Origin of the sequence: Micromonospora sp. DT46 (assembly GCF_049841735.1) — a bacterium.
GTDB lineage: Bacteria > Actinomycetota > Actinomycetes > Mycobacteriales > Micromonosporaceae > Micromonospora > Micromonospora reichwaldensis.
This window is the reverse complement of record NZ_JBNCKW010000015.1, coordinates 1-103,011: the sequence shown is the minus strand read 5'-3', so window position 1 is coordinate 103,011 and position 103,011 is coordinate 1. Positions and strand designations below refer to the sequence as shown.

99 protein-coding genes, 1 pseudogene and 1 riboswitch are annotated in these 103,011 nt (G+C 73.4%); of the genes and pseudogenes, 31 read left to right on the top strand and 69 right to left on the bottom strand.

Annotation, left to right across the window (positions count from 1 at the left end; translation table 11 throughout):
- Positions 1–267: 267 nt before the first annotated feature.
- The 4 genes from dusB to ACLQ20_RS30465 all read right to left on the bottom strand — a co-directional run bounded on the left by dusB (position 268) and on the right by ACLQ20_RS30465 (position 3,936).
- The gene (gene dusB / locus ACLQ20_RS30480) at positions 268–1,440 is read right to left on the bottom strand and encodes a tRNA dihydrouridine synthase DusB (RefSeq protein ID WP_151456935.1); all 1,173 of its coding nucleotides are present in this window, start codon (positions 1,438–1,440) and stop codon (positions 268–270) included.
- A 60-nt stretch (positions 1,441–1,500) separates the two neighbouring features.
- Positions 1,501–2,880, bottom strand: a complete 1,380-nt coding sequence (locus ACLQ20_RS30475; protein WP_101412337.1) for a glycine--tRNA ligase — start codon at positions 2,878–2,880, stop codon at positions 1,501–1,503.
- 114 nt (positions 2,881–2,994) lie between these two features.
- Complete coding sequence (locus ACLQ20_RS30470) at positions 2,995–3,468, bottom strand: hypothetical protein (RefSeq protein ID WP_425858285.1); 474 nt, start codon at positions 3,466–3,468, stop codon at positions 2,995–2,997.
- 126 nt (positions 3,469–3,594) lie between these two features.
- On the bottom strand, positions 3,595–3,936 hold the full coding sequence (locus ACLQ20_RS30465; RefSeq protein WP_151456936.1) for an antibiotic biosynthesis monooxygenase family protein: 342 nt from the start codon (positions 3,934–3,936) through the stop codon (positions 3,595–3,597).
- Between the two features lie 27 nt (positions 3,937–3,963).
- Between ACLQ20_RS30465 and ACLQ20_RS30460 the strand changes: the two genes are divergently transcribed.
- The 7 genes from ACLQ20_RS30460 to ACLQ20_RS30430 all read left to right on the top strand — a co-directional run bounded on the left by ACLQ20_RS30460 (position 3,964) and on the right by ACLQ20_RS30430 (position 8,323).
- Positions 3,964–4,221, top strand: coding sequence for a hypothetical protein (locus ACLQ20_RS30460; RefSeq protein WP_151456937.1), 258 nt, complete (start codon positions 3,964–3,966; stop codon positions 4,219–4,221).
- A gap of 54 nt (positions 4,222–4,275) precedes the next feature.
- Positions 4,276–5,238: a metal ABC transporter substrate-binding protein gene (locus ACLQ20_RS30455; RefSeq protein WP_327029311.1), complete on the top strand. Its 963-nt coding sequence runs from the start codon at positions 4,276–4,278 to the stop codon at positions 5,236–5,238.
- Positions 5,235–5,996: a metal ABC transporter ATP-binding protein gene (locus ACLQ20_RS30450; protein WP_151456939.1), complete on the top strand. Its 762-nt coding sequence runs from the start codon at positions 5,235–5,237 to the stop codon at positions 5,994–5,996. Before ACLQ20_RS30455 ends, ACLQ20_RS30450 begins: the two co-directional genes overlap by 4 nt.
- A gap of 1 nt (position 5,997) precedes the next feature.
- Positions 5,998–6,864, top strand: coding sequence for a metal ABC transporter permease (locus tag ACLQ20_RS30445; protein ID WP_425858278.1), 867 nt, complete (start codon positions 5,998–6,000; stop codon positions 6,862–6,864).
- Positions 6,865–6,907: 43 nt separating this feature from the next.
- Positions 6,908–7,207 (top strand): ArsR/SmtB family transcription factor, encoded by a 300-nt coding sequence (locus tag ACLQ20_RS30440; protein ID WP_088998913.1) that lies wholly within the window; start codon positions 6,908–6,910, stop codon positions 7,205–7,207.
- A gap of 2 nt (positions 7,208–7,209) precedes the next feature.
- Positions 7,210–7,602: a Fur family transcriptional regulator gene (locus ACLQ20_RS30435; RefSeq protein ID WP_192581556.1), complete on the top strand. Its 393-nt coding sequence runs from the start codon at positions 7,210–7,212 to the stop codon at positions 7,600–7,602.
- A gap of 115 nt (positions 7,603–7,717) precedes the next feature.
- Positions 7,718–8,323 (top strand): hypothetical protein, encoded by a 606-nt coding sequence (locus tag ACLQ20_RS30430; protein WP_425858277.1) that lies wholly within the window; start codon positions 7,718–7,720, stop codon positions 8,321–8,323.
- 181 nt (positions 8,324–8,504) lie between these two features.
- On the opposite strand, the gene ACLQ20_RS30425 is transcribed toward ACLQ20_RS30430, so the two are convergent.
- The 6 genes from ACLQ20_RS30425 to ACLQ20_RS30400 form a co-directional block, all read right to left on the bottom strand.
- On the bottom strand, positions 8,505–10,439 hold the full coding sequence (locus tag ACLQ20_RS30425) for an acyl-CoA dehydrogenase family protein (protein ID WP_425858284.1): 1,935 nt from the start codon (positions 10,437–10,439) through the stop codon (positions 8,505–8,507).
- A gap of 280 nt (positions 10,440–10,719) precedes the next feature.
- On the bottom strand, positions 10,720–11,220 hold the full coding sequence (locus ACLQ20_RS30420; protein ID WP_311414937.1) for a DUF6328 family protein: 501 nt from the start codon (positions 11,218–11,220) through the stop codon (positions 10,720–10,722).
- A gap of 153 nt (positions 11,221–11,373) precedes the next feature.
- Entirely contained in the window at positions 11,374–12,138 is a 765-nt protein-coding gene (locus ACLQ20_RS30415) for a sugar isomerase domain-containing protein (RefSeq protein WP_151457136.1), read from the bottom strand.
- Between the two features lie 56 nt (positions 12,139–12,194).
- Positions 12,195–13,025 (bottom strand): alpha/beta fold hydrolase, encoded by an 831-nt coding sequence (locus ACLQ20_RS30410; RefSeq protein ID WP_151457137.1) that lies wholly within the window; start codon positions 13,023–13,025, stop codon positions 12,195–12,197.
- Between the two features lie 56 nt (positions 13,026–13,081).
- The gene (locus ACLQ20_RS30405; RefSeq protein WP_327029315.1) at positions 13,082–13,888 is read right to left on the bottom strand and encodes a TIGR03943 family putative permease subunit; all 807 of its coding nucleotides are present in this window, start codon (positions 13,886–13,888) and stop codon (positions 13,082–13,084) included.
- Positions 13,885–14,886 carry a permease gene (locus ACLQ20_RS30400; RefSeq protein WP_425858283.1) on the bottom strand — a complete coding sequence of 334 codons (1,002 nt, stop codon included), beginning with the start codon at positions 14,884–14,886 and terminating at the stop codon, positions 13,885–13,887. Before ACLQ20_RS30400 ends, ACLQ20_RS30405 begins: the two co-directional genes overlap by 4 nt.
- Before the next feature lie 200 nt (positions 14,887–15,086).
- Positions 15,087–15,192, top strand: a riboswitch (TPP riboswitch).
- A 73-nt stretch (positions 15,193–15,265) separates the two neighbouring features.
- On the opposite strand from ACLQ20_RS30400, the gene ACLQ20_RS30395 reads away from it, so the two are divergent.
- From ACLQ20_RS30395 to ACLQ20_RS30380, 4 genes are all read left to right on the top strand, one after another.
- Positions 15,266–15,859, top strand: coding sequence for an ECF transporter S component (locus tag ACLQ20_RS30395; RefSeq protein WP_132240395.1), 594 nt, complete (start codon positions 15,266–15,268; stop codon positions 15,857–15,859).
- A 153-nt stretch (positions 15,860–16,012) separates the two neighbouring features.
- A complete protein-coding gene (locus tag ACLQ20_RS30390) occupies positions 16,013–17,428 on the top strand; it encodes an ABC transporter ATP-binding protein (protein WP_327029316.1) in 1,416 nt (471 codons plus the stop codon).
- Complete coding sequence (locus ACLQ20_RS30385; RefSeq protein ID WP_255474683.1) at positions 17,425–17,556, top strand: hypothetical protein; 132 nt, start codon at positions 17,425–17,427, stop codon at positions 17,554–17,556. The genes ACLQ20_RS30390 and ACLQ20_RS30385 overlap by 4 nt, the downstream gene beginning before the upstream one ends.
- Positions 17,553–18,353 (top strand): energy-coupling factor transporter transmembrane component T family protein, encoded by an 801-nt coding sequence (locus ACLQ20_RS30380; RefSeq protein ID WP_151452832.1) that lies wholly within the window; start codon positions 17,553–17,555, stop codon positions 18,351–18,353. The genes ACLQ20_RS30385 and ACLQ20_RS30380 overlap by 4 nt, the downstream gene beginning before the upstream one ends.
- A gap of 164 nt (positions 18,354–18,517) precedes the next feature.
- Here ACLQ20_RS30380 and ACLQ20_RS30375 read toward each other — a convergent pair whose 3' ends face one another.
- The gene (locus ACLQ20_RS30375) at positions 18,518–18,754 is read right to left on the bottom strand and encodes a hypothetical protein (RefSeq protein WP_425858276.1); all 237 of its coding nucleotides are present in this window, start codon (positions 18,752–18,754) and stop codon (positions 18,518–18,520) included.
- Positions 18,755–19,219: 465 nt separating this feature from the next.
- Here ACLQ20_RS30375 and gndA point away from each other — a divergent pair, with 465 nt between their 5' ends.
- Positions 19,220–20,662 (top strand): NADP-dependent phosphogluconate dehydrogenase, encoded by a 1,443-nt coding sequence (gene gndA / locus ACLQ20_RS30370; RefSeq protein WP_425858275.1) that lies wholly within the window; start codon positions 19,220–19,222, stop codon positions 20,660–20,662.
- A 147-nt stretch (positions 20,663–20,809) separates the two neighbouring features.
- Here the strand turns inward: gndA and ACLQ20_RS30365 are convergent, their stop codons facing one another.
- The 3 genes from ACLQ20_RS30365 to recO all read right to left on the bottom strand — a co-directional run bounded on the left by ACLQ20_RS30365 (position 20,810) and on the right by recO (position 22,714).
- On the bottom strand, positions 20,810–20,995 hold the full coding sequence (locus ACLQ20_RS30365; protein ID WP_311413809.1) for a hypothetical protein: 186 nt from the start codon (positions 20,993–20,995) through the stop codon (positions 20,810–20,812).
- A gap of 64 nt (positions 20,996–21,059) precedes the next feature.
- Positions 21,060–21,863, bottom strand: coding sequence for an isoprenyl transferase (locus tag ACLQ20_RS30360; RefSeq protein WP_327031280.1), 804 nt, complete (start codon positions 21,861–21,863; stop codon positions 21,060–21,062).
- Between the two features lie 8 nt (positions 21,864–21,871).
- Positions 21,872–22,714: a DNA repair protein RecO gene (recO, locus tag ACLQ20_RS30355; protein WP_327029319.1), complete on the bottom strand. Its 843-nt coding sequence runs from the start codon at positions 22,712–22,714 to the stop codon at positions 21,872–21,874.
- 100 nt (positions 22,715–22,814) lie between these two features.
- On the opposite strand from recO, the gene ACLQ20_RS30350 reads away from it, so the two are divergent.
- Positions 22,815–23,645 (top strand): DUF4097 family beta strand repeat-containing protein, encoded by an 831-nt coding sequence (locus ACLQ20_RS30350; protein WP_151452827.1) that lies wholly within the window; start codon positions 22,815–22,817, stop codon positions 23,643–23,645.
- Here ACLQ20_RS30350 and ACLQ20_RS30345 read toward each other — a convergent pair.
- The 8 genes from ACLQ20_RS30345 to ACLQ20_RS30310 all read right to left on the bottom strand — a co-directional run bounded on the left by ACLQ20_RS30345 (position 23,632) and on the right by ACLQ20_RS30310 (position 31,118).
- A complete protein-coding gene (locus ACLQ20_RS30345) occupies positions 23,632–24,798 on the bottom strand; it encodes an acyltransferase family protein (RefSeq protein WP_425858273.1) in 1,167 nt (388 codons plus the stop codon). The two genes, ACLQ20_RS30350 and ACLQ20_RS30345, sit on opposite strands and share 14 nt — an antisense overlap.
- Before the next feature lie 175 nt (positions 24,799–24,973).
- A complete protein-coding gene (gene era, locus ACLQ20_RS30340; RefSeq protein WP_151452825.1) occupies positions 24,974–25,870 on the bottom strand; it encodes a GTPase Era in 897 nt (298 codons plus the stop codon).
- Complete coding sequence (locus tag ACLQ20_RS30335) at positions 25,867–26,253, bottom strand: cytidine deaminase (RefSeq protein ID WP_101412356.1); 387 nt, start codon at positions 26,251–26,253, stop codon at positions 25,867–25,869. The genes era and ACLQ20_RS30335 overlap by 4 nt, the downstream gene beginning before the upstream one ends.
- Positions 26,246–27,658, bottom strand: a complete 1,413-nt coding sequence (locus tag ACLQ20_RS30330) for a hemolysin family protein (protein ID WP_327031282.1) — start codon at positions 27,656–27,658, stop codon at positions 26,246–26,248. The genes ACLQ20_RS30335 and ACLQ20_RS30330 overlap by 8 nt, the downstream gene beginning before the upstream one ends.
- The gene (gene ybeY, locus ACLQ20_RS30325) at positions 27,634–28,107 is read right to left on the bottom strand and encodes an rRNA maturation RNase YbeY (protein WP_132240405.1); all 474 of its coding nucleotides are present in this window, start codon (positions 28,105–28,107) and stop codon (positions 27,634–27,636) included. The genes ACLQ20_RS30330 and ybeY overlap by 25 nt, the downstream gene beginning before the upstream one ends.
- Positions 28,108–28,122: 15 nt before the next feature.
- Positions 28,123–29,178, bottom strand: a complete 1,056-nt coding sequence (locus tag ACLQ20_RS30320; protein ID WP_151452823.1) for a PhoH family protein — start codon at positions 29,176–29,178, stop codon at positions 28,123–28,125.
- Between the two features lie 207 nt (positions 29,179–29,385).
- Positions 29,386–30,762: a serine hydrolase domain-containing protein gene (locus tag ACLQ20_RS30315; protein ID WP_151452822.1), complete on the bottom strand. Its 1,377-nt coding sequence runs from the start codon at positions 30,760–30,762 to the stop codon at positions 29,386–29,388.
- Positions 30,759–31,118, bottom strand: coding sequence for a histidine triad nucleotide-binding protein (locus ACLQ20_RS30310; RefSeq protein ID WP_151452821.1), 360 nt, complete (start codon positions 31,116–31,118; stop codon positions 30,759–30,761). Before ACLQ20_RS30310 ends, ACLQ20_RS30315 begins: the two co-directional genes overlap by 4 nt.
- Positions 31,119–31,211: 93 nt before the next feature.
- On the opposite strand from ACLQ20_RS30310, the gene ACLQ20_RS30305 reads away from it, so the two are divergent.
- Both ACLQ20_RS30305 and ppk2 read left to right on the top strand, forming a co-directional pair.
- Positions 31,212–31,973, top strand: coding sequence for an SDR family NAD(P)-dependent oxidoreductase (locus tag ACLQ20_RS30305; protein ID WP_327029321.1), 762 nt, complete (start codon positions 31,212–31,214; stop codon positions 31,971–31,973).
- A 74-nt stretch (positions 31,974–32,047) separates the two neighbouring features.
- Positions 32,048–32,956, top strand: coding sequence for a polyphosphate kinase 2 (gene ppk2, locus ACLQ20_RS30300; protein ID WP_151452819.1), 909 nt, complete (start codon positions 32,048–32,050; stop codon positions 32,954–32,956).
- Positions 32,957–33,149: 193 nt separating this feature from the next.
- Here the strand turns inward: ppk2 and ACLQ20_RS30295 are convergent, their stop codons facing one another.
- The 6 genes from ACLQ20_RS30295 to hrcA form a co-directional block, all read right to left on the bottom strand.
- Positions 33,150–34,115: a hypothetical protein gene (locus tag ACLQ20_RS30295; protein WP_327029323.1), complete on the bottom strand. Its 966-nt coding sequence runs from the start codon at positions 34,113–34,115 to the stop codon at positions 33,150–33,152.
- A 13-nt stretch (positions 34,116–34,128) separates the two neighbouring features.
- Complete coding sequence (locus ACLQ20_RS30290) at positions 34,129–35,073, bottom strand: ABC transporter ATP-binding protein (protein ID WP_425858282.1); 945 nt, start codon at positions 35,071–35,073, stop codon at positions 34,129–34,131.
- A gap of 29 nt (positions 35,074–35,102) precedes the next feature.
- A complete protein-coding gene (locus ACLQ20_RS30285) occupies positions 35,103–35,492 on the bottom strand; it encodes a GntR family transcriptional regulator (RefSeq protein WP_425858272.1) in 390 nt (129 codons plus the stop codon).
- Positions 35,493–35,759: 267 nt separating this feature from the next.
- Positions 35,760–36,494, bottom strand: coding sequence for a 16S rRNA (uracil(1498)-N(3))-methyltransferase (locus ACLQ20_RS30280; RefSeq protein WP_151452816.1), 735 nt, complete (start codon positions 36,492–36,494; stop codon positions 35,760–35,762).
- Positions 36,495–36,541: 47 nt separating this feature from the next.
- A complete protein-coding gene (gene dnaJ / locus ACLQ20_RS30275; RefSeq protein ID WP_192581261.1) occupies positions 36,542–37,687 on the bottom strand; it encodes a molecular chaperone DnaJ in 1,146 nt (381 codons plus the stop codon).
- Between the two features lie 73 nt (positions 37,688–37,760).
- The gene (gene hrcA / locus ACLQ20_RS30270) at positions 37,761–38,783 is read right to left on the bottom strand and encodes a heat-inducible transcriptional repressor HrcA (RefSeq protein ID WP_151452815.1); all 1,023 of its coding nucleotides are present in this window, start codon (positions 38,781–38,783) and stop codon (positions 37,761–37,763) included.
- A gap of 244 nt (positions 38,784–39,027) precedes the next feature.
- Between hrcA and ACLQ20_RS30265 the strand changes: the two genes are divergently transcribed.
- A complete protein-coding gene (locus ACLQ20_RS30265) occupies positions 39,028–39,726 on the top strand; it encodes a DUF4870 domain-containing protein (RefSeq protein WP_425858271.1) in 699 nt (232 codons plus the stop codon).
- Between the two features lie 40 nt (positions 39,727–39,766).
- Here the strand turns inward: ACLQ20_RS30265 and hemW are convergent, their stop codons facing one another.
- Positions 39,767–40,990, bottom strand: coding sequence for a radical SAM family heme chaperone HemW (gene hemW / locus ACLQ20_RS30260; protein ID WP_358121832.1), 1,224 nt, complete (start codon positions 40,988–40,990; stop codon positions 39,767–39,769).
- A gap of 19 nt (positions 40,991–41,009) precedes the next feature.
- On the opposite strand from hemW, the gene ACLQ20_RS30255 reads away from it, so the two are divergent.
- The 3 genes from ACLQ20_RS30255 (at position 41,010) to ACLQ20_RS30245 (ending at position 43,978) form a co-directional block, all read left to right on the top strand.
- Positions 41,010–41,813, top strand: coding sequence for an enoyl-CoA hydratase-related protein (locus tag ACLQ20_RS30255; RefSeq protein WP_358121801.1), 804 nt, complete (start codon positions 41,010–41,012; stop codon positions 41,811–41,813).
- Between the two features lie 179 nt (positions 41,814–41,992).
- Entirely contained in the window at positions 41,993–42,853 is an 861-nt protein-coding gene (locus ACLQ20_RS30250; RefSeq protein ID WP_192581257.1) for a hypothetical protein, read from the top strand.
- A gap of 189 nt (positions 42,854–43,042) precedes the next feature.
- A complete protein-coding gene (locus ACLQ20_RS30245; protein WP_151452836.1) occupies positions 43,043–43,978 on the top strand; it encodes a phytanoyl-CoA dioxygenase family protein in 936 nt (311 codons plus the stop codon).
- 86 nt (positions 43,979–44,064) lie between these two features.
- Here the strand turns inward: ACLQ20_RS30245 and ACLQ20_RS30240 are convergent, their stop codons facing one another.
- The 8 genes from ACLQ20_RS30240 to ACLQ20_RS30205 form a co-directional block, all read right to left on the bottom strand.
- Entirely contained in the window at positions 44,065–44,706 is a 642-nt protein-coding gene (locus tag ACLQ20_RS30240) for an MOSC domain-containing protein (protein ID WP_425858270.1), read from the bottom strand.
- A 124-nt stretch (positions 44,707–44,830) separates the two neighbouring features.
- Complete coding sequence (locus ACLQ20_RS30235; protein ID WP_151452809.1) at positions 44,831–45,688, bottom strand: carbohydrate ABC transporter permease; 858 nt, start codon at positions 45,686–45,688, stop codon at positions 44,831–44,833.
- On the bottom strand, positions 45,685–46,671 hold the full coding sequence (locus ACLQ20_RS30230) for a carbohydrate ABC transporter permease (protein WP_151452808.1): 987 nt from the start codon (positions 46,669–46,671) through the stop codon (positions 45,685–45,687). The genes ACLQ20_RS30235 and ACLQ20_RS30230 overlap by 4 nt, the downstream gene beginning before the upstream one ends.
- A complete protein-coding gene (locus tag ACLQ20_RS30225) occupies positions 46,668–47,957 on the bottom strand; it encodes a sugar ABC transporter substrate-binding protein (RefSeq protein WP_151452807.1) in 1,290 nt (429 codons plus the stop codon). Before ACLQ20_RS30225 ends, ACLQ20_RS30230 begins: the two co-directional genes overlap by 4 nt.
- 228 nt (positions 47,958–48,185) lie before the next feature.
- A complete protein-coding gene (locus ACLQ20_RS30220) occupies positions 48,186–48,473 on the bottom strand; it encodes a GlsB/YeaQ/YmgE family stress response membrane protein (protein ID WP_151452806.1) in 288 nt (95 codons plus the stop codon).
- 269 nt (positions 48,474–48,742) lie between these two features.
- Positions 48,743–49,030 (bottom strand): GlsB/YeaQ/YmgE family stress response membrane protein, encoded by a 288-nt coding sequence (locus tag ACLQ20_RS30215; RefSeq protein ID WP_151452805.1) that lies wholly within the window; start codon positions 49,028–49,030, stop codon positions 48,743–48,745.
- 334 nt (positions 49,031–49,364) lie between these two features.
- The gene (lepA, locus tag ACLQ20_RS30210) at positions 49,365–51,242 is read right to left on the bottom strand and encodes a translation elongation factor 4 (RefSeq protein WP_151452804.1); all 1,878 of its coding nucleotides are present in this window, start codon (positions 51,240–51,242) and stop codon (positions 49,365–49,367) included.
- Positions 51,243–51,466: 224 nt separating this feature from the next.
- Positions 51,467–52,003: a DUF4240 domain-containing protein gene (locus ACLQ20_RS30205; protein ID WP_151452803.1), complete on the bottom strand. Its 537-nt coding sequence runs from the start codon at positions 52,001–52,003 to the stop codon at positions 51,467–51,469.
- 118 nt (positions 52,004–52,121) lie between these two features.
- On the opposite strand from ACLQ20_RS30205, the gene ACLQ20_RS30200 reads away from it, so the two are divergent.
- Entirely contained in the window at positions 52,122–53,108 is a 987-nt protein-coding gene (locus ACLQ20_RS30200) for a phosphotransferase family protein (RefSeq protein ID WP_327029327.1), read from the top strand.
- A 156-nt stretch (positions 53,109–53,264) separates the two neighbouring features.
- Complete coding sequence (gene rpsT / locus ACLQ20_RS30195; RefSeq protein WP_132240425.1) at positions 53,265–53,531, top strand: 30S ribosomal protein S20; 267 nt, start codon at positions 53,265–53,267, stop codon at positions 53,529–53,531.
- A gap of 425 nt (positions 53,532–53,956) precedes the next feature.
- Here rpsT and ACLQ20_RS30190 read toward each other — a convergent pair whose 3' ends face one another.
- The 10 genes from ACLQ20_RS30190 to pepN all read right to left on the bottom strand — a co-directional run bounded on the left by ACLQ20_RS30190 (position 53,957) and on the right by pepN (position 65,113).
- Positions 53,957–54,478, bottom strand: coding sequence for a hypothetical protein (locus ACLQ20_RS30190; protein WP_327029328.1), 522 nt, complete (start codon positions 54,476–54,478; stop codon positions 53,957–53,959).
- Positions 54,475–55,455 carry a DNA polymerase III subunit delta gene (gene holA, locus ACLQ20_RS30185; protein WP_151452801.1) on the bottom strand — a complete coding sequence of 327 codons (981 nt, stop codon included), beginning with the start codon at positions 55,453–55,455 and terminating at the stop codon, positions 54,475–54,477. The genes ACLQ20_RS30190 and holA overlap by 4 nt, the downstream gene beginning before the upstream one ends.
- A gap of 123 nt (positions 55,456–55,578) precedes the next feature.
- Positions 55,579–58,050 carry a ComEC/Rec2 family competence protein gene (locus ACLQ20_RS30180; RefSeq protein WP_425858269.1) on the bottom strand — a complete coding sequence of 824 codons (2,472 nt, stop codon included), beginning with the start codon at positions 58,048–58,050 and terminating at the stop codon, positions 55,579–55,581.
- Positions 58,047–58,886: a helix-hairpin-helix domain-containing protein gene (locus tag ACLQ20_RS30175; protein ID WP_425858281.1), complete on the bottom strand. Its 840-nt coding sequence runs from the start codon at positions 58,884–58,886 to the stop codon at positions 58,047–58,049. The genes ACLQ20_RS30180 and ACLQ20_RS30175 overlap by 4 nt, the downstream gene beginning before the upstream one ends.
- Positions 58,887–59,205: 319 nt before the next feature.
- Positions 59,206–59,775 carry a DinB family protein gene (locus tag ACLQ20_RS30170; protein WP_425858268.1) on the bottom strand — a complete coding sequence of 190 codons (570 nt, stop codon included), beginning with the start codon at positions 59,773–59,775 and terminating at the stop codon, positions 59,206–59,208.
- A 75-nt stretch (positions 59,776–59,850) separates the two neighbouring features.
- A complete protein-coding gene (locus ACLQ20_RS30165) occupies positions 59,851–60,711 on the bottom strand; it encodes a DegV family protein (protein ID WP_151452799.1) in 861 nt (286 codons plus the stop codon).
- Positions 60,712–60,750: 39 nt separating this feature from the next.
- Positions 60,751–61,377, bottom strand: a complete 627-nt coding sequence (locus ACLQ20_RS30160; protein ID WP_151452798.1) for a histidine phosphatase family protein — start codon at positions 61,375–61,377, stop codon at positions 60,751–60,753.
- On the bottom strand, positions 61,374–61,784 hold the full coding sequence (gene rsfS, locus ACLQ20_RS30155; protein ID WP_132240430.1) for a ribosome silencing factor: 411 nt from the start codon (positions 61,782–61,784) through the stop codon (positions 61,374–61,376). The genes ACLQ20_RS30160 and rsfS overlap by 4 nt, the downstream gene beginning before the upstream one ends.
- A 110-nt stretch (positions 61,785–61,894) precedes the next feature.
- Positions 61,895–62,491 carry a nicotinate-nucleotide adenylyltransferase gene (gene nadD / locus ACLQ20_RS30150; protein ID WP_132240431.1) on the bottom strand — a complete coding sequence of 199 codons (597 nt, stop codon included), beginning with the start codon at positions 62,489–62,491 and terminating at the stop codon, positions 61,895–61,897.
- Positions 62,492–62,596: 105 nt separating this feature from the next.
- Positions 62,597–65,113, bottom strand: coding sequence for an aminopeptidase N (pepN, locus tag ACLQ20_RS30145; RefSeq protein WP_425858266.1), 2,517 nt, complete (start codon positions 65,111–65,113; stop codon positions 62,597–62,599).
- Between the two features lie 70 nt (positions 65,114–65,183).
- On the opposite strand from pepN, the gene ACLQ20_RS30140 reads away from it, so the two are divergent.
- Positions 65,184–65,402, top strand: coding sequence for a DUF397 domain-containing protein (locus ACLQ20_RS30140; RefSeq protein WP_151452795.1), 219 nt, complete (start codon positions 65,184–65,186; stop codon positions 65,400–65,402).
- A gap of 70 nt (positions 65,403–65,472) precedes the next feature.
- Here the strand turns inward: ACLQ20_RS30140 and ACLQ20_RS30135 are convergent, their stop codons facing one another.
- From ACLQ20_RS30135 to ACLQ20_RS30125, 3 genes are all read right to left on the bottom strand, one after another.
- A complete protein-coding gene (locus tag ACLQ20_RS30135; protein WP_425858264.1) occupies positions 65,473–66,843 on the bottom strand; it encodes a cellulase family glycosylhydrolase in 1,371 nt (456 codons plus the stop codon).
- 298 nt (positions 66,844–67,141) lie between these two features.
- The gene (locus ACLQ20_RS30130; RefSeq protein WP_425858263.1) at positions 67,142–69,040 is read right to left on the bottom strand and encodes a hypothetical protein; all 1,899 of its coding nucleotides are present in this window, start codon (positions 69,038–69,040) and stop codon (positions 67,142–67,144) included.
- Between the two features lie 418 nt (positions 69,041–69,458).
- Complete coding sequence (locus tag ACLQ20_RS30125) at positions 69,459–69,851, bottom strand: hypothetical protein (RefSeq protein ID WP_425858262.1); 393 nt, start codon at positions 69,849–69,851, stop codon at positions 69,459–69,461.
- A 310-nt stretch (positions 69,852–70,161) separates the two neighbouring features.
- On the opposite strand from ACLQ20_RS30125, the gene ACLQ20_RS30120 reads away from it, so the two are divergent.
- Positions 70,162–71,409 (top strand): cytochrome P450, encoded by a 1,248-nt coding sequence (locus tag ACLQ20_RS30120; RefSeq protein WP_425858260.1) that lies wholly within the window; start codon positions 70,162–70,164, stop codon positions 71,407–71,409.
- A gap of 57 nt (positions 71,410–71,466) precedes the next feature.
- Here the strand turns inward: ACLQ20_RS30120 and ACLQ20_RS30115 are convergent, their stop codons facing one another.
- Together ACLQ20_RS30115 and ACLQ20_RS30110 are read right to left on the bottom strand one after the other, a co-directional pair.
- Positions 71,467–72,639, bottom strand: a complete 1,173-nt coding sequence (locus ACLQ20_RS30115; protein ID WP_358121771.1) for a zinc-dependent alcohol dehydrogenase — start codon at positions 72,637–72,639, stop codon at positions 71,467–71,469.
- On the bottom strand, positions 72,636–73,271 hold the full coding sequence (locus ACLQ20_RS30110) for a cyclase (protein WP_132240437.1): 636 nt from the start codon (positions 73,269–73,271) through the stop codon (positions 72,636–72,638). Before ACLQ20_RS30110 ends, ACLQ20_RS30115 begins: the two co-directional genes overlap by 4 nt.
- A 144-nt stretch (positions 73,272–73,415) precedes the next feature.
- On the opposite strand from ACLQ20_RS30110, the gene ACLQ20_RS30105 reads away from it, so the two are divergent.
- On the top strand, positions 73,416–74,153 hold the full coding sequence (locus tag ACLQ20_RS30105) for a class I SAM-dependent DNA methyltransferase (protein ID WP_151456427.1): 738 nt from the start codon (positions 73,416–73,418) through the stop codon (positions 74,151–74,153).
- Complete coding sequence (locus tag ACLQ20_RS30100; protein ID WP_425858258.1) at positions 74,150–75,199, top strand: glycosyltransferase; 1,050 nt, start codon at positions 74,150–74,152, stop codon at positions 75,197–75,199. The genes ACLQ20_RS30105 and ACLQ20_RS30100 overlap by 4 nt, the downstream gene beginning before the upstream one ends.
- A 106-nt stretch (positions 75,200–75,305) precedes the next feature.
- Here ACLQ20_RS30100 and ACLQ20_RS30095 read toward each other — a convergent pair whose 3' ends face one another.
- From ACLQ20_RS30095 to ACLQ20_RS30085, 3 genes are read right to left on the bottom strand one after another with little or no spacing between them, the layout of a single operon-like run.
- Positions 75,306–75,989, bottom strand: coding sequence for a DUF3618 domain-containing protein (locus tag ACLQ20_RS30095; protein ID WP_151456425.1), 684 nt, complete (start codon positions 75,987–75,989; stop codon positions 75,306–75,308).
- Complete coding sequence (locus ACLQ20_RS30090; protein ID WP_151456424.1) at positions 75,986–76,438, bottom strand: phage holin family protein; 453 nt, start codon at positions 76,436–76,438, stop codon at positions 75,986–75,988. Before ACLQ20_RS30090 ends, ACLQ20_RS30095 begins: the two co-directional genes overlap by 4 nt.
- Positions 76,439–76,469: 31 nt before the next feature.
- Complete coding sequence (locus tag ACLQ20_RS30085; protein WP_425858257.1) at positions 76,470–77,249, bottom strand: hypothetical protein; 780 nt, start codon at positions 77,247–77,249, stop codon at positions 76,470–76,472.
- A 259-nt stretch (positions 77,250–77,508) separates the two neighbouring features.
- On the opposite strand from ACLQ20_RS30085, the gene ACLQ20_RS30080 reads away from it, so the two are divergent.
- Both ACLQ20_RS30080 and ACLQ20_RS30075 read left to right on the top strand, forming a co-directional pair.
- Entirely contained in the window at positions 77,509–77,988 is a 480-nt protein-coding gene (locus ACLQ20_RS30080) for a DUF4383 domain-containing protein (RefSeq protein ID WP_151456422.1), read from the top strand.
- Positions 77,989–78,065: 77 nt separating this feature from the next.
- The gene (locus ACLQ20_RS30075) at positions 78,066–78,725 is read left to right on the top strand and encodes a DUF6766 family protein (RefSeq protein ID WP_425858255.1); all 660 of its coding nucleotides are present in this window, start codon (positions 78,066–78,068) and stop codon (positions 78,723–78,725) included.
- Positions 78,726–78,738: 13 nt separating this feature from the next.
- Here the strand turns inward: ACLQ20_RS30075 and ACLQ20_RS30070 are convergent, their stop codons facing one another.
- The 8 genes and pseudogenes from ACLQ20_RS30070 to ACLQ20_RS30035 form a co-directional block, all read right to left on the bottom strand.
- Positions 78,739–79,188: a GNAT family N-acetyltransferase gene (locus ACLQ20_RS30070; RefSeq protein WP_132240444.1), complete on the bottom strand. Its 450-nt coding sequence runs from the start codon at positions 79,186–79,188 to the stop codon at positions 78,739–78,741.
- Positions 79,189–79,438: 250 nt separating this feature from the next.
- Positions 79,439–80,881: pseudogene (gene obgE / locus ACLQ20_RS30065) on the bottom strand (GTPase ObgE); the annotation flags it as partial.
- 91 nt (positions 80,882–80,972) lie between these two features.
- Entirely contained in the window at positions 80,973–81,227 is a 255-nt protein-coding gene (rpmA, locus tag ACLQ20_RS30060; protein WP_013288010.1) for a 50S ribosomal protein L27, read from the bottom strand.
- An 11-nt stretch (positions 81,228–81,238) separates the two neighbouring features.
- Positions 81,239–81,553, bottom strand: coding sequence for a 50S ribosomal protein L21 (gene rplU / locus ACLQ20_RS30055; RefSeq protein WP_088975625.1), 315 nt, complete (start codon positions 81,551–81,553; stop codon positions 81,239–81,241).
- A gap of 166 nt (positions 81,554–81,719) precedes the next feature.
- Entirely contained in the window at positions 81,720–82,223 is a 504-nt protein-coding gene (locus ACLQ20_RS30050; RefSeq protein ID WP_425858254.1) for a hypothetical protein, read from the bottom strand.
- A gap of 117 nt (positions 82,224–82,340) precedes the next feature.
- Positions 82,341–85,490: an Rne/Rng family ribonuclease gene (locus ACLQ20_RS30045; protein ID WP_425858253.1), complete on the bottom strand. Its 3,150-nt coding sequence runs from the start codon at positions 85,488–85,490 to the stop codon at positions 82,341–82,343.
- Between the two features lie 131 nt (positions 85,491–85,621).
- Positions 85,622–86,356, bottom strand: a complete 735-nt coding sequence (locus ACLQ20_RS30040; protein WP_425858252.1) for a TIGR03936 family radical SAM-associated protein — start codon at positions 86,354–86,356, stop codon at positions 85,622–85,624.
- Between the two features lie 163 nt (positions 86,357–86,519).
- On the bottom strand, positions 86,520–88,505 hold the full coding sequence (locus tag ACLQ20_RS30035; RefSeq protein WP_151457262.1) for a TIGR03960 family B12-binding radical SAM protein: 1,986 nt from the start codon (positions 88,503–88,505) through the stop codon (positions 86,520–86,522).
- A gap of 598 nt (positions 88,506–89,103) precedes the next feature.
- Between ACLQ20_RS30035 and ACLQ20_RS30030 the strand changes: the two genes are divergently transcribed.
- On the top strand, positions 89,104–90,282 hold the full coding sequence (locus ACLQ20_RS30030) for a hypothetical protein (RefSeq protein ID WP_425858280.1): 1,179 nt from the start codon (positions 89,104–89,106) through the stop codon (positions 90,280–90,282).
- Positions 90,283–90,396: 114 nt separating this feature from the next.
- Here the strand turns inward: ACLQ20_RS30030 and ACLQ20_RS30025 are convergent, their stop codons facing one another.
- Positions 90,397–91,092, bottom strand: coding sequence for a lysophospholipid acyltransferase family protein (locus tag ACLQ20_RS30025; protein WP_421453384.1), 696 nt, complete (start codon positions 91,090–91,092; stop codon positions 90,397–90,399).
- A gap of 162 nt (positions 91,093–91,254) precedes the next feature.
- Positions 91,255–94,446, bottom strand: coding sequence for an isoleucine--tRNA ligase (gene ileS, locus ACLQ20_RS30020; protein WP_425858251.1), 3,192 nt, complete (start codon positions 94,444–94,446; stop codon positions 91,255–91,257).
- Between the two features lie 410 nt (positions 94,447–94,856).
- Between ileS and ACLQ20_RS30015 the strand changes: the two genes are divergently transcribed.
- Positions 94,857–95,297: a carboxymuconolactone decarboxylase family protein gene (locus tag ACLQ20_RS30015; protein ID WP_151457162.1), complete on the top strand. Its 441-nt coding sequence runs from the start codon at positions 94,857–94,859 to the stop codon at positions 95,295–95,297.
- Positions 95,298–95,363: 66 nt separating this feature from the next.
- Here ACLQ20_RS30015 and ndk read toward each other — a convergent pair whose 3' ends face one another.
- On the bottom strand, positions 95,364–95,789 hold the full coding sequence (ndk, locus tag ACLQ20_RS30010) for a nucleoside-diphosphate kinase (RefSeq protein WP_151457163.1): 426 nt from the start codon (positions 95,787–95,789) through the stop codon (positions 95,364–95,366).
- A 143-nt stretch (positions 95,790–95,932) separates the two neighbouring features.
- Between ndk and ACLQ20_RS30005 the strand changes: the two genes are divergently transcribed.
- On the top strand, positions 95,933–97,339 hold the full coding sequence (locus ACLQ20_RS30005; RefSeq protein ID WP_425858250.1) for a VOC family protein: 1,407 nt from the start codon (positions 95,933–95,935) through the stop codon (positions 97,337–97,339).
- A 59-nt stretch (positions 97,340–97,398) separates the two neighbouring features.
- On the opposite strand, the gene ACLQ20_RS30000 is transcribed toward ACLQ20_RS30005, so the two are convergent.
- Genes ACLQ20_RS30000 through ACLQ20_RS29990 form a run of 3 tightly spaced genes read right to left on the bottom strand, consistent with a single transcriptional unit; the run spans position 97,399 to position 101,836 of the window.
- Entirely contained in the window at positions 97,399–97,890 is a 492-nt protein-coding gene (locus tag ACLQ20_RS30000; protein WP_225852503.1) for a DUF4233 domain-containing protein, read from the bottom strand.
- The gene (locus tag ACLQ20_RS29995; RefSeq protein WP_151457323.1) at positions 97,887–99,221 is read right to left on the bottom strand and encodes a bifunctional folylpolyglutamate synthase/dihydrofolate synthase; all 1,335 of its coding nucleotides are present in this window, start codon (positions 99,219–99,221) and stop codon (positions 97,887–97,889) included. The genes ACLQ20_RS30000 and ACLQ20_RS29995 overlap by 4 nt, the downstream gene beginning before the upstream one ends.
- Positions 99,218–101,836, bottom strand: coding sequence for a valine--tRNA ligase (locus ACLQ20_RS29990; RefSeq protein WP_151457322.1), 2,619 nt, complete (start codon positions 101,834–101,836; stop codon positions 99,218–99,220). The genes ACLQ20_RS29995 and ACLQ20_RS29990 overlap by 4 nt, the downstream gene beginning before the upstream one ends.
- Positions 101,837–101,905: 69 nt before the next feature.
- Between ACLQ20_RS29990 and ACLQ20_RS29985 the strand changes: the two genes are divergently transcribed.
- Positions 101,906–102,589 carry a hypothetical protein gene (locus ACLQ20_RS29985; protein WP_151457321.1) on the top strand — a complete coding sequence of 228 codons (684 nt, stop codon included), beginning with the start codon at positions 101,906–101,908 and terminating at the stop codon, positions 102,587–102,589.
- Positions 102,590–103,011 lie beyond the last annotated feature (422 nt).

The window sequence follows — 103,011 nt, the reverse complement described above, 5'->3', positions numbered from 1 at the left end:
TCCTACCGCATGAGCGTCGACAACCTCGCCGACTGGATCGCCACCCGCGGCTACACCGCCTGACCCCACAGCGACACACCAACACACCACCCAGCACCGCGCACCACCCAGCGACAGGCGCACCACACAGCGACAAGGGCCGACCCCCACAAGGGGCCGGCCCTTTCGTCGTCTTCACCTTCACCCAGCATCCGCAGCCGGGCAGGCCGGGGCCGAGCCGCAGCCGGGAGCGCCGAGGCAGCCGAGGCCCGGGTGGCGGCCGAGGGCTCAGCCGCCCGAGTCAGCCAGTTCGGCGCCCTCCGGGACGGTGTCGTCGTCGCGGCTGGCCAGCCAGCCGTCCGGCAGGAAGACCTTGCCGGGCGAGTTGGTGCGGCCGCGCGGCTGGCCCAAGGTGGCCACGGGAAAGGGCTCGGTCGGGTCCAGCTTGCCGAGCAGGTCGTCGAGCTGGGCCAGGCTCTCGATCATGGCCAGCTCGCGGCGCAGCTCACTGCCGACCGGGAAGCCCTTGAGGTACCAGGCGACGTGCTTGCGGAAGTCGGTGCAGCCGTCCCGCTCGCCCCGGGCGGGGGTACGGGAGCCGGCGGTGAACTGGTCGACCAGCAGTTCGGCGTGACGGCGCATCGTCCGCGCCACCTCGCCGAGGGTGGGCAGGCGGCGTTCCGGGCGGCCGTCGAACGCGGCCTCCAGGTCGGCGAAGAGCCACGGTCGACCCAGGCAGCCCCGGCCGATCACCACCCCGTCGACGCCCGTGTGCGCCACCATCCGCAGCGCGTCGTCGGCCTCCCAGATGTCGCCGTTGCCGAGCACCGGCACGTCGAGGGCCTGCTTGAGCGTCGCGATGGCGTCCCAGTCCGCCGTGCCGGAGTAGCGCTGCGCGGCCGTACGCCCGTGCAGGGCGACCGACGCCACGCCCGCGTCCTGGGCGGCGAGGCCCGCTTCGACGTACGTCAGGTGGTCGTCGTCGATGCCCTTGCGCATCTTGACCGTGACCGGCACCCCGGCGGGCGACGCGGCGTCCACCGCGGCCCTGACCAGCCGCGCGAAGAGCCGGCGGCGCCACGGCAGCGCCGAGCCGCCGCCCTTGCGGGTGACCTTGGGAACCGGGCAACCGAAGTTGAGGTCGATGTGGTCGGCGAGGTCCTTCTCCACCACGATCCGCACGGCGGCGGCGGTGATCTCGGGGTCGGTGCCGTAGAGCTGGAGGCTGCGGGGCCGCTCGTCGTCGCCGAACGCGATCATGCGCAGCGTCTTCGGATTCCGCTCGACCAGCGCGACGGTGGTGATCATCTCGCAGACGTAGATGCCGCCGCCCTGCTCCCGGCAGAGCTGCCGGAAGCCGACGTTGGTGATGCCGGCCATCGGCGCGAGCACCACCGGCGGCCACACCTCGTGCCGCCCGATGGTCAACGGGCGCAGTGCGGGAACGGTCGGCGCGGTCACCGGACAAGTGTACGGGCCCCAGCCGGCGCAACTTCCGCACCGGCCGGGGCCCGCCGCAGCTCAGCAGCCGGGGAGGCGCTCGATCAGGTAGCGCTCGACCTGGTCCAGCGCGATGCGCTCCTGGGCCATGGTGTCCCGGTTCCGGACGGTCACCGCGTTGTCGTCCAGGGTGTCGAAGTCGACAGTCACGCAGAACGGGGTGCCGATCTCGTCCTGGCGGCGGTAGCGGCGGCCGATCGCCTGCGAGTCGTCGAACTCCACCACCCAGCGCTTGCGCAGGTCGGCGGCGAGGCCCTTCGCCTTCGGCGAGAGCGCCTCGTTGCGCGACAGCGGCAGCACGGCCACCTTGACGGGGGCCAGCCGCGGGTCGAAGCGCATCACCGTGCGCTTGTCCACGCCGCCCTTGGTGTTCGGCGCCTCGTCCTCGTCGTACGCCTCGAGCAGGAACGCGAGCACCGCGCGGGTGAGGCCGGCGGCCGGCTCAATGACGTACGGCATCCAGCGCTCGCCCTTGGCCTGGTCGAAGTAGGACAGGTCGACGCCGGAGTGCTTGCTGTGCGTGGTGAGGTCGAAGTCGGTGCGGTTGGCGATGCCCTCCAGCTCCGCGAACTCGGTCCCGCCGAACTGGAAGCGGTACTCGATGTCGACGGTGCGCTTCGAGTAGTGGGAGAGCTTCTCCTTCGGGTGCTCGTAGAAGCGCAGGTTGCTCTCCGACAGGCCCAGGTCGAGGTACCAGTTCCAGCGCTCGGAGAGCCAGTACTCGTGCCACTGCTCGTCCGAGCCCGGCTCGACGAAGAACTCCATCTCCATCTGCTCGAACTCGCGGGTGCGGAAGATGAAGTTGCCCGGGGTGATCTCGTTGCGGAACGACTTGCCGGTCTGGGCGATGCCGAACGGCGGCTTCTTGCGGGCGACCGTCTCCACGTTCTTGTAGTTCACGAAGATGCCCTGGGCGGTCTCGGGCCGCAGGTAGTGCATGCCCTCCTCGCTCTCGACCGGGCCGAGGAAGGTCTTCATCAGGCCGTTGAACATCTTCGGCTCGGTGAAGGTGCCCTTGTTGCCGCAGTTCGGGCAGTTCAGCTCGGTCAGCGAGGCCGGCGGCTTGCCGTGCTTGGCCTCGTACGCCTCCTCGAGGTGGTCGGCCCGGAACCGCTTGTGGCACGACTGGCACTCGGTCAGCGGGTCGACGAAGGCGTCCAGGTGGCCGGAGGCGGCCCAGACGTCGCGGGCCAGGATGACGGCGGAGTCGAGGCCGACCACGTCGTCGCGCTGCTGGACCATCGTCTTCCACCACTGCCGGCGGACGTTCTCCTTGAGCTCCACGCCGAGCGGACCGTAGTCCCACGCCGACCGGGTGCCTCCGTAGATCTCGCTGGAGGGGAAGACGAAGCCTCGGCGCTTGGCGAGGCTGACGACGGCGTCGATACGGTCGGCTGGCATGTTTCCTCCTACGCCGACTGGCGGTCGGCGGGGACGCGGTAAGGACGGAAGGAACAGTTCGGGACAACGGTACGACCCGTGCCGTCCCGGGCCCAGCAGAATACCGGGGGCGGGTCAGCTCACCCCGCACACCTCCATGCCGCCGGTCTGCTGGTCCTGCCCGAGGGTGACCTCCTGCCGGTCCTGCCGGCCGCCCGTGTAGGTGACGTCGACGGGCACGGTGAGGGAGACGGCGTCCACGTCGCCCACCCGGAAGGTCGCGATCTGCGGCTCGGCGGCCACCCGGCGCTCGAACTCGCGGCGTGACTCGCGCCGCTGCGCGTCGTCGCAGAGCTGGTCGTACGCCGCGCCGTACTTCCGCTCCACCAGCGCGCGGTAGTAGTCGGTGGAGACGGTGCGTCCCTGCTCGCGCACGGCCTGCACCCCGGTCACGGCCAGGCCCACCACGGCCGCGCCGCCACCGCCGCAGCAGAGCAGCACGGCGAGCGCCCCGGCGCCCAGCCCGAGCCAGAGCCGGATGTTGCGCCCCTCGGTGGGGGGCGCCGCGAACGGCGGGGTGACCCCCGGCCCGGCCGGCGGGGCGGGCACGCCCGGGTCCGCCGGCGGGCCGGGCACGGCGGGCGGCTGCGCCCCCTGCTGGCCGGGCGACGGAGGGTACGCCGGCGGGGTCGCCGGTCCGGGAGCGGTCATGCAAGCAATGTAGTGCCCACGGGCTCAGCGGTAAGGACCAGCGGCCCGATCGCTGGCGGCCGCGACGACGTCCCCGCCCGGGGCGGCGGTGGCGAGCGCCTCGTACGCCGACGGTTCGTCGAGCGACTCGGCGAGCAGCGGCACAGCGGTGATCTTGACGTCGAAGCCGCCCAGGGCCCGCCGGTAGGTGCCGACCGACTCCCACTCGGTGACCAGGCACCAGTGCCGGGGGTCGTCCAGCGCCCGGACCAGTTGGCCGCGCAGGTAACCGGGGCGGGCCGCGAGGGCGGCGAGGGCGGCGTGCGCCCGCTCGGTGAACTCGTCGGCGACATCGACGTCCACCACGAACCGGTTCGTCACCAGCACGGGGTTCCTCCTCGTAGAGTCTGTGGGATGCAGCGTACGCAGAGCCGGATGCCGGCCCGGTTGGCCCGGGCGAACCCGACGACGGTGTTCCTGGTCACCCTCGTGCTGGTGCTTGTCGCGTTCTTCACCCCCGGCGTGGTCGGCGGGCTGTTGACCCTGCTGCTCGCCGCGGCCGTGGCCGCGCTGCTGGTCACCACCTGGTCGGTGCAGACGGCGCCGACCCGGGTGATCCGGCTGGTGGCGCTCACCCTGCTGGTCACCGCGGGCCTGGTGAAGCTGCTCTGACATGCAAGCATGCGTTTTTGACAATCATTATCGTTGTCGCGGAGAGTTCATGGCATGAACATCCGCTCCGCCCCGCGCACCCTGGCCGTCGCCGCCACCGCCCTGCTCGCCCTGGGTGGCGTCACGGCCTGTTCCGACGACGGCACGACCGGCGCCGATCCGCAGCGGGTCGACGTGGTGGCCGCCTTCTACCCGTTGCAGTTCCTCGCCGAGCGCATCGGCGGTGACGCGGTGAAGGTGAGCAACCTGGTCAAGCCCGGGGCGGAGCCGCACGACCTGGAGCTGAACCCGGGCCAGGTCGGCCAGGTCGCCGAGGCGGAGCTGGTCGTGCTCCTCAAGGGCTTCCAGCCGGCGCTGGACGAGGCCGTCGAGCAGAACGCCAAGGAGCGCGCGTTCGACGTGTCGACCGTGCAGCCGCTGCTTGACGCCGCCGCGGGCGGCCACGACCACGAGGGCGGGGAGCACGCCCACCCCGAGGAGCCCGGCCACGAGGAGGGCGGCGCCAAGGACCCGCACCTCTGGCTGGACCCGACCCGCCTCGCCACGGTCGGCGACAAGCTCGCCGAGCGGCTCGGCCGGGCCGACCCGGACCGCGCCGCCGACTACACGGCCCGCGCCAAGGCGCTGCGCGTCGAGCTGGAGAAGCTGGACGCCGAGTTCACGGCCGGGCTGAAGACCTGCCAGCGGCGGGAGATCGTGGTGAGCCACACCGCCTTCGGCTACCTGACCGGGCGCTACCAGCTGGAGCAGATCGGCATCACCGGGCTCAGCCCCGACAACGAGCCGTCCCCGCAGCGCCTGGCCCAGGTCGCCCAGGAGGCCCGGGAGCACAAGGCCACCACGATCTTCTTCGAGACGCTGGTCAGCCCGAAGGTGGCCGAGACCATCGCCGCCGAGGTCGGCGCGAAGACCGCGGTGCTGGACCCCCTGGAGGGGCTGTCCACCGGCGGCGGCGACTACCTTTCGGTCATGCGCACCAACCTTGCCACCCTGCGAACGGCGCTGAGCTGCTCATGACGGCTCCAGTCATCACCGTCGCGCACGGGGTGGTCGGCTACGACGGCCGCCCCGTGCTGCGCGACGTCTCACTGACCGTGACCGCCGGCGAGGTGGTCGCGGTGCTCGGCGCCAACGGCTCCGGCAAGTCCACCCTGATCCGCGCCGCGCTCGGCCTGGTGCCGCTCAGCTCCGGGTCGGTCACCCTCTTCGACCGTCCGTTGCGCCGCTTCCGGCAGTGGCACCGGATCGGGTACGTCCCGCAGCGCCTCGGCGCCGGCAGCGGCGTACCGGCCACCGTCCGCGAGGTGGTGGCCTCCGGCCGGCTCGCCCGGCGCGGGGTGCTGCGCCCGGCCGGCGCGGCGGACCGGGCGGCGGTGACCGCCGCGCTGGAGGCGGTCGGGCTCGCCGACCGGGCCCGCGATCCCGTGGCCACCCTCTCCGGCGGGCAGCAGCAGCGCACCCTGATCGCCCGGGCGCTGGCCGGGGAGCCGGAGCTGCTGGTCCTCGACGAGCCGACCGCCGGGGTCGACGCCGCCAGCCAGGAGGCGTTCGCCAATGCGCTGCACGCCTTCGTCGCCGGTGGCGGCACGGTGCTGCTGGTGGCCCACGAGCTCGGGCCGCTGCGGCCGCTGATCAGCCGGGCGGTCGTCGTACACCAGGGTGGGATCTGCCACGACGGCGCGGTGCCCGAGCCTGCCGGCCACCACGCGGAGCCCGACCACGACCACGTGCACCCGCACGGTCCCGACGAGCCCGCCGGGCTGTGGAGCAGCTGAGATGGAACTCTTCCAGTACCCCTACATGCAGCGGGCCCTGATCGGCGCGCTGATCATCGGCCTGGCCGCCCCGGCGCTCGGCATCTACCTGGTGCAGCGGAAGCTCGCCCTGATCGGCGACGGGGTCGGGCACGTGGCGCTCACCGGCGTCGGCGCGGGCCTGCTGCTCAACCGCTCCCCCGTGCTCGTCGCGGTGGCCGTGGCGACCGCCGGCGCGATCACCATCGAGCTGGTCCGCGCCCGCGGGCGCACCTCCGGCGACCTGGCTCTGGCCCTGCTCTTCTACGGCGGCATCGCCGGCGGCGTGACGCTGGTCGGGCTCTCCGACAGCACCAGCGCCAACCTCAACGCCTACCTGTTCGGGTCGCTGACCACGATCTCCCCGCAGGACCTGACCACCATCGCGGTGCTCGGCGTCGCGATCGGGGTGACCATGCTGGCGCTGCGCCCGGCCCTCTTCGCGGTCTGCCACGACGAGGAGTACGCCCGGGTCTCCGGCCTGCCGGTGCGCACGCTCAACCTGCTGCTCGCCGTGGCCACCGCCGTCACGGTGACGATCGCCATGCGGGCCGTCGGGGTGCTGCTGATCAGCGCGCTGATGGTGGTGCCGGTGGCCACCGCGCAGCAGGTGACCCGGGGGTTCCGCAGCACGATGGCGGCGGCGATGGCGCTCGGGCTCTTCGCCGCCGGCTCCGGGGTCTGGGTGGCCGCGAACGCCGACACCGCCCCCGGCGCCTCGGTGGTGCTGATGGCGATCGCCTCGTTCGGGGTGGTCGCGGTCCTCGGCGCGGCGTGGCGGATGCTGCGCCGGCGGCGTACCCCCGCCGCCGCGCCCACGCCGGAGCCGCACGAGGTCGTGCTCCACTGATCCTGGTCAGCGCCGTGTCAGTGGGATTGGTTACCGTTACAGGGTGACCGACGGATCAGGCTACGACGCCTTCGAGGGCGCGAGCGAGCTGCTGCGTGCCCTCTCGGCACCGATCCGGCTGGCCATCGTCAGCGAGCTCGCCGAGGGCGAGCGCTGCGTGCACGAGCTGGTCGACAAGCTCGGCGCCGCCCAGCCGCTGGTCTCCCAGCACCTGCGGGTGCTGCGGGGCGCCGGCGTGGTGCGCGGCTCCCGGCGGGGTCGCGAGATCGCGTACGCGCTAGTCGACGAGCACGTCGCACACATCGTGGCCGACGCGGTGAGCCACGCCGGGGAGGGATCATGATCATGGCGGGTTCCACGGTCCGCAACACCCGGCAGCGCTCGGCGGTGAGCGCGCTGCTCGGCGAGCTGGAGGGCTTCCACAGCGCGCAGGAGCTGCACGCGATGCTGCGCGAGCGCGGCGAGCGGGTCGGGCTGACCACCGTCTACCGCACGCTCCAGGGGCTCGCCGACACGGGCGAGATCGACGTGATGCGCCCGCCGGGCGGCGAGCACCTCTACCGCCGGTGCAGCGAGGGCCACCACCACCATCTGGTCTGCCGGACCTGCGGCCGCACCGTGGAGGTGGCGGGGCCGACGGTGGAGAGCTGGGCCGAGCGGGTGGCGGCGAAGCACGGCTACGCCGACGTCAGCCACACCCTGGAGATCTTCGGCACCTGCCCGGCCTGCGCGAGCTGACCCCGCCCGTAGCGCCGTCCGCCGGGCCCCGTTGCGTCGGCGCCCGCCGTCCGCCGGGCTGAGTGCCGTCGTTCGCGCCGTGCCAGGGGCCCACGCACATGGCACGCTGTCCGGCGTGAAGATCTACGCCGATCGTTTCCCGACCGCCGTCCGACAGTTGATCACCGACCTGCTCGTCGTCGCCTGGGTGTACGGCGCGATCCGTGGCGCGCTGTGGCTGCACGACCTGGTCCAGAAGCTCGCCGTACCCGGGCAGAAGCTGGAGGGGGCCGGCGGCGGCCTGGCCGACAACCTGGCCGACGCCGGCGGCAAGGTCGGCCGGGTGCCGCTGGTCGGCGACGAGCTGACCGCGCCGTTCGAGCGGGCCGCCACCGCCGCCCGCTCGCTGGCCGAGGCGGGGCGCGACCAGCAGGAGCTGGTCGACCAGCTCGCCCTCGCGCTGGCCGTCTCCGTGCTGGTCTTCCCGCTCGGCCTGGTGCTCTTCGGCTGGCTGCCGCTACGGGTGCGCTGGATGCGCCGGGCCGGCTCGGCCGCGAAGCTGGCCGCCGCGCCCGCCGGCCGGGACCTGCTCGCTCTGCGCGCGCTGGCCACCCAGCCGCTGGGGCGACTGACCCGGATCGCCCCCGACGTGGCCGAGTCGTGGCGGCGCGGCGACGACGCCACCGTCGACGCCCTCGCCGCCCTGGAACTACGCCACCTCGGCCTACGCCCCGGTCGCTGACCCCCTGCCTCACCTCACCCCACCCCGGCCCCGCCCGCCCGGCCCGGCCCGCCCGGCCTGGCCCGCCCGGCCTGGCGATCATGCAGTTATGGTGACCGGAACGGCCGCTTTAGCCACTTTTGTCAGGCACCACAACTGCATGATCGACGCCAGGGTGAGAGGGCGGGGCGGGGCGGGCTGGTCAGGAGGAGGGTGGGAGCGGGGGTGGGATGCGGCGGCGGGTGTCGGCGGCGGTGGACGGGCCGGGCGACCAGGGTGCCACCCAGGGCAGGTCGTCGGCGGGGGTGATCACGCCGTCCTCCAGGGCGGCGTAGCGCCCGGCCAGGATCCGCTTCGCGGCGGCCGTGTCGACGGAGTCGGTGTTGTCCCACAGGGCGGTGAAGAGCGCGTCGACGCGGACCCGGGCCTGCCGGCAGAACAGGTCGGCCAGCTCGACGTTCTCGGGGCGGGTGTCCCGCTCGGCGTAGGCGCGCACGCAGACCGCGGACATCGCGAACAGCTCCGCGCCGATGTCCACCACCCGGCCGAGGAACGCCTGCTTGCGCTCCATCTTGCCCTGCCAGCGGGACATCGCGTAGAACGTCGAGCGGGCCAGCTTGCGCGAGGCGCGCTCCACCTGCCGCAGGTGGCCGGCGAGCGGGCCGAACTCGGCGTACGCCGACGGGCGCTGTCCCCTGCCGACGGCGAGAGTCGGCAGCCACTTCGCGTAGAAGGCGCCGGCCCGCGCCCCGGCCTTCGCCTTGCGGCCGAGCCCGGCGTCCGGGTCGATGATGTCACCGGCGACGGACAGGTGCGCGTCGACCGCCTCCCGGGCGATGAGCAGGTGCATGATCTCGGTGGAGCCCTCGAAGATGCGGTTGATCCGCAGGTCGCGCAGCAGCTGCTCGACGGCGGCCGGTCGCTCGCCCCGCGCGGCGAGGGAGTCGGCCGTCTCGTAGCCGCGGCCGCCCCGGATCTGCACCAGTTCGTCGGCGATCTTCCAGGCCATCTCGCTGGCGTAGAGCTTGACCAGCGCCGCCTCGATCCGGATGTCGTTACGGTCGTCGTCGGCGAGCAGGCAGCAGAGGTCCAGCATGGTCTCCATGCCGTACGTCGTCGCGGCGATGAAGGACAGCTTCTGGGCCACCGCCTCGTGCTCGCCCACGGGCCGGCCCCACTGCACCCGGTCGACGGCCCACTCCCGGGCCACGTTCAGCGCCCACTTGCCGGCGCCGACACACATCGCCGGCAGCGACAGCCGCCCGGTGTTCAGGGTGGTCAGCGCGATCTTCAGGCCCTTGCCCTCGCCACCGATGACGTTCTCCTTCGGTACGAAGACGTCGTGGAAGCGGGTCAGGCTGTTCTCCAGGCCACGCAGGCCGATGAAGGCGTTGCGCCGTTCGACCGTGATGCCCTCGGTGTCGCCCTCGACGACGAAGGCGGTGATCCCGCCGCGCCGCCCCTCGGCGGCGGGCACCCGGGCCATCACCACGAGCAGGGAGGCGACGGTGCCGTTGGTGGCCCACAGCTTCACGCCGTTGAGGCGGTAGCCGGTGCCGTCGGGCGTGGGCTCGGCGGTGGTGGCCAGCCGGGCCGGGTCGGAGCCGACGTCCGGCTCGGTGAGCAGGAACGCGGAGACCTCACCGGCGGCGAGCCGGGGCAGGAAGCGCTGCTTCTGCTCGGCGGTGCCGAACATCTTCAGCGGCTGCGGCACCCCGATCGACTGGTGCGCCGAGAGCAGCGCGCCGATCGCCGGGCTGACCGAGCCGGCCAGCATGAGCGCCCGGCAGTAGTGCAGGTTGCTGAGCCCGAGCCCGCCGTACGACCGGTCGATCTTCATGCCGAACGCGCCGAGCCGGGCCATTCCTTGGAACACCTCGTCCGGGATGGACGCGTCCCGCTCGATCGCCGCACCGTCCACGTCGGAGGTGAGGAACTCGCGGAACCGGCCGAGGAACTCGTCGGCGCGGGCGACGTCCGCCGGGTCGGAGCGCGGCCAAGGGTTGATCAGGTCGAGCCGGAACCGGCCGAGGAAGAGTTCCTTGCCGAAGCTGGGACGATCCCAGGTGGACTCCCGGGCCGCCTCGGCGACCTGTCGTGCCTCCTTCTCGGAGACCTGACCGGCCTCGGTCGGCAGGGGCCCGGCCGCACCGGCCGCGGGCGGGGCGTCGGCGGCCGCAGGCGCGTTGCCGGCGGTCGCGGGCGGGGCGTCGGCGGCCGCAGGCGGGGCGTCGGCCGACGGCGGCGGCTGGTCGGCGCCTGATCCGTCGGGCGCGGGTCGGCTGTTGTGTGTCGCGGTCACGGCGGCCCCCTCGAACCTCGGTCCGGATGCGTCAACGTGCTCGACGAACAGCACGCTACCCCCGGGTGTTACCCAGGGGTAGCGATTGGTAAATATCGAGTTGTGTCGACCTTCGTCAGTCGCTGAGGGACCGTGGCTCGTTCTCGTCGTCGTCGGTGTCGTCGTCGCCCCAGTTGCGGCGGGAGAACGGCAGGAACGCCCAGAAGGTGAGGAACCAGAGGCCGGTGAGGCCGCTGAGCACCAGGGCGATGCTCCGGTCCAGCACGAAGTCGGTGATCAGCAGCACCGCGCTGACCATCGAGATCAGCATGAAGGCGAGCCCGCCGCTGGCCATCCGGTGGGCGAACCGGACCAGCTCCGGCTTGCGGCCCTGCCGGAACAGCGCGCGGTGGAACGCCACCGGAGAGATGATCATCGCGGTGGCCGCGGCCGCGGCCAGCAACGCGACGATGTAGACATCCTTCTGGAAGCCACTCGTACGGGTGAAGCCGTTGCTGAACGGCAGGGTGAGCAGGAACGCGAAGAGGATCTGCACGCCGGTCTGGGCGACCCGAAGCTCCTGGAGCAGGTCGGCGAAGTTGCGCTGCCAGCGCTGCTTCTCGGTTTCCTTGGACACGCGCTACCTCCGGTCAGACGGTACTGCCGGCGGGGGCGGCCGGCGGCAGCATCGCTGATGCCCCACCCGTCGACGCGCGAAACCGACTCACGTCACTGTCTGACGCGCCGATTCCGTATCCACCATGATGCGGCCGACCGTAGCCACAACCCGTCAGGAGCCGCGGCGGATCCGGCCCGCGTACCGGGCCTCGAGGGCGTTGTTGTGCTCGTCGCCCCCGGCGATGTTGGCCGACAGGTAGACCGGGGGCCGCTCCCCCGCCGCCAGCAGCCGCGCCACCACCTCGACCGTGATCTGCTGCGCCAGTAGCGCCGCGGTGATCGACGAGACCGCGCCGACCGCACCTCCGCCGGGCAGTGGCAGCGTCGCGTCGCCGTACGGGGCGCCGTTGTCGAGCACCACGTCGGCGAAGTCGGCGAGCTTGCGTCCCGACGGGTGGCGCGAGGTCATCTGCCCGGAGTGCTGCGCCGAGGTGATCGCGACCAGCCCGTGGCCCTTCTCCCTGACCAGCGACGCGAACTCCACCATGGCGCCGTTCACGCCGGAGTTGGAGGCGAGCACGAAGACGTCCCGGGGGCTGACGGGAGCCAACTCGTAGAGGCGGTGCGCCACCGACGGGTCGCGCTCCAGCAGCGGCCCGAGCACGTCGGCCGGGGCGCCGCCGCGCAGCACCAGGTCCCGCAGGGCGATGCGGTTCGTCGGGACCAGCCCGCCGGCCCGCCCGGCGATCTCCATGGCCAGCGCCTCGGAGTGGCCGGTGCCGAACGCGTGGACCACGCCGTCGGCGCGTACCGCCTCGGCGATCAGGTCGGCGGCCCGCCCCACCGCCTCGCGCTGGCTCTCGGCGACCCGGTGCATCGTGTCGGTCACCACGGCCAGGAAGTCCTCGGCCTTCACCGTCGTGTCTGCTCGGTCCATGTCGTACCTCCGTCAGGGGTGGGCCCGGCCTCCGCCGGCCGGTGTCGCGGGGAAGGTCAGACCGGGTCGTGCACCCGGGCCAGGATCGCCTCGGCCAGCGCGGCGGGCGCCTCGTCGGGAATCCAGTGGCTCACCCGGGGCAGCTCGACGAAGCGGTAGTCGGCGGTCACGTGCTCGGCGCACGCCTCGGCGGCGGTCCGGCCGATCGCGATGTCGCGACCGCTCCACACGTACGTGGTCGGCACCGCCACCGGCCCGGTGGCGGCCAGGTCCCGGCGGGACATCGCGCGGTACCAGTTCAGGGCGGCGGTCAGCGCGCCCGGCTCGCGCATCGGGTCCGCGTACGCGGCCACCCGCGCGTCGTCGCCGACCCCGTGCAGCATCCGGCGCAGCCCGGTCGCGCCCAGCACCAGCAGCGCCTTCTCCGCCGTGCCCGGCTTGCGGAACACCGTCATGTACGCCGAGCGCGCCTTCTGCCCCGCGTCCTCGGCCAGCGCCCACGCCATGGCGGCGGGGTGCGGCACGGAGACCGCGGTCAGCGTGCGGACCCGCTCGGGATGGTGGGCCGCGACGGCCCAGGCGACGACCGCGCCCCAGTCGTGCCCCACCAGGTGCGCCGCGTCGACGCCCAACGCGTCGAGTACGCCCACCGCGTCGGCGACCAGTTCCGGCAGCCGGTACGCCTCGACCGCCTCGGGCCGCGCGCCCGGCGAGTAGCCGCGCTGGTCCGGCGCGTACGTGCGCAGGCCCGCGGCGTGCAGCGCGGGCACCACGTCGTCGAACTCCCCGCCGTGCTGGGGGAAGCCGTGCAGCAGCAGGACGGGCGTGCCGCCCTCCGGTCCGCCGACACGGACGTCGAACGTGAACCCCCGGGCCTCGATCCGCATGATCGTGAGCCTACCCAGCGCCGCACCTGGCCGCCCGGGACTGCCGGGCCCACCTGTCACTCGTACTGTTGCCGGGGGACGGGCACCTGCCGCCAGGACTCCACGTCCAGGTAGGGAATCTCGGCGTCGTTGACCGGGTCGCGGGCGATGCGGTCGCTGTAGCGACCCGTCACCTCGATCCAGGTGTCGTCGGCGAGCCCGTCGGGGGCCGCGCCGGTCAGGCCCAGCTTGACCGGCCGCCCGTCGGCGGCGCAGCAGGAGAGCACCATCCGGGCCAGCAGCGGCCGGCCGTCGGGGCCGGTGGTGACGAAGCCGGTCAGCTGGACCCGGCGCTCGCCGATCGAGGTGCCCCGGTCGAACAGGGCCCGGGAGGCGTAGTCGAGCACGGTCACCCGCACCGGGTCGCCGGCGGGCAGCGGCGGATAGTCGGACGGCTGCTGCCGGGTGGTGACGGCGGTGCCGGCCTGCCCGGCCGCGTACGAGCCCAGGGCCGGCGGGGCGACCAGCAGCAGGCCCAGCACGGGCAGGATCAGCAGCCAGCCGACCCGCGGCTCGTGGTGGCCGTGCCCGTCGTCACCGCCGTGCCCGTCGTAGCCGTCGCCGTGAGCCTCGGGGCCGGGTGTGCGCCGGGGCCGCCACCCACCGGCCGGGCCGTCGTGGTGGCCGGCGGGCGTGCGCCGCAGGAGCGGGCGCAGCTCGTAGAAGAGGGTCATGACCGCGGCGGCCACCAGCAGCAGGCCGGCGGCGATCAGGAAGGGCCGCAGCCCCTCCTTGACGTAGCGCAGGTGCAGGTCGGTGAGGCTGGCCCGGACCACCGCGCCGCCGAGCAGCAGCAGGACGACGGCCTGCGCCTGCCGGTTCACAGCAGCACCGCCCCGGTCACGGCGGCCACCGCGACGGCCACCGCGAAGGTGGTCGGGGCGAACCGCAGCGCGAACCGCCGGCCGAAGACTCCGGCCTGCATCGAGATGAGCTTGAGGTCGACCATCGGCCCCACCACCAGGAAGACCAGTCGGGAGGTCAGCGAGAACTGCGACAGCGAGGCGGCGACGAAGGCGTCCGCCTCGGAGCAGAGGGAGAGCAGCACGGCGAGCGCGGCCAGCGCGAGCACCGACAGCACCGGCTCGTCGGCGAGGGTCTGCAACCAGCGCTCCGGCACCACGACGTTGATCGTGGCGGCAGCCGCCGCGCCGATCACCAGGAACCCGCCGGCGTGCGTGACGTCGTGCCGGACCGCCCCCCAGAACGCCCGCCCGCGCGGGCCGCCGTCCAGCTCCGGCCGGCGCGGCAGCCGGATCCAGTCGGCCCGGCCGAGGCGCAGCCACAGCCAGCCCATGACCATCGCCACGAGCAGGCTCGCGACGGCCCGGCCGAGGACCATCGCCGGGTCGTCGGGGAAGGCCACGGCGGTGGCGGTCAGCACGATCGGGTTGATCGCCGGGGCGGCGAGCAGGAACGCCAACGCGGCGGCCGGGGTGACCCCGCGCCGGATCAGCGACCCGGCGATCGGCACCGCCCCGCACTCGCAGCCGGGCAGCACCACGCCGGCCGCGCTGGCCACCGGCACCGCGAGCGCGGGGTGACGCGGCAGCGCCCGGGCCCAGAACGACCGGGGCACGAAGACGGCGATCACCGCGGAGAGCAGCACCCCGAAGACCAGGAACGGCACCGCCTGCACCATGACCGAGACGAAGACGGTGGTCCAGGTCTGCAACCGGGGCGCGGAGAGGGCCCGGGCGAGCGGCTCGCGGAAGACGACCAGCAGGATCAGCAGGCCGGCGAGGAGCTCCACCGACCCGACCCGCCGGTCCGGGCCGCGGGGCGCCGCCGGCTTCTCCTCGCGTACGCCAGGGGCGGCCACGCCCACCGCGCCCGGGTGCGACCCGTCCGGCGCGCGGCGGTCAGCCTCGGATGTCACGTACGTGTCCCTCTGCCGGATTCCCAGTGGCCGCCCGAGAGTACCGGGCCGGAATCGACGCCGTCGATCGACTGCGCTGGTGAGCTGCGGAGAGATCACTTTGCCCGATGATCTTCAAAGGTGTTAGCGTCGGGCCACAACTTCACATCCGACAGGGGAGCGCACAGCGCTGAGAGTGCGGGCACCGCCCGCAGACCCTCGAACCTGATCTGGGTAATGCCAGCGCAGGGAGTTCGGTCGACCTCCAGCCGCGTCGACGTCCGGCACGTTCCGGGCGCGGCGTGCGTCTTCTCCTGGTTCTCGTTAGGGACTGGGAGCAATCATGCGAGACAACAACACCGCCACCCGGTGGCGTACCGTCGATGTCGTCGTCGCGGCCGTGATCGCGGTGGCCTTCGGCGTCATCTTCTGGGCCTGGGGCCTGCTGTGGCGGGCCGTCGACCCGGCGTTCGCGTTCTTCCCCGCCAGCCAGGCGATCATGTACGGCGTGTGGCTGGTCCCGGCCGTCCTCGGCGGTCTGGTGATCCGCAAGCCCGGCGCGGCGCTCTTCTGCGAGGCGGTGGCGGCGACGGTCTCCGCGCTGCTCGGCTCGGAGTGGGGCGGCGTCACCATCGTCCAGGGCCTGATCCAGGGGCTCGGCGCCGAGTTGGCCTTCGCCGCGTTCCGGTACCGCTCGTTCCGGCTGCCCACCGCGCTGATCGCGGGCGCGCTGACCGGCCTCGGCGCGGCCCTGTTCGACTTCTTCGTCTGGAACAGCGAGTACGCCCTGGGCAGCTACCGCATCCCGTACGCCCTGCTCACCATCGTCAGCGCCACGATCGTCGCGGGTGCCGGCGGCTGGGCCCTGACCCGCGCCCTGGCCACCACGGGCGCCCTCGACCGCTTCCCCGCCGCCCGAGACCGCACCCCAATCTGACCCACCCCCTCTCCCCACCCACCCCCCTCTCCCCACCCACCCACCCCCACGACCCGGCGCGTTGATCATGAAGTTGTTGCCACGACACGCCGTGCCGAACGACAACAACCTCATGATCAACGCCCGCGGGCGGGCAGGAAGGAAGGGGGCGGCGTGGGGGCGGTGACGTTGCGGGGGTTCGGGTGGCGGCATGCCGGACGGCGGGCCTGGGCCGTACGCGGGGTGGACCTGCGCGTCGAGGTTGGCGAGCGGGTGCTGCTGCTGGGGCCCTCCGGGGCCGGCAAGAGCACGCTGCTCGCCGCGCTGGCCGGGCTGCTGCCCGAGGACTCGGGCGAGCAGGAGGGCACCGTCGAGATCGACGGGCTCGACCCTCGCAAGGGCCGGGAGCGGGTCGGCATCGTCTTCCAGGACCCGCAGACCCAGCTCGTGATGGCCCGCAGCGGCGACGACGTGGCGTTCGGGTTGGAGAACCGCGGCACCCCCGCCGGGGAGATCTGGCCCCGCGTCGACGAGGCGCTGGCTCGGGTCGGTTTCCCGTACCCCCGGGACCGCCACACGGCCGCGCTCTCCGGCGGCGAGCAGCAGCGGCTCGCCCTGGCCGGGGTGCTGGCCCTGCGCCCCGGCCTGCTGCTGCTCGACGAGCCGACCGCCAACCTCGACCCGACCGGCGCGGCGCTGATCCGGGCGGCGGTGGCCGGCGCGCTCGACGCCGACACCACGCTGATCCTGGTCGAACACCGCGTCGCCGAGTCGTTGCCCCTGGTCGACCGGGTGGTCGTGCTCGAACCCGGCGGCGGCGTCCGCGCCGACGGCACGCCCGAGGCCGTCTTCGGTACGCACGGCGACGCGCTCGCCGACGAGGGCGTCTGGGTGCCCGGCCGCCCGGTACCGCCCCGCCACGCGACCGCGCCGCCCGGCGACGTGTTGCTCACCGCCGACCGGCTCGGCCTGCCGCCCCGGCTGGCCCCCGTCGACCTGGCGGTACGCGCCGGCGAGGCGCTCGCCGTCGTCGGGCCCAACGGGGCCGGCAAGTCGACCCTCGCCCTGCTGCTGGGCGGCCTGCTCAAGCCCGGGGCCGGCCGGATCGCGGCGACGACGGCACTGGCCGGAGGCGACGCCCGCACGCCCCCGCACCGCTGGCGCGCCCCGGCACTGGCCCGCCGGATCGGCTCGGTCTTCCAGGACCCGGAGCACCAGTTCGTCACCAACACCGTCTTCGACGAGCTGGCGCTCGGCCCGCGCCGCACCGGCCAGCCCGAGACGGCGGTCCGGACCACCGTCGACACCCTGCTGTCCCGGCTGCGGTTGACGAAACTCGCCGCCGCCAACCCGTACACCCTCTCCGGCGGGGAGGCGCGGCGGCTGAGCGTGGCGACCGCCCTGGCCACCGCGCCCCGCCTGCTCGTCTGCGACGAACCGACCTTCGGCCAGGACCGGCGGACCTGGCTGGAGCTGGTGGACCTCTTCGCCGAGCTGCGCGACGCCGGGCACGGCCTGGTCGCCGTCACCCACGACCCGGAGTTCGTCGCCGCCCTGGCAGATCGCCGCCTCACCCTGGAGCGCCCGTGACCAGCGACCGAACCGCCGCACCGGTCACCCACCCGGACCGTCGCCCCGCCCTGGGGGCGGGCGTGACCAGCCCGAACGCCGCACCGGTCACCCACCCGGATCGCCGCCGCACCCTGGGGCGGGCGTGATCAGTTTCGAGCCGGTCGCCGCGCCGGAGGCGTTGCTGGCCCGGCGCAACCCGGTGGCCAAGCTCGCCGCGGCGCTGGTGTTCTCGTTCATCCTGATCGCCACCCTGGACCCGGTGGCCCCGGCCATCGCGATCGCCGTCGAGTTGGCCCTGCTGCCGCTGTTCGGGGTCCGTTTCCGGGTGTTGGCGCGGCGGGCCTGGCCGCTGCTCGTCGGCGCGGTCGGCGTGGTGGTGACGCTGGTGCTCTTCGCCGCCGAGCGCTCCGGCCGGGTCCTGGTCGAGGCCGGCCCGGTGGTGGTCACCTCCGGGGTGCTGCTCACCGCGCTCGGCCTGGTGCTGCGCATGTTCGCGGTGGCGCTGCCCGGCGTGATCGTCTTCGCCACCACCGACCCGACCGACCTGGCGGACGCGCTGATCCAGAACGCGAAGGCACCGGCCCGGTTCGCCATCGGGGCGCTGGCCGCGTTCCGGCTCGTGCCGCTGCTGGGGCAGGAGTGGCAGATGATCTCCATGGCGCGTCGCGCCCGGGGGGTCGAGGCCGGCCGCAACCCGCTGGCGAAACTTCGGCTGTTCGTGTCGACGGCCTTCGCGCTGCTCGTCGGGGCGATCCGCCGGGGCACCCGGCTGGCCGTGGCGATGGACGCCCGGGGCTTCGACGCCGGGGTCCCGCGCACCGTCGCCCGGCGACAGCGCTTCGTCGCCGCCGACGGCCTGCTGATCGCCGGCGCGGCGGTGCTCGCCGGGGCCGCGCTGACCGTCAGCGTGCTGCTCGGCACCTTCCGCCCGCTGATCGGCTGACGCCGCCCGTTGATCGGCGGGCGGGCCCGGGTGGAGGCGCCGACCGGGCGCGCAGCGGGCTGGGCGTCCGGCGAGCGGGCCGGGCGGAGGCGCATGCCCGGGTGGTCGGGCGCGGGCGGGCCGGGTGGAGTCGCCGGTGACGACGCTCCACCCGGCCGGCACCGTCAGCTGCGCCGGAAGGCGTACCGGCGGGCCTGCCCGGCCTTCTGGCCGCGCAGCGGGCCGGAGCGGCCGGCGCCGGAGACCGGCGGACCGGCCTTCGGCGCCGTCGGTCGGTCGACCGGCAGCGCCGGCACGATCGGCGCGACCGCCACCTCGTCGAGGTTGACGGGCGTCAGGTCCGCGACGGACGGCGTGGGGACGGTGGTACGGGACTTCTTCGGGTTGCGCCTGGCGGGCATCCGGTGCCTCCTCGGTCTGCGGGCCCTGCCGCACCGGAACGACGTCCGGTGACCGGGGCCCGCCTCGTTCGGCGACCGTCGCGCGACGGTCGGGCGGGATCGGGACAGCTGCCCGGGATCGGCCACGACGAGCACCGCCGTTCGACGGCAGGTGCGGAATGCGGACGCCCGGGAGCACGCGGACCCGCGGCGATGCGGCGGCGGGTCGGCTCGGAAGTGGGGCGTCAGTTGCGCATGCCCACACGCTAGCCGCCCGACCGGTCGCGCGCACCCGAATTACCGGCGGGGATCCGCAGCCGGTCGGTCGGGCCCCGCGGAGGCCGCCCGGCGCAGGATCGTCGGCCGGCCCTCGCGCCCTTCGAGGTGACCGCCACGTGGCGGTGACGGGGTGCCCGACACGCTCTCCGGGCCGCCCCGCAGGCGATACGGTCGCACCGGCGGGTGTCGACGGCGGAGGGTGGACGGATGGCCGGGCGGGCGACGGCACGGATCGGCGTGACCGGGCTGGCGGTGATGGGCCGGAACCTGGCCCGCAACCTGGCCCGCAACGGTTTCGCCGTGGCGGTGCACAACCGGTCGCCGGAGCGCACCCGCGGCCTCCTCGCGGAGCACGGGGACGAGGGGACGTTCCTGCCCGCCGAGTCGATGGCCGACTTTGTCGCGTCGCTGGAGCGGCCCCGGGCGGTCATCGTGATGATCAAGGCGGGCGGCCCCACCGACGCCGTGGTCGACGAACTGGTCCCGCTGCTCGACGCGGGCGACATCGTCGTGGACTGCGGCAACGCGCACTTCGCCGACACCCGCCGGCGGGAGGAGGCGCTACGGGCCCACGGCCTGCACTTCGTCGGCACCGGCGTCTCCGGTGGCGAGGAGGGCGCCCTGCGCGGCCCGAGCATCATGCCGGGCGGATCCGCGGAGTCGTACCGCACGCTCGGGCCGATCTTCGAGCGGATCGCCGCCCAGGTGGACGGGGTGCCGTGCTGCCGGCACATCGGGCCGGACGGCGCCGGGCACTTCGTCAAGATGGTGCACAACGGCATCGAGTACGCCGACATGCAGCTCATCGCGGAGGCGTACGACCTGCTGCGGGCCGGACTGGGCGCGCAGCCGGCGGAGATCGCGGAGATCTTCCGTGGCTGGAACTCCGGCGAGCTGGAGTCCTTCCTGATCGAGATCACCGCCGACGTGCTGGCGCACACCGACGCGGCCACGGGGCGGGCGTTCGTGGACGTCGTGCTGGACCGCGCCGAGCAGAAGGGCACCGGCCGCTGGACGGTGCAGAGCGCGCTCGACCTGGGCATCCCCATCACCGGCATCGCCGAGGCGACCTTCGCCCGCTCGCTCTCCGGGCACGCCGACCAGCGCGAGGCGGCCCGGCAGGCGTTTCCGGACGCGGACGCGACCTGGCGGGTCGAGGACCCCGACGGCTTCGTCGAGGACGTCCGCCGCGCCCTGCTCGCCTCGAAGATCGTCGCGTACGCGCAGGGCTTCGACCACATCCGCGCCGGCTCCCGCGAGTACGACTGGGGCATCGACCTGGGCGGCACCGCGACGATCTGGCGGGGCGGCTGCATCATCCGGGCCCGCTTCCTCGACCGCATCCGCCAGGCGTACGACGAGCGGCCCGACCTGCCGACGCTGCTGGTGGCGCCGTGGTTCGCGGACACCGTGAACGACGGTGTGCCGAGCTGGCGGCGGGTGGTGGCCGACGCGGCGCGGGCGGGCGTGCCGGCTCCGGCGTTCGCCTCGTCGCTGGCGTACTTCGACGCTCTGCGCGCCCAGCGGCTGCCGGCCGCCCTGATCCAGGCGCTGCGGGACAACTTCGGGGCGCACACCTACCAGCGCGTGGACCGCGAGGGCACCTTCCACACCCGCTGGCCCACCGACCGCACCGAAACCAAAACCTGACCCCCACCCAAACCCGAACCCCCGACCCGCGAGCCGATCATGCACTTCTGGTGGTCGGAACGCCCCGGTGTGGGGCTTTCGCGGGGCACCACGACTGCATGATCGACGAACGGGTCGGGGGTGGGGTCAGGTCACGGCTGGGTTGGGTCAGAAGAAGCGGCGGCGCTTCGCCTTCTGGGGGCGGAGCATGTCGGCGCCCTTGGTGAGCAGGCGGCTCACCCCGGTCGGGCCGCGGCGGGCCTCCAGCGTGTGGCTGAGCCGGCGCGCGCCCGCCGCCGCCAACGGCACGGCGACGGCCATCATCGCCCACTGGGCAATACGCTTCTGGATCATGTGGGTTCACCTCCGTCGGTGGCTGCTGACCACCGTGGTACCCCGTACGACCGGGCGGTAAGCCTCAGGCGGGCGGCGGGGCGACCGGGTTGGGCAGCGCACCGCCGAAGCGACGGTCCCGCTGCGCGTACAGCTCGCAGGCGTACCAGAGGTGGCGGCGGTCGAAGTCGGGCCAGAGCGTGTCGAGGAAGATCAGCTCGGCGTACGCGGTCTGCCAGAGCAGGAAGTTCGAGATCCGCTCCTCGCCGGAGGGACGCAGGAACAGGTCCACCTCGGGGATCTCCGGGTGGTAGAGGTACTTCGCGACGGTCTTCTCGTTGACCTTCCCGGGGTCCAGCCGGCCCGCCGCCACGTCGCGGGCGATGGCGGCGGCGGCATCGGCGATCTCGGCCTGACCGCCGTAGTTGACGCAGAACTGGAGGGTCAGCGTCGAGTTGCCCCGGGACATCTCCTCCGCCGTCTGCAACTCGGAGATGACGCTCTTCCAGAGCCGGCCGGCCCGGCCGGACCAGACCACCCGCACCCCCAGGTCGACCAGCTGGTCACGGCGGCGGCGGATGACGTCGCGGTTGAAGCCCATCAGGAACCGGACCTCGTCCGGCGAGCGCCGCCAGTTCTCGGTGGAGAAGGCGTACGCCGACAGGTAGGGGATGCCCAGCTCGATGGCGCCCTCGACCGTGTCGAAGAGGGAGAACTCCCCCGCCTCGTGGCCCTTGGTGCGGGGCAGCCCGCGATCCTTGGCCCACCGGCCGTTGCCGTCCATCACCACGGCGACGTGCTTCGGCACCGCGTCGGCGGGCAGCGCCGGCGGCCGGGCGCCCGACGGGTGCGGAGTCGGCGGCACCGGCTCGCGACGGCCGGCCCTCATCGATCGGATCACTCAGTTCTCCCCCTGTTCACGCCGTCCGCACCGGACCCGGCGCCAGGCGACGGCGGGACCGGGCCGGCCCCCGGGGCGCCCCGGTCGACCAGCGGCAGCGAGCGTAGCGCGCGCTCCAGGTGCCACTGCAGGTGTGCCGCGACCAGCCCGCTGCACTCCCGGCGTACGCCGGTCTCGGTGGCGTCGGCGACCCGCCAGTCGCCGCTGGTCAGCGCGGACATCAGGTCGATGGTGGCCGGGGCGGGATGGGCCGCGCCGGGCGGCCGGCAGTCCGGGCAGACCGCACCCCCGGCCGGTACGGAGAACGCCCGGTGCCGCCCCGGCGTGCCGCAGACGGCGCAGGCGGTCAGCGCCGGCGCCCAGCCGGCGAGCGTCATGCCCCGCAGCAGGTACGCGTCGAGCACCAGGGTGGTGGCGTGGCTGCCCTCGGCGAGCGCCCGCAGCGCGCCCAGGGTGAGCTGGAACAGCCGCAGCGAGGGCTCCCGTTCGACGGGGGTGAGCCGCTCGGCGGTCTCGGCGATCGCGTTGGCCGCCGTGTAGCGGGGATAGTCGCCGAGGAACCGCTTGCCGTAGAGGTCGATGCCCTCGACCTGGCTGACCGTGTGCAGCGAGCTGCCCAGGTTGCCCTTCGGGTCGCCGGCGAGCTGGAGGTCGACGTGACCGAACGGCTCCAGCCGGGCCCCGAACTTGCTGGTGGTGCGGCGGATCCCCCGGGCCACCGCGCGGAGCCGGCCGTGCCGGCGGGTGAGCAGGGTGATGATCCGGTCGGACTCGCCGAGCTTCTGCGCACGCAGGACCACCGCGTCGTCGCGGTAGAGCTGTCGGCGGTACCCGGCCATCGGACCATTCTCTCTCGGGGTGCGGAATCAGGGTCAGCTCGGGGTGTCCGCGCGCGGAACCCCGATGCGCGGGGGCCGTCACGCCTCGTAGCGTGCTCGCATGGCTCTGCACCGCACCGCCGCCGCGCTCGCTGCGGCCACCACCCTGATCGTCGCCGCCGGGTGCGACAACCTGTCCTTCCGCCGGCTCGACTACGACAACACCGAGGCGGTCCGGATCAGCAGCATCCGGGTGCTCCCGGGGGCCGGCGACGTGACCGTCCGCGCCATCGGCGCGCAGGACGAGGTGCGGATCAAGCGGGTGGTGCGCTACCAGGGCGGTCAGCCCGACGCGACGTACGAGATCAAGGGCGGCGAGCTGGTGCTGGACACCGACTGCGGTTCCCGGTGCAGCATCTCCTACGAGGTCACCGCCCCGGACGGGGTGAGCGTGAAGGGCGAGACCGGCTCCGGTGACGTCGACCTGAGCAGGGTGGGCCCGGTGGAGATGCGGCTCGGCTCGGGCAACATCCGGGTGACCGCCTCCAGCGGCCCCGTACGCGCGGAGACCGGCTCCGGCAACATCCAGGTGGCCGGCGCCGGCGGGCCCGTACGCGCCCAGACCGGCTCCGGCAACGTCGAGGTCGACGAGGTCGCCGCCGCGGTCACGCTGCGTACCTCGTCGGGCGACATCACCGGGCACCGCCTCGGCGGCGGGGTGGACGCGGAGACGGGCTCGGGGGACATCGCCGTCGACCTGACGACGCCCGCCTCGGCGCGGGTGCACGCCTCCAGCGGGAGCGTCGATCTGGTCGTGCCGGCGGGCCGCTACCGGGTCCGCTCCAACACCGACGGCGGCGACGCCGAACTGGGCGTCACCGACGACCCGTCCGCCACGCTGGTGCTCGACCTCTCCACCGGCAGCGGCGACATCAGGGTCACCCAGCGTTGATCTCGACGGTCTCCGGCTCCCGCGCGGCCCGGGGCGCCGGCACCACCGCCCGCCCGCTGACCGGTCCACCGGCCCTGCCGTCGACCCCGTGCCGGGTGGCCGGTCCGCCAGCCCTGCCGTCGGCGGCCGCGTCGACGGTGGCCGGGCCGGGGCGGGCCCGGCCCGGGACCAGCTCCGGCGGCCTGCGGGCGGCCACGTCCTCCACCCAGCCGACGAGGGCGGTCACCGCCGCGACCAGCGCGAAGACCAGCGCCACCCGGATCGCCAGGCCGAGCGGGTCCTGGTGCGACCAGCCCACCACGTCGACCAGCGGGGTGAGCGCCACCACGAACGGCATGTGCCACAGGTAGACGGTGAGCGCCCGCCGGTTGAACATGGTCACCACCCGGCCGAACGCGGCGCTGCGGTCCACCCAGGGTGCGCTCGCCGGACCCCGACCGAGCAGCACGAGGACGAAGGCCGCCGACCAGAGGGCGTTGCCCAGGGGGTTGTCGTTCAGGTCGTACCCGCGCGGTCCGGGGTGGGTGACGATCCAGGCGGCCCCGGCGGCGGCGAGGGCCAGCGCGACCGGGACCAGCACCCGGTTGGCGAGGCGGCGCAGCATGCCGGCCTGGTGGGCGAAGCCGAGCAGCCAGGCCCCGAAGTAGAGCCCGAACTGGTGCAGCGCCACCGGCAGCGCCGGGAGCAGGCCCAGTTCGGCCGCCGCGAGCAGGGCGTACGGGGCGATCAGGGTGGGCACCGGGGCCCGCCGGAACAGCCAGAGGGCCACCGGCGAGGCGAGCACGAACCAGAGGTAGTCGCGCAGGTACCAGATCACGCTGAGCGCGATCGCGCCCCAGCCGTTGGCCGGCGGGTCGGCGATGGGGAAGAGCCAGAGCAGCACCTTCGGGCTCAGCGGCAACCCGGTGAGCAGCATGGCCGGCACGAAGACGGCGGCGAGCACCCACAGCGACGGCAGCAGGCGCCGCAGCCGGCGCACGACCGCCCCCGGCCCCCACCGGTGCAGTGAGGCCGCCATCAGCGAGCCGGCGAGCGCGAACATCACCGACATCGCCGGGAAGACGAGGGTCAGCGTGGCCCAGCCGGTGACGTGGTAGACGACGACTCGAACGATGGCCAGGAAGCGGAGCAGGTCCAGGTATCGGTTTCGCATCAGCCTGCATCTATGTCCGGGGATACGGGGGCTGTCTTACCCCCTACCCTCCGGGCCGAGCACGCCAAACAGAAGAGAACCCACCAGAAGGTGACATCTTCCATACGTCCGACCGATACCGATCATGCGTCGGACGGGCTCTGGGCCGGGACGCGGCGCGTCCCGGCCCCTGGCGTCAGAAGCCCAGCTTGCGCAGCTGCTTCGGATCCCGCTGCCAGTCCTTCGCCACCCGGACGTGCAGGTCGAGGTAGACCCGGGTGCCGAGCAGCTCCTCGATCTGCCGGCGGGCGGTGGTGCCGACGTGCTTGAGCCGGCTCGCCCGGTGGCCGATCACGATCGCCTTCTGGCTGGGGCGCTCGACGTAGACATCGGCGTAGATCTTCATGAGCCGGCCCTCGGGGACCATCTCCTCGACGACCACCGCGATGGAGTGCGGCAGCTCGTCGCGGACGCCCTCCAGGGCGGCCTCCCGGATCAGCTCGGCGACCAGCACCTGCTCCGGGTCGTCGGTGAGCATGTCGTCGGGGTAGAGCTGCGGCGACTCGGGCAGGTAGCCGGTCATCACGTCGACCAGGGTGTCCACCTGGTGCCCGGAGACCGCGCTGACCGGCACCACCTCGGCGAACTCACCCAGCTCGCTGACCGCGAGCAGTTGCTCGGCCAGCCGCTTGCGGTCCACCAGGTCGGTCTTCGTGACCACCGCCAGCACGGTGGCCTTCAACTCGGCCAGCTCGCCGGTGATGAACCGGTCGCCCCGCCCGATCGGCTCGTCCGCCGGAATGCAGAGGCCGATCACGTCGACCTCGCTCCAGGTCTGCCGGACCAGGTCGTTGAGGCGCTCGCCGAGCAGCGTACGGGGGCGGTGCAGGCCCGGGGTGTCGACCAGCACGAGCTGGGACTCCGGGCGGTGCAGGACGGCCCGGATGATGTGCCTGGTCGTCTGCGGCTTGTTCGAGGTGATGGCGATCTTCTGCCCGACGATCGCGTTGGTCAGCGTCGACTTGCCGGCGTTCGGCCGGCCGACGAAACAGGCGAACCCGGCCCGGTAGGGGCGCGGCTGGAGATCGCTCACTCGACCACCGTGCCGAGGACGGACCCGTCCGGGGCGGCCACGTGGATCGGCGCGTCCGCGGCGAGGTCGCGTACCGCCGCGTGCCCCGCGCCGTCCAGCGTCGACGCCTCGGTGACCACCACGGCCGCCTCCAGCCGGGTCGCGCCGGCCGCCACCGCGGACGCCACCGCGAGCTGGAGCGCGGTGATCGTCAACGACGGCAGCGACACGCTGGCCGCCGCGTACGTCCGACCGTCCTGGTCGCGGACCGCCGCGCCCTCCACGGCGCCCACCCGGCCACGCGCGCCCCGCGCCAGGACGACCAGCTTGCCGTCCTCGGCGCTCAGCTCGACCGGGTCGGACGGGGTGGGCCGGGCGGCCGGTACGGCGGGTGACTCAGGCATCGGCGGGTTGCCTCTCCTCGGATCGGTTCGTGTCGTCCCGGGGCTCGGCATGCTCGCCACGCCCCGGGCCGTTCTGCGTGTCGGTCGACTCCGCCCGGTTCACCAGCACGGTGTCGATCCGGTTGCGTCGGCCGGTGGTGCCCTCGGCGACCAGCTGGAGCCCGGCGACCTCGACATGCGCCCCGGGGATCGGGACCCGGCCCAGGGACTGGGCCAGCAGGCCGCCGACGGTCTCCACCTCGTCGGTGGGGAGGTCGGTGTCGAACAGCTCGCCCAGATCCTCCACCGGGAGCCGCGCGGTCACCCGCACCGCCCCGTCGTCGAGGTGCTCGACCGGCGGGCGCTCGACATCGTACTCGTCGGTGATCTCACCGACGATCTCCTCCAGGATGTCCTCGATGGTGACCAGCCCGCCGGTGCCGCCGTACTCGTCGACGACGATGACCAGGTGGTTGCGGGCGGCCTGCATCTCCGAGAGCAGGTCGTCGACCGGCTTGGACTCGGGCACGAAGGTGGCGGGGCGCATCAGCTCGGCGACCGGGAGCTGCCGGTCCTCCGGGGCACCGCCCTGGGTCCGCCGGATCAGGTCCTTGAGGTAGAGCACGCCGAGCACGTCATCGACGCTCTCGCCGATGACCGGGATGCGGGAGAAACCGGAGCGCAGGAAGAGCGCCAACGCCTGGGAGAGCGTCTTGCGCTCCTCGATCCACACCATCTCGGTACGCGGCACCATCACCTCCCGGGCGATGGTGTCGCCGAGCGCGAAGACCGAGTGGATCATCTGCCGCTCGCCGTGCTCCACGACACCGCGCTGCTCGGCCAGGTCGACCAGCTCGCGCAGCTCCACCTGGGTGGCGAACGGGCCCTCCCGGAAGCCCCGGCCCGGCGTGACCGCGTTGCCGATCAGGATCAGCAGCGAGGCGAGCGGGTTGAGCGCCCGGCCCAGCCAGCGGACCAGCGGGGCGACGGACCGCCCGACCACGTACGCGTGCTGCCGGCCGATGGTCCGGGGACCGACCCCGACCACCACGAAGCTGATCACGGTCATCGCGCCGGCGGTGACCAGCGCCGCGCGCCAGCCCGCGCCGAAGGTGTCGACCGCGACCAGCGCCACCAGGGTGGTGGCGGTCAGCTCGGCGAGCAGCCGCAGCAGGAGCAGGAGGTTGAGGTGGCGGACCACGTCCCCGGCGACGGCCTGGAGCGTGCGTGCGCCCCGCGCGCCGTCGCGGGCCAGCTCGGCGGCACGGGCGGGCGAGACCGCGGCGAGGGCCGCCTCGGTCATGGCGATGAGGCCGGCCAGCACCACCAGGCCGGCCGCGAAGACCAGCAGTTGCAGGTCGGGCAGGCCGGTGGCGGCGGCCGCCAGTGTCGGGGTGGCCATCACCGGGACCGGGTCGACCGCCAGCTCGCCAGCAGCCGGGCCTGGAGAGCGAACATCTCCCGTTCCTCCTCCGGCTCGGCGTGGTCGTAGCCGAGCAGGTGCAGCACCCCGTGCACGGTGAGCAGGTGCAGCTCGTCGGCGGCGGCGTGACCGGCGGTGGCCGCCTGCTTGGCCGCCACCTCCGGGCAGAGCACGATGTCGCCGAGCAGTGCGGGCTCGCCGCCGGCGGCGGACGTCTCACCGGGCCCGTGGTCGACGCTGCCCTCGTCCATGGGGAAGGCGAGCACGTCGGTGGGGCCGTCGCCGCCCATCCACCGGTGGTTGAGCTCGGTCATGTAGTCGATGTCGACCAGCAGCACGGACAGCTCGGCGAGGGGGTTGACCCCCATCTCGTCGAGGGCGTGCCGGGCCACGGCGAGCACGGCGTCGGTGTCGACGTCGACACCCGACTCGTTGGCGATCTCGATGGACAACAGTCTTCCCTCGGTCTAGCGGCGCCGGCCGGCCCGGCCGCCCTGGGCGGACCGCCCCGGCACGGCGTGCACGCTCTGCGCCTGCTGGTTCTCCCGCTCGTCCCAGCGGGCGTACGCGTCGACGATCTCCCCGACCAGCCGGTGGCGGACCACGTCGGAGCTGGAGAGCTCGGCGAAGTGCACGTCCTCCACGTTCTCCAGGATCTCCCGGACCACCCGCAGGCCGCTGGTCGTGCCGCCGGGAAGGTCCACCTGGGTGACGTCACCGGTGACGACGATCTTGGAATTGAAGCCGAGCCGGGTGAGGAACATCTTCATCTGCTCGGGCGTGGTGTTCTGCGCCTCGTCGAGGATGATGAACGCGTCATTTAGGGTTCTTCCCCGCATATATGCCAGCGGCGCGACCTCGATCGTGCCCGCTGCCATCAGCTTGGGGATGGAGTCGGGGTCGAGCATGTCGTGCAGCGCGTCGTAGAGCGGGCGCAGGTAGGGGTCGATCTTCTCGTTGAGCGTGCCGGGCAGGAAGCCGAGCCGCTCGCCCGCCTCGACCGCCGGCCGGGTGAGAATGATCCGGCTGACCTGCTTGGCCTGCAACGCCTGGACGGCCTTCGCCATCGCCAGGTAGGTCTTGCCGGTGCCGGCGGGGCCGATGCCGAAGACGATGGTGTGCGCGTCGATCGCGTCGACGTAGCGCTTCTGCCCCAGCGTCTTGGGACGGATGGTGCGGCCGCGCCGGGAGAGGATGTTGAGCGTCAGGACCTCGGCGGGCCGCTCGGCGCCGCCCTGCTCGAGCATGCCGACGGTACGCCGCACGGCGTCAGTGGTCAGGGTCTCGCCTTTCTCGATGAGCTCGAGCAGCTCGCTGAAGATCCGCTCGGCGAGGGCGTTGTCGGCGGGGGCGCCGGTGATGGTGATCTCGTTGCCCCGGACGTGCACGTCGCTGTCGACCGAGCGCTCGACCAGTCGCAGGATCTCGTCACCCGCGCCGAGCAGGTTGACCATGATCTTGGAATCCGGGACGGTGATCCTGGTCTGCACCCGGGGCGGGCCGGGAGGTGGGGTGCCGGTCATAGGTCGGGCCGAGGGGCCCTGCGCACCTGCTCTCGATCTCGGCGCCGGCCTGCTGGCGCGGCGCGCTGACGTTACTGCCATCTTATCTTTCCAACAGCGGTGGCACCCTGCCCATTTCCGCGCGTGGGGCACGAGCGGACCGGTCACCTCTTCCGCGGCCGGGGCGGACCGGACGGGGCAGGTCCTCGGCCCGTCCGGTCGCGCGCGTCAGGAGCCGGCTCGGAAGTCGTACCGCTCGAAGGTCTCCTGGTGCCGGGTGAACCGGTAGGTCGCCCAGTGCATCCGCACCACCGTGCCGTGCTCGTCCCGGGTCAGCCGGAGCAGCTCCCCCGCCTCCCGGCCGGAGACCGTGCGGAACACGTCCGGCCGGTCCGGCAGCGCGACGAAGACCGACGGCGGCTTGCCCGCCGGATCGTCGGCGCCCCGGGCCCGCAGCTCGCCGTCGTGCCAGGAGAAGACGTACTCGAAACCCTCCCCCCACCAGCGGCCGAGCAGCCCGCGTACGCCCTCGGGGGCGGGCGGGCCCGGCTGCCACGGTGTGACGTCGGCGGGATCGTGCTCGACCGCGGCGGCCAGCAGCCGGTGCGGCAGGTCGAGGACCTCGCCGGCGGTGCCGGAGGAGCCCAGCACCGCGACGCCCATCGCGCCGGGGGTGCCTTCCCCGCCCCGCCGTCCGTAGACGCTGGCCAGGAAGCCGGGCATCGCGCCGTAGTGCCCGACGTGCATGATCCGTTCGCCCTGCGGCACCAGGATCAGGCCGAGCCCGAAGCCGTCGGCCCAGAGCGTCTCGTCGGTGACCGTCGCCGGCCAGCGCATCTCCTCCAGCGTGGCCGGGGCCAGCACCGCGCCGGCCGGGTCCAGCGCCGCCGGGTCGGCGAGGAAGGCCGCCCAGCGGGCCATGTCGGAGGCGGTGCTCCAGAGCTGCGCCGCCGGGCCGACCGCCCCGAAGTCGGTCGGCGGCTCGGGGCGTGCCTCGTCGGAGTAGGCGTCGACCAGGAACCCCGTCGCGGCGTGCGGCCCGGGTTCCGTCGAGGTCCCGGCCAGCCCCAGCGGGGTCAGCACCCGCTCGGCGAGCACCTCCGCCCAGGTGCCGCCCCGCAGGTGGCCGACGAGCCGGCCGAGTAGCGCCATGCCGAGGTTCGAGTAGTGGTAGCGGCGGCCCGGGGGCAGCACCCGCTCGGCCCGGGCCAGGTCGGCGACCAGCCCGTCGGCGTCCGGCATGCGCAGGGTGTCCCAGACGTCGCCGTACGGCTCGCGTTGCAGGCCGGCGGTGTGCGACAGCAGCCGGCGCACCGTCAGCTCGCCGTGGGCCGGCGGGTCCAGGTGTCGGCCCAGCGGGTCGTCGAGGTCCAGCAGGCCGTCGTCGCGGCACTGGAGGGTCAGCACGGCGGTGAGCGTCTTCGTGACCGACCCGATCCGGAACCGGGTGCCCGGCCCCAGCTCGGTGTCGTTGCCGGTCCCGCCGACGGCGCACGTCCAGAGCGGGCGGTCCGCCCGGTGCAGGGCCGCCGACACCGCCGGCACCCGGGCCTGCGCCTGGACCGTCCGGACCATCCGCGACAGGCGGTCGTCGACCACCGTCACGCGAGGTTCCGGGCCAGCATCGGGCCCAGTGGCGCCCCGCCGAGCACGTGCGCGTGCACGTGGAAGACCTCCTGGCCGCCGTACGCGCCGGTGTTGAACATCAGCCGGAAGCCGTCGCCGAGCAGTCCCTCGTCCTCGGCCACGGCGGCGGCCGTGGCGAGCACCTCCCCGGCCAGCGCCGCATCGCCCTGGGCGAGCGCCGCCACGTCGGCGTAGTGCTCCTTCGGGATGACCAGCACGTGCACCGGCGCCTTCGGGTCGATGTCACGGAAGGCGAGCGTGGTGGCGGTTTCCCGGACGATCGTGGCCGGGATCTCCCCGGCGACGATGCGGCAGAAGAGGCAGTCGGTTCCCATGCGGGGCAGTGTAAGGAAGGGCACCTGTCAACGCCTTCGGTAGCGGAAGGGTCCCTTCCTCGCACCGGGGGTGGGCCAGGCATGATGGCCGGCGTGACTTCACGGGCGGTACTGGTGACGGGAGCCTCGCGCGGCATCGGGCGGGCGGTGGCGACCGCGTTCGCGGCAGGCGGCGACCGGGTGGCGATCCACCACCGGGACTCGGCGGAACTGGCCGGGGGGCTGCGCGCCGAACTGCCCGGCGAGGGGCACGTCGTGGTCCGCGCCGACCTGACCGACCCGGACGCCGTACGGGCCATGGTCGACGAGGCGGCCGGCCTGCTCGGCGGGCTCGACGTGCTGGTCAACAACGCCGGCGTGTACGGCGAGCGGGACGCCCCGCACCCGGTCTTCGGCGCCTCCTACGAGCAGTGGCGCGCGCAGTGGCGGCAGGTGCTGGAGACCAACCTGACCGGCGCGGGCAACGTCATCTGGTGCGCCGCGCAGCACATGCGCGACCGGGGCGGCCGGATCGTCAACGTCTCCTCCCGGGGTGCCTTCCGGGGCGAGCCGGAGCAGCCGGCGTACGGGGCGAGCAAGGCGGGGCTGAACGCGCTGGGGCAGTCGCTGGCGGTGGCCCTCGCCCCGTACGGCATCACGATCGCGACGGTCGCCCCGGGCTTCGTGGAGACCGACATGACCACCGGACACCTGAGCGGGGAGCGGGGCGCCGCGATCCGGGCGCAGAGCCCGTTCAACCGGGTGGCCCGCCCCGAGGAGATCGCCGCCGCCGTGCACTGGCTCGCCTCCCCGCAGGCGGAGTGGGCCTCCGGCACCATCGTCGACCTCAACGGCGCCTCCTACCTGCGCAGCTGACCGGCTTCGTTCCTCAACAAACTCCCAGCGTGGCGGGGGTGACGGTGGGCAGTGCCGGGGTAAGGGTTGCCGGCATGACGGACAGCGTGCTGGACCTCACCGACGACTACCAGGTGGTCGACGGTCACGACGACGATCCCGTACTGCTGCGCCCGGACGGCAGCCCGGTGGACACCTGGCGGGAGGACTACCCGTACGACGAGCGCATGGAGCGCACGGAGTACGACCACCACAAGCGGCTGCTCCAGATCGAGCTGCTGAAGCTCCAGGACTGGATCCGGGAGTCCGGCGAGCGGCTCGTGATCCTCTTCGAGGGGCGCGACGCGGCCGGTAAGGGCGGGACGATCAAGCGCTTCATGGAGCACCTCAATCCGCGCGGCGCGTCGGTGGTGGCCCTCGCCAAGCCGAACGAGCGGGAGTCCACCCAGTGGTACTTCCAGCGGTGGCTCGGGCACCTGCCGGCGGCCGGCGAGATCGTGCTGTTCGACCGGTCCTGGTACAACCGCGCCGGGGTGGAGCGGGTGATGGGCTTCTGCACCCGCAAGGAGTACCTCGAGTTCCTCCGCCAGGCCCCCGAACTGGAGAGGATGCTGGTGCGCTCGGGCATCCGCCTGGTCAAGTTCTGGTTCTCGGTGTCCCAGAACGAACAGCGCACCCGGTTCGCCGTCCGCCAGGTGGACCCGGTGCGGCAGTGGAAGCTCTCCGACATGGACATCGCCTCGCTCGACAAGTGGGACGAGTACACCGAGGCCAAGGAGGCGATGTTCTTCTACACGGACACCGCCGACGCACCGTGGACGGTGCTGAAGAGCAACGACAAGAAGCGGGCCCGGATCGAGGCGATGCGCCACGTACTGAGCCGCTTCGACTACTACGACAAGGACCACGAGGTGGTCGGCGTACCGGACCCGCTGATCATCGGCCCGGCCGGGCTGGACCTGGACCCGGAGGAGCAGACGGTGCACGTCTTTCCCAGGCTCTGACCCCCGCCGGACGCGCGCCCCGACCACGCTGGCCGAAATGCCCTGGCCAGCGACGGTCAAGGACGAGGCCCGCACCGCTGGTGACCGACCCGTCGGGCCGCGGCCTCCGGGCCGGAGGTCACCGTCGTCGCGGTCAGCCCACAGCAGGGTACGAAAGGATCTGTCCTGTATCGAATACAGGCTGGCTCACGATTCAGTGCAGCCGGAGTGTCCGGCGCACCGTGACGACGAGCAGGACAACAGCGCCGCCGACCAGCAGGAGGGCCTGGAGCGACTGGAACAACCAGAATCGACTGGCTGGATGGACGTCGAAGGCCGCCTGGTATCCCTTGGCGAGCAGGCAGTCTTGTTCGGCGAGTTCGGCCCGGCTCGACGACGGGTCGACGCCGGCGGCGGGTGGGCACACGCTGGACAGCGAGCCGTCCGCCACCCGGCCGTCCGGGGCCACCCGCATCTCGGCGACGATGACGTCCCCGTTGGCGATGAGAGCGTCCCGGCTCACGCCGACCTGCCGGTCCGGCTTGGCGTAGAGGTCGTGACTGACGATGACCGCAGGGATGGCAACGGCGATCACCGCCACGGTGACCGCCATGGCCGGCACGGTGCGGCGCAGGATGGCGCTGGCGGCGGCGCCGACTGCGAATGCGAAGAGCCACCACGCGGCAGGCGCGAGGCCGACGATGTTGAACTTGCCGGGGTTGGTGAAGGAGGAGTCAGGGAAGGCACCCTCGAACACCGCGTTCCACCGACCGACCATCACCGCCAGGGCTGCCCCGGCGACCACGACGGCCACGCACAGCAGGCCGAGCTTGGCGAGGATCCAGCGTAGCGTCGTCACGGACTGGGTCCAGGCCATGCGGAACGTGCCGCGCTCCATCTCCCGAGCCACGAGGGGCGCACCCCAGAAGGCACCGATCAGTGCCGGTCCCACCAGGGGCAGGTAGCCGAAGACCTGGTAGACGGCGTGGTAACGGTCGAACATCCCGCGGTTGAAGTCGTGACACACCGGCGACGATCCCGGGCAGCCGTCGGGAGCGTGGCCTGCCGCCCACGAGGTGGCTTCGAGGGCGGAGACCAGGAGTATCCCGCCGAGCAGAATCAACGCCCCGAACGTGACCAGCAGCTGGGCGCGGTGCTGACGGTAGGTCAGCCAGACCATCTTGCTCTCCTTCTCAGTTCGCCCGGACGATATTGGGGCGGGGCAGCGCTGCGGCGTCGGGGTCACGCAGGTAGGTCAGGACGAGGTCCTCGAGGGACAGGGGACGTTCGGTCCACCGCTGGTCCGCAACGGCACCGGCGCCGCAAACCAGCATCGTGGCCTGCCGGCCGGTGCTGCTACGGGCGACGACGGGCAACTGGGCGGCCACCGCCTCGGCGCTGTCCGCCGGACCGGTCAGTAGCCGGTGCTCGGAGAGCAGGTCGTCGATGTCCCCGCTGACCTGCACACGGCCGCCGTTGAGAACGACCAACCAGTCGCAGGTGCCCGCAAGGTCGGGCACCACATGCGAGGAGAGCAGGACGGTCATGCCCGTCTCCGCCACGGCGGACATCAGGCTGCTCGTCACGTCGTGTCGGGCCAGGGGGTCCAGGTCGGCGAGCGGCTCGTCCAGCACCAGCAGGTCGGGCCGCTTGGCGATCGCCAGGGTGAGCGCCACCTGGGTCTGCTGGCCGCCGGAGAGCCTCGCCACCCGCCGGTCGAGCGGGATCCTCAACTCGTCGAGCCTGCCGCGGGCCAGGTCGTCGTCCCAGTTCGGATTCATCACCCGGCCGAACCGCATCATCTCCGCGACGGTGAAACCGTCGTAGAGGGGCTTCTCCTGGGCCAGGAACGCGATCCGGGACAGCGCGGCGCCGTCGCGTCCCACCGTCGTGCCGAAGACGCGGACCGACCCCCGAGTGGGTTGCAGCAACCCGACGATCATGTGGAGGAAGGTCGTCTTGCCCGCTCCGTTGGGGCCGACCAGCGCGGCGACCCGACCGGCCGGTACGGCCACCGAACACTCGCGCAGCGCCCAGGTACGGCGGTACTGCTTGCCGAGCCCGGTCGCCTCCAGCGCATTGCCCTCCCGTCGCGCATGGGCCGGATGCTCCTCCGGAGACCTGCCCAGTCCTGGCATGTTCACGACCACCGCATCCCCACTCGTCCTCACGCCGACCTCCGAAACGAATCCATCAACACCGACGCGAACAGCGCCTCCACGTCCTCCTGGTCCAGGCCGGCGCGGCGGGCCTGGCCGACCCAGGCGGACAGCTGGGCGGCGAGTCGGGCCTGCTCGGCCGCGTCGGCGATCCGCAGCGACCGACGGACGAACGTGCCCTGCCCCGGGCGGCCGATGGCGAGGCCCTCCCGCTCGAGCTCCCGGTATGCCTTGAGCACCGTGTTGGGGTTGATCGCCAACTGCGCCACCACCTCCTTGGCGGTGGGAAGCTTGTCGCCGGGTTGAAGAACCCCTAGCCGGAGCGCGTGTTTCACCTGGTGGACGAGCTGTAGATAGGTGGAGACCCCGGACCCACGATCCAGATGGAACTCGATCAACTCCGCCCCCTTTCACTATTGCAATAGTGAAAGGGTGAAGGCGCGAGGATGCCCTGTCAAGCCACTCCGACGGATCGGCAGTGACTCGCCGCGATCACGCGGGCGTGACGCCGCCGCCGACCACCGGAATGCGCGACAGCCCTGGCACGATGGCGGTGCTGCGGCGCTGAGCCCCCGAGGCGTTCACCCCGCCGCCGAGAGCGGCCCGGCGCACGGGGATGAGCACAGCTCCGGAAGGAACCCGATACGGCTGCGGCGTACCGACGGTCACCAGTGGCCGAGGCGGGTGGCCAGGACACTGAGGGCAGCCACCCCGGCGGTCGACGTACGCAGCACCGAGGGCCCCAGGCGCACCGGCCGGGCGCCGGCCTCGGCGAAGGCGGTCAGCTCGGCCGGGGCGATGCCGCCCTCCGGGCCGACGACCAGCACGATCTCACCGGCGGCGGGCAGCTCGACGGTGGTCAGCCGCTCCCGCGCCTCCTCGTGCAGGACGAACGTCGCGGCGGCGCCCGCGATCCGGCGGGCCACCGTCGCGGTGGACTCGTCGGGGGCGCCGGCCACCACCGGCAGCCACGACCGGCGGGCCTGCTTCGCCGCCTCGCGGGCCGTCGCCACCCACTTCTCCCGGGCCCGGGCGCCCCGGTCGCCGCGCCACTGCGCCACCGAGCGGGACGCCGCCCAGGGCACGATCTCGTCCACCCCGACCTCGGTCATCGCCTGCACGGCCAGCTCGCCCCGGTCGCCCTTGGCGATGCCCTGCACCACGACGAGCCGGGGGACGGCCGCGTCGACGTACCCCCGGGAGATGACGTCGAGTTCGAGGCTGCCCCGGCCGACGGCCGTGACCACCGCGGACGCGGTGCCGCCCCGGCCGTCGGCGAGCAGGAGTTCCTCGCCGACGCGCAGTCGTTGCACCGTGGCGGCGTGGTGCCCCTCGGGGCCGCCCAGGGTGAGCTGGTCGGCGGTGGGCAGCGACTCGACCAGGAACAGCGGCGCGGACACGACGATCAGGCTAGCCGCCCCGGCGGACGCCGGGGCGGTCAGGCCGCTCAGGCGTGGCCGTTGAAGGCGTCGCGCATCCGGGAGAAGAAGCCGCCCTGCTTGGTGAGCTCGGCGACCTCCTCGCCTCGGGTCTTGGCGAAGTCGCGCAGCATCTTCTCCTGGTCGGCGTCGAGCTTGGTGGGGGTGCGCACGTCGAGGTGGACGTAGAGGTCACCCCGGCCGGTGCCACGCAGGTGCGGCACACCCCGGGCGCGCAGCCGCAGCGTGCTGCCCGGCTGGGTGCCGGCCTTGACGTCGACCGTCTCCTCGCTGTCCAGCGTCTTGATGGTGAGCCGGGTGCCGAGGGCCGCCGCGGTCATCGGCACCGTGACGCGGCAGTGCAGGTCGTCGCCCTTGCGGGAGTAGACGTCGTGCGGCCGCTCGTGGATCTCCACGTAGAGGTCGCCGGCCGTGCCGCCGCCCGGGCCGACCTCACCCTGCTGGGCGAGGCGGATGCGCATGCCGTCCTCGACACCGGCCGGGATCTTGACGGTCAGCGAGCGGCGGGTGCGGACGCGGCCGTCGCCGGCGCAGGTCGGGCACGGGTGCGGGATGGTGGTGCCGTAGCCCTGGCAGACCGTGCACGGCCGGGCGGAGACCACCTGGCCGAGGAAGGTGCGCTGCACGGACTGCACCTCGCCCCGGCCGGCGCACGCCTCACAGGTGGCCAGGTGGGTGCCGGCCGCCGTGCCGGCGCCGGAGCAGGTGGTGCAGAGCACGGCGGTGTCGACGGTGATCGGCGCCTCGACGCCGAACGCGGTCTCGTGCAGGTCCAGCTCCAGCCGCAGGATGGCGTCGGCGCCGGGCCGGGTACGCGGTCGCGGACCCCGCGAACCGCCGGCCGCGCCGCCGAAGAACGCGTCCATAATGTCCTGGAAGCCGACGAACGGTCCGGCGCCGCCGGGGCCGCCCGGGCCACCCGCACCCCCGCCCCCGGGGGCGAGCGGGTCACCGCCCAGGTCGACGATCTGCCGTTTCCGGTCGTCCGAGAGGACCTCGTACGCGGCGTTGATGTCCTTGAACTTCTCCTGGGCCTCCGGATCCGGATTCACGTCCGGGTGGAACTGCCGCGCCAGCTTGCGGTAGGCGCGCTTGATCTCGTCGTCGGAGGCTTCCCGGCTCACGCCGAGAATGCCGTAGTAGTCCCTGGCCACTGCGTTCCGTGTCCTCATGTTCGTCTCGCGTTGCGCCGGTCGGCGGCCGGAGCCGGCCGTCGGCCCTGACTGGTCAGTTCTGGGCCAGCAGCTCGCCCACGTAGCGTGCCACGGCCCGCACCGTGGCGATGGTGCCGGGGTAGTCCATCCGGGTCGGCCCCAGCACGCCGAGGCCGCCGACGCTGGTCGCGCCCGGCCCGTAGCCGGTGCTGACCACCGAGGCGGCGCGCAGGTTGTCGATCTCGTTCTCGTCGCCGATCAGCACCCGCGTCGTGCTCGGCTCCGCCTCGCCGATGAGCTTGAGCATGACGACCTCCTCCTCCAGCGCCTCCAGGATGGGGCGCAGGGAGCCCTGGAAGTCGAGCAGGCCGCCGCGGGTGAGGTTGGCCGTCCCGGCCAGCGCGATCCGCTCCTCGTGCCGCTCGATCAGCGTCTCCAGCAGCACGGTGGAGAGGGTGGTCATGGCCGGGCGCAGGTGGGGCACCGACTCCTCGACGAGCGCCTGCACCAGCGGCGGGGTCTCCGACAGCCGGGTGCCGACCAGCTTCTCGTTGACCAGCCGGCGCAGGTCCGTGACGTCGTCGGCGGGGATCGGCGCGGGCAGCTCGACCAGCCGCTGCTCGACCCGGCCGGTGTCGGCGATCATGACCAGCATCAGCCGGGTGGTGGAGATCGGCACCAGCTCCAGGTGGCGCACCGAGGAACGGGCCAGGCTCGGGTACTGCACGACGGCGACCTGCCGGGTGAGTTGCGCCAGCAGCCGGACGGTGCGGTGCACCACGTCGTCGAGGTCGACGGCGCCGACCAGGAAACGCTCGATCGCCCGGCGCTCGGCCGGGCTGAGCGGCTTCACCCGGGACAGCCGGTCCACGAAGAGCCGGTAGCCCCGGTCGGTGGGCACCCGGCCGGCACTGGTGTGCGGCTGGCGGATGTAGCCCTCCTCCTCCAGCACGGCCATGTCGTTGCGGACGGTCGCCGGTGAGACCCCCAGCTGGTGCCGCTCGACCAGCGCCTTGCTGCCGACGGGCTCCTGCGTGGCGACGTAGTCCTCGACGATCGCGCGCAGCACGGCGAGCTTGCGGTCGTCGAGACCCATCCTCCCCACCTCCTGTCGCACGTCGGCCCCGGCACGCGGGGGGCCGGGGCGGGCTGCTGGCACTCGACTGTAGCGAGTGCCAGTCTACGTCGGCGGGGCCGCCCGCGCGATGATCGACCTGGGGTGATCAGTCCGATCGGCGACCGCGCGGGCCCACCCGACGCCCCCGTGGGGCCGGTGTTCCGGGCGTCCCGGCCGGTGTCGCGCTGGTGCCGCCTTGCCGGCTGCCCCTACCGTGACCTTCATGACTGAACCACCTCGCCCTCCCGGAGCGGGGGACCCCGGCTTCCCGCCGGACCCGACCGCCCCGTCGGGGGTTCCCGGCGCCGCCGGCTCCGGCGACCCCACCGCACCACTGTCCGGGGCACCGGGCCCGGGCAGCCATCCTCCACCCGGTGGCTATCCGCCGCCCACCGGTGACCAGCCGCCGTCGGGCGGCTACCCTCCGCCCGGCGACTACCCACCGCCTGGTGGCTATCCCCCGCCCGGCGACTACCCGCCGCCCGGGGGCTACGGACCGCCCGGCGGCTACGGAGCGCCGGGGGCCGGCTATCCGACCGGTGGCGGCTACGGACCGCCGACGGGCGGCTACGCCAGCAACGAGGACAAGAACTGGGCCCTGATCGCCCACTTCGGCGGCGCGGCCGGCGTGATCGTCGGCGGCGGCATGCTCGGCTGGCTGGCGCCGCTCATCGCGCTGATGGTTCGGGGGCAGCAGTCGCCGACCGCCCGGGCGCACGCCGCCGCGGCGCTGAACTTCCAGCTCACCTGGACGATCGTCGGGGTGCTGAGCTGGGTGGTCACGCTGATCACCTGCGGGGTGCTGTTCTTCGTCCCCATGCTCGTCTGGCTGGTGCCGCTGATCTTCGGCATCATCGGCGGGCTCAAGGCCAACGAGGGCGTGCTCTACCGCTACCCGTTGACCTACACCTTCACCAAGTGACCCGGGTCGGCCGCTCCCCCGGCCGGCCCCGGCACGCGGTTCAGGGCAGCAGGTCGCGGACGACCGCGTCGGCGAGCAGCCGGCCCCGCAGGGTCAGCACGGCCCGGCCGGCCGCGTGCTCGTCGGCGGCCAGCAGCCCGTCGGCGAGGGCCCGTGCGGCACCGGCCCGACCGGCGTCGTCGAGGGCGTCCAGGGGCAGCCCGGAGGCGAGGCGCAGCCGGAGCATGACGTCCTCCATGTGCGCCTCGTCGGCCGTGAGCACCTCGCGGGCCAGGCCGGGCGACTCGCCGCCGGCGAGCCGCTTCGCGTACGTCGTGGGGTGCTTGACGTTCCACCAGCGCACGCCGCTGACGTGGCTGTGCGCCCCCGGGCCGAGGCCCCACCAGTCGGCGCCGGTCCAGTAGAGCAGGTTGTGCCGGCACCGGGCCGCCTCGTCGCGGGCCCAGTTCGACACCTCGTACCAGGAGAGGCCGGCCGCGCCGAGGGCGGCCTCCGCGGCGAGGTAGCGGTCCGCGGCGACGTCGTCGGAGGGGTACGGCAGCTCGCCGCGCCGCATCCGGGCGGCCAGCCGCGTGCCGTCCTCCACGATCAGGGCGTACGCGCTGACGTGGTCCACCCCGGCGGCGACGACCTGGTCGAGGGAGGCGGCGAAGTCCGCCTCGGTCTCCCCCGGCGTGCCGTAGATCAGGTCCAGGTTGACGTGGTCGAACCCGGCGTCGCGGGCCTCGCGGGCGGCGGCGACGGCCCGGCCGGCGCTGTGCGTGCGGTCGAGGATCGCCAGCACCCCCGGCGCGGCGGACTGCATGCCCAGCGAGATCCGGGTGTAGCCGGCGGCCCGCAGCGCCTTCAGCGACTCGGGCGTGACCGATTCCGGATTGGCCTCGGTGGTCACCTCGGCGCCGGGCGCGAGCCCCCAGGTGCGGTCGATGCCGTCGAGGATCCGCGCCAGGTCGTCGGCGGGGAGCAGGGTCGGGGTGCCGCCGCCGACGAAGACCGTGTCCACCCGGGGCGGGGGCGCGTCGCCCAGCACCCGGCGGGCGAGCGCCAGCTCGGCCAGCACGGTGTCGGCGTAGTCCTCCCGGCCCGCCCCGCCGCCCAGTTCGGCGGCCGTGTACGTGTTGAAGTCGCAGTAGCCGCAGCGGCTGGCGCAGAACGGCACGTGCACGTACACGCCGAAGCCGCGCGCGCCGACGGCTCGGGTGGCGGTGGCGGGCAGCGAGCCGTCGACGGGGACGGTTTCGCCTTCTGGAAGGACGCCGGGCATGGCCACTAGTGTGCCCGGCATGACCTCTCCAGACGTGCTCGTGCGGGTCGCCACGGCCCGTGGGGTGACCACCCTCACCCTGGACAGCCCGCACAATCGCAACGCGCTCTCCACGCCGCTGATGACCCAGCTGCTGGCCGGCCTCGCCGAGGCGGTCGCCGACGACGCCGTACGCGTGGTCGTGCTCGACCACGCGGGCCCGGTCTTCTGTTCCGGCGCCGACCTGAAGGAGACGGCCGCCGCGTACGCCAGCGGGAGCGTGCCGGCCGGGATGCTCGGCGACGTGCTCGCGGCGGTCTGGGAGTGCCCGAAGCCGGTGGTGGCGAAGGTGGCCGGCCCGGCCCGGGCGGGCGGCCTCGGTCTCATCGCGGCGGCCGACCTGGCGGTGTGCGCGCGGGAGGCGACGTTCGCCTTCACCGAGGTGCGGATCGGCGTGGTGCCGGCGGTCATCTCCGCGACCGTGCTGCCCCGCCTGCATCCCCGCGCGGCGGCCGAGCTCTACCTGACCGGCGACACCTTCGACGGCCGGCGGGCGGCCGAGATCGGCCTGGTCACCGCCGCCGTGCCGGCGGACGGACTGGACGCGGCGGTTGCGGGGTACTGCGACTCTCTGGTGCGGGGGGCACCGGGCGCGCTGGCCGGGGCGAAGCAGTTGCTGCGCCGGCCGCCCGCCACGGACCTGCGGGCGGAGATCGCCGACCTGTCCACCCTCTCGACCGGGTACTTCCTGTCGGAGGAGGGACGCGAGGGCGTCCTGGCGTTCCGGGAGAAGCGGCCGGCGCGCTGGGTGCCCGCCGACGGCGACGCGGGCGCCGACCGGTAACACCGGGCCGGGGCGGGGGTGTGGCCGCGCGGTGAGCGGGGACTGCGGGTTGCGTCCCGGCGGCCCGCCGGGGCGTCCGCCCGGCGGGCCGGTGCCACGCCCGGCGCTCTGGGAGAACCGGTCGGACGACCCGGAAGGCACCACGAGGGACGTACGCTTGTCGGACTGTCGATCAGGGGGTGTGGGTGCGTACTCGGGCAGTCGTGGCGGGCGGTGTCGTCCTCGTCGTCCTCGTCGCGGTCGGGATCTGGATCGTCATCCGGCAGATGGGCGGGCAGCTGCGCCTCCCCCTGGCCAGCCGGACCTGCACCGTGCAGGCGGACGGCCGGGTGGCGCTGGACCCCGACCAGATGGCCAACGCGGCGACGATCGCGGCCATCGGCATCCAGCGGAAGATGCCCGAGCGGGCCGTCGTCGTGGCGCTGGCCACCGCCTACCAGGAATCCGGCCTGCGCAACCTCGCGGGCGGCGACCGCGACTCGGTCGGGCTGTTCCAGCAGCGCCCCAGCCAGGGGTGGGGCACCCCGGAGCAGATCCGCGACCCCCGCTACGCGGCCAGGAAGTTCTACGCCGGGCTGAAGAAGGTGCGCGGCTGGGAGCAGATGCGGGTCACCGACGCGGCGCAGAAGGTGCAGCGCTCGGCCTTCCCGGAGGCGTACGAGAAGTGGGCCGACGAGTCCGAGGTGCTGACCCGGGCCCTGGTCGGGCACGCCACCGGCGCGGTCGCCTGCACGGTGGGCCGCGACCCGGCGATGCGCGGCGAGGCCGCGGCGACCGCGCTGACCCGCGGCCTGTCGTTGGACTGGGGCCTGGCCGGCGCGACCACCGCGGCGGACCTGACGGGCCTGACGGTCCCGGCCGCCGACGAGCTGCGGGGCTGGCGGTACGCGCACTGGCTGGTCTCGCACGCCCAGGACCACGGCGTGAAGCGGGTGCGCTTCGGCGACCTGGAGTGGACGGCCCGCGACGGCACCTGGAACCGGACCGACGACACGCCGGCCACCGGGCGGGTCGTCGCGGAGGTCTTCGCCGAGGCGTAGTGGCCCCCGATCTCCTTACCGGCAGTCACCGCATAAACCGGCATTACCGGCGATAACTCTCGCCACGCCACCCGGCTCTGACAGATCGTCACCGCGCCGCTCCCCACAGTCCGGACAACGGTCGCATATCGTGCTGGGCAGTACCCCGCCCCGAAACCAGCGGGTTACGATCGGCGGCCTGTGCCAGCAATGGTTTCGCCTCATGGGGAGGGGTACGTCGAAGTGTTCGACTACGGCGACCGGACCGGTTACGAACCGATCAGTGACACCGACCGCAAGGAGTTCCACGAGCAGGGCTTCCTCCTGCTGCGCAACGTCCTGACGGAGGACCACCGGGCGGCGCTGGAGGCGGCGGTGGACCGCGTCTACGCCGAGGAGAAGGCGAAGGGCACCACCACCAAGGACGGCACCCTGCACCTGTTGGGCTTCCTGGAGCGCGACGAGCTCTTCGGCGACCTGCTGACCCACCCGATCGCCTTCCCGTACATGTGGGGCCTGGCCGGCTGGAACATCTACACCCACCACAACCACCTGGACGTCACCCCGCCGGCGGCGGAGCCGGAGAAGCCCTACTGGGGGTGGCACCAGGACGGCTACCGGCAGAACTCCGACCCGGAGACGATGGACCCGAACCTGCCCCGGCCGATGTTCTCGCTCAAGGTGGCCTACGTCCTCTCCGACCTGTCGGAGAACGGCCGGGGCGCCACCAAGGTGATCCCGGGCAGCCACCTGTGGAACTCGCTGCCCCGCCCGGCGGACACCTCCGTGCACAACCCGGACCCGGAGGGCACGGTGGAGATCACCGCCAACCCCGGTGACGCCTTCATCTTCGACCGCCGCCAGTGGCACTCGCGGTCCACCAACCTGTCGACCATCACCCGCAAGATGCTCTTCGTCGGCTACACCTACCGGTGGATCCGGCCGCTGGACGAGCTGCACATCGACAAGGACGGCGAGTGGTGGGCCAACCGCACGCCGGTGCAGCGCCAGCTCTGCGGTGAGGGCACCCACACCGCCAACTACTGGGGCATCAACTGGGACGGCTACATCGACGACGAGATCCCGCTGCGCAAGGAGCTCAAGCAGCGCGGCCTGCTCGACCGCAACGTGCCCTGGCTGCGCTGAGCCGGTCACCCGGCGCGCGCCGAGCCGACGTCGGACGGGCCCCCTCCCCCACGGGACGGGGCCCGTTCCCGTTCACCCGGCCGCCGTCAGCTCCGGCCGGCGAGCCGGCGGCGCACCTTCTCCCGGACCCCGTCCGGCAGGTCGGTCGCGTCGAGCAGCCGGGGCAGCAGCTCAGGCTCCAGGCTCAGGGCCCGGAACACCTCGCCGATCGTCACCCCGTGCGCGGGCCGGTCCACCACCTCGACCGGGTCCCCCGCGCCGACCTCCCCCTCGCGCAGCACCCGCAGGTACGCCCCGGGCGTCGCCCGTACCGTGAACCGTTTGATCAGGTCGGGCACGCCCCAGAAGCCGGCGAAGGTGGTGCACGGCGTGCGCGGCTTGGTCACCTGGAGCAGCGCGGACCCGACCGCCCACTGCTCGCCGATCACGGCCCCCGTCACGTCCACCGCGTACGTGGTCAGGTTCTCCCCGAAGCCGCCGGGGCGGATGCTGCGGCCCATCTCCCCCGACCACCAGGACGCGTCCTCCTCGGCGTACGCGTAGACCGCCTGCTCCGGACCGCCGTGGTGGGCGCGTTCGCCGATGAAGTCGCCGGCCACCCCGTCCACGCGCAGCAGCACCGGGCCGCCGACGGGCCGCTTGTCGATGCCGCTGCGGCCGCTCGCGTCGCCCGCCCATTCCGCCTCGGTCACGCCGCCGAGGTTCACCGAAGCCAGCCTGCCCGTCATGGCGGTCAGCCTAGCCCGCTGCCAGGCGCCCCCGACACGCGAAGGAAGGGCCCTCGTAGACGAGGGCCCTTCCTTGCACTGCGCGTTTGGAGCCGGCCCTGGCCGGCTCCTCCCCGTGCGGGGGTCAGCCCTTGACGGCGCCGGCCACCAGCCCGGAGACCATCCGCCGTTGCACCAGCAGGAAGAAGATGATCACCGGCAGGGTGAACAGCGTGGACGCGGCCATCACCGGGCCCCAGGCGGTGTCGTCGCGGCCGAAGAAGAACGTCATCGCGACCGGCAGGGTGTAGCTCTCCTGGTCGTTGATGAAGGTCAGCGCGAAGATCAGCTCGTTCCAGGCGGTGATGAACGAGAAGATGCTCGTCGCCACCAGCCCGGGCGCCACCAGCGGGAAGAGGACCTTGCGGAAGATCTGCGCCCGGCTGGCCCCGTCGATGGCGGCGGCCTCCTCCAGTTCCTTGGGCACCGCGGCGACGAAGCCGCGCAGCATCCACACCGCGAACGGCAGCGAGAAGCCGAGGTAGGTGAGGATCAGGCTCGGCAGGGTGTTGTAGAGCCCGAGCCGCTGGATCATCAGGAACAGCGGGATGACCAGCGCCTCCAGCGGGATCATCTGCACTATCAGCAGCATGATCAGGAAGGTGGTCCGCAGCTTGAACCGGAACCGGGCCACGGCGGTGGCGGCCAGCAGCGCCACCAGACCGCTGAGCACCACGGTGGCGACCGCCACCAGCGCGCTGTTGAGGAAGAAGTCGCCGAAGGTGACGCCCGGGATCAGGTTGCCGGTGAGGATCTGCCGGTAGTGCTCCAGGGTCGGCTCGGTGGGCACCGGCCGGGGAGTGGACGAGAAGATCTCCGAACTCGGCTTCAGCGAGGTCGCGATCATCCAGTAGACCGGGAACGCGGCGAAGAGCGCCACCAGCAGCCCCGCGCCGTTGAGCGCGAGTCGCTTCGCGCCCCCGCCGCCTCCGCGTCGGGTCACGCGTCCTCCTCCTGCTTGAGCACCATGCGGACGTAGAGGCCGGTCACCACCAGCAGGATCAGGGTGAGGATCACCGCGATCGCGGCGCCGAGACCGTACTTCGGCGGGGGTGAGAACGCCTCGGCGTACGAGTAGATGGAGAGCATGAACGTCGGCCGGTCCTGCGTGCCGCCGGCCAGCACGAACTGCTGGGTGAAGACCTTGAAGTCCCAGATCGTGGAGAGCACGATCAGGATCCCGAAGACCGGCCGCAGCAGCGGGAAGGTGATCTTCCAGAACACCTTCCACGGTCCGGCTCCGTCGACCCGGGCCGCCTCGTGCAGCTCACTCGGCACGCTCTTCAGCCCGGCGAGCACGCTGACCGCGATGAACGGGAACGAGTGCCAGACCACCACCAGCGTCAGGATCGAGAAGAACAGCAGCGGCGAGTTGAACCAGCCGTAGCCCGTCCAGTCGCTGCGCCCGAAGAGGCTCTGCGACAGCCCGTCGGGCAGCGCGTTGAACAACCAGGTGACCAGGCCGCTGGTGTCGTCGAAGATCCATTTCCAGACGATCGTGCCGGTCAGCGCCGGGGTGGCCCAGGCGAGCATCACGCAGCTGGCCACGAAGGCGGCCATCTTCTTGCCGAGCCGGTTGAGCAGCAGCCCGACCAGGGTGCCCAGGATCATCGTGAGCACGACGTTGGCCACCGCGAAGAGCACGGTGTTGCGCAGCACCGTCAGGAAGAACGGATCGCTGAGGATCTCGGCGTAGTTGCCGAAGCCCACCCACGGCCACTCACGGTCGCCGCGCAACTGTCGGACGTTGTTGAGCTGGTGGAAGGACATCACCACCACCTGGCCGAGCGGCCAGAGCAGCAGCACGCCGATGATCACCAGGCAGGGCAGGAGCAGCAGGTAGGGCAGGCGGTCCACCCGGCGACGCCGCCGCGCGGGGGTCTCCCGCGCGGCGGCCGTCTCCGGCGCCTCGGTCAGCGTGGTCACTTGGCGTTGAGGATGCTTTCCATCTCCGCGGCCGCGTCGGCGGTAGCCTTCTCGACCGTCTTCTGACCCTTCATGACCGAGCTGTTCATCGCCTGGGTCACCGTCTTGGTCCGGCTGACCTCCACCCACTTCGGGGTGAGCGGCGTGAGCTTGGTGTTCTGCATCGTGGTGGCGAACGCCGACATGATCTTGTCGTTGGCGTACTTGTCGCCGCCGACCAGGTCCTTGTAGACCGGGAAGAAGCCGAGGCTGTCGGCGAAGGCCTGGTCGTTCTTCTTGTTCACCAGCACGGTCAGGTAGTCCCAGGCGAGATCCTGCCGCTCGCTGTCCTTCCAGATCGCGACGTCGGAGCCGCCGGCGAAGCCGGGTGCCGCCTTGCCGTCGGGGCCGGGGATCGGGAACGTACCCCAGACCTTCTCGATCTCCGGGTTGTCCTTCTTGATGGCGCCCTGCTGCCAGCTGCCGCCGAAGGCCATCGCCGCCTTGCCGGTGGCGAACTGGGTCCGGGCGTCGATCTCGTTCCAGCCCGCGGCGGCCGGCGGGGCCACCTTGTGCACGGTCACCAGGTCCGTCCAGAACTTGACGGCCTTCTGCGCCTCGGGCGTGTTGTAGCCGGACTTCCAGGAGTCGCCCTGCTGCGTGGCGATCTCCGCGCCGGCGCCCCACAGGAACGAGTAGAACGGCAGCTCGGAGTTGCCCGGCAGTGCGATGCCGTAGGTGCCCGGCTTCTTGGCCTGCACGGTCTTGGCGGCGGCGACCAGCTCGTCCCAGTTGGTCGGCGGCTTGACGCCCGCCTCGGCGAACCAGTCGGCGCGGTAGTACATCCCCCGGACACCGGCGTACCACGGGACGCCGTACTGCTTGCCGTCGAGCTGGGCGTTCTTGACCAGGTCGGGGAGGAGGTCCTTGCCCTCGGTCCAGCCGTTCATCCGGTCGGTCACGTCGGCCAGCGCCTCCTGCGCCGCCCAGCCCTGGGTCTCGGTGTTGCCCAGCTCGGTGATGTCCGGCCCCTCGCCACCGGCGAGCGCGGCCTGGAACTTCTTCGGCGCCTCGAGCCAGGGGATGTACTGGACCACCACGTCCGTGTCCGGGTGCTTCTGCCGGAACTCGGTCTCGACGCCGTCGAGGAACTTGGTCTGCGCCTCGCTGCCCTCGCCCATCATCCAGACCGTCAGCTTGCTGTTGTCGGCGGCCTTGTCGTCATCCGAGCCACCGCAACCGGCCAGGACCATCGCGGCCGAGGCCACGACGGCGGTGACCGGGGCCAGCCGCTTCCACCTGTTCACGCCACATCTCCCTCGCGCCGCTTGGCACTAACCTTCTCCGCCGCACCTTAGTAGGAAAAATTCCTTTACGACAGTGGGCGGTTGGCGAAAGAGAGGCGACGGTACCGCAGCGGGTCGGTCACGCGCGGCCGGGCGCGGGGGGCGAAACCGGGCGCACCCAGACGATCGGGCGTACGCGAAACGGGCGCCCGACCTGTGCGGTCGGACGCCCGTCGAGCGGTACGGGAATTACCGGTGGGTGACGCTGCGGCGACGACCCACACCGGCGACCAGCGCCACGGCGATCGCAGCCAGCACCACCTGGACCAGCAGCTCGCCCCAGTCGACACCGGCGGTCGAAGTGGCGATACCCATCGCCCGGGCCAGCACGGTGCCCAGCAGCGCGGCGCCGACACCGATCAGCATGTGCAGCCACATCGGCATGTTCTGGCGGCCCGGCACGAGCAGGCGACCCAGAGCGCCGACAATGAGACCGACGATGAGCGCAGTGACGATGCCCCAAACGGTGAGCTCCATGTCGCCCTCCTCCTTGAGAAAGTCAGTTCCACGATCTGTGGTGTTCCTGTCGTGACCGCTAAGTTCCCGACCCGCCGAAATTCCAAACCGCTTTTCTGGGGCACCGGTTCGGCACGCTCCAGACCGGACTTCCGGCACCGCCGCAGCGCCGCCGGGTCCGGCCGGGACCGGGCGGACGGACGCCCCGGACTGCCCGTGAAGGGCCCCGGGGCGTACGCGAAACGGGCGCCCGACCTGTGCGGTCGGACGCCCGTCGAGCGGTACGGGAATTACCGGTGGGTGACGCTGCGGCGACGACCCACACCGGCGACCAGCGCCACGGCGATCGCAGCCAGCACCACCTGGACCAGCAGCTCGCCCCAGTCGACACCGGCGGTCTCCGTGGCGATACCCATCGCCCGGGCCAGCACGGTGCCCAGCAGCGCGGCGCCGACACCGATCAGCATGTGCAGCCACATCGGCATGTTCTGGCGGCCCGGCACGAGCAGGCGACCCAGAGCGCCGATGATAAGACCAACGATGAGCGCAGTGACGATGCCCCAAACGGTGAGCTCCACGTCGCCCTCCTCCTTCAAAAAGAATCAGTTCCACTGTCTGTGGTGTTCCTGTCGTGACCGCTAAGTTCCCGACCCGCAGAAAACCCAAACCGGTTCGACCGACGAAGACGACGTCGTACATCAATGGCGCACCGGCGGTGACCGCACCCGCGCGATCATTCGCGCAGGTGGCGCCCTTCTGCCCGGCGGGCGGAGCCCGGGGGCCACGGGGCCGAAAAATTCCTCCGACGCGAACGGCCGGCGCCCCGGGACGGGCGGGACCACCGAGGGTCCGCAGCCCGGCCGGGGCGCCGGCCGTCGTACGTCGTCATCCGCCGGACGCACCGGCGGCAGGTCACTTCTTGCCGGGGGCCTTCCCGTCGCCGGAGTCGGAGGAGAGCGCGGCGATGAAGGCCTCCTGGGGGACCTCCACCCGGCCCACCATCTTCATCCGCTTCTTGCCCTCCTTCTGCTTCTCCAGCAGCTTGCGCTTGCGGCTGATGTCACCGCCGTAGCACTTGGCGAGCACGTCCTTGCGGATCGCCCGGATGGTCTCCCGGGCGATCACCCGGCTGCCGATCGCCGCCTGGATCGGCACCTCGAACTGCTGGCGCGGGATCAGGTTGCGCAGCTTCGCCGCGATCGTGACGCCGTAGTTGTACGCCTTGTCCTTGTGCACGATCGCGCTGAACGCGTCCACCGGCTCACCGTGCAGCAGGATGTCGACCTTCACCAGGTCGGACGCCTGCTCGGTGGAGGGCTCATAGTCCAGCGAGGCGTAGCCCTTGGTACGGCTCTTCAACTGGTCGAAGAAGTCGAAGATGATCTCCGCGAGGGGCAGCGTGTAGCGCAGTTCCACCCGGTCGGCGGAGAGGTAGTCCATGCCGAGCAGGCTGCCCCGGCGGCCCTGGCAGAGCTCCATCACCGCGCCGACGTAGTCGTTCGGGGTGAGCACCGTGGCGCGCACGACCGGCTCGTACACCTCGGCGATCTTGCCCGTGGGGTACTCGCTCGGGTTCGTCACGACGATCTCCTCGCCGTCCTCCGTGATGGCCCGGTAGACCACGTTCGGCGCGGTGGAGATGAGGTCGAGGTTGTACTCGCGCTCCAGCCGTTCCCGGATGATCTCCAGGTGCAGCAGGCCGAGGAAGCCGCACCGGAAGCCGAAGCCGAGCGCGCCGGACGTCTCCGGCTCGTAGTCGAGCGCGGCGTCGTTGAGCTTGAGCTTGTCCAGCGCCTCGCGCAGGTTGGGATAGTCGGAGCCGTCGATCGGGTAGAGGCCCGAGTAGACCATCGGCTTCGGGTCCTTGTAGCCGCCGAGGGCCTCCTTCGCCGGCCGGGAGTTGATGGTGATCGTGTCACCGACCCGGGACTGGCGGACGTCCTTCACGCCGGTGATCAGGTAACCCACCTCGCCGACGCCGAGCGCGTCGCCCTTCACCATCTCGGGCGAGATGACGCCGATCTCCAGCAGCTCGTGCACGGCGGCGGTCGACATCATCTTGATCCGGTCGCGGGCGCTGATCCGCCCGTCGATGACCCGGACGTAGGTGACCACGCCCCGGTAGACGTCGTAGACCGAGTCGAAGATCATGGCGCGGGCGGGTGCCTCCGCGTCGCCGACCGGGGGCTTGAACTGCCGGACGATCTCGTCGAGCAGGTACGGCACGCCCTCGCCGGTCTTGCCGGACACCTTGATGCAGTCCGCCGGGTCGCCGCCGATCAGGTGCGCCAGCTCCTCGGCGTACTTCTCCGGCTGGGCGGCCGGCAGGTCGATCTTGTTGAGCACCGGGATGACGTGCAGGTCGTTCTCGAGCGCCAGGTAGAGGTTCGCCAGGGTCTGCGCCTCGATGCCCTGCGCGGCGTCGACCAGCAGGATCGCGCCCTCGCAGGCGGCCAGCGACCGGGACACCTCGTAGGTGAAGTCGACGTGGCCCGGGGTGTCGATCATGTTGAGCACGGCGGTCTCGCCGGCCCGGTCGCCCTCCCGGATGGTCCAGGGCATCCGGACGGCCTGGCTCTTGATCGTGATGCCGCGCTCGCGCTCGATGTCCATCCGGTCGAGGTACTGCGCACGCATCTGCCGGGGGTCGACCACGCCGGTGAGCTGCAACATCCGGTCGGCCAGGGTCGACTTCCCGTGGTCGATGTGGGCGATGATGCAGAAGTTCCGGATGCGCGCCGGGTCGGTGGCACCAGGAGCGTTCGCGCCGGAATCGAGCGTCGGTGGCACAGCGGTCCGTTCTGATCGGCTGACGTGAGCGGGCCGGCACGACGCCGGCTCCCTCTATGCTCCCACGTCGCCGCCGCGCGTCCGCTGCGCGGGCGATCCCCGCCGCCGGGACCGCCCCGGGAGCGCCGCCTCGCCCGGCGTCGCGAGCACCGCCCCCTCACCCGGCGTCGCCTCCCGCGCCGCGCCGAGCGGCGAAGGGGCGAGCGGCGGAGGGGCGAGCGGGGTCACTCGGCGGGGGGCTCGACGAAGAGGGCGGCGAGCTTGGGCAGCCGCCGCTTCGCCTCCTCCTCGTCGTCGAAGTCCCAGAAGTCGTTGAGGTCGGGCACCGGCGCCAGCTCCGGGTCCGCCGGCAGCTCGGCGGCGGTGACCCGGCGGTACGCGTCCCACGGCGCCGCCAGCATCTCGGCGGCCGAGAACTCCTCACCGCTGAGCGAGGCCGCCCTGACCTGGGACAGCCCGGCCAGCGAGTCCGGGTCGGCGACGGCACGTGCGAACACCTCGCGACCCTGGGTCATCAGCCAGCCCCGGAAGTGGTGGAAGCCCTCGTCGGACACACCACCGTTGATCAGGTAGGCGGCACCCCAGAGGTCGACCTTGTGGGAGGCGGACAGCACCCGCGCCTGGTGGCGGGCGTACCCGACGATGTCCTCCGGGTCGCGCTCGGCGAGCAGGGCGACGGCCCGCGCGGCGACCGCGTGCGGCTCTCCCCCGCCGCCGGCCCGGGCCCGGTCGATCAACTGCCAGAAGTCGTCGGTCCTCATGGCCTGGCAGTCTGGCAGACCTCGCGCCGCTCCCGCCCCGCCAAGGGAGGCACGGCGGGTCGCGGGCGCCGGGCGCAGTGGCGGTGCGGGCCGATGCCCCGCCAGGCAGCATGGTGGCGTGACCCCGACGTCCCCGCCGCCCGTGCCGTACCACGCGACCGCCCGCCGGCCGGAGTGGGCGACGCTGCCGGCGGCGCTGCGTACCGCCATCGGCGACCGCCTCGGCGCGCCCGTGGTCGCGGCCCGGGTCGCCGGCGCCGGCTTCACCCGCGGCTTCGCCGCCGTGCTCCGCACCGCCGCCGGGGACCGGGCCTTCGTCAAGGCCGCGGCCACCGCCGAGCAACCGCGACTGGTCGACTGGTACGCCCGGGAGGCCGCGATCCTCGACCGGCTCCCGGCCGGGCTGCCGGCGCCCCGCCCCCGGTGGACCCTGTACGAGGCCGGCTGGTTCGCGCTCTGCCTCGACGCCGTCGACGGGCACACGCCCCGACTGCCCTGGGACCCCGCCGAGCTGACCGCGACCCTGACCGGGTACGCCGACGTCGCCGCCGCGCTGGCCGGTGCGCCGGCCGGGCTGCGCGAACTCGGGCTGCCCCACCTCGCCGACCTGGCCCGCGACGACATCCTCTGGTGGGGCGAGGTGGCCGCCGGCCGGGAGCCGGCACCGCCGCTGCCCGCGCCGCTCCGGGACCGCCTGCCCGAGCTGGTCGCGCTGGAGTCCCGCCTCCCCGCGTACGCCGCCGGCGCCACCGGCCTGATCCACGGCGACCTACGGCTGGACAACGTGCTGATCGACGGGGCGGGACGGGCCTGGTTCTGCGACTGGACGTGGCTCTGCCAGGGGCCGCCCTGGTTCGACCTGGTGACCCTGCTGCTCACCGCGTACGCCGACGGCCTGGACGCCGACGCGCTCTTCGCCCGGCACCCGGCATCGGCGGGCGCGCCTCCCGACGCGCTGGACGCCAGCCTCGCCGCCCTGTCCGGCTACTTCCTCACCACCGCCGCCTCGGCGCCCGGTACCGCGTCGCCGCACCTCCCGGCGCACCAGCGGTGGAGCGGCGAGCAGTCACTCGGCTGGCTCGCCCGCCGGCAGGGCTGGACCTGACCGTTCGCCGTGGGGCGCGGCGCCCACCAGGGCGGGGACCGAGCCGTTTTGGCTCGTCCCGGGCGACCTGGTAACCTGGCTCTTCGCGCAGCGATGACGCATGCTCGTCGCGCGCGGAATGCAGACCAACCCGAGCTATCAAGACGAGGCTGTCGCGTGGCGAACATCAAGTCCCAGATCAAGCGCAACCGGCAGAACGAGAAGCGCCGGCTGCGTAACAAGTCGGTCAAGTCGTCGCTGAAGACCGCCGTCCGGAAGTTCAACGAGGCCGCTGAGGCCGGTGACGTCGAGAAGGCCACCATCCTCATGCGGGACGCCTCGCGCAAGCTGGACAAGGCGGTCAGCAAGGGCGTGATCCACTCGAACCAGGCCGCGAACCGCAAGTCCGCGATCGCCCGGCGCGTGGTGTCGCTCTCCGCCTGACGAGGCGACCTCAGACCTGACCGGAAGCCCCGGGCACGACCCGGGGCTTCCGGCTGTCTGCTTTTCACGCGCTGCGCTGCGAACGCGCCGCCGTTCGCCATGGCCTGGCGTCGTTCGCCGTGACCGGGCGCCGTTCGCCGTGACCGGGCGCCGTTCGCCATGACCGGGCGCCGTTCGCCATGACCGGGCGCCGTTCGCCATGACCGGGCGCCGTTCGCCGTGGCCTGGCGTCGTTCGCTGCGGCTCTCCGTGGCTCGCCGTCGGTCGCACAGCAGATCTTGGCGGGAACAGGCCCTCACCGGGGCCGTTTCCTTCCAAGATCTCAAGCGGGGCGGCCTCGGGTGGGCCACGGCCTGCTGGGCACCGATCGGTCGCCGGGTTCGCCGTCGGATCGCCGTGACCGGCCTCCGGTCGGCGGCGGATCGTCAGCCCAACGGATCGGGGTGGGCACGCTGCGGGCCGAACTCGGCGTCCGCGCGGCCACCGTCGCGCTCCCCCGTGCCGTACTGCGCGTCCAGGTACACCTGCCGGTCGCGTACGGCCCGCGCGGTGTGCGGCACCGGCGACGCCGTGACGACGACGCCCTGCACGGTGTGCGCGACCCAGTCGACCCTGGCCCGCCCGACCACCGGCTCCATCTGCTGGCGGAAGCGGTCCCGTTCCTGCTCGGGCACGAGTGCGGCGGTGCGGACCACCATCGCGGCCACCATGTCGTTGAGCTTCACCATCGCGGCCACCGTGGCGGGCAGGACGAGCACCGACCACCAGGTGACCAGCTCGGCGAGGGCAAGCAGCGCGGCGAGCGCGACGGCGCCCTCGAAGAAGAGGAAGCAGAGCACCCCGCCCGGGTTGACGAAGCGCAGCCGGAGCAGGCGCGCGTAGAGCGGACGGTACCGCTCCTCGTCGGCGGGGATCGTGGCCCACGAGCCGCGGGGTGCTCCGCTCACCGGGCGCCACCCTGCCGGGCGGCGGCGACCGAGAACACGGCCCGCTCCAGCGCGTACGCGCGGTCGTCCGAGCCGCCCTTGACGGCCGCGTTGCACTCGGCCGCGGCCCGCATCGCCTCGACCAGCCCTTCGGGCGTCCAGCCACGGGCCCGCTGCTGAGCGGACCTGATCTTCCACGCCGGCATGCCGAGGGTGCTCGCCAACTGGAAGGGGTCGCCCCGACCGGCGGCGGCGACCCGGGCCACGGTGCGGACGCCGTCGGCGATCGCGTCGGCGATCGGCACCGGGTCGACCCCCACGTGCAGCGCCCAGCGCAGCGCCTCCAGTGCCGCCGGCACGTCGCCCACCATGGCGGCGTCGGCGACGGTGAAGCCGGTCACCTCGACCCGCCCCCGGTAGTAGCGGGCGACCGTGTCGGCGCCGATGCGCCCGTCGGTGTCGGCCATCAGCTGGGAGCAGGCGGCGGCCAGCTCGCGCAGGTCGTTGCCGACCGCCGCGATGAGCGTCTCGGCCGCGTCGTCGGTGCACTTCCCGCCAGCCCGGCGGATCTCGTCCCGGACGAAGGCCACCCGGTCGCGGTGCCCCTTGAGCTTTGCCGCCGGCACCACCGTCGCCCCGGCCGCCTTCAGCCCGTCGGCGAACGCCTTGCCCTTGGCCCCGCCGAGGTGCAGCACGATCAGCTGCACGTCCGGGTCGGGATTCTTCGCGTACGCCAGCAGGGCCGCCACCAGGTCCTTGCGGGCGTCCTGGCCGGCGCGCAGCACCAGCACCCGTCGCCCGCCGAAGAGGGACGGGCTGAGCATCTCGGCGATCTCGCCGACGACGAGGGCGCCGGCCTGGTATTCGCGGACGTCCACGTCGGGGTCGACGCTGCGGGCCTTCACGACGGCTTCGGTGACCGCGCGCGTGGCGAGCAGCTCCTCGTCGCCGAGGACGAGCAGAATAGGAGCGAAGCTGGCGGCGGTCACGCCGCCCATATTCGCACGGCCGGCGGCCGGATCCAGTCTGCTCGTCCGCACTCCGGTTGCGGAGCCCGCACTCAGCGCAAATCCAGACATTTACCTCAGTGCACCGCTAAAGCGAATAATCGGCGTCGATTCCTACCGTTGTCGGCCCGGCGGCGTGCCTCGTGTCGCCACCCCCAGGCCGGCCCGGCCGAGCACCGCCGCCACGTCCCCCTCCGTGTCGGTACGCAGCACCCGCGCCCCGCCCCGGGCCAGGCGCCCGAGCACCGCCGGATTGGGGTGCCCGTAGGTGTTGCCCGTCCCCACCGGCACCAGGGCCACCACGGGACGCACCGCGTCCAGGAAGGCCGGGTCCTGGTAGGCCGACCCGTGGTGCGCGACCTTCAGCACCTCGGCCCGCAGGCCGCCCGGCGAGCTGTCGTCCAGCAGCGCCCGCTGCTCCTCGGTCTCAGCGTCCCCGGCGAGCAGGATCCGTACGCCGGAGACGGTGGCGAGCAGCATCAGCGAGTTGTTGTTGGGATCCGACCGGGTGCCGCGCATCGGGCGGGGCGGGCCGATGACGGTGAACTCGACGCCACCCTCCCGGTACCGCCACCCGGCCGCGCCCGCCACCACGTCGACGGAGTGCGCCGCGGCCTCGGCGAGGACCAGTTCCCGCCCGGCGGCGGGCTCGGACCACTGCGGGGTGAGCACGGCACCCACCGGTCGACCCCGGAACACGCCCGCCACGCCGCCGGTGTGGTCGACGTGGAAGTGGCTGACCACCAGCAGCGCGACCTCCCGTACGCCCAGCCGACGCAGGCAGCCGTCCGCCGCCCCCGGGTCCGGCCCGGCGTCGACCACCACCGCCCGGCCGGCCGCCACCGGCAGCACGACGGTGTCGCCCTGGCCGACCGCGCAGGCGGCGACCACCCAGCCCGCCGGGGGCCAGCCGGGGGCGGCCAGCCGTACGGGCAGCGTGCCGACCACGACGGCGACGACGACCACCGCCACCAGCCGGCGGACGACCGGGTGCCGGGTGGCCACCAGCAGCGCGACGGTCAGCCCGGTCAGCAGCAGGGCCCCCGGCATCCCGCCCGGCCACGGCAGCGTGCCCGCCGGCAGCCGCGCGCCGTGCCGCGCCACCATGACCAGCCACCAGGCCGGCCAGCTGGCCAGCCACGCGACGAACTCCGCCCCGGCCGGCCAGACGGGCGACACCGCCGCCGCCAGCACCCCGAGCACCGTGGCGGGCGCGATCGCCGGCACCGCCAGCAGGTTCGCCGGCACGGCGACCAGGCTCACCGTGCCCGAAATCCCGGCCACCACCGGGGCGCAGGCGAGCTGCGCGGCCGCCGGCACGGCCAACGCCTCGGCGAGCCCGGCCGGCACCCCGCGCCGACGGAGCCCGTCGCGCCACCTCGGGGCGAGCAGCAGCAGACCACCGGTGGCCAGCACGGAGAGCGCGAAGCCGGCGTCACCGGCCAGCTCAGGGTCGACCAGCACCAGCACGGCCACCCCGGCGGAGAGGGCGGGCAGCGCCGCCCGGGGACGTCCGGCCGCCAACGCCGCCAGCCCGATGGCGCCCATGGTGGCGGCGCGCACCACGCTCGGTGAGGGACGGACCAGGATGACGAAGCCCACCAGCGCCAACCCGCAGAGCCCGGCGGCCAGCCACGGTCCGGCCCGCGCCCACCGGGCCAGCAGCAGCACCGCCCCGACGACGATGGCCACGTTGGAGCCGGAGACCGCGTTCAGGTGGGTCATGCCGGTGGCGAGGAAGTCCTCCTCGACGGTGGGCGGCAGCCGGCTCGTGTCGCCGACCACCAGGCCGGGCAGCAGCCCGCCCTGCTCGTCGGGGAGCGGCAGGCAGGCGCGTTGCAGGCCGGCCCGCAACGATCCGGCGGCGCGCTGCGGCGACGGGGCGGCCCCGTGCGGCACCGGAGGTCCGGCCGCGCTCAGCACCGCCGCGGTCAGGTCGCCGCCGCGCGGGGCGGCGAGCCGTCCTTCGGCGGTCAGCCGCTGACCGGGCAACTGCCCCCGCCAGGCGGGATCGGTGGCGAGGACCAGCACGTGGGCCGGCGTCGCGACCCGGCGTCCGTCCGGGCCGGTGAACCAGGTCAGCTCGGCCGGCACGAGCAGGGTGGCCGGGCGCCCGGCGACGCCGCGTACGGGGCGGGGGTCGTCGCGGACGACCAGTTCGGCGGTGACGACCGCCCGCTCCTCGACCAGGGCGCGGACGGGACCGGAGTCGCGGACGGACAGCCGCGCGGCGGTGGCCGTCGCGCCGCAGACGACGCCGAGCAGCACGGCGACGGCGATCCAGCCGTACCGCCGGACGGGGTCGGCCGGCCGCCCGAGGACGCCGGCCAGGTGCAGCCCGCCCAGCACCGACCCTCCGGCCGCCACCGCCGCCAGGAGCAGGGTCCGGCCGACGGTCAGGTGCAGCCCGGCCAGCGCGGCGAGCCAGGTGGCCACCGCCAGTCCGGCCAGCCGCAGGTCGATGGCCGCCGCGACCCGCTCGCCCCCGGCGTCGACGCCGGAGGCCGCGGAGCCGGCCGGGCCGGAGCCGGACGAGCCGAGGCCAGGGCCAGTGCCGGACGGGCCGAGCGCGCCGCCGGTCGTCACACCGTCACCAGGTCCTTGAGCTGCTCGTAGCGGGCGTCGCCGATGCCGTCCACCTGGCGCAGGTCGCCGACCGAGCGGAAGCCACCCTGCTGGTCGCGGTGGGTGAGGATGCGCTGGGCGAGCACCGGCCCGACGCCCGGCAGCGCGTCGAGCTGCGCGAGCGTCGCGGTGTTCAGGTTGAGCCGGCCGCCCGCGCCGGGCACCCCCGGCGCACCGCCGGAAACTGCCCCGAGCGGGGGTGCCGCGCCCGGCGGTGCCGTGACGCCGACCAGGATCAGTTCCCCGTCGGTGACCTTGCGGGCGGGGTTGAGCAGGGCCACGTCCACCCCCGGCAGCGCCCCGCCGGCCGCCTCCACGGCGTCGGCGACCCGCGCGCCGGCCGGCACCCGGACCAGCCCGGGACGGCGTACCTTGCCGGCGACCGCGACCACCAGCTCGCCGGCCGACGTGGCGGCCGGTTCCGCGAGGCCGGTCACCGTCGCATCGGATGCCTCGGCGGTGGCGACCGGGCGGACCGGCTCGGTCTGCGGCCGGGACCGCCAGGCCCAGAAGCCGGCCCCGAGCACCACCAGCACGGCGACGACAGCCAGCGCCCGCACTCCCCGCCGGCCGGGGTCGAACGCCCCGGGCCCCGGCAACCGGGACGCCACGCCGGCATCGACGGCCCGGGTCGGCGGGTCGGGTTCCGGCGGCCCCGTCGCGCCGGCCGGCGACGCCGGTGCGCGGGACGGAAACGACGGTGTGCGGGGCGGCAGCGCCACGACCGGCTCCGGCACCCCGACCGAGCCCGGACCGTCGACGGACAGTCCGGCGAGCCTCCGATGATCGCCGGACAGCCCGGCCGGCCCGTTACGGTCGCCGAACGGCCCGGCCGGCCCCTGACGGTCGTCGAACTGCCCGGCGGGTTCGCCGGTCCGTTCCAGGGGATCGGCGGACTCGCCGAGGTGCGCCGGTGCGGCGCTCGACGGCCAGCCCGCCACGAGCTGGCGCAGTCGTTCCCGGACCACCGTCTCCTCGTCTTCTGACACGACGCGAAGCTAGGTCCGCGAGCCCGGGGCGCGCGGCCGGCCGGGGCACGGCTGTGGATGACGGCACCGCCTGTGGACAACCGCCTGATCATGCGGGTGATGTGCTAGGGCGGCGAAGAACGGCAGCTCAGCGGTTGCTGGCGTCGAGGGCAGCCTGCTCCACCCGCTGGCGGTGGTCCCGCCACCACGGCTCGTCAGCAGGTGGCAGGTTGTCGTTACTCGGCAGCAGCCCGGCCGCGCCGTCGACCAGCTCGCGCACGATGTCCGCGTGGCCGGCGTGCCGTTGTGTCTCCGCGACGACGTGGACCAGGACGCGGTGCAGTGTGACCGCGGCATCGCCCCACCACGGCACCCGGCCCACGTCGTCGAGCGCGAGGGCTTCGATGGTGGTGTCGGCGTGGGAGCTGGCGCGACGGTACAACGCGACGATCTCTTCGCGACTCTCGTCCGCGGTCGCCCACATGTCGGCATTGGTCTCGGCGCCGTCGCCGACGTACGGCAGCTCCTGCTCGAACGGCCGGCCGAACACGACGCCGAAGTAGAGGATCTCCATGGCCGCCGCGTGCTTCACCAGGCCGAGCAGGTTGGTCGCGGTCGGGGTCAGCGGGCGCCGGGCGTCGTACTCGCTGAGCCCGTCGAGCTTCCACAGCAGCGCGTCACGGCCGCCCTTCAGGTAACTGTGCAGGTCGTCCTTCATCGGGTCACGATGGCACCCGGACGGGTGTCGGCGCTGCCCCGCGTGATCGACAGCGATCACGGTCGACAGGACACCCTAGTCGCTGACCGGCGGGCGGCGGTGCACGACGACGCAGGCCAGGCCGGGCCCGGCGTGCGCGGCGACCACCGCGCCGGCCTCCGAGACGTACGAGTCGTGCAGGCGGTCGCCCAGCCGGGCCGTCAGCGCCTCCAGCAGCGCCTCCGCCCGCTGCGGCGCGGCGAGGTGGTGCACGGCCAGGTCGACGTCGGCGTCCCCGGCGGCCTCGACGGCCAGGTCGGCCAGCCGCGCCACGCCCCGGCTGGCCGTACGCACCTTGTCCCTGAGGACGATCGCGCCGTCCGGCATGTGCATGATCGGCTTGACCGACAGTGCGGTGCCGAGCAGCGCCTCGGCGGCGCCGATCCGGCCGCCCCGGCGGAGGAACTCCAGCGTGTCGACGTAGAACCAGATGCTGGTACGGGCGATGGCGTCGACGGCGGCGTCGCGTACCGCCGACAGGTCCTCGCCCCGCTCGGCGGCCGTGGCGGCGGCGACGGCGGGGAAGCCGAGGCCCATGCCGGTCGAGCGGCTGTCGACCACGGCGACCCGGTCGTCGAACCCGGCGGCGGCCAGCCGGGCGGCCTCCACCGTGCCGGAGAGTTCGGCCGACAGGTGCACCGAGACGATCCCGTCGGCGCCCGCGTCGAACAGCTCCCGGTACGTCTGGGCGAACTGCTCCGGCGCGGGGCGGGAGGTGCTCACCGAGACGCGCCGGCCGCCGAGCACCCGGGTGGCGTCGGCAGGGGTGGTCTCCACCCCCTCCAGCCCTTCGGCGCCGTTGAGCACGACGGCCAGCGGCACCACCGTCAGCCGGTGCACGCGCAGCAGCTCGGGCGGGAGATAGGCGGTGGAGTCGGTGACGACCGCGACGGGCATGCCCGGCACGCTAGCCGATGTCGTCGGGGAACGCCCGGGTCAGACGGCCTCGGTGGCCGGGACGGTGATCAGGCCGACGTTGTGGGCGCGCAGGTGCCAGCCCCGGGCGGCGTCGTGGCGCAGCTCGGTCCAGTGGCAGTTCTGCAGCGAGCCGATGGTGCGCAGGACGGCGTGCTCCCAGCCGAGCAGGTGGCCGCAGCCCTGCCGGGCCGCGCCGCCGTGGGTGGCGACCACCACGGTGCCGCCGGGCACGGCGTCGGCCGCGTCGGACAGGGCCGCGCCCATCCGCTTGCCGAGGTCGTCCAGGGTCTCGATGCCGGCGCCCGGGTCCGGGTCGCCGGCCCGCCAGCGGGCGAACTCGGCGGGATGGCGCTCGGCGGCCTCGGTGAGAGCCAGCCCCTGCCAGGAACCGAAGTGCCGCTCCCGCAGCCGTGGGTCGGTGCGCACCGGCAGCCCGGTCAGCGCGGCCAGCGCGCCGGCGGTGTCCGCCGCGCGGCTCAGGTCGCTGGCCACGATGGCGTCGGGCCGCAGCCCGGCCAGCAGGGGCGCCGCGGTGCGGGCCTGCTCGCGGCCGAGGTCGTTGAGCGGTACGTCGGTCTGCCCCTGGACCCGGCTGGCGGCGTTCCAGTCGGTGTTGCCGTGCCGCCAGATGATCAGGCGGGTCATTCCGCGGTGGTGGAGCCGGTGCCGGACTCGGCGTCGACGAGGTCGCGGTCGACGAACGGGATCGTCGGGCAGTCCTTCCAGAGCCGGTCGAGGGCGTAGAACTCGCGCTCCTCGGTGTGCTGGACGTGCACCACGATGTCGACGTAGTCGAGCAGCACCCACCGGCCGCCCCGCTCGCCCTCGCGCCGGATCGGCTTGGCCTTCTCCGGCAGCTCCAGCAGCCGCTCCTCGATGGCATCGACGATGGCGAGCACCTGACGCTCGTTGGGAGCCGCGGCGAGCAGGAACGCGTCGGTGATGGCGAGCTGGTCGCCCACGTCGATGATGACGATGTCCTGCGCCTTCTTGTCGGCCGCGGCCTGGGCGGCGGCGATGGCCAACTCGTGGGCGCGTTCGGAAATTGTCACCGTTCTCCTTCGATCAACCGTGCGATCCTCCAAGCGTCTCACACCCGGTGGAATCCCGACTCGTCAGTTCTGGCGCGTTACCCGCCCGAACCGCCCCATACCGGGCCGAATCACGGCTGATAGAGGCGTCGCTTGGCGATGTACTGCACCACACCGTCCGGCACCAGATACCAGACCGGCTCCCCCCGGGCGACCCGGGCCCGGCAGTCCGTGGACGAGATGGCCATGGCCGGGACCTGCACCAGGCTCACCGTGTCGGCCGGCAGGTGCGCGGCGGTCAACTCGAAGCCCGGCCGGGTCACCCCGATGAAGTGAGCCAGCTCGAAGATCTCGTCCAGGTCCTTCCAGGAGAGGATCCGCTCCAGCGCGTCGGCCCCGGTGATGAAGAACAGCTGCACCTTCGGGCCGTACTCGGCGTGCAGGTCACGCAGGGTGTCGACGGTGTAGGTGGGCCCGCCCCGGTCGATGTCCACCCGGCTGACCTGGAAGCGCGGGTTGGAGGCGGTGGCGATGACCGTCATCAGGTAGCGGTCCTCCGCCGGGCTGACCGGCTCGTCCGCCTTCTGCCACGGCTGACCGGTGGGGACGAAGACCACCTCGTCCAGCCCGAACCGGTCCGCCACCTCGCTGGCCGCGACGAGGTGCCCGTGGTGGATCGGGTCGAAGGTGCCGCCCATGATCCCGACCCGCCGGATGTCTTCCTCCACCCCGCGATCCTAGGCCGGGCGGAACCGGCGGCCCCGAGGGGCCGCCGGACCGTCCCCGTCCGGCGACTCAGCCTCGACGCCCCATGGTGACCACCCCGTCGGCCGTCAGGCCGCCGCCGCGGCGACCGCCGTCCGGGAGACCAGGGCGCGGCGCAGGTCGTCGTCGGCGTCGGTCACCACGCGCCGCAGGCCGGGGGTGACGTCGTCGCGGGCCAGCAGCGCCGCGGCCGCCTCCCGGGTGGGCTGCGCCACGGCGTGCCGGGGGAAGGCCAGTCTCGCGACATGGTCGGCCACCCAGGGCGTACGCGCCCGCGCGGCGGCCGGCATGTCGACGAAGTACCGCGCTACGTAGCCGGCGGTCAGCTCGGCCTGCTCCGGCTGCCAGAACCCCTCCGCGGTCGCCTCGACGAGCCGGTTCGACAGCTCGGTGTTCGACACGACGATCTCCCACGCGGCCCGTTTGGCGGCCGGATCGGGCAGCGCCGCGCGGCAGCGGGCGGCCCGCTCGGCACCGGCGGCGCTCGGGTCGGCCGCGGCCTCGGCGTCGATCTCCGCCGCGCCGGCCGCGCCGAGCACCACCAGCCGCAGCAGCAGCGCCCAGCGCAGCTCGGCGTCGACCGCGAGCCCCGGCGGGACGTCCCGGCCGGCGAGCCAGCCGGCCAGCCGATCGGCGTCGGTGCTGGCGGCGATCCAGCCCCGGGCCGCCGCGAGCTGGAGCGAGCCGCCCGCCGGGGCGCCGTCGAGCAGTTTCCGGCAGGCGGCGGCGACCTGTGCCAGGGCGGCCTCGCGGGCGGGCGGGTCGAGGTAGCGGTCGACCAGCGAGCGGCTGAGCGTGAGCACGTCCTCGGCGATGATCACCTCGGTCTCGGCGGGGAGGGCGGCGGCGATCAGGGCCACCAGGCCGGCGACCGGGCGCTCCCCGTCGGTGGCGGCGTCCAGCGCCTCGCCCCAGAGCAGTGCCCGGGCCAGCGGGTCGGCCAGGCCGGGCAGCACCAGCGGCACGGCGTCCGCCGACGCGGGGTCGAGCCGGATCTTGGCGAACGTCAGGTCGCCGTCGTTGGGCAGCAGCAGCCGGGCCGCCGGCTCGCCGACCAGCCCGGTGAGCACCGTACGGCCGCCGTCGGCGTCCGGGTCGAGGTCGACCTCCGCCCGGACGACCGTCCCGTCGGCGGCGTACCGGCCGACTCCGATGCGGTGCGGGCGCAGCACCGGGTGCGAGTCGGGGGCGCTCTGCCGGATCGCCACCTGGGTGTAGCGGCCGTCCGCGTCGATGCTGACCTCGGCGCGCAGCGTGTCGACCTGCGCCGTACGCAGCCAGCGCTCCGCCCAGCCGGACAGGTCCCGCCCGGCGGCTGCGGCGAGGCTGCCGAGCAGGTCGGTCAGGGTGGCGTTGCCGAACCGGTGCTTCGCGAAGTGGGCGTTGAGGCCGGCGAGGAAGGCGTCGTCGCCGAGCCAGGCGACCAGTTGCCGCAGCACGCTGGCGCCCTTGGCGTACGAGATGCCGTCGAAGTTGAGCAGGCCCTCGGCGGCGTCGGCAACCTCCTCGGGCGCCACGGGGTGGGTCGAGGGGCGTTGGTCGGCCGCGTAGCCCCAGGCCTTGCGCCGCAGGGCGAAGGTCGTCCAGGCCTGGTCGAAACGGGTCGCCTCGGCGGTGACCCGGGTGCCGAGGTACTCCGCGAAGGACTCGTTGAGCCACAGGTCGTCCCACCAGCGCATGGTGACCAGGTCACCGAACCACATGTGCGCCATCTCGTGGGCGATGGTGGTGGCGCGCTGCTCCCGCTCGGTGTCGGTGACCGCGGAGCGGAAGACGTAGTCGTCGCGGAAGGTGACGAGGCCCGGGTTCTCCATCGCGCCGGCGTTGAACTCCGGCACGAACGCCTGGTCGTACTTGCCGAACGGGTAGCGCTCGGCGAAGAGCTGGTGGAACCGGTCGAGGCACTGCCCGGTGACCGTGAGGATCTCCTCGGCGTCGGCGTCCAGGTGCGCCGCCAGGGAGCGCCGGCAGTAGACGCCGAGCGGGATGCCGTCGTGCTCGCCGCGCCGGACGTGCCAGGGGCCGGCGATCAGCGAGACGAAGTACGTGGCCAGCGGCGCCGTCGGGGCGAACTCCCAGCGCCCGGGGCGCGGCGTGGCGGCGAGCTGGCCGTTGGCCGCGACGGTCCACTCCGGCGGGGCGGTGACCGACATGGTGACCGGGGCCTTCAGGTCGGGCTGGTCGAAGGCGGCGAAGATGCGCTGCGCGTTGTCCAGGAAGGACAATGCGTAGAGGTAGGTCTCGCCGTCGGCGGGGTCGACGAAGCGGTGCATCCCCTCCCCGGTGTTCGAGTACGCCATCTCGGCGGCGACGGTGAGCGTGTTGGCCTCGGCCAGCCCGGTCAGCGGCAGCCGGTTGCCGTCCAGCGCGGCCGGGTCGACGTCGCGGTCGTTGAGTCGTACCGCCAGCAGTTTCGCGGGTTGGACCTCGACGAAGGTCTCCGCGCCGGGGGTCGCCCGGAAGCGGATGGTGACGTCGGAGCGGAATCGCTCGCCGTCGCCGGTCAGGTCGAGGTCCACCTGATAGGACTCGACGGTGATCGCCGCGCCACGCGCGGTCGCCTCTACACGGGTCAGGCTCGGCATCCGCTTATCCTGCCCGATGGGGAACCGTGCGTGTTTCCCTCATGACCCCCTGGCACTGGAGGACTGAACGATGGCTTCGCACCCCAAGGGTGACTTCGACCTCTCCCGGGCGGTCTGGCAGCGGGCCGAGGGCGACACCTCCGAGAGCGCCGTCGAGGTCGCCTTCGTCGACGACCTGATCGGCATGCGCAACTCCGCCGAGCCGGAGGGCCCGGTCCTGGTCTTCACCCAGGCCGAGTGGGACGCCTTCGTCGCCGGCGCCCAGGACGGCGAGTTCGACCTGGACTGAGTCGGGCTGACCGCTTGCCTGCCCGAGCGTGCGGGCCGGGCTGACCGCGCCCGGCCCGCACGCCCGGCCGTCAGGTGGCGGTGCAGGTCAGCGGCGGTACGGGGTTGGTGCCGCTCCACGAGCCGAGGAAGCCGATGACCGTGTCGGCACCCGGGCCGAGGCTGCCGTTGTAGCCCACGTTGCGCGCGGCGACGGCGGATCCGCTGGTGGTGACCGTCGCGTTCCAGGCCTGGTTGACGGCCTGGCCGGAGGCGAGGGCCCACGTCACGGTCCAGCCGCTGATCGCCGCGCTCCCGGCGGTGATCCGGATCTCCCCCTGGAAGCCGCCCGGCCACTGGCCCACGATCCGGTAGGCGGCGGTGCAGGACTTGCTGCCGCTGGTCGGGGTGGGGGTGGGCTGAGCCGTCGGGGTGGGCTGAGCCGTCGGGCTGACCGTGGGCGTCACCGTCGCGGTGGGGCTCGGCCCACCGCCGAAGATCGTGGCCTCCCTGGCGGTCGCCCTGATGCCGTTGGCGCCGTTGAAGATCCGCTCGCCCCAGGTGGTGAGCCGCGTGGGGTCGAAGCTGGTGGCCATGTCCAGGATCGGGTCGGTGTTGCCGCTCCAGGACCAGCCGAGGTAGCCCAGGCCACGGGCCTGCGACTCGGCCAGGATCGTCTCGTGGTCGACCTCGTTGGCGTTGAACCGCCAGCCGAACTCGCCGATGACCAGCGGCCAGCCGTTGTCCTCGAACCGGTCCAGGTAGTCGGTGATGGCTGCGGCCGTGTTGAACACCGCGTACATGTGGATGGAGAGCACGGTGTTGTGCCGGCTGTCGGCGTCCAGGATCGCCTGCGCGTTGTCCCGCATGACGTACTGCCAGTCCTGGCCCCAGTTCGGCCCGTCGACCATGAGCAGGTGCTCGAAGCCGTTGGCCCGCATCTTCGTGATCGCGGCGGTGGTCGCGGCGGTCCACTGACCGGCGTTGACGTTGCCGATCGGCTCGTTGCCGATGTTGATGACGACGTGGTTCTCCTGGCCGACGAGCGCGTTCTTCTGGCTGATCCAGTAGTCGACCGCCTCGTCGAGCGACGCGGCGGTGCCCTCCTCGCCGTAGCCGGTGGTGTCGTGGACCTCCAGTACGCAGATCAGCCGGTTCTGCTTGCACAGTGAGATCACGTCGGCGACGTCGGTGGACGGACCCCAGCGCTTGCCGCTGCCCAGCACCACCCGCACGGTGTTGGCGCCGAGCGCCTTGACGTCGGCGAACGAGTCGGTCTCGCCCGTGTACCAGACGTGGGGATGGTTGACGCCCCGCATGACGAACGGCTGGCCGTTCGCCTCGACGATGTTGCGTCCCTCGACGTGCAGTCCCACCGCCGCGTCCGCCGGCTTGACGAACATCAGGACGGACGCGGCGACGGCGAGCAACGCGGCGCCGACGGAGAGAAGTCTTCTCTTCATGGCCTACCTCAGGGTGAGGCCCCGACGGATCGGGGCACAGGCACGCCTGCCCAGGCGCACGCGGATGGCGGTGCGCGGCGCGCTCGTGACGAGTGCGACGTACGGGTGCGAGGCCGGCTCGGCTCTGCAACGGTGCCAAGCTACTCGTGGTCACACAGGCTTCGCAATAGGACATCGTCGATGGGTCGGCTGTTCCCCCGGCCGGCGGCGGTACGGGACCGGGCGCTCCGCGTACCCGGCCCCGTACCGGTGGTCGGTCAGGTGGCGGGGCGGGGCCAGGTGACGCTGGCGGGCCCGCTCACTGGCTCGGTCGCCGTGGCCGCACCCGCTTGGCCACCGCCGACCAGAGCCGGCCACCGAGCCGGGTCCGTTTGACCCAGCGCAGTCGGGCGACCGCGCCGCCGGCCGGCTGGCGTTGCTGCGGGGGCGCGGTGATCCGGGCGTACGCGGCGCCGGTGGCGGGCCGGGTAGTGCCCGGTTCGAGCTGCTCGGAGGCGAGCGCCAGCCAGGTGAACTGTTGCAGCGTCCGCTGGTCGGGTCGGCCGCCCCGGGCCGCGGTGCGGAGCGCCTTCTCCACGGCGGGCCGCCGGACGAGACCGGTCAGCGGGCCGTGGGCGGTGTCCAGCAGTTCGGCCATCGCCTGGAGGCCGTCACCCTCCCACACCCGGGTGGCGGTGGACGGGCCGGTGGAGACGCTGACGAACGGGACCTGTGCCCACTCGGGCACCAGGCGGGCGATCAGCCCGGTGTGCAGCAGCCGCTCGCGCTTCTGCCCGGGGGTCAACGCGAAGGTGGCGGCGACGAAGCCGGGCGAGAGGAACGGGGTGACCATCCCGATCGCGTAGGCGGAGGTGTACCAGCGGCGGACCCGCTCCACCAGGTAGATGTAGTCGACCAGGCGCAGGTCGTGCAGGCCGAGCCCGCTGCCGTGGTCGAGCAGGCCGCGGATCCTCTCCCGCTCCGCGGTGCCGACGGCCGCGTCGGCCACGCCCGTCGGCACGGCGTTCAGCAGCCGGGCCAGGGCGGTCTCCTGCGGGGACGGCTCGCCGTCGTCGTCCGTCGGGGGATACCAGTATTCGGTGGCGAGCTCTCCGGCGGCACCGGTGAAGGTCGCCGGGCCGGCCTGGTCGACCAGACGCCCGGGGCCGGCGGGGCGCACCAGGTAGCTGGAGGGGAACTGGTGGTCGGTCAGCTGTTGCAGTCGCCGGGCCCGCTCGTACAGGCCGGTCCCGAGCACGTTGGCCCGCGCCCCGGCGAGCCGGAGCGTGTGCTCGGGGTGCAGTCCCCGCTTGTCGCGCAGGATCCGCACCAGTTCGCGGGCGACCTCGCCCTCGGCGCGGGTGTCCTCGTTGGTCAGGAACCTGGGGGTCCGGCCGGCCGCGATCAGCGACGCGGCGATGAGCCGGGAGTCCTTCCCGCCGGACAGCCCGAGGGTGATGTCCTCGTCGTAGAGGCCGTGGATGCTGGCCGCGGTGGTCGTGATGGCGTCGGCGGCGCGGTCCAGCAGCTCGGTCACCGGTCGCCCCTGCGCCGCCAGCCCGTCCCGCACCACGTCGTCGGTCGCGTACTTCGTGGTGGTGGTGAGCTGCCACCCGCCGCCGTCGCGCCGGCGGCCGGTCACCCGCTCGCCGGGGCGGAGCAGTCGGGCGCCCCGCACCGGGGAGCTGTCGCCGCCGAAGTGCCCGCAGAGGGTGTACGACGCCCAGCCGTCCAGGTCGGGCCGCAGGTCGCCGTGCAGGAACGCGGCCAGCAGGCTGGGCCGGGTGCAGAAGGCCGTCAGGCCGGCCGACCGGCCCGTGAAGACCCGGCACATGCCGATCCAGTCCTGTTGCAGGGCGAAGTTCCCGGCCGCGTCGAGGGCCAGCAGGCCGAACGGTGGCACCACCTCGCGGTGCACCTCCTCGCCCACCAGCAGGCGCCCGGCCAGCGCCGCCGGGCCGCCCGTCACGTCGACCCCCACGGGCAGCCCGAGCGACACGGCGGTGACCGGCCCGACGGTGTCGACGGTCGGCCACCGGTAGGCGCCCCGGTCGCTGCGGTGCAGGACGGTCACGCCCCAGTCGTCGGCGCCGAATTCGTGTCGTACGAAACTGTCGGGCACCACGTCGGCGACGGCCGTTTCAAAGCGATGTCTCGCGGCGCGCCGGGCGCTCTCCGACGGATTGTCGTCGGCGAACCAGGCCAGCATCACGTGCATGTGCGATTCCCCCGAACTCGCAGGAGCGGTCGTTTTCCGCCTGGTGGGGAGTCAACCTCCGGATCACCTGGCGCGGTTGCCTCGGTGAACAAACGAGGCACTTCCGGCATTGGTGATCGGGGCCGACCTTTCGGCGTCGCCGGCGCTGCGAATTCGACCGCTAAATAGCCACAAAACGGGCGACTGGCGAAGAGGTTGCTCCGACACGGATCTTGAGATCAATTCCTCAGCAGAGCTGTCGCCGCTTCGAAATGAGCCGCTGGCGGGATTCCTGGCACGGCATTTCTTCGATGACGGCAAATGCGATGTCCCCGCTCCCGGATTCACGTCCGCGACGGGTATCCGACAGCCGCGCACGGGTCGATCTTTCCCATCGCCCGCACGCGCGACTGCGGCATCGGTGATCTCGAATGGCGGGCTAGTCGCCGTCGCCCCAGCCGAGCCCGCCCGGCCCCGGAGCGTGATGGAAGCCGGGATGGCCGGCGACGTCGGCGCAGCGCTCGCCGTCCGGGCCGGACGCGCCGCAGAACAACCGCTCGGCCTGCTGCCACGCCTCGGCCGGCGACAGCGCCGACGCGCCCAGGGCCACCTCGGACCGCAGCAGACTCAGCGCCTCCGCGTACCCGACGGCCAACTCCCGGGCCGACGCCAGGTCGGCGGCGGTGAAGCCGAGGTGCACCGTGAAGAACCGGCCCGGCCAGGCAGAACGGCGGGGCGGCGCGATCAACGAGGCGCGGGCGACCTCCCCGGCCGCGCCGAGCGCCTCCCGCGCCTGCCGTTGCCGCCAGTACGCCGGCCTGTTGTCACGCATGTGTCCTCCCCGTGGCGATCGTGGGCGGCCTCGTCCTGCGGTGGACCGCCCGCGTTCCGTCCCGGCCACCGCCGCGGTCGTGCCGGCGGCGGACCGGCGCGGACCGCTCTCCCGAGGAAACCAGCTCGCCGCGTCCCTGGGAGGGGCCAGCAGACGCGTCGTCCGCTGGCCCCTCCCCCGGCACCACCCGCCGCCCGCCCCGCGCCGCGGCCGACCCGGCGGCGGGGTTCAGGCACGCCGGCCCGGGTAGACGCAGAGGTACGGACAGGACCCGGCCGGCAACGGCCGCCACCTTCGGTCAGGAGGCCCGATGGCGACCATCCCGACGGAGCGCAGCCCGGACAGCTCGGTGGCGTTCCTGCGCGACGGCTACCGCTTCGTCGGCCGACGCTGCGACCGCCACGGCACCGACATCTTCCAGGCCCGGCTGCTGCTGGAGCCCACCATCTGCCTGCGCGGCCGGGCGGCGGCGGAGCTCTTCTACGACACCGAGCGCTTCGTCCGGGCGGGCGCCATGCCGAAGCGGGCGCAGCGCACCCTCACCGGCCGAGGCGGTGTGCAGGGCCTCGACGGGGCGGACCACGCCGACCGCAAGGCCATGTTCATGTCGATCATGACGCCGACCGCGGTCCGGCAGCTCGCGCAGCTCTTCGACGACGAGTGGCGGGCCCGCGTCCCGTCCTGGGAGTCGGGCAAGCCGGTGGTGCTCTACGACGAGGTCGGCCGGATGCTGACCCGCGCGGTCTGCGCCTGGGCCGGCGTGCCGCTCGCGAACTCCGAGGTGGACCGGCGTACCGCCGAGCTGCACGCGATGATCGAAGGGCCGGCGGCGCTCGGCCCCCAGCACTGGCGTGGCCTGTGGGGCCGCCGCCGGGGCGAACGCTGGATCGGTCAGGTCGTCGACCGGCAGCGCGCCGGCACGCTCCCCGCCCCCGAGGGCAGCGCGCTGCGGGTGGTCGCCGAGCACCGCGACGCCCACGGGCGGCTGCTCCCCCGCCGGATCGCGGCCGTCGAGCTGCTCAACGTGCTGCGGCCCACGGTCGCCGTCGACCGCTTCATCGTCTTCGCCGCGCTGGCCCTGCACGACCACCCGGCCTGGCGGGAACGGGTCCGGGAGAGCGACGAGGCCGCCGAGAGCTTCGTGCAGGAGGTACGCCGCTACTACCCCTTCTTCCCCGTGGCCGCCGCCCGGGTCCGGCGCTCGTTCGACTGGCAGGGCTACCACTTCCCGCGCGGCCGGCGGGTGCTGCTCGACCTGTACGGCACCAACCACCACCCGGCGCTCTGGCCGGAGCCGGAGCGGTTCCGGCCGGAGCGCTTCACCGGTTGGCGGGGCGACCCGTTCGCCCTCGTGCCGCAGGGCGGCGGCGAGCACCTGACCGGTCACCGCTGCGCCGGGGAGTGGATCACGATCGAGCTGATGAAGCGGGCGGTGACGAACCTGACCACGACGATGCGGTACGACGTGCCACCGCAGGACCTGGCGTTGAGCCTGCACCGGATGCCGGCGCTGCCGCCGAGTGGGTTCCTGGTCACCAACGTCCGCCGCACGGCCTGAACGCGGCACCGCCCCGGGGACCTCGACGGCCCCGGGGGCGGTGCGGTCGCGACGCGCTCAGGCCGGGTGCAGGACGCTGCGCAGGCAGCCGTCCTCCTTCTTCTCGAACATCTCGTAGCCCCGCGCGCCCTGCTCCAGCGACATCGGGTGGGTGGCCAGGTAACCGGGATCGATCTCGCCGGCCGCGATCCGGTCCAGCAGCATCGGAATGTAGCGCTGGGCGTGCATCTGCCCCATCCGCAGCACCAGCGCCTTGTTCATCGCCGCGCCGAGCGGGAACTTGTCCACCAGGCCGGCGTAGACGCCGACGATGCTCACCGTGCCGCCCTTGCGGCAGGCCATGATCGCCTGCCGGACCGACGTGGGGCGGTCGGTCTGCAGCCGGGCCGTCTGCTTCGCCCTGTCGTACGCGTACACCGGCCCGACGTCGTGCGACTCCATGCCGACGGCCTCGATGCACGCGTCCGGCCCCCGGCCGGCGGTCATCTCCCGCAGCGCCTCCAGCACGTCGGTCTCGGCGTAGTTGACCGTCTCCACGCCGAGCCGGTCGGCGGCGGTGGCGAGCCGCTCCGGCAGCCGGTCGATCACGATCACCCGCTCGGCGCCGAGGAGCTGGGCGGAGCGGGCCGCCATCTGGCCGACCCCGCCGGCGCCCCAGACCGCGACCACCTCGCCGCCCTTCAGCGCGCAGAAGTCGGCGGCCATCCAGCCGGTGGGCATGGCGTCGGAGGCGAACACCACCGAGTCGTCGGGCACCCCGTCCGGCACCTGGAACGCCCCGATGTCGCCGAAGGGCACGCGGACGTACTCGGCGTGGCTGCCGGAGTAGCCACCGGCGGCGTGCGAGTAACCGAGGATGCCGGCCGGCGAGTGGCCCCAGAGCTTCTCGGTGAAGACCGGCTGCGGGTTGGAGTTGTCGCAGAGCGAGTACTGCTCGGTGCGGCAGTACCAGCAGCCGCCGCAGGCCACCACCGAGCCGACCACGACGCGGTCGCCGACGCGCAGCCGCCGTACGCCGGGACCGGTCTCCACGACCTCGCCCATGAACTCGTGGCCGAGGACGTCGCCCTCCCGCATCGCCGGCAGGAAGCCGTTGATCAGGTGCAGGTCCGAGCCGCACACGCTGCTGGCGCCGACCTTGACGATGATGTCGCCCTCGGCGCGGATCCGCGGCTCCGGCACGTCGCGCACGGCCAGCTTGCCGACGCCTTCCCAGCAGAGCGCCCTCATGCCCGCCCTCCCGTCCTCAGCCTCTCCCGCACCTTGTCTGTCGCCTTCTCCTGGGCCGGGCCGCGCCCGGACGGGTCCCGCCGGGTGTCGATGACCTGGCCGCACTCGACCAGCGCCTTCACCCGGCGCAGCGCGTCCCGCAGGGCCTGGTCCGGGTCGTCGCCGCCGAGGAGTCCGAACGCCCGGCGCAGCGGCCCGGAGCGCCACCGCAGCTCGGCGCGGACCTCCGTGCCCCGGTCCTGGGGCGCCGGCGTCAGGTGGACCGTGCCCTCCTGCTCCGGCCCGTCGGTGACCCGCCAGCGCAGCCGCCCGGGTCCCTCGACGGTGATCTCCGCCCGCCACTCGGTGCCCCCGCCGGCCGGGTCCCGCGCCACGCAGCGCCACCGGTCGTCGTCGAGCCGCTCCAGGGTCGCCCACCCGGCCAGCGCCCGGTCCATCCGCTCCCGGTCGGTCCAGAAGCCGATGACCGCCGCCGCCGGCCGGTCGATCGTCACCCCGCGCCGCACCACGTACCAGCCGTCGCGGCGCTCGGGCTGGTGCCGGCGTCGTCGACGGGCCACCGCCCGGCCGACGCCGACCACGGTCACGGTGGTGGCGCCGAGCAGCGCCCACCTCGTTCCGTTGCTGGTCATCTCGTCTCCTCCACCCGGGTGCCCGGGAATCGACCACCCGCACCAGTTGCGCTACCCGGGACCGTCCCACCGAAACGACGTGCCGGTTTGCCCGGTCGATAACCGGGCACCTGCTGCGGGCACCCACCGCCACCGGGAGGCACCGTGTCCTTCGACGCCAGCGAGTACGGCCGGCACGCCGCGGACGTCTACGACGAGACGTACGCGCACCTGGCACCGGACGCGGCGGTGGAGCGGCTCGCCGCGCTCGCCGACGGCGGCCCGGTGTGCGAGTTCGGCATCGGCACCGGCCGGCTCGCCCTGCCGCTGGCCGCCCGGGGACTGACCGTCGCCGGTGTCGAGGGCTCCCCGGAGATGGCCGCCGGGCTGCGCGCCAAGCCCGGCGGGGACGCGGTCGAGGTGGCCGTCGGCGACTTCGCCGAGACCCGGGTGCCCGGCGAGTTCGCCCTGGTGGTGCTCGCGTTCAACACGATCTTCGCGCTGCCGGACCAGGCCGCCCAGGTGGCCTGCTTCCGCAACGCCGCCGCCCACCTGCGCCCCGGCGGCCGGTTCGTCGTCGAGGCGTGGGTGCCCGACCCGGGCGCCTTCCGCGCCGGCGGCGCGCTGCGGCCGGTGCGGGTGGCGGAGGACGTGGTGCTGCTGGAGGCGGCCCTGCTGCACCCCGCCGAGCAGCGGATGACCACCACGAAGGTCCGGATCGGCAACGACGGGGTGCGCCTGCTGCCCGCCAACCACCGCTACGCCTGGCCGGCGGAGCTTGACCTGATGGCCCAACTGGGCGGGCTGCGCCGCGAGCACCGGTGGGAGGACTGGAGCGGCCGGCCGTTCACCGACCACAGCCGCGAGCACGTCTCCGTCTACCGCCGCCCGGAGCAGGCGTGAGCGCCCCGGCCCGCCCGGCCGGTGCCGCTCCCGGCGGCGACGGCCGCGGCACCGGCGCGCCGACGGCCGGGAGCGCCGGCGAGCGTCGGCTTCCCCTGGCGTACGTGCTGCCGCTGCGCTGGACCGACGACGCCGGGCTGGCCGAGTTGACCGCCTACCTGCGGCGGCTGAGCGCCCGGGTCGACGTGACGGTGGTCGACGGGTCGCCGCCGGAACTGTTCGCCCGGCACGCGGAGGCCTGGCGCGGCCTGGTCCGGCACCTGCGGCCGGATCCCGCCCTGCGCGGCGTCAACGGCAAGGTGACCGGGGTGCTCACCGGCGTCGGCGCGGCCCGGCACGAGCACGTGGTGATCGCCGACGACGACGTCCGGTACGACGAGGCGGGGCTGCTCGCCGTGCACCGGCTGCTCGACCGGGTGGACCTGGTCCGGCCGCAGAACTACTTCGACCCGCTGCCCTGGCACGCGTGGTGGGACACGGGGCGCACCCTGCTCAACCGGGCGCTCGGCGCCGACTACCCCGGCACCCTGGCGGTACGCCGGAGCACCTTCCTCACCATGGGCGGGTACGACCCGGACGTGCTCTTCGAGAACCTGGAGCTGATCCGCACCGTGCGCGCGTACGGGGGGACCGAGGCGGCACCCGCCTGGCTGCACGTACGCCGGCTGCCGCCGGACACCGCCCACTTCCTGGGCCAACGGGTCCGCCAGGCGTACGACGACCTGGCCCAGCCGGCCCGCCTGGTCACCTCGCTCGCGGTCCTGCCGGCGCTGGCCGCGGCGGTCGCGACCCGGCGGCCGAGGCTGCTGCTCGGGGCGGCCGTGACCACGGTGGCGCTCGCCGAGGCGGGCCGGCGCCGGGGCGGGGGCGCTGCGGTCTTCCCGCCGGCCACCGCCCTGGCGGCCCCGCTCTGGTTGCTGGAGCGCGGCGTGTGCGGCTGGCTCGCCGTCGGCCGGCGCCTGCTCCTCGGCGGGGTCCGCTACGCGGGCGGCCGGGTGCGTCGCGCCGCCCACTTCGAACGCACCCTCCGCCGCCACCTGCGCTGACTTCCCGCACCGTCACCCGCCCGGGACGCACACGACAGCTCGCGGCCACTGCCCGGACGGTGCTCCGGGAGTGGCCGCGAGCTGCGGCGTACGGTGATCGGGCTGGTCAGTACCGCACCTGTTCGCGGGAGTGCTGCGCCTGGTCCTTCACGTCGTGCGCGGCCGAACGGGTGTCGTCCTTGACGGCGTGCACCGCGTCCTGGGCGGTGGAGCGCACCGACTGGGTGGCGTGCTGCGCCGGCTCGCGCAGCTCCTCCTTCAGCTCGTTGGCGACCTCGCCCAGCTTCTCCTTCACCACCCCGGCGTGCTCGCCGGCCTTCTCCTTGACCTGCGACGCCACCTGCTGCTCGCGGCGGGTCGACGGGATCAGCGAGGAGGCGAGCCAGCCGACGCCGAAGGCGATCAGGCCGGCGGCCAGCGGGTTGCCCTCGGACTTCTGCCGGATCACGTGCGGCGCCCGCTGCGCGGCGTCGCTGACCGTCGAGGCCGCCGAGTGTGCCTTGTCGCTGACCGTCGAGGCGGCCGAGTGGGCCTTGTCACTCACGGTCGATGCTGCCGAGGAGGCATGGTCGCCCACCGCGTGGGCGCCGTGCTTGGTGCTGTGACCCAGGTCGGAAGCGCTTCCCATCACCTTGTCCCTCACATTCTGCAGTGCGTTGCGGGCCCGCTGCTTGCGGTCGTCGACGATGCGGGCGGGGCTGACCTTGTACGCCAGCGCGTCCACGTCGGAACTCAGGTTGTTCCGGGTGGCTTCGATCTCCCGGCGGATCTGGTCCGGGTCGGTGCTCATCGGGCGACCTCCTGCGGGTGGGGCTTGAGCGCGTCGGGGATCCGCTGCACGCTGTCGTTGGTCTGCTTGAGGCCGCGGATGTGCTCGGCGCTCTTCTTGGCCTTGGTGTAGAGGACCGCGGCGATCGCGCCCCAGATGACGGCCACGATCAGGGCCGCCCAGCCGGCGTCCATCACGTTGGACAGCCCGGCCCAGAGGGCCAGCGACAGGAAGAGGGCCACCATGTAGCCGCCGAAGCCGGCGCCGCCGAAGAAGCCGGCGGTCTTGCCCGCCTTCTTGCCCTCCTGGCGGATCTCGGCCTTGGCCAGCTCGACCTCCTGCCGCATCAGGGTCGACAGGTCGCTGGTGACCTGGCGCATCAGCTCACCGATCGAGCTGCCCCTGACCTCGTCCGCGTCGTGGGGGTGGTAGCCGGAGTCCAGCCCCGCCCCCTGCGTCGGCATGCTCATGCCGCCGCCTCCCTTCGGGTGATTCCTGGGCTCACGGACGGGTGGTCCCGGTCGACGGCACGCCCGGCAGCGGGTCGGTCTGGCTCACCGGCGGCAGCGGCTGGCCGACGCCACCGGCGGGGTCGGCGTAGCTGGTGGTGGTCTGCGGGTCGGCGTACGCGCCCGGGGTCGGGTCGAGGTAGCCGCCCGGCGGTACGGCGTCCGGCACCGCACGCGGGGCCGGCGGGGTCGGGATGACCGCGGTCCGCTCCGGGTCGTAGCCGGCGTCCGAGCCGTACGCGGGGTAGCCGTTGCCACCCTGGCCGTCGCCGGCGGCCGAGATGTTCTTGGTCAGCCGGCCGGCGAGCACACCCAGCACGGCGGCGCCGACCAGGAAGGTGCCCGGGTTGCGACGCGCGTAGTCGCGCACCTCGGCGATGAGGTCGCCGGGCTCGCGCTGCTCCAGCCAGCCGGCCACGCCGTGCACCCGGTCGGCGGCCTGGCGGGCGATCTCGCTCACCGGGCCGGCCTGGCCGCCCTGCTCGGCCATCGAGCGCATCTCGTCGGCCAGCGAACGGAGCCCGCCGGCGGCACGCCGCTGCTGGTCGCCGGCCTGGCTGGCGAGCTGGCTGCGGGCCTCGCCGTAGAGGTTGCGCGCCTGGAGCTTCGCCTCGCCGACGACCTCCCGGCCCTGCTCCTTGGCCGTCCCGGCGACGGCGCCACCGGCGTGCTTGGCCTCCGAGCCGACCTGACGGGCCTGCTCGCGGACGCCGCTGCCGTTGCTCGACTCCTGCCCGTACGTGGAAGTCGTGGGTGACAGATCGTAGGTCATGATTTCCCTTCCGCTCGGAAAGTCTCCGCGGGTGTGTGCTGGGGGGATGCGTCGGCCGTTACTGCCGTCGCACCTCTTGACCTACCCTGCGTTGCCGGTTCCATACCTCCTTCGTGACTTTCCCTGCGGGCCGCCGCCGGACCGCTACAAAATGGAGGATCGGCGGATCGCGTGTCGTCCTTGTCACGCACAGTGTCCGACGCTCCCCCGCCGCCGGCGCCGCGGGCAGGGCGTTCCGCAGGTCCACGGAGGTGAATCGATGGCACGACATGCACGCGGCGGCCCGGCGGGCCCGAAGCCGAAGGTGCAGCTCGCCGCCGTGGCCGCGGCCGGGGTCTTCACCCTGATCGGAGTGCTCGGGTTCATCCCCGGCATCACCATCAACTACGCCGACATGACGTTCGCCGGCCACCACTCCGAGGCCCGGCTGCTCGGCCTGTTCCAGGTGTCGATCCTGCACAACGCGCTGCACCTGGGCTTCGGACTGGCCGGTCTGCTGCTGGCCCGCAGCGTCGCCGGGGCCCGGGTCTTCCTCGCCGGCGGCGGCGCCCTCTACCTCGGCCTGTGGCTGTACGGCTTCGCGATCGACCGGGAGAGCGCGGCGAACTTCATCCCGGTCAACGACGCCGACAACTGGCTGCACCTGGTCCTCGGCTTCGGCATGCTCGCCTTCGGGCTGCTGCTCTCCAACCAGGTGGGCACGGGCACCCGGGCCGACGACCCCTTCGACCGCCCCTGACCCGCGCCGCGTGGCGGCGTTTGCCCGCCGCGCCCTCCGGGCACGGAGGTCGGAGGCCGTCGACGAGGAGGGGCGTCATGCCGAGGTGGTTGCGTGACAACGCGCTGACCGTGGCGATGTTCGGCGCTTTTCTCGTCTTCCTGGTGTTGCAGAGCGTGTTCGGTTGGCAGACGCACAACCAGGAGCTGGCCGAGTTCGGGGCCGCGCCGACCAGCTGGCCGGCGTACCTGGGCACCGGGCACTTCATGGAGTCGGTCTTCGAGAACTGGGAGTCGGAGTTCCTCCAGATGGGCGGCTACGTCCTGCTCACCGCCTACCTGGTGCAGCGCGGGTCGGCGGAGTCGAAGCCGGTGGGGCAGACCGACCGGCCCGAGGACGACGAGCGGCGGGCCACCCCGGACTCCCCCTGGCCCGTACGCGCCGGCGGGCTGCCCCTGGTGGTCTACCGCAACAGCCTCTCCATCGCGCTGCTGCTGATCTTCGCCGGCTCGTTCGTCGGCCACCTGCTCGGCGGGACCGCCGACTACAACCAGCAGCAGGCGCTGCAGAGCGGCGCGCCGCCGATCGGCGTGTGGGAGTTCCTCGGCACGAGCGACTTCTGGTTCCAGTCGATGCAGAACTGGCAGAGCGAGTTCCTCGCCGTCGGCACGCTGATCGTGCTGAGCATCTTCCTGCGTCAGCACGCGTCGCCGGAGTCGAAGCCGGTCACCGCCGTACACGCGCACACCGGCGACTGACCGCCCGGCCCCGTCAGGCCGGCACGCGCAGCCGCTTGGCGAAGCACACGCTGTACGGGTTGCCGACGTACTCGCCGTAGACCGGGATCGGCTCGTACCCGCTGGAGGTGTAGAGCCCGATCGCGGCCGGCAGGTACGTGCCGGTCTCCAGGCGGAGCACCGCGTACCCCTGCTGGAAGGCCAACTCCTCCAGCGCGGTCAGCAACTGCCGGGCGATGCCCCGCCCCCGGTGGGCCGGGCGGACGTACATCCGCTTCACCTCGCCGGTGCCGGCGTCGAGCGCCTGGATCCCGCCGCAGGCGACCGCCCGCCCGTCGGCGACCACCACCAGGTAGCGGATGTCGTCGTGGGTGACGGTCGCCTGGCCGTCCAGCCCGCCGTCGGCCGCCCGCAGCTCGCGCTGCTGGGCGGTGACCAGGGCGTCGATCTCCGCATCGGTGGCGGGGCGCGACTCGATCAGCATCAGGCCACGCTAGGCGGCGGGGATTTCGGGCAGGTTTCCGGCAATCGACCCGCGCACGGAGCGCGACGAGCCATTCGGCGTCGCCCGCCTGGGCGGGCTATTCGGCGTCGCCCGCCTGGGCGGGCTGTTCGGCGTCGCCCGCCGCCGCGATGCGGGACGGGCCGGGCCCCTGGGAGGCACCGGGCCCGTCGGACGGGTCAGCCTCCCGGACCGGCCCGGCGTCGCCGAAGCCGTCCGCCGGGGCGACGTCGTCGGAGACGTCGGCGTCGGTGCCCTCGACGTCGTCCTCCGGGCGCTGCCGGCGGGCCTTGCGGGCCGCCAGCCGCTCCGCGGCGGACGCCCGGGTGGACTTCTCCTCCAGCCGGACGTCGGTGCCCCGGTTGCCGGGGATGAAGTCGGCCCCGGCGTAGAGGGTCGGCTGCCAGTCGAACTCCCGCTCGCCGATCCGGACCAGGTCGCCCGGTTCCGCGCCGGCCTTGCCCAGCTTCTCCTCGACACCCAGGCGGGCCAGCCGGTCGGCCAGGTAGCCGACGGCCTCGTCGTTGTCGAAGTTCGTCTGCCGCACCCACCGCTCGGGACGGACACCGTGCACGACCCAGGCGCCGTCCGGCGCGGCCTCGATGGTGAAGCCGGCGTCGTCGACCGCCCGGGGGCGGATCACGATCCGGGTCGCCTCGGCCGGCGGCGCGGCCTTGCGTCCCTGCTCCACCAGCTCCGCCATGGCGTACATGAGCTCCTTGAGCCCCTCCCGGGTCGCCGCGGAGACCTCGAACACCCGGAAACCGCGCTCCTCCAGGTCGGGGCGGACGATCTCGGCGAGGTCCCGGCCGTCGGGCACGTCGACCTTGTTGAGCGCCACCAGCCGGGGACGGTCGGCCAGGCCGCCGTACTCGGTCAGCTCGGCCTCAATGGTGTCGATGTCAGCGACCGGGTCCCGGCCGGGCTCCAGGGTGGCGGTGTCGATGACGTGCACCAGCACCGCGCAGCGCTCGATGTGCCGCAGGAACTCCAGGCCGAGGCCCTTGCCGGCGGCCGCCCCGGGGATCAGGCCGGGCACGTCGGCGACGGTGAAGGTGTGGTTGTCCAGCCGGACCACGCCCAGGTTGGGCACCAGGGTGGTGAAGGGGTAGTCGGCGATCTTCGGCTTGGCGGCGGAGATCACCGAGATCAGCGACGACTTGCCGGCCGACGGGAAGCCCACCAGCCCGACGTCGGCGACGCTCTTGAGCTCCAGCACCGCGTCGAGCTGCTCGCCGGGCTCGCCCAGCTCGGCGAAGCCGGGGGCCTTGCGCCGGGCGTTGGCCAGCGACGCGTTGCCCCGGCCGCCGCGCCCGCCCCGGGCCACCTCGAAGGTCGTGCCGGTGCCGACCATGTCGGCCAGGACCGTGCCGTCGGGGGCCTGCACCACGGTGCCGTTCGGCACCTTGAGCACAAGGTTGCGGCCGTTCGCGCCGTCCCGGTTCGACCCGGCGCCACCCTTGCCGTTCTCGGCCTTCACGTGCGGGCGGAAGTGGAAGTCCAGCAGCGTCGTCACCTGCGGGTCGACCACCAGGGACACGCTGCCGCCGTGCCCGCCGTTGCCGCCGTCGGGGCCGCCGAACGGCTTGAACTTCTCCCGGTGGATCGAGACACAACCGTGCCCACCATCGCCGGCCTGCAGGTGCAGGACGACCCGGTCAACGAACGTCGCCACGGGCGTCAATCCTTCCAGCGAGGGTCACGCCCCGCACGAAAAAAGCGAAGCGGGCCGGGACACGAGGTCCGCGGCCCGCAACGCCTTCGAACTACTGCTGCGGCACGATGCTGACGGTCTTGCGACCGCGCTTGGTGCCGAACTGGACCGAACCGGCGGCCAGCGCGAAGAGCGTGTCGTCTCCGCCGCGGCCGACCAGGTCACCGGGGTGGAACTTGGTGCCACGCTGACGGATGAGGATCTCACCCGCGCTGACGACCTGACCACCGAAGCGCTTCACGCCGAGCCGCTGCGCCGCGGAGTCACGGCCGTTGCGCGAGCTGGACGCACCCTTTTTGTGAGCCATCTGAGGACGACCTACTTCCCGCTGGAGATGCCGGTCACCTTGACCTGGGTCAACGGCTGGCGGTGACCCTGGCGCTTGTGGTAGCCGGTCTTGTTCTTGAACTTGTGGATCCGGATCTTCGGGCCCTTGGTGTGCGCGGCGATCTCGCCGGACACCGCGACCTTGGCAAGCTTCGCCGCGTCGGTCACCAGGTCGTCACCGTCGACGAGGAGCACCGCGGTGAGCTTCACCGCGTCGCCGGGGGCACCGACGAGCTTCTCGACCTCGATCACGTCGCCCTCGGCGACCTTGTACTGCTTGCCGCCGGTCTTGACGATCGCGTACATCGGAGGCGGACTCCCTGTCGTTGAGGCTGCTGGCGGGTGTTCCCGCGGCGGCTCGCCGGGTAGCAGAGGCACGGCGGCGCGGGCACGCGAGAACTCGGTACACCAAAGTGCACCGCCGGCCAGCGTACGCCATCGGAGGGCCCACACCCAAACCGGGCCCCGCCGGTCAGCGGGCGCAGAGCTGGTCGAGGCGCTGCCGGAGCCGGTCGAGCCCGGTCTCGTCGATCGAGTCGACGTCGGTGCCCAGCGTGCCGACCTCCGCCGCCATGTCCGCGAGGAGGGTCTTGAGCTGGGCGTCCTCGGCCCGGGTCGACTCGCGCCGCAGCGTGCTGCGCCAGTCGGTCAGCGCGGTGGAGATGCGGTCCCGGGCGGTCCGGGCCGCCGCGGCGTCGTCCGACCCGACCGCCGCGACCATCTTGCCGAGCTCCTCGACGTACGTCCGTACGGCCGTCTCGCCGGCCCGCTGTGCCGCGGCACACACCTCGGGCGCGTTGCCGCCGGCCGCCCCGCTGCCGGCCCCCGGCGCCCCGCCGCCGACGGAACCGCCCGGCGTGACGCCACCGCTAGGTGCGCCGCCGGGTGGGCCGGCCCGCTCCGGGCGCTCGGCCGCGCACCCGCCGCCGGAGAGCAGGACGGCGGTGAGCGCGGTGACGGCGAGCATACGGCGCATCGTTCTTCTCCTGACCGCAGGCGGCCGATCGTGGCCGGGGATCGACCATACGACAGGGCCCCTCCCGCCGGACATCACCGGGAAGGGGCCCTGTCACACGTCGGGTCGGTCAGCCGGTCACGGCCGGGTACGCCGCCGCGCGCCGCTGCGGCGGGACCGGCGCCGGCCGGAGCCCCCCTCCGACTCGTCGCCGTCGGCGTCGGAGAGCGCGTCCGGGTCGTCCGGGGCGGCCAGCCGCGCCGACTCGCCCGTCTGGCTGTCGGCGACCTCTCCGGCGGCGGCCGTGTCCGCCTCGTAGCGGGACAGGTCGTAGCCCATGGTGTCGTGGTACTCGGCGTTCGGAGCGGCGTCGGCGTCGGTCTCGGTGACCTCGGCCACGGTGCGCTCGGCCGGCGCGCTCTTGCGCGCCCGCCGCCGGGAGGTGCCGGCGCCCTGCTCCGCCGCCGCCGGGGCGGCCACGGCCGAGGCGACCGCCTTCACCTTCTCCCCCGCACCGCCACCGCCGGAACGCGGCTTCTCCGGCACCGGCTCGGTGTGCATGATCAGGCCCCGGCCCTTGCAGCACTCGCAGGTCTCGCTGAACGCCTCCAGCAGGCCCGCGCCGATCCGCTTGCGGGTCATCTGCACCAGCCCGAGCGAGGTGATCTCGGTGACCTGGTGCTTGGTCCGGTCCCGGCCCAGGCACTCGGTCAGCCGGCGCAGCACCAGCTCACGGTTGGACTCCAGCACCATGTCGATGAAGTCGATCACCACGATGCCGCCGAGGTCGCGCAACCGGAGCTGGCGGACGATCTCCTCGGCCGCCTCCAGGTTGTTCCGGGTGACCGTCTCCTCCAGGTTGCCCCCGGAGCCGGTGTACTTGCCGGTGTTGACGTCGATGACCGTCATCGCCTCGGTCCGGTCGATCACCAGCGAGCCGCCCGAGGGGAGGAAGACCTTGCGGTCCAGCCCCTTGATGATCTGTTCGTCGATCCGGTACTCGGCGAAGACGTCCGTGGTGCCGACGTGCCGGCGCAGCCGGGCGACCAGGTCCGGCGAGACGTGCGACAGGTACGACTCGACGATGTCGTACGACTGCTCGCCCTCGATCACCAGCTCGCGGAAGTCCTCGTTGAACAGGTCCCGGACGACCCGGATGACCAGGTCCGGCTCCTCGTAGAGCAGCACCGGGGCGCCGCCCTCGGCCGCCTTGGCCTGGATGTCCTCCCACTGCGCCTGGAGCCGCTTGACGTCGCGCGCCAACTCGTCCTCGCTGGCGCCCTCGGCGGCGGTCCGGACGATCACGCCCGCGCCGTCCGGCACCAGCTTCTTCAGCACGTCCCGCAGCCGCTTGCGCTCGGTGTCGGGCAGCTTGCGGCTGATGCCGGAGGCGTTGCCGTGGGGCACGTAGACCAGGTGCCGGCCGGAGAGCGCGATGTGGCTGGTCAGCCGGGCGCCCTTGTGGCCGATCGGGTCCTTGGTGACCTGCACCAGCACCGAGTCGCCGGAGCGCAGCGCCTGCTCGATGGAGCGGGCCCGCCCCTCCAGGCCGGTGGTGTCCCAGTTGACCTCGCCGGCGTAGAGGACGGCGTTGCGGCCGCGCCCGATGTCGACGAACGCCGCCTCCATGCTGGGCAGGACGTTCTGCACCTTACCCAGGTAGACGTTGCCGGCCATGGTGCCGGAGGAGTTGCGGGTGACGTAGTGCTCGACGAGCACCCCGTCCTCCAGGACGGCGATCTGGGTCCGGTCGCCGCGCTGGCGTACCGCCATCACCCGGTCGACGGCCTCCCGGCGGGCCAGGAACTCCGACTCGCTGAGGATCGGCGGCCGGGTCCGGCGCTGCTCGCGGCCGTCGCGGCGGCGCTGCCGCTTGGCCTCCAGCCGGGTGGAGCCGGAGACGCCCTGCACCTCGTCGACGGTCTTGCGCGGCTCGCGGATCTTGACGACGGTCGGCACGCCGTCGTCGGCGCCCGCCTCGACGTCACCGGCGCCCCGACGGCGGCGACGACGACGGCGGCGGGTCAGCCCGTCACCGCCCTCACCCTCCTCGTCCTCGTCGCCCTCGGACTCCTCCGCCTCGGCCTGCGCGGCCTCCTCGGACTCCTCGTCCTCGGCGTCCTCCGCGCCGCCCTTGCCCCGGCCGCGTCCACGGCGGCCACGGCGGCGCCGGCGGCGGGCCGCGGCGCTCTCGTCCTCGTCCTCGTCTTCGTCCTCGGCGGCTTCCTCGGCCTCCTCGGTCGGCTCCTCGGGCTCGACGACCTCGACCGCCTCGACGTCGCGGCGGCCACGCCGGCGGCGGCGCGCCGGCTCGGCCGGCTCCTCGGCGGCGGGCTCCTCCGGCTCCGGCTCCGGAGCGGGAGCCACGACCCGGGCGACCGGGACGTCCTCCGGCTGCGGGGCCATGAACAGCACGGTGGGCGCGGAGAGCGCGGCCCGCCGGCGGCGGGTGCGCGGCTCGGGCTCGACAACCGGCTCGGGCTCGACGACCGGCTCGGGCTCGACGGCCGGCTCCGGCTCGACGGCCGGCTCGACCGCCTCGGTCGGCTCCTCCTCGGCGGGCGGGGTGACCGCCACGCCGGGCGGGACCTCGCCGGAACGGCTCTCCGCACCGCTGACCGCGGCGGGCGGGGCGGCGGCGCCGAACCCGGTGCCGGCCTCCGGCTCGATGCCGGCGGCGGCCGGCGGCTGCTCAGTGGGCGCGGCGCCGGTCCGATCGGCCCCGAGGGCGTCGCTCGGGGTCTCCGCGGCCGGCTCGGCCGCGGCGGGGGCCGCCTTCTTCCGACGGGTACGCGTCGCCTTGGCCGGCGGCGCAGCCGGCTCGGCGGGCGCCTGGTCCGCCTCGACCGGAGCCTCCGCGGCGGGCGGCGCGGCGACCTCGGGGGCCGGCCCGGCGGCCTCGACGGGCGGCGCGGTGGCCTCCTCGGCGGCCTTCGCGGTGGTGGCCTTGCGGCGGCGGCGCGTCGCCTTCGGGGCGGCGTCGAGGTCGCCGGAGACGGGGGCGAACACCTCGGCCTGGAGCGCCTCGCCGCTGCCCGGCACGGGCGCCGTCGACGCCTCGACCGGCACCTCGGTCTGCTCCGGCTGGTTCAGCGGCGTGGCCCGCCGCCGGGTCGTACGCCGTCGGACCGGCGCGGCCGGGGCCTGCTCGGCCCCGCCAGCGTCGGCGTCGGCGGCGCCGGCGGCGTTCTCCGCCCCGGCGGTGTTCTCGACGGTGCTGCTGTCAGCGGTCTCGTCGGCCGGCTGTGAACCGGTCCGTTCGCCGCCCTCGGGCTCGTTCTCGAGCATGGACGTTCTCCAGTTCTGGCTGCCCCGGGCGCGGGTGAGCGCTGCCACGCAGGGTCGCCGCAAAAGTGTTTCCGCCGGGCGCGCACGGTGCGCGACCGCCGAAGTCTGCCTACCTGAACGTCGACCGACGGTCAGCGTTCACCGATGGTTGCCCCGTCGCGGTCCGCTTCCAACGGATCCGCGATCGCATCCTGCGCGGTCAGCGTGCCCTGTGCCAGCCGGATCACCCTCGGCGAGACCGGCGGCTCCAGGTCGGCCACCACGCGGAGGCCGGAAAGGACGTCATCGGGCCGCACGGAGGGGGTGACCTGCCGCACGACCAGTTCGAGTATCGCACACGGTACGGCCGGCGCCCCGGAAGGCGTCTCCGGCGACGCGATCACATCGATGCGGATCACCGCTGCCCGGGCGTCGAAGGTGCGCCGGCCCTGCTTGGTCATCCGCTCGACCAGCACTTCCTCGGCGGTCGTGAAGGCGGAAACCGCCCGTTGCAGGACGGCCGGGTCGACCTCGGGCAGCTCGATGCGCCAGTGCGACGCCTCGATCCGGTCGGCAAGACTCCCGCCGGCGGCCACGACGGCGTCGAGCACGTCGAGACCGGGCGAGAGGGCCGCGTCCAGCGCGGCGCGCAGCTCCGCCGGGTCGACCTGCTCGCGGAGGCCGATCTCCAGGTATTCCGCCTCGCTCGCCACGCCCGTCGGGGCCGCGCTGGCGTACGAGATCTTGGGGTGCGGGGTGAAGCCCTGGGAGAAGGCGATCGGCACGCCCGCCCGGCGCAGCGCCCGCTCGAACGCCCGGGCGAAGTCCCGGTGCGAGGTGAAGCGCAGCGGGCCGCGCTTGGCGTACCGGATCCGGACCCGCTGCACGACGGGTGCCTGGCCGCCCTCTGGCTGTGGTTTCCTACTGATCGTCGTGCTCCTCGTGTCGGAACCGGTTGATCGTGACGGCACTGCTCGCGACTCGCGTGCCGCTGACGATAACCACATGATCAACCCGGCGCACGGCGGGCGTGCCCGCCGTGCGCCGGAGCTACTGCTGGGCGCCGGTGGGGAGCTTCAGACCGTTGATCGGGGTGAGCGGGAGAAGCTTCTTCCCGGTCGGGCCGATCTGGATCTCGGTGTCCATCGACGGACAGACGCCGCAGTCGAAGCACGGGGTCCACCGGCAGTCGTCCTGCTCGTACTCGCTGAGCGAGTCCTGCCAGTCCTGCCAGAGCCAGTCCTTGTCCAGGCCCGAGTCCAGGTGGTCCCAGGGCAGGACCTCCAGCTCGTCGCGCTGGCGGGTGGTGTACCAGTCGAGGTCGACGCCGAAGGCCGGCAGGACCTCGGTCGCCGCCTCCACCCAGCGCTGGTAGGAGAAGTGCTCGCTCCAGCCGTCGAACCGGCCGCCGTTCTCCCACACCCGCCGGATCACCGCGCCGACCCGCCGGTCACCCCGGCTGAGCAGGCCCTCGATCAGCGACGGCTCGCCGTCGTGGTAGCGGAAGCCGATCGCCCGGCCGAGCGACCGGTCCGCGTTGATCGCCTGCTTGAGCATCTTGAGCCGGCCGTCGATGACCTCCGGCCGCTCCATCGACGCCCACTGGAACGGGGTGTGCGGCTTCGGCACGAACCCGCCGATGGAGACCGTGCAGCGGATGTCCTTCGAGCCGGTGGCGGCCCGGCCGGCCCGGATGACCTCGTGGGCCATGTCCGCGATCTCCAGGACGTCCTCGTCGGTCTCGGTGGGCAGGCCGCACATGAAGTACAGCTTCACCTGCCGCCAGCCGTTCGTGTACGCGGTGACGACGGTGCGGATCAGGTCTTCCTTCGACACCATCTTGTTGATGACCTTGCGGATCCGCTCCGACCCGCCCTCGGGGGCGAAGGTCAGGCCGGTGCGCCGCCCGTTGCGGGACAGCTCCTGCGCGAGGTCGATGTTGAACGCGTCCACCCGGGTCGACGGCAGCGAGAGCGACACGTTGGTGCCCTCGTACTGCTGGGCCAGGCCGGAGCACATGTCGCCGATCTCGGAGTGGTCGGCCGACGACAGCGACAGCAGGCCCACCTCGTGGAAGCCGGAGAACTCCAGCCCCTCCCGCACCATCTGCCCGACGGTGGTGATGGAGCGCTCGCGCACCGGGCGGGTGATCATGCCGGCCTGGCAGAACCGGCAGCCCCGGGTGCAGCCCCGGAAGATCTCCACGGCGTACCGCTCGTGCACGGTCTCGGCCAGCGGGACCAGGGGCTTCTTCGGGTACGGCCAGGCGTCCAGGTCCATGGTCGTGCGCTTGTGCACCCGGAACGGCACGTCCGCCCGGTTCGGCACGACCCGCTGGATGCGGCCGTCGGGGAGGTAGTCCACGTCGTAGAAGCGCGGCACGTAGACGCTCTCGGTGCGGGCCAGGCGCAGCAGCAGCTCGTCGCGCCCGCCCGGGGAGCCCTCGGCCTTCCACTCCCGCACGATCCCGGTGATCTCCAGGACCGCCTCCTCGCCGTCGCCCAGCACGGCGGCGTCGACGAAGTCGGCGATCGGCTCCGGGTTGAACGCGGCGTGGCCGCCGGCCACGATCACCGGGTCGGCGTCGGTGCGGTCGGCGGCGAGCAGCGGGATGCCGGCCAGGTCGACCGCGGTGAGCAGGTTGGTGTAGCCCAGCTCGGTGGAGAAGGAGACGCCGAAGACGTCGAAGTCGCGCACGGAGCGGTGCGCGTCGACGGTGAACTGCGGCACGCCGTGGGCGCGCATCAGCTTCTCCAGGTCCGGCCAGACCGCGTAGGTCCGCTCGGCGAGCACGTCGGGCAGCTCGTTGAGCACCTCGTAGAGGATCTGCACGCCCTGGTTGGGCAGGCCGACCTCGTAGGCGTCGGGGTACATCAACGCCCAGCGCACGGCCGCCGCGTCCCAGTCCTTGACCACCGCGCCCAGCTCGCCACCGACGTACTGGATGGGCTTGGTCACCTGGGGCAGCAGCGGCTCCAGCCGGGGCCAGACGGAATTGGCCGCGGCGGGGCGCGGCGTGGTGGACGGGACGCTCATGATGCCCAAGGGTACGCGGCCCGGCGGCGGCCACCGCGCGCACGCCGGTCGCCACGCCCTCGGGGCGCCGGTCGCCGCGCCCTCGGCACGTCGCGGCGCCCGTCCGGCCTTGCGGTACCGGCGACGGCGGTGGCCGGAATCGCCCCGCTGGCGCATCGGTACTAACCTCGGACCGGCGCGAGAGGAGATTGCCGCGATGCCGCAGCCGCAGCCGGGCACGGACCGGCCGGCCGACGGGAGCCCCCCGGGTCAGGACCAGGGTCCGGATCCGGCGGTCACCGAGGAGCCCCCGACCTCCCCCGCAACGCCCGCCCCCGCCGGCGGCACGGGCCCGGAGGGCACCCGTGAGCTGCCCACCGAAGACCCCGAGCCGACCGCGACGTCCGACATCGGGCAGGACCCGGACGACGCCGGGGCCGACGCCGCGCTGCCGGACACGGGCGACGCCGCCGCGCCGCACGTCTCGGGCGACGCCGCCGACCAGCCAGACCCGGGCGACGCCACCGCGCCGCAGGACGCCGACGACGCCGGGGCCGAGGACACCCGGGACGCCGGGCCCGGGCGGGTCGCCGGCACCGGCCCGGAGGGCACCCGCCTGCTGCCCGACGACGGCCCGCCGGCCGTGGGACCGCAGGGCACCCGGATGTTCTCCCCCGACGAGCTACCGGCCGAACCGCCCGCGCCCCGGTGGAGCGGTTCGGCGGCGGTGCCCCCGCCGAAGCCGCGCAAGCGGGCCTGGGGCGAGTCGGCCGTGATCCCCCCGGTGCCGGCGCCTCCGCCGGCGCCCCCGCCCGAGCAGTCCGCCGAGCACCGCACGCCGGTCGACCCGTGGGCGGGCGCGGACACCGGCGGGTGGGACCTCCCGCCGCCCCCGCCGCCCTCGCCGACGTTGCCCTACCCCGCCGCGCCGTCGCCCAGGCCGTACTCCGGGCCACCGGCACCACCCGTGCACTCCCCCGCGCCGCCGACCCCACCCGTGCACTCCCCCGCGCCGCCGGAGCCACCGCGTCCCGCGCCGCCGCGGGTCGCGTACCCGGCCGCCCCGCCGCAGTCGGCGTACCCCGTCTCCCCGCCGCCGGTCTCCCGGGCGCCCGGCCCGGCGCGGCCGGCGTCACCCCCGCCTCCGCCGCCCGCGCCGCCGAGGCAACGTCGGGCGACGGCGCCGCCGGCCGGGCCGCCACCCGGCCAGCAGGCCCCCCGGGGGTACGCCCCGACGCCCGCCCGCAAGCGTCGCCGCTGGCCGTGGTACCTGCTGCTCATGCTGGCCTGCTGCTGCGGCTGCCCGGCCTACTACGGGGTGCCGATGGCGTCGCAGTACCCGGCCGAGGCCAGCCTGCCGGCCGAGGTGGCCGACCTGCGGCTGCGCGACGACAACACCAGCAAGGCGACCGCCAAGCAGTTGGAGGCGGACGTGCGCAAGGCGCACTGGCTGGCCGAGAAGACCTTCGCCGGCGTCTACGCCACGCCCGCCGGCAAGCGGGTGACGGTCTTCGGCGGCACCGGCTTCCGGTTCACCCCGGAGTCCGACGCGGAGGACGAGATCACCCGGCTCACCGGGCAGTACTCCCTCGGCGAGGCCCAGGTGGTCGACACCGGCGTACGCGGCCGGCACCAGCGTTGCGCGGTGGGGCGCGCCGACGGCCAGGACGTGGTGGTGTGCACCTCGGTCGACCACGGCAGCATCGCCACCGCGGTCTTCACCCGGCTCTCCCTCGACGACAGCGCCACCCTGCTCGGCACCCTGCGGGAGCAGATGGTCACGACCAGCCAGAAGTAGCGGCTCCACCGGCTCGACGCCGTCGAGCGGGCCCGGCGGCCCGGTCGACAGGTCGCTGCGGTCCCACGTCCGCGACGGGGCAGCGGCGCGGCTCCGGCCGCCTCGCGCCCGGGCTCAGGCCGGGGCGTCGCCCGGGGTGGCGGAGTGCCCGCGCGGCGGGGCGTAGCGGGGCACGTACTCCTGGCCGGTGAGCTTCTGGATCTCGGCCATGACCTCGTCGGTCATCTCGCGCAGCGACGTGCGGTCGTCCGACCGGCCGGTGAAGTCGAGCGGCTTGCCGAACCGGATGGTGATCTTGGCGCGGCCGGGACGGGGCACCCGGGTGCCGATGGGCTGGGCCTTGTCGGTGCCGGTCATACCGACCGGGATGACCGGCACGCCGGCCGCCACGGCCAGCCGGACCGCCCCGGTGCGCCCCCGGTAGAGCCGGCCGTCCGGCGACCGGGTCCCCTCCGGATAGACCGCGACCAGGTCGCCGGCCTTGAGCACCGGGATGGCGGCGTCGAATGCGGACAGCGCCGCCCGACCGCCGGCCCGCTCGACCGGGATGGCGCCCAGGCCGGTGAGCACGTGCTTGGAGAGGGCGCCCTTCGGGCCGGTGCCCTTGAAGTACTCCGACTTGGCCCAGAACGCCAGGTGCCGGGGGACCACGGTGCCGAGGAACAGCTCGTCGGCGACCGAGAGGTGGTTGCCCGCGAAGATCGCACCCCCCGTGTCCGGAATGTGCTCCAACCCCTCCACGGTCGGACGGAAGGCCAGCCGGAGCGCGGGCGCCACGGTGAGCTTGCCGATGGTGTAGAGCAGGGGCACTGGTCCTCCGGCGGAGTGTGTGCGAACAGGCGGTGTCACCGTAACCGACGGGTCCACGCGTCGTCGCCCGGGTGGCGGGTCGACCGCCTGGTGAGCGGGCCTGTCGGGGCCGGGTGGGGGCGGTCCGGCGACACTCCGCCGGACCGCCCCCGTCTCACCGACTCATACCCTGCGGACGGCCACGGTCACCCGCTCGCCCTCGCCGACCTCCCCGGTGAAGCCGTCCACCCCGTCGGCGAAGTCGACGGAGTCGGCCAGCACCTCGCGGGCCACGAAGTCGGTGTACGCGGCCACCGCCGCACGCACCTCCTCGCCGGCCGACAACGCCACCACGATCCGGTCCGAGACGTCCAGGTCGGCGTCGCGGCGGGCCTGCTGCACCACCCGGACGACGTCCCGGGCCAGCCCCTCGGCGGCCAGCTCGGGGGTGACCTCGGTGTCCAGCACGACCACGCCCTCGCCGCCGGGCAGCGGCGCGGAGTGCTCGGCGTCGGCGGCGACCAGGCGCAGCTCGTACTCGCCCTCGGCGAGGGTGACGCCGGCGGCGACCGGGGCGCCGTCGACCAGCTCCCACTCCCCCGCCTTGACCGCCCTGATGACCTGCTGCACCTGCTTGCCGACGCGGGGGCCGAGCGCGCGCGGCACCACGGTCAGCACCTGCTGGCAGTACGCCGACACCTCGTCGGTGAACTTTACCGCCTTCACGTTGACCTCGTCGGCGACCAGGTCGCCGAAGGGCCGCAGCTGCGCCGCGACGGGCGAGGCCACGGTCAGCGTCGACAGCGGCAGGCGCACCCGCAGGCCCTTGGCCTTGCGCAGCGACAGCGCCGCCGAGCAGACCTCCCGGGTGGCGTCCATCGCGGCGACCAGCGCGTGGTCGGCCGGGAACTCCCCGGCGGACGGCCAGTCGGTCAGGTGCACCGACCGCTCGCCGGTGAGGCCGCGCCAGATCTCCTCGGCGGTCAGCGGCGCCAGCGGCGCCACCACCCGGCACAGCGTCTCCAGCACCGTCCACAGAGTGTCGAACGCGTCGGCGTCGCCGGACCAGAACCGGTCCCGGGAGCGCCGCACGTACCAGTTGGTCAGCGCGTCCAGGTAGGACCGCACGGTGACGCAGGCGCCCGAGATGTCGTACGCGTCCATCTGCTCCTGGACCGTCGACACCAGCTCGTTCGTCTTCGCCAGCACGTACCGGTCGAGCAGGTGGGTGCTTGTCGTGTTCCGCTTCGCGGTGTACCCGTCGGCGTTGGCGTAGAGCGAGAAGAAGTACCAGACGTTCCACAGCGGCAGCAGCACCTGCCGGACGGCGTCGCGGATGCCCGGCTCGGTGACCGCCATGTCGCCGCCGCGCAGCACCGGCGAGGACATCAGCATCCAGCGCATCGCGTCCGAGCCGTACGAGTCGAACACGTTGTAGACGTTCGGGTAGTTGCGCAGGCTCTTGGACATCTTGCGCCCGTCGGAGCCGAGCAGGATGCCGTGGCTGAGGCAGTTGCGGAACGCCGGCCGGTCGAACAGCGCGGTGGCCAGCACGTGCATGGTGTAGAACCAGCCGCGGGTCTGCCCGATGTACTCGACGATGAAGTCGCCCGGGTAGTGGTGCTCGAACCAGTCGCGGTTCTCGAACGGGTAGTGCACCTGGGCGAACGGCATCGAGCCGGACTCGAACCAGCAGTCCAGCACCTCCGGCACCCGGCGCATCGTCGAGCGCCCCGTGGGGTCGTCCGGGTTGGGGCGGACGAGGTCGTCCACCGCCGGCCGGTGCAGGTCGCTCAGGCGTACGCCGAAGTCCCGCTCGATCTCCTCAAGCGAGCCGTAGACGTCGAGCCGGGGATAGTTCGGGTCGTCGGACTTCCACACCGGGATCGGCGAGCCCCAGAACCGGTTCCGGCTGATCGACCAGTCGCGGGCGTTGGCCAGCCACTTGCCGAACGAGCCGTCCTTGATGTGCCCCGGCGTCCAGTTGATCTGCTGGTTCAGCTCGACCATCCGGTCCTTGAACTTCGTCACCGCGACGAACCACGACGACACCGCCTTGTAGACCAGCGGGGTGTCGCAGCGCCAGCAGTGCGGGTACGAGTGGGTGTAGGTGTCCTGCTTGAGGACGACCCCCCGCTCCTTGAGTTCCCGGATCACCGGCTTGTTGACGTCGAAGACCTGCTCGCCCTCGTACGGCGGCACCAGCGCGGTGAACCGGGTGTGGTCGTCGACCGTGACGATGGTGGGGATGCCGGCCGCGTTGCAGACGTTCTGGTCGTCCTCGCCGAAGGCCGGGGCCAGGTGGACGATCCCGGTGCCGTCCTCGGTGGTGACGAACTCCGCGCCGAGCACCTGGTAGGCGTTCGGGCCGGCCTGCTCGACGAGGAAGTCGAACAGCGGGGTGTAGCGGCGCCCGGCCAGGTCGCGGCCGGAGACGGTGCCGACCTGCTCGTAGCCCTCCAGCTCCTTGGCGTACGCGGCCAGCCGCGCCGCCCCGACCACGTACCGCTGGCCGTCGCGCTCCAGCACGGCGTACTCGATGTCGGGGCCGACGGCGAGCGCCAGGTTGGACGGCAGGGTCCACGGCGTGGTGGTCCAGACGCCGAGGCGCACCGGCCCGCGCACCAGCTCCGGCGCGCTCTCGTCGGGAGTCAGCGCGAACCAGACCGACAGCGTCGGGTCGTGCCGGTCCCGGTAGACGTCGTCCATCCGGGTCTCGGTGTTCGACAGCGGCGTCTCGCAGCGCCAGCAGTACGCCAGCACCCGGAAGCCCTCGTAGACCAGGCCCTTGTCGTGCAGGGTCTTGAAGGCCCACATGACGCTTTCCATGTAGTCCAGGTCGAGGGTCTTGTAGTCGTTGGCGAAGTCGACCCAGCGGGCCTGCCGGGTGACGTAGCGCTCCCAGTCGTGGGTGAACTCCAGCACCGAGGTGCGGCACGCCTCGTTGAACCGGGCCACGCCGAGGTCGAGGATCTCCGCCTTGCTGGTGATGCCGAGCTGCTTCTCGGCGACCACCTCGGCGGGCAGGCCGTGGCAGTCCCAGCCGAAGCGCCGCTCCACCCGCCGACCGCGCATCGTCTGGTAGCGCGGCACGACGTCCTTCACGTACCCGGTGAAGAGGTGGCCGTAGTGCGGCAGGCCGTTGGCGAACGGCGGGCCGTCGTAGAAGACGTACTCGTTGTCGGCGTCGCCCGCGACGCCGCCTCCGGCCGCGTCCGTGCTCTCCGGTCGCCGGCCGGAGGCCGGCCGGGCCTCGACGGAGGCCTCGAAGGTCTTGTCAGCCGTCCAGTGCTCCAGGACGCGGCGCTCGACCGCGGGCAGGTCCGGGCTCGCCGGGACGCCGGCGGCGGTCGGTTCGTGCAACGGATAGACCATCGGGGGTCGCTCTCCTCGCGCAGCTCACTGTCGTGTGGGTCTGCGAGGACGAGCCTTCTCGGGTACGCCTGACGGCGCCCCCGGGCAGGCCCGCGGTACCACCCCGCTTGGCGGCCAGGATCGACCGCCCGCTCGTTGGCCGGCTGTGACGGGCCGGACCCGTCCGGTTCTACTGGGCCGGGGTGAACCGGCTGTTCTTCCGGAGGCTCACCGGTGATGGCCGGGTCATCGCCTTACGACCGCCAAGGTTACCCGACCACCCCGAAAGATCGCCGCCGAGTAAACCCGCCCGGTGACCGGTTACCCAGGGTGACGAGCGGCGTGACCGGGCTCACGTCCGCCGCTGTCACGCCGCGCCTGGGCGCGCCGTCGTGTGGGTGTCGAGACAGACCGGACCGAGGAGGGCCGTCATGCAACGGATCAACGTGGCCGAGGTGGCACCGCAGGCGTACCAGGCCGTGCTGGGGCTGGAGAAGTACGTCCGGGCGAACGTCGGGCACACCGTGCTGGAGCTGGTGAAGCTGCGGGCGTCGATGCTGAACGGCTGCGCGTTCTGCGTCGACATGCACAGCCGGGACGCGCTGGCGTCGGGCGAGTCGGACCGGCGGCTCTTCGCCGTCGCCGCCTGGCGGGAGGCGCCCTTCTTCGACGAGCGGGAGCGGACCGCGCTGGCGCTCACCGACGCGGTGACCCGGCTCGGCGAGCACGGCGTGCCGGACGACGTCTGGGACGCGGCGGCGAAGGTGTGGTCCGAGAAGGAACTCGCCGACCTGCTGATGGCGATCGCCACCATCAACGTGTGGAACCGGATCGCCGTGACCTGCCGCACCGATCTGCCCACGGACGTGTGACGGTCCGCGACGCGACGCAGGCGGCCGGTGCGCGCGACGCGCACCGGCCCCGCGGCGGCGGGTGCGTCAGACCAGCTCGGGGAACCAGAGCGCGATCTCGCGCTTCGCGCTGTCCGGCGAGTCGGAGGCGTGCACCAGGTTCTCACGGTTGGACAGGGAGAGGTCGCCGCGGATCGTGCCGGCCGCCGCCCGACGCCCGTCGGTCGCGCCGACGAGCCCGCGCACCACGTCGATGACCTGGTCGCCGGCGAGCACCAGCGCCACCAACGGGCCGCCGGTCATGAAGTCCTTCAGCGGCGGGTAGAACGGCTTGTCGACGTGCTCGGCGTAGTGCTCGTCGGCCAGCGCGGCGTCCATCGTCCGGGACACCATCGCGTCGATCCGCAGCCCCTTGCGCTCGAAGCGGGAGATCACCTCGCCGACCAGCCCGCGGCGGACCGCGTCGGGCTTGATCAGTACGAGGGTGCGCTCATCGGGGCTGCTGCTGGACACGCTGGGTTCCTCCTGTGCGCGGAAGACGGTCGGGCTGGGTACGGTCAGCCTAGCGACCCGGTCCCGGCACCGGCGCGGCGGCCGGTCCTTCCTCCGGCGGCCGATCCGGCCTAGCCTGGCCCTTGACCCTCGGGAGGTCCACTGTGGCGAATGGCGGGAACCGGCCCATCGCACCGGTACGCAAGCTGATCGCTGCGGTGCTGGGCACCGTGGCCACCTTCGTCGTCCTGTTCGGCCTGGGCATGACGAGCTGGGCGATCGTGGCACTCGGCGTCGCCCTGCTGGTGCTGGCCATCGCGCTGGCCACGGTGCGCGGGGGCGGTCGCACCTGGGTGATCGGCGAAGGGCACGTGCACAGCGCCTCCGAGCCGCCCACGCAGTACGCCTTCGGCCGCTGCGAACTCCAGCTGGTGATCGACGCCCCGGGGCTGCCGCCCCGGTCCAAGAAGATCATCGAGCCGCGGGTGCCGGTGGCGAAGTGGCCGTCGCTGGGCCAGACGCTGCCGATCCGGGTGGCCCTGGACGACCAGCGCCACGTCCGGGTGCTCTGGGACGACGTGCCCACCCACGCGGAGACCGCCGCCGCCGTCGCGGCCGACCTGCCGCCCGAGTACGCGGGCACCGAGCCGCTGGACGACGTGCTGATCCAGCAGGAGGCCCCGCCGTGGGCGGACCGGGCGCCGGACGACGACTTCCGGGACGACTACCGCGACGACTTCCGGGACGACTTCCGGGCGCCGGTGGGCGATCCGCTGGGCGACCCCGTCGGTGATCCGCTGGGCGATCCGCTCGGTGGGGACCGGGTCGGGCGGCCCGAGGAGCGCGAGCCCGTCGTGATGCACCAGCGTCCGGGTGGGCCGGTCGTGCTGGAGGGCACGCTCGTCGAGCAGCCCACCACCGGCACCCTGCCGCGCCGGGCCACCCCGACGCCCCGCCCGCCCGCCGAGGAGCGGTTCGACGCGCCCGGCGAGCGCCTCGACCCGTCCGCGCCGGCGGATCCGCTCGACCTGCCCCTGGACGATCCCGCCCCGCCGCGCAACCGGGTCCGCGACGAGCGGGTCCGCGACGAGCGGATCAGCCCGGAGGAACTGGACGAGGCGATCTTCGGCCCCGGTCCGGCGACCGACGCCGACGACGAGGCCGGGGAGACCGCGGCGGCCGGCGACGAGTTCGGGGCGCCGATCGCCGGCGTGGGGCTGACCCTGCTGGTCACCGACCTGCCCCGCTCGCTGGACTTCTACCGCGACCTGGGCTTCGCCGAGGTCGACCGGGGCTCCGGCAACGCGGTCCTCTCCTCCGGGACGACCCGCCTGGTGCTGCGCGAGGTGACCGAGGCGGCGCCGATCAGCCGCCGGCTGGTGCACGTCAACCTCGAGGTCGACGACATCGGCTCCGCCTACGAGCGGCTGCGCGGCACGGGCGTCCGGTTCACGTACGCCCCCCGCGTGGTCAACCGGGGCACGAAGCTGGAGGTGTGGGCGGCGGCGTTCCGCGACCCGGACGGCCACGGCATCGCCCTCACCCAGTGGCGGGAACGCGCCGAGGCCTGACCCGTCAGCCCAGCTCGCCGAGGCCTGACCCGTCAGCCCAGCTCGCCGAGGCCTGACCGTCAGCCCAGGATGACCCGGCGCACGTGCAGGGCGTAGCCCCACACCAGGGCGAAGACGACGCCCAGCACCAGCAGCGACCAGTGCAGCAGGCCGGCCAGCATGAGCAGTCCCTGCAGGGCGGTGCCGGCGTGCCAGGCCCACGGCCGACGCATCATGCCGGCGAGCAGCACCGCCGCCACGGCCAGCGCCACCACGGCCCCGATCGCGGCGCCGCCCAGGTCGCCGCCGACCACCCGGATCGGCTGGATGGCCAGCACCAGCACCAGCGCCTCCAGGCTGAGCGTGCCCGCGCCGAGGCCACGGACCGCCCGTTCCGGGTTGCGCAGCCCGGAGCGGCGCGGCGGGCGCCCCGCGGGGTTGCCGTCGGCCGCCCGGACCGCGCCGTCGTCCGGGGTGCCGTCCGAGGTACTGGCGGGGAGGTCGCCGGGGAGCCCGTCGGGTGCCCCGGTCGGGCGGTCGTCGCCCGCGGTGGCCCGCTCCGGCCCGGTCATCGCTTCAGCAGCCGACGGGCGTCGGCCACCGTCACCACCGACCCGGTGACCAGCACCCCGACCCCGCTCAGCTCCCCCGGTACGTCCTCCTCGGCCATCGCCACCGCCGCCTCGATCGCGTCCGGCATCTCCTCGGCCACCTCCACCCGCTCGGGTCCGAAGACCTCCGCCGCCAGCGCGGCCAACTCCCGGGCGGGCAGTGCCCGGGGCGAGCTGTTGCGGGTCACCACGACCTGGTCGACCACCGGCTCCAGCAGCTCCAGCAGGCTGGCCGCGTCCTTCTCCGCGAGGACGCCGACCACCGCGACCAGCTTGCTGAAGGCGAACTCCTCCTGGAGGGCGGCCACCGTGGCGGCCATCCCGTGCGGGTTGTGCGCCCCGTCCAGCAGGATGGTCGGCGCGCTGCGTACGCGCTCCAGCCGGCCGGGCGAGCTGGCGGTGGCGAAGCCCTCCCGGACCGCCTCGACGTCGAGCTGCCGCTTCGCCCCGGCGCCGAGGAACGCCTCCACCGCCGCCAGTGCCACCGCCGCGTTCTGCGCCTGGTGGGCGCCGTGCAGCGGGATGAACACCTCCTCGTAGACGCCGCCGAGGCCCTGGAGGGTGAGCACCTGCCCGCCGACGGCGACGGCCCGCCGCAGGACCCCGAACTCGGCGCCCTCCCGGGCGATGGTCGCGCCGACCTCGGCACAGCGCTCCAGGATCGGCCCGGCGGCCTCCTCCTCCTGCGCCGCGGAGATCACCGTCGCGCCCTTGTGGATGATTCCCGCCTTGGCCAGCGCGATGTCCTGGATGGTGTCGCCGAGCCACTCGGTGTGGTCCAGCCCGACCGGGGTGAGCACGCACACCCCGGCCTGGATCACGTTGGTGGCGTCCTCGGCGCCGCCGAGACCCACCTCGACCACCGCCACGTCCACCGGGGCGTCGGCGAAGGTGGCGAAGGCCAGGGCGGTCGTCATGTCGAAGTACGTCAGCGGCTCCGCCGAGCGCTCGTCGACCAGCCGGGCGAGCGGCTCGATCTCCCGGTACGTGGCGACGAACCGTGCCTCGTCCACCGGCTCGCCGTCCAGGCTGATCCGCTCCCGGACGTTCTCCAGGTGCGGGCTGGTGTAGCGGCCGGTGTGCAGCCCGAACGCCCGCAGCAGCGAGTCGATCATCCGGGCCGTCGAGGTCTTGCCGTTGGTGCCGGTCAGGTGGATCGACGGGTACGCCCGCTGCGGGCTGCCGAGCAGGTCCAGCAGCGACTCGATCTTGTCCAGCTCGAAGGCCATGCGGGTGAACCCGCGTTCGGCCAGCTCGGCCTCGACGGCGGCGAAATCGGTGCGGTCGGTCACGAGGGCAGCGCCTCCAGAGCGGCGTCGATGCGGACGAGGTCGGCCTCGGCGACGGCGAGCCGATCGCGGATCTTGGCGACCACCGGCTCCGGCGCCTTGTCGACGAACGCCGGGTTGCCGAGCTTCGCCCGGGCCTGCGCGGCCTCCTTCTCGGCGGCGGCCCGGTCCTTGGTCAGCCGGGCCCGCTCGGCGGCCACGTCGATCGTCCCCCGGGTGTCCAGGGCCACGCTGACCTCGCCGGGCATGGCGAGCGTGGCGCTGGCCTGGAAGCCGTCGCCGGCCGCGTCGAGGCGCACCAGCGACCGGATCAGCGGCTCGTGCGCGGAGATGCCGGCGGCGGCCAGGCCGTCGAGCCGCGCGGCGACCCGCTGCGTCGGGCGTAGCCCCTGGTCCGAGCGGAACCGCCGGATCTCGGTCACCACCCGCTGGAGGGTGCCGACCTCGACCTCCGCGGCGTCGTCGACTCCGGTACGGTCGGCCACCGGCCAGGCGGCCGTCAGCACCGTCTCGCCGCCGGTGAGCGCGGTCCACAGCTCCTCGGTGACGAACGGGATCACCGGATGCAGCAGCCGCAGCAGTTGGTCCAGCACGTGCCCGAGCACCCGGCGGGTCGCCTCGGCGGCCGGGCCGCCCTCGGCGAGCACCGGCTTGGTCAGCTCCACGTACCAGTCGCAGACGTCGTCCCAGGCGAAGTGGTAGAGCAGGTCGCAGACCTTCGCGAACTCGTACGCCTCGAACTGCTCGTCGACGGCGGCGGTGACGTGCGCCAGCCGGGACAGGATCCACCGGTCGACCGTCGACAGCGTGTCGGCCGCCGGCAGCGGCCCCTCGGTGTGCGCGCCGTTGAGCAGCGCGAAGCGGGTGGCGTTCCACAGCTTGTTGCAGAAGTTGCGGGAGCCCTGGCACCAGTCCTCGCTGACCGGCACGTCCCCGCCCGGGTTGGCGCCCCGGGCGAGCGTGAACCGGGTGGCGTCGGCGCCGTACCGGTCGATCCAGTCCAGCGGGTCGACCACGTTGCCGAACGACTTGGACATCTTCTTGCCGTGCTGGTCGCGGACCATGCCGTGCAGGGCCACCGTGTGGAACGGCGGCCGGCCGTCCATCGCGTACAGGCCGAACATCATCATCCGGGCGACCCAGAAGAAGAGGATGTCGTAGCCGGTGACCAGCACGCTGGTCGGGTAGAACTTCGCCAGGTCGGGAGTCTGCTCCGGCCAGCCGAGCGTGGAGAACGGCCACAGGCCGCTGGAGAACCAGGTGTCCAGGACGTCCTCGTCCTGGTGCCAGCCCTCGCCGCCCGGCGGCTCCTCGTCCGGGCCGACGCAGACGATCTCGCCGTCCGGGCCGTACCAGACGGGGATGCGGTGGCCCCACCAGAGTTGGCGGGAGATGCACCAGTCGTGCATGTTGTCGACCCAGGCGAAGTACCGCTTGGCCAGCTCCGCCGGCTCGATCTTCACCCGACCGTCGCGCACCGCGTCGCCGGCGGCCTCGGCCAGCGGGGCGGTGTTGACGAACCACTGGAGCGACAGCCGCGGCTCGACGGTCGTCCGGCACCGGGAGCAGTGCCCCACCGCGTGCACGTACGGCCGCTTCTCCGCGACGATCCGGCCCTGCTCGCGCAGCGCGGCGACGATCGCGGGGCGGGCCTCGTAGCGGTCCAGGCCCTGGAAGGGGCCGTGCGCGGTGATGACGCCCCGCTCGTCCATGATCGTCAGCGACGGCAGGTCGTGCCGCTGGCCGATCTCGAAGTCGTTCGGGTCGTGCGCGGGGGTCACCTTGACCATGCCGGTGCCGAAGCTCGGGTCGACGTGCTCGTCGGCCACGATCGGGATCCGCCGGTCGGTCAACGGCACGGCCACCTCGGTGCCGATCAGGTGCCGGTAGCGCTCGTCGTCCGGGTGCACGGCGACCGCGGTGTCACCGAGCATCGTCTCGGCCCGGGTCGTGGCGACCACGACGTCGTCGCTGTATCGGATCGAGATCAGCTCGCCGTCGTCGTCGGTGTGCTCCACCTCGATGTCCGACAGCGCGGTCAGGCAGCGCGGACACCAGTTGATGATCCGGTTGGCCCGGTAGATCAGCCCGTCGTCGTAGAGCTTCTTGAACATGGTCTGGACGGCCCGGGACAGGCCCTCGTCCATGGTGAAGCGCTCACGGTCCCAGTCGACGGAGTCGCCGAGGCGACGCATCTGGCCGAGGATCGCGCCGCCGGATTCGGCCTTCCACTGCCACACCCGCTCGACGAACTTTTCCCGGCCCAGGTCGTGCCGGGACAGGCCCTGGCCGGCGAGCTGCCGCTCGACCACGTTCTGGGTGGCGATCCCGGCGTGGTCCATGCCCGGCAGCCACAGCGCCTCGTGGCCCTGCATCCTCTTGCGCCGCACCAGCGCGTCCTGGACGGTGTGGTCCAGCGCGTGGCCCATGTGCAGGGAGCCAGTGACGTTGGGCGGCGGGATGACGATGGTGAAGGGGGGCTTGTCGCTGTCCGCCGACGCCCGGAAGTGGCCGGCGGCTACCCACTGCTCGTACCGTCGCTGCTCCACCTCGCCGGGCTGGTACTGGCCGGCAAGGGTCGGGGCGTCGGGGCGTCGGGCATCCAGTCTCTCGGTCACCCTGAAAGTCTACGGAGCGCTTCCCGGGACCCGACGTGCGCCACCTGCTGTTCGCGTACGGTGTCGGCTATGTCCGACGCACATCTCACCGATCGCCCGGTCGCCGACGGGCCCGAACCGATCGATCTGACCGACGAGCCCATCCAGCTCAGCAACCGGGACCCGGAGAGCGCCCCGGAGCGGCGGGGGACGTGGTCGGGGCGCCGGCGGGTGGCGTGGGCCGTGGCGGCGGTGGTCGGACTCGCGGGAGCCGCGGTGCTCGGCACCGCCGGCTGGCGGGTCGCCCAGCAGAAGGACGCCGATCTGGCCACCCCGGACCGGGTGGCGGGCCTCGTACGCGACGACAGCGACCGGGCCCGCAGCACCTCCGACTACCTGCGCAGCGGATTCGCCGCCGACATCGACCTGGACAGCAGCTTCGGCACCGTCTACCGGGATCCTGCCGACGACAGGCGCTCGGTGCTCGTCTTCGGCGGGACGACCCTGCTCTGGCAGCCGGAGCGGGACCTGAACAGCCTCTTCGGTCTGCTGACCGACGAGACCGGCAAGGTGACGGGGCTGCGCAAGATGCCCGCCGGGCGCTTCGGCGGCGTGATGAAGTGCGGCACGACCAGCGGCGACGGCGGCGACTTCGCGGTCTGCGGGTGGGCCGACCACGGCAGCGTGGTGATGGCGATGTTCCCGGGTCGCTCCGTCGACGACGCCGGCGGGCTGTTCCGCGCCATGCGCGAGGAGATCCAGACCCGAGGCTGAACGCCTTGGCCGCCCGGCCCGAGCCTAGGTGGCGCGGCCCGAGGCCAGGTGGCGGCGGGTGGAGTCCAGGTGGCGCGGCCCGAGTCCAAGTGGTGCAGGCGAAGCCCTGGTGGCGCGGCCCGAGCCTAGGTGGTGCGGGTGGAGTCCAGGTGGTGCGGGCGGAGTGTCCCCCGGCGCCTGGCGGGGGAACCCGTGGCCCCGGCCTGAAAACGAATCCGCCGCCCGATCGACCCTGCTCCGGTCCCGGGGGATCCGGCTCTCGGCCTCCGGTCCCCGCAGGATTCGGCTCTCGGCCATGCCCCAAATGGGCCGTAACGCAGTTCAGGGCCACCCCCGAAGGGGTGACCCTGAACTGAAAGATTGTCCGGCGGTGTCCTACTCTCCCACACCCTCCCGAGTGCAGTACCATCGGCGCTGGAGGG

Excerpts from the sequence above, each read along its gene's own strand:
- ACLQ20_RS30475 (WP_101412337.1), bottom strand. The coding sequence starts at position 2,880 with ATGCCAGCCGACCGTATCGACGCCGTCGTCAGCCTCGCCAAGCGCCGA.
- ACLQ20_RS30460 (WP_151456937.1), top strand. The coding sequence starts at position 3,964 with ATGCAGCGTACGCAGAGCCGGATGCCGGCCCGGTTGGCCCGGGCGAAC.
- ACLQ20_RS30455 (WP_327029311.1), top strand. The coding sequence starts at position 4,276 with ATGAACATCCGCTCCGCCCCGCGCACCCTGGCCGTCGCCGCCACCGCC.
- ACLQ20_RS30450 (WP_151456939.1), top strand. The coding sequence starts at position 5,235 with ATGACGGCTCCAGTCATCACCGTCGCGCACGGGGTGGTCGGCTACGAC.
- ACLQ20_RS30445 (WP_425858278.1), top strand. The coding sequence starts at position 5,998 with ATGGAACTCTTCCAGTACCCCTACATGCAGCGGGCCCTGATCGGCGCG.
- ACLQ20_RS30435 (WP_192581556.1), top strand. The coding sequence starts at position 7,210 with ATGGCGGGTTCCACGGTCCGCAACACCCGGCAGCGCTCGGCGGTGAGC.
- ACLQ20_RS30415 (WP_151457136.1), bottom strand. The coding sequence starts at position 12,138 with ATGGACCGAGCAGACACGACGGTGAAGGCCGAGGACTTCCTGGCCGTG.
- ACLQ20_RS30410 (WP_151457137.1), bottom strand. The coding sequence starts at position 13,025 with ATGCGGATCGAGGCCCGGGGGTTCACGTTCGACGTCCGTGTCGGCGGA.
- ACLQ20_RS30395 (WP_132240395.1), top strand. The coding sequence starts at position 15,266 with ATGCGAGACAACAACACCGCCACCCGGTGGCGTACCGTCGATGTCGTC.
- ACLQ20_RS30375 (WP_425858276.1), bottom strand. The coding sequence starts at position 18,754 with ATGCCCGCCAGGCGCAACCCGAAGAAGTCCCGTACCACCGTCCCCACG.
- gndA (WP_425858275.1), top strand. The coding sequence starts at position 19,220 with ATGGCCGGGCGGGCGACGGCACGGATCGGCGTGACCGGGCTGGCGGTG.
- ACLQ20_RS30365 (WP_311413809.1), bottom strand. The coding sequence starts at position 20,995 with ATGATCCAGAAGCGTATTGCCCAGTGGGCGATGATGGCCGTCGCCGTG.
- ACLQ20_RS30360 (WP_327031280.1), bottom strand. The coding sequence starts at position 21,863 with ATGAGGGCCGGCCGTCGCGAGCCGGTGCCGCCGACTCCGCACCCGTCG.
- recO (WP_327029319.1), bottom strand. The coding sequence starts at position 22,714 with ATGGCCGGGTACCGCCGACAGCTCTACCGCGACGACGCGGTGGTCCTG.
- ACLQ20_RS30350 (WP_151452827.1), top strand. The coding sequence starts at position 22,815 with ATGGCTCTGCACCGCACCGCCGCCGCGCTCGCTGCGGCCACCACCCTG.
- ACLQ20_RS30345 (WP_425858273.1), bottom strand. The coding sequence starts at position 24,798 with ATGCGAAACCGATACCTGGACCTGCTCCGCTTCCTGGCCATCGTTCGA.
- ACLQ20_RS30335 (WP_101412356.1), bottom strand. The coding sequence starts at position 26,253 with ATGCCTGAGTCACCCGCCGTACCGGCCGCCCGGCCCACCCCGTCCGAC.
- ACLQ20_RS30320 (WP_151452823.1), bottom strand. The coding sequence starts at position 29,178 with ATGACCGGCACCCCACCTCCCGGCCCGCCCCGGGTGCAGACCAGGATC.
- ACLQ20_RS30310 (WP_151452821.1), bottom strand. The coding sequence starts at position 31,118 with ATGGGAACCGACTGCCTCTTCTGCCGCATCGTCGCCGGGGAGATCCCG.
- ppk2 (WP_151452819.1), top strand. The coding sequence starts at position 32,048 with ATGACGGACAGCGTGCTGGACCTCACCGACGACTACCAGGTGGTCGAC.
- ACLQ20_RS30295 (WP_327029323.1), bottom strand. The coding sequence starts at position 34,115 with ATGGTCTGGCTGACCTACCGTCAGCACCGCGCCCAGCTGCTGGTCACG.
- ACLQ20_RS30290 (WP_425858282.1), bottom strand. The coding sequence starts at position 35,073 with ATGCCAGGACTGGGCAGGTCTCCGGAGGAGCATCCGGCCCATGCGCGA.
- hrcA (WP_151452815.1), bottom strand. The coding sequence starts at position 38,783 with ATGGGTCTCGACGACCGCAAGCTCGCCGTGCTGCGCGCGATCGTCGAG.
- ACLQ20_RS30265 (WP_425858271.1), top strand. The coding sequence starts at position 39,028 with ATGACTGAACCACCTCGCCCTCCCGGAGCGGGGGACCCCGGCTTCCCG.
- hemW (WP_358121832.1), bottom strand. The coding sequence starts at position 40,990 with ATGCCCGGCGTCCTTCCAGAAGGCGAAACCGTCCCCGTCGACGGCTCG.
- ACLQ20_RS30255 (WP_358121801.1), top strand. The coding sequence starts at position 41,010 with ATGACCTCTCCAGACGTGCTCGTGCGGGTCGCCACGGCCCGTGGGGTG.
- ACLQ20_RS30245 (WP_151452836.1), top strand. The coding sequence starts at position 43,043 with ATGGTTTCGCCTCATGGGGAGGGGTACGTCGAAGTGTTCGACTACGGC.
- ACLQ20_RS30240 (WP_425858270.1), bottom strand. The coding sequence starts at position 44,706 with ATGACGGGCAGGCTGGCTTCGGTGAACCTCGGCGGCGTGACCGAGGCG.
- ACLQ20_RS30220 (WP_151452806.1), bottom strand. The coding sequence starts at position 48,473 with ATGGAGCTCACCGTTTGGGGCATCGTCACTGCGCTCATCGTCGGTCTC.
- ACLQ20_RS30205 (WP_151452803.1), bottom strand. The coding sequence starts at position 52,003 with ATGAGGACCGACGACTTCTGGCAGTTGATCGACCGGGCCCGGGCCGGC.
- holA (WP_151452801.1), bottom strand. The coding sequence starts at position 55,455 with ATGGGCGGCGTGACCGCCGCCAGCTTCGCTCCTATTCTGCTCGTCCTC.
- ACLQ20_RS30170 (WP_425858268.1), bottom strand. The coding sequence starts at position 59,775 with ATGAAGGACGACCTGCACAGTTACCTGAAGGGCGGCCGTGACGCGCTG.
- ACLQ20_RS30165 (WP_151452799.1), bottom strand. The coding sequence starts at position 60,711 with ATGCCCGTCGCGGTCGTCACCGACTCCACCGCCTATCTCCCGCCCGAG.
- ACLQ20_RS30160 (WP_151452798.1), bottom strand. The coding sequence starts at position 61,377 with ATGACCCGCCTGATCATCTGGCGGCACGGCAACACCGACTGGAACGCC.
- pepN (WP_425858266.1), bottom strand. The coding sequence starts at position 65,113 with ATGCCGAGCCTGACCCGTGTAGAGGCGACCGCGCGTGGCGCGGCGATC.
- ACLQ20_RS30140 (WP_151452795.1), top strand. The coding sequence starts at position 65,184 with ATGGCTTCGCACCCCAAGGGTGACTTCGACCTCTCCCGGGCGGTCTGG.
- ACLQ20_RS30135 (WP_425858264.1), bottom strand. The coding sequence starts at position 66,843 with ATGAAGAGAAGACTTCTCTCCGTCGGCGCCGCGTTGCTCGCCGTCGCC.
- ACLQ20_RS30130 (WP_425858263.1), bottom strand. The coding sequence starts at position 69,040 with ATGCACGTGATGCTGGCCTGGTTCGCCGACGACAATCCGTCGGAGAGC.
- ACLQ20_RS30125 (WP_425858262.1), bottom strand. The coding sequence starts at position 69,851 with ATGCGTGACAACAGGCCGGCGTACTGGCGGCAACGGCAGGCGCGGGAG.
- ACLQ20_RS30120 (WP_425858260.1), top strand. The coding sequence starts at position 70,162 with ATGGCGACCATCCCGACGGAGCGCAGCCCGGACAGCTCGGTGGCGTTC.
- ACLQ20_RS30115 (WP_358121771.1), bottom strand. The coding sequence starts at position 72,639 with ATGAGGGCGCTCTGCTGGGAAGGCGTCGGCAAGCTGGCCGTGCGCGAC.
- ACLQ20_RS30110 (WP_132240437.1), bottom strand. The coding sequence starts at position 73,271 with ATGACCAGCAACGGAACGAGGTGGGCGCTGCTCGGCGCCACCACCGTG.
- ACLQ20_RS30095 (WP_151456425.1), bottom strand. The coding sequence starts at position 75,989 with ATGAGCACCGACCCGGACCAGATCCGCCGGGAGATCGAAGCCACCCGG.
- ACLQ20_RS30090 (WP_151456424.1), bottom strand. The coding sequence starts at position 76,438 with ATGAGCATGCCGACGCAGGGGGCGGGGCTGGACTCCGGCTACCACCCC.
- ACLQ20_RS30085 (WP_425858257.1), bottom strand. The coding sequence starts at position 77,249 with ATGACCTACGATCTGTCACCCACGACTTCCACGTACGGGCAGGAGTCG.
- ACLQ20_RS30080 (WP_151456422.1), top strand. The coding sequence starts at position 77,509 with ATGGCACGACATGCACGCGGCGGCCCGGCGGGCCCGAAGCCGAAGGTG.
- ACLQ20_RS30075 (WP_425858255.1), top strand. The coding sequence starts at position 78,066 with ATGCCGAGGTGGTTGCGTGACAACGCGCTGACCGTGGCGATGTTCGGC.
- ACLQ20_RS30070 (WP_132240444.1), bottom strand. The coding sequence starts at position 79,188 with ATGCTGATCGAGTCGCGCCCCGCCACCGATGCGGAGATCGACGCCCTG.
- rpmA (WP_013288010.1), bottom strand. The coding sequence starts at position 81,227 with ATGGCTCACAAAAAGGGTGCGTCCAGCTCGCGCAACGGCCGTGACTCC.
- rplU (WP_088975625.1), bottom strand. The coding sequence starts at position 81,553 with ATGTACGCGATCGTCAAGACCGGCGGCAAGCAGTACAAGGTCGCCGAG.
- ACLQ20_RS30050 (WP_425858254.1), bottom strand. The coding sequence starts at position 82,223 with ATGCGCCGTATGCTCGCCGTCACCGCGCTCACCGCCGTCCTGCTCTCC.
- ACLQ20_RS30045 (WP_425858253.1), bottom strand. The coding sequence starts at position 85,490 with ATGCTCGAGAACGAGCCCGAGGGCGGCGAACGGACCGGTTCACAGCCG.
- ACLQ20_RS30035 (WP_151457262.1), bottom strand. The coding sequence starts at position 88,505 with ATGAGCGTCCCGTCCACCACGCCGCGCCCCGCCGCGGCCAATTCCGTC.
- ileS (WP_425858251.1), bottom strand. The coding sequence starts at position 94,446 with ATGGTCTATCCGTTGCACGAACCGACCGCCGCCGGCGTCCCGGCGAGC.
- ACLQ20_RS30015 (WP_151457162.1), top strand. The coding sequence starts at position 94,857 with ATGCAACGGATCAACGTGGCCGAGGTGGCACCGCAGGCGTACCAGGCC.
- ACLQ20_RS30000 (WP_225852503.1), bottom strand. The coding sequence starts at position 97,890 with ATGACCGGGCCGGAGCGGGCCACCGCGGGCGACGACCGCCCGACCGGG.
- ACLQ20_RS29985 (WP_151457321.1), top strand. The coding sequence starts at position 101,906 with ATGTCCGACGCACATCTCACCGATCGCCCGGTCGCCGACGGGCCCGAA.